The 115,343-nt window shown below is 71.4% G+C and carries 92 protein-coding genes and 2 pseudogenes (2 of these 94 cut by a window edge); 49 read left to right on the forward strand and 45 right to left on the reverse strand.

The genetic code is table 11. The annotated features are described in order from the left end of the window. From QSK36_RS20485 to QSK36_RS20545, 13 genes are all read right to left on the reverse strand, one after another. Positions 1–20: the 5' portion of an inositol monophosphatase family protein gene (locus QSK36_RS20485; protein WP_285783532.1), read on the reverse strand. Its footprint begins 805 nt before the window's first position; the window shows 20 of its 825 coding nt (coding positions 1–20); it begins with the start codon at positions 18–20; its stop codon lies beyond the left edge, outside the window. After that, the gene (locus tag QSK36_RS20490; protein ID WP_183540676.1) at positions 11–775 is read right to left on the reverse strand and encodes an HAD family hydrolase; all 765 of its coding nucleotides are present in this window, start codon (positions 773–775) and stop codon (positions 11–13) included. The genes QSK36_RS20485 and QSK36_RS20490 overlap by 10 nt, the downstream gene beginning before the upstream one ends. After that, entirely contained in the window at positions 772–1,902 is a 1,131-nt protein-coding gene (locus QSK36_RS20495; RefSeq protein ID WP_285783533.1) for an ABC transporter ATP-binding protein, read from the reverse strand. Before QSK36_RS20495 ends, QSK36_RS20490 begins: the two co-directional genes overlap by 4 nt. Further along, complete coding sequence (locus QSK36_RS20500; protein WP_183540673.1) at positions 1,903–3,729, reverse strand: ABC transporter permease; 1,827 nt, start codon at positions 3,727–3,729, stop codon at positions 1,903–1,905. 143 nt (positions 3,730–3,872) lie between these two features. Continuing rightward, positions 3,873–4,532 carry a DUF47 domain-containing protein gene (locus tag QSK36_RS20505; RefSeq protein ID WP_221264150.1) on the reverse strand — a complete coding sequence of 220 codons (660 nt, stop codon included), beginning with the start codon at positions 4,530–4,532 and terminating at the stop codon, positions 3,873–3,875. Next, positions 4,529–5,509, reverse strand: coding sequence for an inorganic phosphate transporter (locus tag QSK36_RS20510; RefSeq protein ID WP_285783534.1), 981 nt, complete (start codon positions 5,507–5,509; stop codon positions 4,529–4,531). Before QSK36_RS20510 ends, QSK36_RS20505 begins: the two co-directional genes overlap by 4 nt. Next, entirely contained in the window at positions 5,509–7,359 is a 1,851-nt protein-coding gene (iolD, locus tag QSK36_RS20515) for a 3D-(3,5/4)-trihydroxycyclohexane-1,2-dione acylhydrolase (decyclizing) (protein ID WP_183540667.1), read from the reverse strand. Before iolD ends, QSK36_RS20510 begins: the two co-directional genes overlap by 1 nt. Next, positions 7,356–8,168, reverse strand: a complete 813-nt coding sequence (iolB, locus tag QSK36_RS20520) for a 5-deoxy-glucuronate isomerase (protein WP_285783535.1) — start codon at positions 8,166–8,168, stop codon at positions 7,356–7,358. The genes iolD and iolB overlap by 4 nt, the downstream gene beginning before the upstream one ends. Then, positions 8,165–9,040 carry a Cgl0159 family (beta/alpha)8-fold protein gene (locus QSK36_RS20525; RefSeq protein ID WP_183540663.1) on the reverse strand — a complete coding sequence of 292 codons (876 nt, stop codon included), beginning with the start codon at positions 9,038–9,040 and terminating at the stop codon, positions 8,165–8,167. The genes iolB and QSK36_RS20525 overlap by 4 nt, the downstream gene beginning before the upstream one ends. Beyond that, the gene (gene iolC, locus QSK36_RS20530; protein ID WP_285783792.1) at positions 9,033–10,040 is read right to left on the reverse strand and encodes a 5-dehydro-2-deoxygluconokinase; all 1,008 of its coding nucleotides are present in this window, start codon (positions 10,038–10,040) and stop codon (positions 9,033–9,035) included. Before iolC ends, QSK36_RS20525 begins: the two co-directional genes overlap by 8 nt. Positions 10,041–10,075: 35 nt before the next feature. Beyond that, positions 10,076–10,927 (reverse strand): sugar phosphate isomerase/epimerase family protein, encoded by an 852-nt coding sequence (locus QSK36_RS20535; RefSeq protein ID WP_285783536.1) that lies wholly within the window; start codon positions 10,925–10,927, stop codon positions 10,076–10,078. Continuing rightward, positions 10,924–11,895, reverse strand: a complete 972-nt coding sequence (locus QSK36_RS20540; RefSeq protein WP_285783537.1) for a Gfo/Idh/MocA family protein — start codon at positions 11,893–11,895, stop codon at positions 10,924–10,926. Before QSK36_RS20540 ends, QSK36_RS20535 begins: the two co-directional genes overlap by 4 nt. Positions 11,896–12,004: 109 nt before the next feature. Then, positions 12,005–12,748, reverse strand: coding sequence for a GntR family transcriptional regulator (locus tag QSK36_RS20545; RefSeq protein WP_183540659.1), 744 nt, complete (start codon positions 12,746–12,748; stop codon positions 12,005–12,007). A gap of 201 nt (positions 12,749–12,949) precedes the next feature. Between QSK36_RS20545 and QSK36_RS20550 the strand changes: the two genes are divergently transcribed. Continuing rightward, on the forward strand, positions 12,950–14,119 hold the full coding sequence (locus QSK36_RS20550) for an ABC transporter substrate-binding protein (protein WP_285783538.1): 1,170 nt from the start codon (positions 12,950–12,952) through the stop codon (positions 14,117–14,119). 55 nt (positions 14,120–14,174) lie between these two features. Here the strand turns inward: QSK36_RS20550 and QSK36_RS20555 are convergent, their stop codons facing one another. After that, positions 14,175–15,449 carry a phytase gene (locus QSK36_RS20555; protein WP_285783539.1) on the reverse strand — a complete coding sequence of 425 codons (1,275 nt, stop codon included), beginning with the start codon at positions 15,447–15,449 and terminating at the stop codon, positions 14,175–14,177. A gap of 160 nt (positions 15,450–15,609) precedes the next feature. Between QSK36_RS20555 and QSK36_RS20560 the strand changes: the two genes are divergently transcribed. After that, positions 15,610–16,089, forward strand: coding sequence for a flavin reductase family protein (locus QSK36_RS20560; RefSeq protein WP_285783540.1), 480 nt, complete (start codon positions 15,610–15,612; stop codon positions 16,087–16,089). On the opposite strand, the gene sppA is transcribed toward QSK36_RS20560, so the two are convergent. From sppA to QSK36_RS20575, 3 genes are all read right to left on the reverse strand, one after another. Beyond that, positions 16,071–17,762 carry a signal peptide peptidase SppA gene (gene sppA, locus QSK36_RS20565; RefSeq protein ID WP_183540654.1) on the reverse strand — a complete coding sequence of 564 codons (1,692 nt, stop codon included), beginning with the start codon at positions 17,760–17,762 and terminating at the stop codon, positions 16,071–16,073. The genes QSK36_RS20560 and sppA overlap by 19 nt on opposite strands. Before the next feature lie 92 nt (positions 17,763–17,854). Continuing rightward, positions 17,855–19,507, reverse strand: coding sequence for a glycosyl hydrolase family 18 protein (locus QSK36_RS20570; protein ID WP_285783541.1), 1,653 nt, complete (start codon positions 19,505–19,507; stop codon positions 17,855–17,857). Positions 19,508–19,724: 217 nt separating this feature from the next. Next, a complete protein-coding gene (locus QSK36_RS20575) occupies positions 19,725–20,105 on the reverse strand; it encodes a MerR family transcriptional regulator (RefSeq protein WP_285783542.1) in 381 nt (126 codons plus the stop codon). A gap of 209 nt (positions 20,106–20,314) precedes the next feature. Between QSK36_RS20575 and QSK36_RS20580 the strand changes: the two genes are divergently transcribed. The 3 genes from QSK36_RS20580 to QSK36_RS20590 all read left to right on the forward strand — a co-directional run bounded on the left by QSK36_RS20580 (position 20,315) and on the right by QSK36_RS20590 (position 23,277). Then, positions 20,315–21,256, forward strand: a complete 942-nt coding sequence (locus QSK36_RS20580; protein WP_285783543.1) for an alpha/beta hydrolase family protein — start codon at positions 20,315–20,317, stop codon at positions 21,254–21,256. A 195-nt stretch (positions 21,257–21,451) separates the two neighbouring features. Continuing rightward, complete coding sequence (locus QSK36_RS20585) at positions 21,452–22,594, forward strand: sensor histidine kinase (protein ID WP_285783544.1); 1,143 nt, start codon at positions 21,452–21,454, stop codon at positions 22,592–22,594. Then, positions 22,591–23,277 carry a response regulator gene (locus QSK36_RS20590; RefSeq protein ID WP_285783545.1) on the forward strand — a complete coding sequence of 229 codons (687 nt, stop codon included), beginning with the start codon at positions 22,591–22,593 and terminating at the stop codon, positions 23,275–23,277. Before QSK36_RS20585 ends, QSK36_RS20590 begins: the two co-directional genes overlap by 4 nt. Positions 23,278–23,312: 35 nt before the next feature. Here the strand turns inward: QSK36_RS20590 and QSK36_RS20595 are convergent, their stop codons facing one another. Then, positions 23,313–24,248 carry a LysR family transcriptional regulator gene (locus tag QSK36_RS20595; protein ID WP_285783546.1) on the reverse strand — a complete coding sequence of 312 codons (936 nt, stop codon included), beginning with the start codon at positions 24,246–24,248 and terminating at the stop codon, positions 23,313–23,315. Between the two features lie 135 nt (positions 24,249–24,383). Here QSK36_RS20595 and QSK36_RS20600 point away from each other — a divergent pair, with 135 nt between their 5' ends. Then, positions 24,384–25,652, forward strand: coding sequence for an MFS transporter (locus tag QSK36_RS20600; RefSeq protein ID WP_285783547.1), 1,269 nt, complete (start codon positions 24,384–24,386; stop codon positions 25,650–25,652). A gap of 46 nt (positions 25,653–25,698) precedes the next feature. Then, positions 25,699–26,343 carry a cysteine hydrolase family protein gene (locus tag QSK36_RS20605; RefSeq protein WP_285783548.1) on the forward strand — a complete coding sequence of 215 codons (645 nt, stop codon included), beginning with the start codon at positions 25,699–25,701 and terminating at the stop codon, positions 26,341–26,343. A 5-nt stretch (positions 26,344–26,348) separates the two neighbouring features. Here QSK36_RS20605 and QSK36_RS20610 read toward each other — a convergent pair whose 3' ends face one another. Continuing rightward, complete coding sequence (locus QSK36_RS20610; protein ID WP_225898503.1) at positions 26,349–27,050, reverse strand: DUF2306 domain-containing protein; 702 nt, start codon at positions 27,048–27,050, stop codon at positions 26,349–26,351. 162 nt (positions 27,051–27,212) lie between these two features. Between QSK36_RS20610 and QSK36_RS20615 the strand changes: the two genes are divergently transcribed. After that, the gene (locus tag QSK36_RS20615; RefSeq protein WP_285783549.1) at positions 27,213–28,196 is read left to right on the forward strand and encodes an NAD(P)-dependent alcohol dehydrogenase; all 984 of its coding nucleotides are present in this window, start codon (positions 27,213–27,215) and stop codon (positions 28,194–28,196) included. 106 nt (positions 28,197–28,302) lie between these two features. On the opposite strand, the gene glgB is transcribed toward QSK36_RS20615, so the two are convergent. The 4 genes from glgB to QSK36_RS20635 are packed head-to-tail and all read right to left on the reverse strand — an operon-like array spanning position 28,303 to position 35,759. Further along, complete coding sequence (gene glgB, locus QSK36_RS20620; protein WP_285783550.1) at positions 28,303–30,534, reverse strand: 1,4-alpha-glucan branching protein GlgB; 2,232 nt, start codon at positions 30,532–30,534, stop codon at positions 28,303–28,305. A gap of 47 nt (positions 30,535–30,581) precedes the next feature. Next, on the reverse strand, positions 30,582–31,931 hold the full coding sequence (locus QSK36_RS20625; protein WP_183540634.1) for a maltokinase N-terminal cap-like domain-containing protein: 1,350 nt from the start codon (positions 31,929–31,931) through the stop codon (positions 30,582–30,584). Next, on the reverse strand, positions 31,928–33,679 hold the full coding sequence (gene treS / locus QSK36_RS20630; RefSeq protein WP_285783551.1) for a maltose alpha-D-glucosyltransferase: 1,752 nt from the start codon (positions 33,677–33,679) through the stop codon (positions 31,928–31,930). Before treS ends, QSK36_RS20625 begins: the two co-directional genes overlap by 4 nt. A gap of 31 nt (positions 33,680–33,710) precedes the next feature. Continuing rightward, positions 33,711–35,759 (reverse strand): alpha-1,4-glucan--maltose-1-phosphate maltosyltransferase, encoded by a 2,049-nt coding sequence (locus QSK36_RS20635; protein WP_183540632.1) that lies wholly within the window; start codon positions 35,757–35,759, stop codon positions 33,711–33,713. 380 nt (positions 35,760–36,139) lie between these two features. On the opposite strand from QSK36_RS20635, the gene glgP reads away from it, so the two are divergent. From glgP to QSK36_RS20650, 3 genes are all read left to right on the forward strand, one after another. Continuing rightward, positions 36,140–38,737 (forward strand): alpha-glucan family phosphorylase, encoded by a 2,598-nt coding sequence (gene glgP / locus QSK36_RS20640; protein ID WP_183540630.1) that lies wholly within the window; start codon positions 36,140–36,142, stop codon positions 38,735–38,737. A gap of 65 nt (positions 38,738–38,802) precedes the next feature. Next, positions 38,803–39,861: a glycosyltransferase family 4 protein gene (locus tag QSK36_RS20645; protein WP_285783552.1), complete on the forward strand. Its 1,059-nt coding sequence runs from the start codon at positions 38,803–38,805 to the stop codon at positions 39,859–39,861. Between the two features lie 22 nt (positions 39,862–39,883). Then, positions 39,884–40,657 carry an enoyl-CoA hydratase/isomerase family protein gene (locus QSK36_RS20650; protein ID WP_183540626.1) on the forward strand — a complete coding sequence of 258 codons (774 nt, stop codon included), beginning with the start codon at positions 39,884–39,886 and terminating at the stop codon, positions 40,655–40,657. 21 nt (positions 40,658–40,678) lie between these two features. On the opposite strand, the gene QSK36_RS20655 is transcribed toward QSK36_RS20650, so the two are convergent. Next, positions 40,679–41,554 (reverse strand): alpha/beta fold hydrolase, encoded by an 876-nt coding sequence (locus QSK36_RS20655; RefSeq protein ID WP_183540624.1) that lies wholly within the window; start codon positions 41,552–41,554, stop codon positions 40,679–40,681. A gap of 3 nt (positions 41,555–41,557) precedes the next feature. Further along, complete coding sequence (locus QSK36_RS20660) at positions 41,558–44,296, reverse strand: helix-turn-helix transcriptional regulator (protein ID WP_285783553.1); 2,739 nt, start codon at positions 44,294–44,296, stop codon at positions 41,558–41,560. Between the two features lie 169 nt (positions 44,297–44,465). Between QSK36_RS20660 and QSK36_RS20665 the strand changes: the two genes are divergently transcribed. The 10 genes and pseudogenes from QSK36_RS20665 (at position 44,466) to QSK36_RS43725 (ending at position 55,226) form a co-directional block, all read left to right on the forward strand. Then, positions 44,466–44,825, forward strand: coding sequence for a hypothetical protein (locus tag QSK36_RS20665; protein ID WP_285783554.1), 360 nt, complete (start codon positions 44,466–44,468; stop codon positions 44,823–44,825). 6 nt (positions 44,826–44,831) lie between these two features. Then, entirely contained in the window at positions 44,832–46,058 is a 1,227-nt protein-coding gene (locus tag QSK36_RS20670) for a DUF6395 domain-containing protein (RefSeq protein ID WP_183540620.1), read from the forward strand. Further along, positions 46,043–46,897 carry a M55 family metallopeptidase gene (locus QSK36_RS20675; RefSeq protein ID WP_285783555.1) on the forward strand — a complete coding sequence of 285 codons (855 nt, stop codon included), beginning with the start codon at positions 46,043–46,045 and terminating at the stop codon, positions 46,895–46,897. The genes QSK36_RS20670 and QSK36_RS20675 overlap by 16 nt, the downstream gene beginning before the upstream one ends. A gap of 84 nt (positions 46,898–46,981) precedes the next feature. Next, positions 46,982–48,565, forward strand: a complete 1,584-nt coding sequence (locus tag QSK36_RS20680; RefSeq protein WP_352240631.1) for a flavin monoamine oxidase family protein — start codon at positions 46,982–46,984, stop codon at positions 48,563–48,565. Further along, positions 48,566–49,081 carry a YbaK/EbsC family protein gene (locus tag QSK36_RS20685; protein WP_182899638.1) on the forward strand — a complete coding sequence of 172 codons (516 nt, stop codon included), beginning with the start codon at positions 48,566–48,568 and terminating at the stop codon, positions 49,079–49,081. A gap of 106 nt (positions 49,082–49,187) precedes the next feature. Further along, the gene (locus tag QSK36_RS20690; RefSeq protein ID WP_285783556.1) at positions 49,188–51,536 is read left to right on the forward strand and encodes a serine/threonine-protein kinase; all 2,349 of its coding nucleotides are present in this window, start codon (positions 49,188–49,190) and stop codon (positions 51,534–51,536) included. An 11-nt stretch (positions 51,537–51,547) separates the two neighbouring features. Further along, the gene (locus tag QSK36_RS20695; protein WP_285783557.1) at positions 51,548–53,473 is read left to right on the forward strand and encodes a serine/threonine-protein kinase; all 1,926 of its coding nucleotides are present in this window, start codon (positions 51,548–51,550) and stop codon (positions 53,471–53,473) included. Positions 53,474–53,545: 72 nt separating this feature from the next. Next, positions 53,546–54,781 (forward strand): serine/threonine-protein kinase, encoded by a 1,236-nt coding sequence (locus QSK36_RS20700; RefSeq protein WP_285783558.1) that lies wholly within the window; start codon positions 53,546–53,548, stop codon positions 54,779–54,781. Positions 54,782–54,945: 164 nt separating this feature from the next. Next, positions 54,946–55,068 (forward strand): annotated as a pseudogene (locus QSK36_RS43720) (hypothetical protein); the annotation flags it as partial. Positions 55,069–55,085: 17 nt separating this feature from the next. Continuing rightward, entirely contained in the window at positions 55,086–55,226 is a 141-nt protein-coding gene (locus tag QSK36_RS43725) for a transposase (RefSeq protein ID WP_502883328.1), read from the forward strand. Positions 55,227–55,624: 398 nt separating this feature from the next. Here the strand turns inward: QSK36_RS43725 and QSK36_RS20710 are convergent, their stop codons facing one another. Both QSK36_RS20710 and QSK36_RS20715 read right to left on the reverse strand, forming a co-directional pair. Then, entirely contained in the window at positions 55,625–57,658 is a 2,034-nt protein-coding gene (locus QSK36_RS20710) for a cellulose binding domain-containing protein (RefSeq protein WP_285783559.1), read from the reverse strand. A gap of 159 nt (positions 57,659–57,817) precedes the next feature. Further along, positions 57,818–58,678 (reverse strand): annotated as a pseudogene (locus QSK36_RS20715) (substrate-binding domain-containing protein); the annotation flags it as partial. Between the two features lie 660 nt (positions 58,679–59,338). Here QSK36_RS20715 and QSK36_RS20720 point away from each other — a divergent pair. Beyond that, on the forward strand, positions 59,339–59,848 hold the full coding sequence (locus tag QSK36_RS20720; RefSeq protein ID WP_285783560.1) for an ATP-dependent nuclease: 510 nt from the start codon (positions 59,339–59,341) through the stop codon (positions 59,846–59,848). Here QSK36_RS20720 and QSK36_RS20725 read toward each other — a convergent pair. Beyond that, the gene (locus tag QSK36_RS20725; RefSeq protein WP_285783561.1) at positions 59,766–60,668 is read right to left on the reverse strand and encodes a DUF8094 domain-containing protein; all 903 of its coding nucleotides are present in this window, start codon (positions 60,666–60,668) and stop codon (positions 59,766–59,768) included. The genes QSK36_RS20720 and QSK36_RS20725 overlap by 83 nt on opposite strands. Positions 60,669–61,099: 431 nt before the next feature. Here QSK36_RS20725 and QSK36_RS20730 point away from each other — a divergent pair, with 431 nt between their 5' ends. After that, on the forward strand, positions 61,100–61,879 hold the full coding sequence (locus QSK36_RS20730) for an electron transfer flavoprotein subunit beta/FixA family protein (protein WP_285783562.1): 780 nt from the start codon (positions 61,100–61,102) through the stop codon (positions 61,877–61,879). A gap of 10 nt (positions 61,880–61,889) precedes the next feature. Next, positions 61,890–62,843, forward strand: a complete 954-nt coding sequence (locus QSK36_RS20735; protein WP_285783563.1) for an electron transfer flavoprotein subunit alpha/FixB family protein — start codon at positions 61,890–61,892, stop codon at positions 62,841–62,843. Positions 62,844–62,916: 73 nt separating this feature from the next. On the opposite strand, the gene QSK36_RS20740 is transcribed toward QSK36_RS20735, so the two are convergent. Continuing rightward, positions 62,917–64,131: an MFS transporter gene (locus QSK36_RS20740; protein ID WP_285783564.1), complete on the reverse strand. Its 1,215-nt coding sequence runs from the start codon at positions 64,129–64,131 to the stop codon at positions 62,917–62,919. Between the two features lie 139 nt (positions 64,132–64,270). Next, on the reverse strand, positions 64,271–64,762 hold the full coding sequence (locus tag QSK36_RS20745; protein ID WP_139578345.1) for a TetR/AcrR family transcriptional regulator: 492 nt from the start codon (positions 64,760–64,762) through the stop codon (positions 64,271–64,273). A 102-nt stretch (positions 64,763–64,864) separates the two neighbouring features. On the opposite strand from QSK36_RS20745, the gene QSK36_RS20750 reads away from it, so the two are divergent. Further along, a complete protein-coding gene (locus tag QSK36_RS20750; protein WP_183540606.1) occupies positions 64,865–66,019 on the forward strand; it encodes a cysteine desulfurase family protein in 1,155 nt (384 codons plus the stop codon). Between the two features lie 69 nt (positions 66,020–66,088). Here QSK36_RS20750 and QSK36_RS20755 read toward each other — a convergent pair whose 3' ends face one another. The 3 genes from QSK36_RS20755 to QSK36_RS20765 all read right to left on the reverse strand — a co-directional run bounded on the left by QSK36_RS20755 (position 66,089) and on the right by QSK36_RS20765 (position 68,735). Beyond that, on the reverse strand, positions 66,089–66,643 hold the full coding sequence (locus QSK36_RS20755; protein ID WP_183540604.1) for a hemerythrin domain-containing protein: 555 nt from the start codon (positions 66,641–66,643) through the stop codon (positions 66,089–66,091). Beyond that, positions 66,640–67,560 (reverse strand): Rieske (2Fe-2S) protein, encoded by a 921-nt coding sequence (locus tag QSK36_RS20760; RefSeq protein ID WP_285783565.1) that lies wholly within the window; start codon positions 67,558–67,560, stop codon positions 66,640–66,642. Before QSK36_RS20760 ends, QSK36_RS20755 begins: the two co-directional genes overlap by 4 nt. 134 nt (positions 67,561–67,694) lie before the next feature. Then, on the reverse strand, positions 67,695–68,735 hold the full coding sequence (locus tag QSK36_RS20765; protein ID WP_183540600.1) for a DUF695 domain-containing protein: 1,041 nt from the start codon (positions 68,733–68,735) through the stop codon (positions 67,695–67,697). Positions 68,736–68,811: 76 nt separating this feature from the next. Here QSK36_RS20765 and mnmA point away from each other — a divergent pair, with 76 nt between their 5' ends. Further along, positions 68,812–69,897 carry a tRNA 2-thiouridine(34) synthase MnmA gene (gene mnmA, locus QSK36_RS20770; RefSeq protein ID WP_285783566.1) on the forward strand — a complete coding sequence of 362 codons (1,086 nt, stop codon included), beginning with the start codon at positions 68,812–68,814 and terminating at the stop codon, positions 69,895–69,897. A gap of 2 nt (positions 69,898–69,899) precedes the next feature. Here the strand turns inward: mnmA and QSK36_RS20775 are convergent, their stop codons facing one another. Then, positions 69,900–70,529: an MBL fold metallo-hydrolase gene (locus tag QSK36_RS20775; RefSeq protein ID WP_285783567.1), complete on the reverse strand. Its 630-nt coding sequence runs from the start codon at positions 70,527–70,529 to the stop codon at positions 69,900–69,902. A gap of 19 nt (positions 70,530–70,548) precedes the next feature. Here QSK36_RS20775 and QSK36_RS20780 point away from each other — a divergent pair, with 19 nt between their 5' ends. The 4 genes from QSK36_RS20780 (at position 70,549) to QSK36_RS20795 (ending at position 74,405) form a co-directional block, all read left to right on the forward strand. After that, complete coding sequence (locus QSK36_RS20780) at positions 70,549–71,553, forward strand: methionine synthase (protein ID WP_285783568.1); 1,005 nt, start codon at positions 70,549–70,551, stop codon at positions 71,551–71,553. A gap of 104 nt (positions 71,554–71,657) precedes the next feature. After that, complete coding sequence (locus tag QSK36_RS20785) at positions 71,658–72,275, forward strand: DUF1989 domain-containing protein (RefSeq protein ID WP_183540594.1); 618 nt, start codon at positions 71,658–71,660, stop codon at positions 72,273–72,275. Between the two features lie 28 nt (positions 72,276–72,303). Next, on the forward strand, positions 72,304–73,437 hold the full coding sequence (locus tag QSK36_RS20790; protein WP_183540592.1) for an oxidoreductase: 1,134 nt from the start codon (positions 72,304–72,306) through the stop codon (positions 73,435–73,437). A 101-nt stretch (positions 73,438–73,538) separates the two neighbouring features. Continuing rightward, positions 73,539–74,405, forward strand: coding sequence for a polysaccharide deacetylase family protein (locus QSK36_RS20795; protein WP_285783569.1), 867 nt, complete (start codon positions 73,539–73,541; stop codon positions 74,403–74,405). A gap of 13 nt (positions 74,406–74,418) precedes the next feature. Here QSK36_RS20795 and QSK36_RS20800 read toward each other — a convergent pair whose 3' ends face one another. Further along, positions 74,419–75,978 (reverse strand): PucR family transcriptional regulator, encoded by a 1,560-nt coding sequence (locus QSK36_RS20800; RefSeq protein ID WP_285783570.1) that lies wholly within the window; start codon positions 75,976–75,978, stop codon positions 74,419–74,421. Between the two features lie 124 nt (positions 75,979–76,102). Between QSK36_RS20800 and QSK36_RS20805 the strand changes: the two genes are divergently transcribed. From QSK36_RS20805 to ligA, 4 genes are all read left to right on the forward strand, one after another. Then, a complete protein-coding gene (locus QSK36_RS20805) occupies positions 76,103–77,533 on the forward strand; it encodes a purine-cytosine permease family protein (protein WP_285783571.1) in 1,431 nt (476 codons plus the stop codon). Further along, positions 77,530–78,513: an asparaginase gene (locus QSK36_RS20810; RefSeq protein WP_285783572.1), complete on the forward strand. Its 984-nt coding sequence runs from the start codon at positions 77,530–77,532 to the stop codon at positions 78,511–78,513. Before QSK36_RS20805 ends, QSK36_RS20810 begins: the two co-directional genes overlap by 4 nt. A 110-nt stretch (positions 78,514–78,623) precedes the next feature. Then, entirely contained in the window at positions 78,624–79,085 is a 462-nt protein-coding gene (locus QSK36_RS20815) for a hypothetical protein (protein ID WP_285783573.1), read from the forward strand. Between the two features lie 393 nt (positions 79,086–79,478). Continuing rightward, positions 79,479–81,689, forward strand: coding sequence for an NAD-dependent DNA ligase LigA (ligA, locus tag QSK36_RS20820; RefSeq protein WP_285783794.1), 2,211 nt, complete (start codon positions 79,479–79,481; stop codon positions 81,687–81,689). Between the two features lie 26 nt (positions 81,690–81,715). On the opposite strand, the gene QSK36_RS20825 is transcribed toward ligA, so the two are convergent. Further along, positions 81,716–83,152 carry an ATP-binding protein gene (locus tag QSK36_RS20825; RefSeq protein WP_285783574.1) on the reverse strand — a complete coding sequence of 479 codons (1,437 nt, stop codon included), beginning with the start codon at positions 83,150–83,152 and terminating at the stop codon, positions 81,716–81,718. A 161-nt stretch (positions 83,153–83,313) separates the two neighbouring features. Here QSK36_RS20825 and QSK36_RS20830 point away from each other — a divergent pair, with 161 nt between their 5' ends. Continuing rightward, positions 83,314–84,201, forward strand: coding sequence for a PhzF family phenazine biosynthesis protein (locus tag QSK36_RS20830; RefSeq protein WP_285783575.1), 888 nt, complete (start codon positions 83,314–83,316; stop codon positions 84,199–84,201). 104 nt (positions 84,202–84,305) lie between these two features. Here the strand turns inward: QSK36_RS20830 and QSK36_RS20835 are convergent, their stop codons facing one another. Next, the gene (locus QSK36_RS20835) at positions 84,306–85,415 is read right to left on the reverse strand and encodes a hypothetical protein (RefSeq protein ID WP_285783576.1); all 1,110 of its coding nucleotides are present in this window, start codon (positions 85,413–85,415) and stop codon (positions 84,306–84,308) included. A 211-nt stretch (positions 85,416–85,626) separates the two neighbouring features. Next, entirely contained in the window at positions 85,627–87,045 is a 1,419-nt protein-coding gene (locus tag QSK36_RS20840; RefSeq protein WP_285783577.1) for a glycoside hydrolase family 6 protein, read from the reverse strand. A 361-nt stretch (positions 87,046–87,406) separates the two neighbouring features. Between QSK36_RS20840 and QSK36_RS20845 the strand changes: the two genes are divergently transcribed. The 7 genes from QSK36_RS20845 (at position 87,407) to QSK36_RS20875 (ending at position 97,050) form a co-directional block, all read left to right on the forward strand. Beyond that, positions 87,407–89,476 (forward strand): putative bifunctional diguanylate cyclase/phosphodiesterase, encoded by a 2,070-nt coding sequence (locus tag QSK36_RS20845; protein ID WP_285783795.1) that lies wholly within the window; start codon positions 87,407–87,409, stop codon positions 89,474–89,476. Positions 89,477–89,600: 124 nt separating this feature from the next. Then, positions 89,601–89,900, forward strand: a complete 300-nt coding sequence (gatC, locus tag QSK36_RS20850; protein WP_030506108.1) for an Asp-tRNA(Asn)/Glu-tRNA(Gln) amidotransferase subunit GatC — start codon at positions 89,601–89,603, stop codon at positions 89,898–89,900. Next, positions 89,897–91,387 carry an Asp-tRNA(Asn)/Glu-tRNA(Gln) amidotransferase subunit GatA gene (gene gatA / locus QSK36_RS20855; protein ID WP_285783578.1) on the forward strand — a complete coding sequence of 497 codons (1,491 nt, stop codon included), beginning with the start codon at positions 89,897–89,899 and terminating at the stop codon, positions 91,385–91,387. Before gatC ends, gatA begins: the two co-directional genes overlap by 4 nt. Before the next feature lie 25 nt (positions 91,388–91,412). Beyond that, the gene (locus QSK36_RS20860; protein ID WP_183540570.1) at positions 91,413–92,699 is read left to right on the forward strand and encodes an AAA family ATPase; all 1,287 of its coding nucleotides are present in this window, start codon (positions 91,413–91,415) and stop codon (positions 92,697–92,699) included. Beyond that, complete coding sequence (locus tag QSK36_RS20865; RefSeq protein ID WP_285783579.1) at positions 92,699–93,349, forward strand: DUF4276 family protein; 651 nt, start codon at positions 92,699–92,701, stop codon at positions 93,347–93,349. Before QSK36_RS20860 ends, QSK36_RS20865 begins: the two co-directional genes overlap by 1 nt. Further along, positions 93,342–94,850, forward strand: a complete 1,509-nt coding sequence (gatB, locus tag QSK36_RS20870) for an Asp-tRNA(Asn)/Glu-tRNA(Gln) amidotransferase subunit GatB (protein WP_183540566.1) — start codon at positions 93,342–93,344, stop codon at positions 94,848–94,850. Before QSK36_RS20865 ends, gatB begins: the two co-directional genes overlap by 8 nt. 235 nt (positions 94,851–95,085) lie before the next feature. Further along, complete coding sequence (locus QSK36_RS20875) at positions 95,086–97,050, forward strand: VanW family protein (protein ID WP_285783580.1); 1,965 nt, start codon at positions 95,086–95,088, stop codon at positions 97,048–97,050. Between the two features lie 28 nt (positions 97,051–97,078). Here the strand turns inward: QSK36_RS20875 and QSK36_RS20880 are convergent, their stop codons facing one another. Beyond that, positions 97,079–98,266: a PQQ-dependent sugar dehydrogenase gene (locus QSK36_RS20880; RefSeq protein WP_285783581.1), complete on the reverse strand. Its 1,188-nt coding sequence runs from the start codon at positions 98,264–98,266 to the stop codon at positions 97,079–97,081. 65 nt (positions 98,267–98,331) lie between these two features. Between QSK36_RS20880 and QSK36_RS20885 the strand changes: the two genes are divergently transcribed. From QSK36_RS20885 to ilvC, 5 genes are all read left to right on the forward strand, one after another. After that, the gene (locus tag QSK36_RS20885; RefSeq protein WP_285783582.1) at positions 98,332–99,252 is read left to right on the forward strand and encodes a 2-hydroxyacid dehydrogenase; all 921 of its coding nucleotides are present in this window, start codon (positions 98,332–98,334) and stop codon (positions 99,250–99,252) included. 300 nt (positions 99,253–99,552) lie between these two features. Continuing rightward, a complete protein-coding gene (locus QSK36_RS20890; RefSeq protein ID WP_285783583.1) occupies positions 99,553–102,192 on the forward strand; it encodes a putative bifunctional diguanylate cyclase/phosphodiesterase in 2,640 nt (879 codons plus the stop codon). 237 nt (positions 102,193–102,429) lie between these two features. Beyond that, positions 102,430–104,250: an acetolactate synthase large subunit gene (locus QSK36_RS20895; RefSeq protein ID WP_183540557.1), complete on the forward strand. Its 1,821-nt coding sequence runs from the start codon at positions 102,430–102,432 to the stop codon at positions 104,248–104,250. Positions 104,251–104,299: 49 nt separating this feature from the next. Continuing rightward, positions 104,300–104,824 (forward strand): acetolactate synthase small subunit, encoded by a 525-nt coding sequence (ilvN, locus tag QSK36_RS20900; RefSeq protein WP_030506098.1) that lies wholly within the window; start codon positions 104,300–104,302, stop codon positions 104,822–104,824. A gap of 57 nt (positions 104,825–104,881) precedes the next feature. Further along, positions 104,882–105,874, forward strand: coding sequence for a ketol-acid reductoisomerase (gene ilvC / locus QSK36_RS20905; protein WP_182899749.1), 993 nt, complete (start codon positions 104,882–104,884; stop codon positions 105,872–105,874). Positions 105,875–105,991: 117 nt separating this feature from the next. Here the strand turns inward: ilvC and dacB are convergent, their stop codons facing one another. The 4 genes from dacB to QSK36_RS20925 all read right to left on the reverse strand — a co-directional run bounded on the left by dacB (position 105,992) and on the right by QSK36_RS20925 (position 110,062). Further along, positions 105,992–107,593 carry a D-alanyl-D-alanine carboxypeptidase/D-alanyl-D-alanine endopeptidase gene (gene dacB / locus QSK36_RS20910; RefSeq protein WP_285783584.1) on the reverse strand — a complete coding sequence of 534 codons (1,602 nt, stop codon included), beginning with the start codon at positions 107,591–107,593 and terminating at the stop codon, positions 105,992–105,994. Positions 107,594–107,674: 81 nt separating this feature from the next. Then, positions 107,675–108,208: an FHA domain-containing protein gene (locus tag QSK36_RS20915; RefSeq protein WP_142562188.1), complete on the reverse strand. Its 534-nt coding sequence runs from the start codon at positions 108,206–108,208 to the stop codon at positions 107,675–107,677. A gap of 126 nt (positions 108,209–108,334) precedes the next feature. After that, positions 108,335–109,252, reverse strand: a complete 918-nt coding sequence (locus tag QSK36_RS20920; RefSeq protein ID WP_285783585.1) for a CAP domain-containing protein — start codon at positions 109,250–109,252, stop codon at positions 108,335–108,337. A gap of 171 nt (positions 109,253–109,423) precedes the next feature. Next, a complete protein-coding gene (locus QSK36_RS20925; protein ID WP_285783586.1) occupies positions 109,424–110,062 on the reverse strand; it encodes a DinB family protein in 639 nt (212 codons plus the stop codon). Between the two features lie 88 nt (positions 110,063–110,150). Here QSK36_RS20925 and QSK36_RS20930 point away from each other — a divergent pair, with 88 nt between their 5' ends. After that, a complete protein-coding gene (locus tag QSK36_RS20930) occupies positions 110,151–111,200 on the forward strand; it encodes a sigma-70 family RNA polymerase sigma factor (RefSeq protein WP_285783587.1) in 1,050 nt (349 codons plus the stop codon). Here QSK36_RS20930 and QSK36_RS20935 read toward each other — a convergent pair. Continuing rightward, entirely contained in the window at positions 111,120–112,559 is a 1,440-nt protein-coding gene (locus tag QSK36_RS20935) for an MFS transporter (protein ID WP_285783588.1), read from the reverse strand. The genes QSK36_RS20930 and QSK36_RS20935 overlap by 81 nt on opposite strands. 139 nt (positions 112,560–112,698) lie before the next feature. After that, positions 112,699–113,601, reverse strand: a complete 903-nt coding sequence (locus QSK36_RS20940) for a hypothetical protein (RefSeq protein WP_183540553.1) — start codon at positions 113,599–113,601, stop codon at positions 112,699–112,701. A 362-nt stretch (positions 113,602–113,963) separates the two neighbouring features. On the opposite strand from QSK36_RS20940, the gene serA reads away from it, so the two are divergent. Further along, positions 113,964–115,343 carry the 5' portion of a phosphoglycerate dehydrogenase gene (gene serA, locus QSK36_RS20945; RefSeq protein ID WP_183540551.1) on the forward strand. It continues 210 nt past the right edge of the window, so 1,380 of the gene's 1,590 nt are visible here — the first part of the coding sequence; it begins with the start codon at positions 113,964–113,966; its stop codon lies off the right edge, out of view.

Consider the following 115,343-nt stretch of genomic DNA (forward strand, 5'->3'; position numbering starts at 1 on the left):
CGTGAGGTGTTCAGGTCCATGTCTCCTCCAGAAGGGTCAGCAGGCCGCGCGGGTCCTCCACGGTCGCCTGGGGGCTCTGGCGCACCCGGTAGGGGATCTTGTCGGTGCTGCCGGAGACCATCAGGACGGTCGCCCCGACTCCGGCGCGGGCGCCGCACACCACGTCGCGGTCGTAGTTGTCGCCGACGTACCAGACCTGGGCGGGGTCGGCGCCCAGCGCCCGGCAGGCGATCCAGATCATCTCGGGGTTGGGCTTGCGCACGCCGACCTCGTCGCTGTAGACCTGCACGGCCACCTGGCGGTCGAGCCCGGCCGTCGTCATGAAGTCGCGGTGGACGACGCCGCACAGCGCGTTGCTGACGACCGCCGGGGTGACGCCGTTCGCCCAGCAGGCCTCCAGCAGCTCCTCCATCCCCGGCCGGAGCTTGCGCCCGCTGCGCAGCTCGCCCATCCGCCGGCACAGCGGGGTCGCCTCGGCGGTCACCAGGGTGCGGGCCTGCTCCGGCCAGTCGCCTCCGACGTAGTCGGCCCAGAACTCCCGGTGCGTCATCTCCTCGGGCGCGAAGCGCCGGGAGGTCGAGTCCTTCCAGTACTTGTCGGCGCGCGCGCCCGCCCGGATGTCGGTCTCGACCTCCTCGACGGTGAGGCCGTCGAACCCCGCACGGCGCAGGAGGCCGTGCACCTCGGCGGCGAGCTCGGCCGCCCAGGACGGGCGGCGGGTGGTCTCCACGATCACGCCGCCGAAGTCCAGCAGCAACGCCACGGGCCTGATCACGCCACCGCCCCCTTCGCCGTAGACACGGTTCCGTCCCAGGCGGACAGCCGCGCGCCGTCCGCGCCGAACAGATGCATCCGCTCGGTCCAGCAGGTCACCACATCGCCGGGGGCCGCCTCGACCGGGGTGTAGGACACCGCGTAGAGCTCGGTGTCGAGCACGCGCAGCCGTACGGTCCAGGACGACCCGGCGGGCAGCACGGCCTCGACGACGGCCTCCTCGCACCAGGTGGCGCCGGGCGGCGGCCCGAGGCGCAGCGCCTCGGGCCGGATGCCGACGGCCGTCGGCGAGCACTGCGCTCCTTCGAGACTCCCGGGCACACGGGATTCGGCGAAGCGCAGCAGCGACCCGGCCAGGCCGGCGGGGGAGGGCCCGACGTCGACGATCGCCATCGGCGGGCTGCCGACGAACTCGGCGACGAAGCGGTTGGCGGGCCGGTCGTACATGTCCATGGGCGCGGCCACCTGCTGCAGCTCGCCCTCGTTCATCACCGCGACGTCGGTGGCCATGGTGAGGGCCTCCAGCTGGTCGTGGGTGACGAAGACGATCGTCGCGCCCGACTCCTCGTGGATGCGCTTGAGCTCGGCGCGCATCTCCAAGCGCAGCCGGGCGTCGAGGTTCGACAGCGGCTCGTCGAGCAGCAGCACCGACGGGTTGACGGCGAGCATGCGGGCGAGCGCGACGCGCTGCTGCTGGCCGCCGGACAACTGGGAGGGATAGCGGTCCATGGCGGCGTCGACGTGCACCATCTTCAGCGCGGCCTCGGCCCTGGCCCTGCGCTCGGGGGCAGGGACCTTGCGCATGCGCAGGCCGAACTCCACGTTGTCGCGCACGGACAGGTGGGGCCACAGCGCGTAGTTCTGGAAGACCAGGCCCATGCCGCGCTTCTCCGGCGGGACGTACAGGCCGCGCTCGACGGAGTCGAGCACCCTGTCTCCCACGGCGATGGTGCCGGCCGTGGGCTGTTCAAGACCGGCGATCATGCGCAGGGTCGTGGTCTTGCCGCAGCCGGAGGGCCCGAGGAGGCACATGAACGCGCCGTCGGGGACGGTGAGGTCGAGGTTCTTCACGGCGTGCTCGCCGCCGCCGTAGCTCTTGGCGACTCCGGTCAACGTGATGGCTGGCATCTATCCTCCTAGCCCGGACGCCAGGCTGCTCTTGGTCAGCCGCTGGGTCAGGTACGTCATGGTGAAGGAGACCAACGCGATGACGAGGACGACCGCGTTGGCGAGCTGGGTGTATCCGTAGTCCACGAGGCCGATCGACAGCGTCGTGAGCAGTTCTGTGCCGGTCGTGGTGAGCATGACCACGATGCTGAGCTCCTTGAGCCCGGAGATGAACGGCAGCACGATCCCGGTGACGAGCGCGCCCTTCTGGATCGGGAAGATGATCCGCCCCATCCGCTGGAACCAGGGCGCGCCGGCGATCTGCGCCGCCTCCTCCGGCTCGCGGCCCAGCTGCGTCATCGCCGCGATGCCCGAGCGCGAGCTGTACGGCAGGTGGGTCACCGCCATGACCAGGATCAGCAGGAACGTCGTGCCGTACAGCGCGGGGATCGGGCCGCGCGCCACGGCGAACAACGACAGCGACGCGGCGGCGAACGCGATGCCGGGGACGAGATAGGGCAGGAAGGAGACCTGGCGGAGGAAGAAGGCGACGCGCGGTGCCGTCCCGCGCACCACGACATACCCCACCAGCAGCCCGGCGACCGCGCAGATCACCGAGGCCAGGCCGACGATGCGCAGGGAGTTCCACGCCGCCGCCCACAGCTCGGAGCCGCGGAAGACGCCGTGCGGGAACCCGACCGCCCCGGGCAGCCGCTCGGCGAGCCAGTAGTCGAGGGTGAAGGTCGACAGGTCCAGCGGCGTACGGGTGACCGTGGACAGCAGCAGCGTGAGCACCGGGACCAGCACGCTCACCCCGAAGACCACCAGGCCGAGCGCGAACGCCGGCCAGCGCATCCGGCGCAGGTCGCCCAGCCGGTCCATGCTGCCCTTGCCGCCGACGGTGACGAACCGGCGGTGCTCGCGGGTCATCCGGGTGTCGGCGAGCACGATCACCACCCCGATGACCACGATGACCGTGGCGAGCACGGACGCCACGCCCGTGCTGCGGTCGCGGATCGACTGGAACAGCCCCGTCGACAGCACCCGGAAGTCGGCGGGCAGCCCCAGCACGTACGGCGTGCCGAACGTGCCGAGCACCCGGCCGACCACCAGCAGCACGGCCGACGAGAGCGCGGGGAGCATCAGCGGGATCACGATGCGGCGCACGACCGTGCGCTGCGGCGCGCCGAGGATGCGCGCCGAGTCCACGAGTTGCGCGTCGATGCGCCGCAGCGCGTTGCCGACCAGGAGCAGCACGAACGGGTAGTAGTGCAGCCCGAGGGTCACGATGATCGGCAACGCGCCGTACGCCAGCCAGTCGGGCGTGTGCACGCCCTGTGCCTGGAGGAACCCGACCTGACCGCCGGCGCGCTCGTTCTTGAACAGCGTGAGCCACGCCAGCGAGAAGGTCCACGACGGCAGCATGTAGGGGACCACCAGCGCGCCCGCCAGCCACTTGCGCCCCGGCACGTTGGTGCGGGTCACCAGCCACGCCATGCCGCCGCCGAGCACCAGGGCGAACAGCACGGTGCCCAGCGCGACCACCAGCGTGTTGAGCAGCGGCTGCCAGAACAGCAGCCCGCTGATCTGGGAGCGGAAGACCCGCCAGAGGTAGTAGCCGGTCCACTCGCCGGCCGCCTGCCCGGCGTGCACGTCGTCGCCGTACTGCAGACGGAAGGCGTCGGACAGCACGGCGACCAGCGGCGCCACGACGAGATAGCCGAGCACGACGACGAGGATCAGCCCGAGCGCGGCGGTCGGGTCGTGGCGCAGGACGCGGAGCCGATAGAGCAACCTGCGCGATCTGGGTGGTCGGGGCGGTGTCTCCGCCTTGGTGACAACAGCCATGGGGGGTACTTCCTTCGAGGTCGGGGACCGCCGCGGTGCGGGGCCCCGCTTTCAGGGTTGCCGGGAAGCCGGGAAGGGGCGGGGAACGGGCCGTCGGGTTTCGGGGCGCGGCGGAGCGGGGTTTCCGCCTGGTGGGAGGCGGCTCAGTGGCTGCGTTTGAGCATGGCGTCGGCGAGCGCGTCGGCGGCCTCGCCGAGCCGCCGGCCCACCGCGTCGAGGCGGCCCAGCAACTCGCGCTCGCGCAGCGTCTCCATCCGCAGCGGGCCGCTGAACAGCTCGGCGAGCCGGGCCTGGCACAGCTGCCGCAGACGGTTGCAGCACTTGCGGGTGGCGAGCACGGCGACGGTCACCGAGCCGGGGTCGTCGAGCATCTTCAGCACGGCCGCGTCCAGCTCGGCCAGGCCGTCGATCACCGCCTGCAGCGGCTCGACCGCGAAGCCGAGGTCCTCCGGCCCGAACAGGTCGGTCTCGCGTACGTAGTCGCGCAGGTGGTCGAGGACGTCGTCGATGGACCGGGAGAGCCGGAACAGGTCCTCCCTGTCGATGGGGGTGGCGAGCACCCGGCGCAGGGTCTCCACGAGCTCGCCCCGCGCCGCGTCCCCCTCGTGCTCCACCTCGGTCATCCGGGCCCGCGCGGCCGCCCGGTCCGTCGCGCCGGTGGCGGTGGCGCGGGCGAGCCCGGCTCCGTTCCGCGCGACCGCGATCTGCCCGCGGACCAGGTCGACCACCCGCCGTGCCGACCGTCCCCGCAGGTCGTCCCAGGCCCGCGAGAACCGGCGGGCGCGCCCGCGCGCGCCGGTCACAGCAGCCTGAGCGTCAGCCCCGCGAGGCAGCCCAGCGCCAGCGACGACGGCAGCGTGACCAGCCACGCCGTTCCCATGTTCACCACTGCCTGCCATCGCACCCTCCGTGCTCCTTCGCTTGCCGCCACGCCGACCACACCGGCCGTGATGGACTGGGTCATGCTCACCGGGCTGCCGAGGGCCGAGCTGCCGAGCACGGCGCCGGTGGCCGCCGTCTCCGCCGAGACGACGTGCAGCGGCCGGGTGATGACCAGGCCGCGCCCGAGCCGGGCGCCGACCCGGGGGAGACCCGCCAGCGCCCCGGCGAGGAAGAGCGCCGCGAGGACGGCCATCCACACCGGCGGGACGTCGACGGGGCCGACCCGGCCGAGTCCGCCGCGGCCCACGCCGATCGCCACGCTCGCGACCGCGATCATCTTCTGGCCGTCGTTCACCGCGTACGCCAGGCACTGGGCCACGTACGCCAGCAGGTGGGCGGTGCCCACGAGCCGGGGCATCCGCTGGTAGGACGGCACCCGGCGGGACGCCGTCCCCAGCAGGTAGCCGAGGACCAGCCCGGCCAGGGGCGCCCCGGCCCCCACCGCGAGGACGGTGGCCACCCCCCGCCACGCCACCGGCAGCCCCGCGCCGAGCCCGGCGCCGGTGATGCCGCCGATCACGGCGAGCGTGAGGCTCGTGGGCAGGCCGCGGCCGGTCAGGATCGCGACCACCGTCACGGCGACCACCACTCCGGTGAGGAACGCCGTCGCCCCCTGCCCGGTGTCCAGCCCCGCCAGCCGTTCCGTGAACGTCCGGGCGACCGTGACGCCCAGCACGTACGGCCCGGCGAACAGGGCCGCGGTGAGCAGGGCGGCGGCCGTCCAGCCCGGTGAGCGGGGGAAGCGCAGCCCGAGCCCGATCAGGGTCGCCCCGTCGTTGGCCCCGCTGATCAACGTGAAGAGCACCGCCGCCGCGGCGAACGCGAGCGTCCACCCCATCAGAGGTAGGGCCGCTGGTCACGCTTGGCCTCGTCGTAGCGCTCGCGCGCGGCGCGCGCCTCGGCGAGCCCGGACACCTCGGCCACCGGCACGTCCCACCACGCCTCGGCGGCGGGCGCTGGGCCGGGGACCGTCTCGACGTAGACCACGGTCGTGCGGGGCGACGCGACGGCCTTGGCGAGCGCGGCACGCAGGGTCTGCGGATCGGCCGCCGTCAGCACGTCGGCGCCGAGGCTGGCGGCATTGGCGGCGAGGTCCACCGGCAGCCGCTCCCCGTCGAGCCGGCCGTCCGGGCCGCGCTTGCGGTAGGCGGTGCCGAGCCGGAGCGCGCCGACCGACTCGCTCAGCGCGCCGATCGAGGCGAAGCCCTGATTGTCGACCAGGACGATGACGAGCTTGACGCCCTCCTGCACCGCGGTGGCGATCTCCTGGGCCATCATCAGGTAGGACCCGTCGCCGACGAGCACGAACACCTCACGCTCCGGGGCGGCGAGCTTCACCCCCAGCCCTCCGGCGATCTCGTAGCCCATGCAGGAGTAGCCGTACTCGACGTGGTACTGCCCGGGGTCGGAGGCACGCCAGAGCCGGTGCAGGTCGCCCGGCATCGACCCGGCCGCGTTGACCACCACCCCGCCCGCGGCGACCTCGTTGAGGACACCGAGCACCACCGGCTGGGTCAGCTCGGTCCCGCCGTAGAACCGGTCGGTCTCGGCCTGCCACCCGGCCGCCAGCTCGGCCGCCCGGCTCGTCCAGTCGGGGTCGGCCCGCCAGTCCACGTCGTCGAGGGCCTTCAGGGCCTCCCGCGCGTCGGCGACGAGCGTCTCGGCCGCGTGCTTGGCCGCGTCGAATGCCGCCACGTTGACGTTGAGGAACCCGGCCTGCCGGAACAGCGTCCGCGAGGCGGTGGTGAAGTCGCTGTAGCGGGTGCCGATCCCGATGACCAGGTCGGCCTCGCGGGCCAGGGTGTCGGCCGCGCGGGTCCCGGTGTGCCCGATCGCGCCCACGGCGCACGGATGGTCGTACGGCAGCGCGCCCTTGCCGGCCTGGGTCTCGGCCACCGGCACGCCGTGGCGTCCGGCGAAGCGGGCCAGCTCGGCGCAGGCGCCGCTGTACTTGACTCCGCCCCCGGCGACGATCAGCGGGCGGCGCGAGCCGCGCAGCAGCTCGGCGGCCCTGGCCAGGGCGGCGGGTTCGGGGACCGGCCGGGGCACGTGCCAGACCCTGCGGGCGAACAGCTCCTCGGGCCAGTCGTACGCCTCGGCCTGCACGTCCTGCGGCAGCGCCAGCGTCACCGCGCCGGTCTCGGCGGGGTCGGTGAGCACCCGCATGGCCCCCAGCAGCGCCGCCGGAAGCTGCTCGGGCCGGTTGACCCGGTCCCAGAAGCGGCTGACGGGCTTGAGGCAGTCGTTGACGCTGACGTCGTACGACCGGGGGTCCTCCAGCTCCTGCAGCACCGGCGAGGCGACCCGGGTGGCGAACAGGTCGCCGGGCAGCAGCAGCACCGGCAGCCGGTTGATCGTGGCCAGCGCGGCCCCGGTGACCATGTTGGTCGCGCCCGGCCCGATCGAGCTGGTGCAGGCGAGCGTGGACAGCCGGTCGGACTGCCGGGCGTAGCCGACGGCCGTGTGCACCATCGCCTGCTCGTTGCGGGCCAGATAGTAGGGCAGCGGGTCGTGGGTGCCCGCGCCCTGCTCGGCCAGGGCCTGGCCGATTCCCGCGACGTTGCCGTGCCCGAAGATGCCGATGCACCCGGCGATCAGCCGGTGCTCCACGCCGTCGCGCTCGGTCCACTGCTGCGCGAGGAAGCGCACCAGCGCCTGCGCCACCGTGAGCCTCGTCGTGTTCGTCATGAGACACCTCCCAGCCGGGGATCGACGGGCTGGTCGGCCCACGAGTCGCGGATCCAGGCGTGCCTCGGGTCGTCGGAGAAGGCCATGGACCGCTTGTCCGCCGGGCCGGCCAGGACGTTCAGGTAGTAGAGGTCGTAGCCGGGCGCGGCCATCGACGGGCCGTGGTAGCCGTGCGGGACGAGCACGACGTCGCCCGCCGACACCTCGGCCAGCGTCTCGTGCGTGCCGTACACCCGCTGGTAGCCGGGGCCGCCCTCGAAGTAGTAGATCTCCTCGAGCACCGCCTCGTGCTCCGACGGCGTGTCGTGCTTGTGCGGCGGATAGGACGACCAGTTGCCGCCCGGCGTGATCACCTCGACGGCCACGAGCTTGTCGCAGTCGAAGGACTCGGGGGAGCAGAAGTTGTTCACCTGCCGGGTCGCCTGCCCCGCGCCCCTGATCTCCACCGGCACGGCGTCGGCCGAGCCATACCTGATGGGGAAACGGCGGGTGGCCCGGGCGGCAGGGAGCGCGATCCTGCCCCTGCCGGTGATCGTGACCCGGGCGTCGATCGGCAGGTACGCGAAGTCGGTCGGCCCGGAGAACACCGAGGGGCGTCCGGTGAGCGACAGCCGCAGGCCGTCGGCGACGACGTCGCACGCGCCCGCCAGCGGCAGGACGAGCATCTCCTCCTCGCCGGTGGACAGCTCCACCGGCCGGTCCGCCAGGTCCACGACCCGCAGCCCGGCGTACGTCCAGCCCGCGGCCTCGGGGGTGATCTCGACGTCCCAGGGACCGGAGGCGGCCGTGCCGTGGGGAATGTAGGTCATGTGGTCTCCAGCAGGGTGACCGCGGCGTCCACGGCCGCCGCGACGTCGTCGTCCGGTGGGTAGAGCAGCGCCCGCCCGGCGACCAGGCCGCGCACGCCCGGCAGGCGCAGGGCCTTGCTCCAGGAGTCCCAGATCTCGTCGGAACCGGGCTCGCCGCCGAGCAGCAGGACGGGCAGCGTCGTGGCCTCAAGGACGCGGCCCATGTCCTCGGTCACCGGGAGCTTGAGCCAGGTGTGGGCGGAGGTCGCCCCCAGCCCCTGGCCGACGCTGATGGCGCGGATCATCGCCTCGGGCGACAGGTCGTGCCGCACCACGCCCCCGACACGATGGGACCAGAACGGCTCGATCATCGCCATCAGGCCGTGCCGCGCGAGCTGGGTGACGGCCTGCCCGCAGCTCGCCAGCGTGGCGACGGTCGCGTGGTCCTCCAGCCCGATGCGGCAGAGCATCTTGCCGCCGTCGAAGCCCATCGCCGCGAGCGAGTCGGCGTCGTAGGCGGTGAAGCGGTCGTCGAACTCGAACGCCGCGCCCTGGACGCCGCCCCGGTTCATCGAACCGATCACGATCTTGTCGTCGAGGGCGCCGAGCAGCAGCAGGTCCTCCACGACGTCGGGAGTGGCGAGCAGCCCGTCCACGCCGGGCCGGGCCAGGGCGGTCGTCAGCCGGTCGAGCAGGCTGATCCGGCTCTCCATCGCCATCGGACGCCCGGCCACGCCGAGCGCGCCCCGGGCCGGATGGTCGGCCGCGATGATCAGCAGCCGGTCGCGCCCGCTCCGCAGCGGACGGCGCCTGCGGGCAGCGGCCGCCTCGGCCACCCGCTCCGGGTGCCAGGCCCGGTCGTCCAGCAGGCGGCGGTAGTCCTCCTCACGCATGCCCGGCGTCCCCCCTTCCTGCTTCTCCCCGAGGGGCGTCCCCCTGGATGACGTTCCCCGGGTCCGGGGGAAGTCCCCGTGCGGAACCCCGCGTCACGACGGTCTCGATCTCGCCGAGGGTCGGCATCGCCGGAGCGCAGGCCAGCCGGCCGGCGACGATCGCGCCCGCGGCGTTGGCGAACCGCAGCGTCCGCTCCAGAGGCCAGCCCGCGAGCAGCGCGTGGCACAGCGCTCCGCCGAAGGCGTCCCCGGCGCCCAGCCCGTTGACCACCTCGACGTCGACGGGCGGCACCTCGGCCGTCTCGCCGGCCGTCATGCCCAGCACCCCCGCCGATCCCCGCTTGATGATCGCGAGTTCGACCCCGGCGTCGAGCAGGGCCCGGCCGGCCGCTTCGGGATCGCGCAGGCCGGTGGCCACCTCGGCCTCGTCGAGGTTGCCGACCGCGACCGTCACGTGTTCGAGCGCCTCGCGCACGTGCCGCCGGGCCGTACGCGGGTCGGACCAGAACATCGGCCGGTAGTCGAGGTCGAGCACGGTGTGCGGGGCGCGTCCCCGGGCCTTCAGCGCCGTCAGGTGCGCGCCACGCGACGGCTCGTCCGACAGCCCGGTCACGGTCGTCCACAGCAGCGCCGCGCCGGTGACGGCGGCCAGGTCGAGCTCGGTGGGAAGGATCTCCAGGTCGGGGGCCTTCGGCCAGCGGTAGAAGAACAGCGGGAAGTCCTCCGGCGGCCGGATCTCGCAGAACGTCACGGGGGTCGGCAGGCCGGGCACCGCGGTCACGTACCGGTCGTCCACGCCGTACTCGCGCAGCGCGTCGTGCACGAACCGCCCGAACGGGTCCGCGCCGGTGCGGGTGATCACGGCGCTGCGGCGGCCCAGACGGGAGGCGGCCACGGCCACGTTGGTCGGGCTGCCGCCCAGGTATTTGCCGAAGGTCGACACCTGCCGCAGGGAGACCCCGACCTGCAGGGGGTAGAGGTCCACCCCGACCCTCCCCATGGTCAGCACCTCCGGCGCCGCCGCCTCAGTGCCGGTCACGCGTCCTCCGGGGAGGCCAGGCCCGTGAGGTAGGCCAGGCTCGCGCGCACGTCCGCCAGAGGATCGGCGTCGGCCGACGTGAGGATCACGTCCTGCTCCATGACGTACCAGCCGGTGTAGCCGGCGGCCGTCAGGCCGGAGACGATGCCCGCCACGTCGACGTCGCCGCGGCCGAGCGGACGGTACATCCCGGCCCGCACCGCGTCGGTGTAGGTGAGCTCGCCCGCCCTGACCCGCCCGGCGAGGTCCGCGTCGACGTCCTTGAGATGCGCGTGGGCGATCCGCTCGGGGGCCTTCCTGACGACGTCGAGCGGATCGGCGCCGCCGGCCAGCAGGTGCCCGGTGTCCAGGCAGAGGGACACGGCCGAGCCTTCCAGGACCCGCTCCACCTCCTCGCCGGTCTCGACCATCGTGCCCACGTGGGGGTGCAGGGTGACCAGGTGGGAGATCTCCCGGTCGATCCGGTCGAGGTTGGACAGCAGCGTCCGCCAGCCCTCGTCGTCCAGGGCGGGGCGTCCGTCGTAGCCGTCCACCCCGGTCGCGGCGGCCAGCACGACCACCGCGTCCGCCTCGAAGGCGGCCACCGTGTCCCGCAGAGCGGGCAGCGGGTCGTGCGCCGGGTCGTGCAGGACGACCGGGACGAAGCCGCCGATCGCACGCAGGCCGTAGCCGCCGAGCAGGGCGGCACGGTGGTCGGGCTCCGGCGGCAGGAACCCGTCCGGGCCCAGCTCGGTGGCCGTCAGCCCGAGCGCGGCCATCTCGGCCAGCACACGCTCCGGGGTGAGCTGGTGACCCCAGCCGGGCACCTCGCAGACTCCCCAGGAGATGGGGGCGGCGGCGATCCTCACTTCGTCACCTCCGTCACGCGGACGGGACGGTCGGTCCGGCGGGACAGGTCCGCCGCCTCGGCCACGTACAGCGCGGCCAGGGCGTCGCGGACCGTGCAGGGGCTCTCCCGCTCGCCCCGCGCCGCCTCAAGGAAGGCGGTCATCTCCGCGGCGTACGCCTCCTCGAACCTGGCCTGGAAGTCCGGCCAGGGGTCGCCGTCCGGTGCGAAGCCCTCGGCCGAGCGCAGTGGGGTGCGCCCGCCGAGCCCCGCCGCCCATGCGCCGCGGGTGCCGGCCAGCTCCATCCGCACGTCGTAGCCAGCGCCGTTGTAGCGCGACCCCTGCAGGGTGGCCAGCGTGCCGTCGTCCATCGTCAGGATCGCGGCGCTCGTGTCCACGTCGCCCGCATCGGCGAAGTACTCCTCGCCGCGGTTGGCGCCGGTCGCGTAGACCGTGTCCACCTCGCGCCCGGTGACCCAGCGCAGGATGTCGAAGTCGTGGATGTGGCAGTCGCGGAAGATGCCGCCGGACAAGGGGATGTAGCCGGCGGGCGGAGGCGCGGGGTCGGCGGTGATCAGGTGGACGCGGTGCAGCACGCCCAGATCGCCGGAGCGCAGCGCGTCGCAGGCGGCCAGGTAGCCCGCGTCGAAGCGGCGCTGGAAGCCGATGTGCACGACGGCGCCGGTGCGCTCGACGGTCTCGGCGACCCGCAGCGTCTCCTCCGCCGTGGGCGCCGCCGGTTTCTCGCAGAACGCCGGGACGCCCAGCTCACAGGCGCGTTCGAGCGCCTCCGCGTGGGTGGACGTCGGGGTCGCGATCACCACGGCGTCCGCGTCGAAGGGGTCGCCGACCGTCGCGGACAGCCGTGCCGCCACCTCCTCCGCCCGGCTCCGGTCCACGTCGGAGACCACCAGCTCGTCCGCGAGACCGGCAAGGGTGGCGGCATGGAAGACGCCTATGCGGCCAAGGCCCAGCAAACCCACACGCATGTGTCAGCTCCTCGTCCAGGGGCCTCCAGTTCTAGATGAGCGGAAGGTAAAGGTCAAGAGTTTGTCCTGACATTCGGATGAACTATCATCCCGATGACAAAAGCGTGACTCAGCGCTCGACGAGGGTGACCTCGAGGGAATAGTGCGAGGCGCGGTACACGTGCGAGCCGTGCTCGACCGCCCGGCCCTGGTCGTCGTACGTGGTGCGGACCATCGTGAGCAGCGGGCAGCCGCGCCGCTCCTCCAGTAACCGGGCCTCCGCCGGGGAGGCCGCGCGGGCGCCGATGCGCTGGTGTGCCACCCGCATCCGGATGCCGGTCTGGCGCAGCATCTCGTAGAGCCCGCGCTCCATCAGCGACTCGGCCGTCAGCGGGGCCAGCCCGACCGGCAGCCAGTTGTGCAGCAGGGCGAGCGGCTCTCCCATGGCGAACCTGATCCGCTCCAGCCGCAGCACCTCCGTGCCCGGTTCGACGCCCAGGGCGGCGGCGACCTCCTCCTCGGCAGGTACGGTGTCCAGGGACAGCACCCGGGTCTCCGGCTCCTGTCCGGCCCGGCGGAGGTCGTCGTACAGGCTGGTGAGCTCGACCGCGCGCTTCACCTGGCCGTGCACGACCTGGGTGCCGACGCCGCGTTTGCGGACGACCAGGCCCTTGTCCACGAGGAACTGGATCGCCTGGCGGATGGTGGGGCGGGAGAGGCCGAGTTGCTCGGCGAGCTGGATCTCGTTGTCCAGCCGGGAGCCGGGGGGCAGCTTGCCGGCCTGGATGGCCTCCGTGATCCGCTCGGCCACCTGGAAGTAGAGGGGCACGGGGCTCGACCTGTCGAGGTCGATGTCCAATCTGGTGACTGTCACGACTCGACGGTAGCTGACATCAGAATGTCTTGACCAATGCCACGGTGGCCTGATTAACAGAAGATGTCCGGTTCGCAACTGCGGTCATTATGTCTTGACAAACTGTTCACGTGACGTTCATCGTGGAGCACACCGCGGCGCCGGATCGGGGCTCTGGGCGGCGCCCGACGACCCCCGAGAGGCAAGAGGAGTGACGCCACCTTGAGGCGTACCCGGAAGATCCTTCCCCTGGCACTGCTCGCGCTCGCCGTCGCCGCCTGCGCGCCCTCCACCGGCCCGGACGCGCCGTCCTCGGCGACGAGCGCCGAGCCGTTGCCCGGCCCCTCGATCGACGCGTCCCTCGACCTGGACGCGCTGGTCGCCGCCGCGAAGAAGGAGGGCGGCCTGCTCGTCTACGACTCCAGCGGCGACATCGAAGAGGTGGCCAAGGCCTTCACCGCCAAGTACGGCATCCCGATGGAGGGGGTGAAGTCCGACACCCCGCAGACCGCCGAGAAGATGACGAGGGAGCACGCGGCCGGCAACGTCACCATCGACGCGGCCATGTACGAGGACGGCGGCGTGCTGGTCGGCCAGCTCATCCCGCAGGGCGTCGCGCAGACGTGGGTGCCCGCCGACCTGAAGGACCAGATCCCGGCCGAGAGCCGGAACCCGCTGCTCGCGCTGTCGAAGGCCACGGTCTTCGCGTACAACACCAAGCTGTCGCCCGGCGGATGCCCGATCAAGAACGTGTGGGACCTGACCGAGCCGGAGTGGGCGGGCAAGCTCGTCATGCAGGACCCGCTCGGCAAGCCGACCGTGCTGTCGTTCTTCACCCAGCTCGACGCGCACGGCAACCAGGCGCTGGAGCAGGCCTACCAGGCCAAGTACGGCAAGCCGCTGCAGACCGAGGAGAAGAGCGCCGCCTACGAGTGGGTCAAGCGCATCTCGGCCAACAAGCCCGTGCTGACCGGCTCCGACGAGGACATCTCGGCCGCGGTGGGCGCGCCGAACGCCACCGACAAGAAGATCGGCTTCATGTCGATCTCGAAGTTCCGCAACAACGAGGACAAGGGATACGCCCAGGCCACCTGCGAGGGGATGACGCCGTTCGTCGGCTTCAGCTACCCGAAGTACGTCGCGATCGCCGCCAAGAGCAAGCACCCCAACGCGGCCAAGCTGTACGTCCACTTCATCATGACCGAGGAGGGCGTGAAGCACGAGATCGGCGAGGGCGGCGTCTCCGGCAACAGCACGGTGAAGCCTTTGGTCACCCCGGACGGCCTGAGCGACTGGAAGGGGCAGCTCTTCCACACCGACCCCGCCGGGCTGCTCGGCGACCTGCGCAACCGGCAGACGGTCTCGGACTTCTGGCGCGTCAACCACGGCTGACCCGGTGAACGGAAAGGCCCCCGGGGATACCCGGGGGCCTTCTGATGCGCCCGCGTCAGTCGCGCGGGTCCCAGCCGTCGGTGTCCACGTCGAGGTCGAGCTTGTCGGCGATGTCGTCCCACTTGGTGAACTTGAAGCCGGTGATCTCCCGGTCGGGCTCGGCGGGGGTGTTCTCCCCGTCGTGGGCGACGAACAGGCCCTCGTCGAAGTCGCCGAGCGGCACGTTCAGCACGGTCGAGCCGTCGCTGTGCTCGACGCCGTCGCGGCCGTTCTTCTCACCCACGCGGAACTGGCCGAGGTAGGAGTTGGACCCCTCCCTGCGGTAGACGGCGAAGGTGCTGTCGCCCTGGCTGGAGGCCAGCAGGTAGCCCTTGCCGTCCTCGCGGTAGTAGATCGTCAGGCCCTCGGCGTCCGCCGCCAGGTGCGTGCCGCCGTAGCCGGGGTCGGCGCCGGGCGTGCACTCGTCGGCCTCGGCGTCGTACGTGCCCGGCACGCCGAACTCCTTGGTCTTGTCCACCAGCACCGGCGTGCCGGTGAGGTCGGCCCGCATCCGCCAGATGCCGACGTCCTCCTGGGCGGCGTAGAGCACGTCCTTCTCCTGGTCCACGACCATGCCCTCGACCTGCGGCTGGACTCCGGGCTCGTCGCACGGGGTCCAGCTCTGCCCGTTGGGGAGGGCGAACGACGCGGGCAGGTCGAGCGTCCTGACCAGCTGGTAGCCGACCTTCCCGCCCGGCTTGGGCAGCAGCTTCACCAGCCCGACCGAGGTCCGGTGCCGCCGGCTGACCAGCGCGTAGGTCCCGGTGGAGTCGGTCCAGGTCGCCAGGCCGTACGCCGTCTCCTTGTCGTCGACCTGCTCCTGGGTGGAGTTGAAGACGAACGGCGCGGCCGGGTCGGTGACGTCGGTGAGCCGGCCGTGGGAGATGGCGTAGATCCTGAGCTGGTCGCGGCCCCGGTCGGAGACCACCGCGAGGTCCCGGTCGCCGAAACCGTAGGCCACGTCGACGTTGTTGAACCTGCCGACCTCGTCGTCGGGGCCCGGCGCGGCGGGCGCGGGCAGGTGCTGGACCTGCCGTCCGTCGAGGTCGTAGACGAAGAGCCCGGCCTCCTTGGCGGTGCCGATCACCACGCTGTCGTCCGAGTCGTGGGGGTCCACCCAGATGGCGGGGTCGTCGCCGTTGGCGTTGCCGCCGGCCTCGTCGTCGTACAGGGCGGGGGTCTCCACCTGCGGGTACACGGTGGCGACGCCGCTGCTCGACGCGGGGACCGCCGCCCCGCCTATGAGGGAGATCGTCAGGGTGGCAAGGAACAGCCCGGACAGGGGACGCATCGCGCCTCCTCGGTTGGGGGATGATGTCGCCTCGACCGTAATGACCAATTAACACCAATGCAATAGGTCATCCTTATGTCATGACATATTCACCAGAACTTCGGTTGCGCGTCCCGGTCCCCGGTGGCACAGTCGCACGCCGAAGGGAAGGAGTGCCGACGTGGGACTGTTCACCGAGGCCATGGGGCAGCTGGCCGCGGGCGTGGCGGTCGTGACGGTCAAGGACGACCGCGACGACCTGGGCACGACGGTCGCGACCCTGATGTCGGTGTCGCTCGACCCGCCGCTCGTGCTGATCAGCCTCGACTCGGCCGGATATCCCGCCGAGGTGTTGCTGCGCAGGGACCGCTGGGCCGCGAGCGTGCTCGCGGACGGCCAGCAGGCGGTCGCCTCCAGGTTCGCCGCGGCCGGACGGCCGGGCGCCCGGCTCCTGCTGGCCGGGGTCGCCCACCACCGCGGCGCGCACAGCGAGGCGCTGGTCGTGGAGCGCGGGGTGGCGGCGATCGAGGCCGAGACGATCCAGGTCGTCCCGGCCGGCGATCACACGCTGTTCATCGGGGAGGTCCTCGGCGTCGACTACGTCGACGCATCCAAGGCCCCGCTCGTACGGCTGCGCTCCCGCTACCGGATCGTCCAGTAGCCGGGCAGCACGAGCGGGCCGTACGCCGGGAGGCCGAGCTGCCCGGCCATCCGCGCCAGCGGCCCCCACGCCTCCAGACGCACCCGCGCGAGCGCGGCCGACTTGTCCTCGCTGGACTCCGGCGGGCGCAGCCGCTCCAGGGGGTGCATGCGGGGATAGGTCCGTACGGGGGCGTCGTCGGCCAGCCCGGCCCGGCGGCGGGCCAGGGCGAGGGCGTCCTCCAGGCCGCCGAGCTCGTCGGCGAGACCGGCCGCCCTGGCGTCGGCGCCGGTCCACACCCGGCCCCTGGCCAGCTCGTGCGCCCGTTCCTTGGTGAGGTCGCGGCCCTGCGCCACCTTGCCCACGAAGTCGTCGTAGATGCGGTCGAGCCAGGCGTTCACCCGCTCCCACTGGTCGTCGGAGAACGCGGTGGACGGCGAGAACATCCCGGCGTTGGCGCCCTCGGCGACCGACTCGGTCACCACGCCGAGCTTGCCGAGCAGCTCGCCCACGACGGGCTTGCCGCCGAACACGCCGATCGAGCCGGTCAGCGTGCCCGGCTGGGCCACGATCACGTCGGCCGCCATCGACACGAAGTAGCCGCCGGAGGCCGCCACGTCGCCCATCGACACGATGACCGGCTTGCCCGCCCGGCGCGCCAGCACGACCTCCCGCCAGATCGCGTCGGAGGCGACGTACGACCCGCCGGGGCTGTCCACCCGGAACACGATGGCCTTGACCTTCTCGTCCCGGCGGGCCGAGCGCAGGGCGGCGCAGATGGTGTCGGAGCCCATGGCGCCCCCGCCGCCCAGCGGTGAGCGGCCGCTGCGCCCGAGACGGATCATGCCGTTGCCGTGGACCAGGGCGACCGTGGCCGCTCCGGGGTGGGGGAGCCTGCCGGACAGCGCGCTCTTGGCGTACCGCGACACGTAGAGCAGGTGCGCGCCGTCGTCGACGGTCTCGGCGTAGACCTCGTCGCGATACTTCAACTCGTCCACGAGCCCGGCCTCGACGGCCTCCGACCCGATGAACGGGCCCTGGTCGATCAGCTCGCGCACCCGCTTGGGGTCGAGGCCGCGCCCCTCGGCGACGCCGGCGACGATCTGCTCGGTGACCGACTCGGCGATGCGCCCGGCCGACTCGCGGTGGGCGTCGGTCATGTGGTTCTGGGTGTAGGTGTTGGCCGCGGTCTTGTACTCGTGCCGCTGGCCGATCTGATACTGCACCCCGGCCTTGGCGAGCGCGTCGCGCAGGAACCGCTGCTCCAGCGCCACCCCGGTCAGGCCCACGTCGCCGGAGGGCTGGAGGTAGACCCGCTCGAAGGCGCTGGCCAGGTAGTAGGGGACCGTGCCGGCGCCGAACTCGCCGAACGTCTCGGCGAACGCGACGGTCCGCTTGCCCGCGGCGCGCAGCTTGACCACGGCCGTGCGCAGCTCCTGCACCATGCCGAGACCGAGGGGGTTGCCGCCGATCTTGACGATCAGCGCGGTGACGCGAGGGTCCTTGCGGGCGCGGCGCAGGCCCGACAGCACCTCGGCGAGGCGCGCCTTACGCATGGACAGCAGGGCGGTGACGGGGTCGGCGGGCGGACCTTCCGACAGCCCCTCGGTCAGGTCCAGTTCCAGCACGAGCGGTGCGGTGCGGCGCTGCCGCAGCTTGCCGACCGTTTCTACGATCGTCCTCGTCGCGTCCATAAATGCCACCATAAGCGAAGGTTTCGCCAGGATGGGCGGATGATCAGGGCCCCCGCGCGAGACGCGCGGGGGCCCCGATCGGCTCGAAGCGGCTACTTCAGGCCATTGGACATGGCGCCGATCAGCTCTCCGTTGGAGGTGTCGCCGCTGAACTCCCAGAAGAAGGCCCCGCCGAGACCCTGGTTCTTGGCGTAGGTCATCTTGCCGCCGATCGTGGCGGGGGTGTCGTAGCTCCACCAGTTCGAGCCGCACTTGGCGTAGGCGGTGCCGGCGACCGTGCCGGTGGCCGGGCAGCTGGTCTTGAGGACCTTGTAGTCCTCGATGCCCGCCTCGTACGTGCCGGGCGCGGCGCCGGTGGCGGTGCCGCCGGGCGCGTCCTGGGTGACGCCGGTCCAGCCGCGGCCGTAGAACCCGATGCCCAGCAGGATCTTGTTCGCCGGGACGCCCAGGCTCTTCAGCTTCTGCACCGCGTTGTCGGAGTAGAAGCCCGCGACCGGGATGCCGGAGTAGGACGTGAGCGGCGAGTGCGGAGCCGTCGGGCCCTTGGCGTCCCAGGCGCCGAAGAAGTCGTAGGTCATGACGTTGTACCAGTCGACGTACTGCGCCGCGCCGCCGTAGTCGGCGAGGTCCATCTTGCCGCCGGAGTTGCCGTCGGCGGTGATCGCCGCGGTGATCAGGTAGTCCTTGCCGAACTTGGCGCGCAGCGCGGCCATGAGGTTCCTGTAGGCCGCAGGGCCGCTGCTGTCACAGCTGAGGCCGCAGGCGTTCGGGTACTCCCAGTCGATGTCGATGCCGTCGAACACGTCCGCCCAGCGCGGGTCCTCGACCAGGTTGTAGCAGGAGTTCGCGAACGCGGTGGGGTTGGCCGCCGCCTGCCCGAAGCCGCCCGACCAGGTCCAGCCGCCGAAGGAGTAGAGGATCTTGATGTTCGGGTACATCGCCTTGAGCTTGCGCAGCTGGTTGAACGCGCCGCGCAGCGCGTTGGGGTTGTCCCAGGTGTCGGCCTTGCCGTCCACGCTGTTGGCCGTGGTGTAGGCCATGTCGTAGTCGGCGTAGGAGTCGCCGATCGCGCACTGGCCGTTGGTCACGTTGCCGAAGGCGTAGTTGATGTGGGTGAGCTTGGCGGCCGAGCCGCTGCTCACGATGTTCTTCACGAAGTACTGCCGGCCGTAGACGCCCCAGTCGGTGAAGTAGCCCATCACCTTCTTACCGCCGGGCGGTGGGGGCGTGCTCGGGCTCGCCGAGGGCGATGCGGAGGGAGACGCCGAGGGAGACGCGGACGGCGAGGCCGAGGGTGAGGCCGACGGGCTGGGGCTCGGGCTCTTGCTCGGGCTGGCCGAGGGGGAGGTGGTCGGCCCGCCGGCGCAGGGCGCGCCGTTCAGCGTGCAGTTCGACGGGGTCGAACCGCCGGGCGCTCCGATGAAGCCGAAGCTCGCCGACGCGCCTGCGGCGAGCCCGCCGCTCCAGGAGGGGTTCTTGAACGTGTAGTGGTTGCCGCTCTTGGTCATGGTGGCGTCCCAGGCCGAGCTGATCGTCGCGCCCGACGGCATGTCGACCTCGACGGTCCAGCTCGGCAGGGCGTCCGACCCGGCCTTCACGGTGAACTTGCCCTGGAAGCCGGATCCCCAGTCGGAGTCGACGGCGTACGTGGCGGTGGCGGGGGTGGCGGCGGTGGCGGTCCCGAGCGCGAGCGGCGCGAGTAACGCGGCGCACGCGATCACGGACCCTAGGAGGATCTTTCGCAACGGAGCTCCTGCTCTTGGGGGGTAAAGGACAGGAAAGTTTCCTATTAGTTAGGAGAGTAAGCACTGACCGCGAAGGGGTCAACGCCCTCGTGGCCCTCTAAGCGTCGTTTAAGCCTCCGCTAAGGTCGCGGCGCCGTCTTCGGTGACGACCGGGCCTGCCCTGGTGCCGCGACCGGCAAGATTCGCCCGGGGCAAAGATCGGCGGGAGGGGCACCAGCTAGGGAGTGGTCTCCTGCCGGCAGGAAGTGCCGGTGACCATGTTGCCGGTGGCGGCGGTGATGACCGAGTCGAGCCGGTCCCGGGCGCGCAGGAGATCGGTGATGCGCTGGTCGACATGCTCGCGCTCCGCCGCCAACCGCTTGAGCAGAGCGGGAGTGGCGCGGCCGTCGATGACGCACGGCAGGAGCTCGAGGATTGTCTTGCTGGACAGCCCGGCGGCATACAACTGCTGGATCAGCTGAACCCGGTCGACCGCGCTCTCGGGGTAGTGGCGCTGGCCGCTGGGGCTGCGCTCGGCGCTGAGCAGATTCTGCTCCTCGTAGTAGCGCAGGGCCCGGACACTGACGCCGGTCCGGGCGGCGAGTTCTCCGACGCGCATCTCGTCTCCTGTGTGACATCCGTCGCGCGACTTGCCTCTGACGTCAACGTCAGGTTTTAGCGTAACTGGCGTGCGCCTCACCGGGGACTTTCTCCTGGTCGGTCTCCTGACGCACAAGGGCTCGAGCGAGAGCGGCGCGTGAAACGCGTCCTCCACCAGCAGACAGCCTGACCCCACCCACACGCACCACGCCTGGAAGAAGCACACGCATGACCACGCACAAGACGACCGGCCTCACCGGCCCCGCGTCCACCCCGACCGTATCGGTGAAGCCGGTCGTGCTGCCCGCACCCCAGCGCGGCGAGGACCTGCACGTACGCGTCTCCGCACCGGTCACCGGCGCCAATCTGCCGATCGTGCTGTTCGCCCACGGATTCGGCTCGAACCTCGACGGCTACGCACCCTTGGTCGACCACTGGGCCTCCCACGGCCTCGTGGTGATCCAGGCCACTCACCTCGACTCCAGGCGCCTCGACATCGCCGCGGACGATCCCCGCAAGCCCGAGATGTGGCGCTACCGCGTGCAGGACATGAAGCGGATCCTCGACGAACTCGACACCCTGGAGGCATCCGTGCCCGGCCTGGCCGGCCGGGTGGACCACAGTCGCATCGTCGCGGCCGGACACTCCTTCGGCGGCCAGACCGCGGGCATACTCGTGGGTCTGCGCGTCATGGACCCGAAGACCGGAACCGCGCAGGACATGTCCGACCCCCGGGTCATGGCCAGCATCCAACTGGCGACAGCGGGCAACGGCGGCGACGAACTGACTCCCTTCGCCCACGAGAGCGCGCCCTGGCTACGCGACCAGGACTTCTCCCATATGACCGCACCCGGACTCGTCGTCGCCGGCGACAAGGACGAACTCCCGCTCTCCACCCGGGGACCGTCCTGGATGACCGATCCCTACACCCTCAGCCGCGGCGACAAGAGCCTGCTGACGGTCTACGGCGGCCGGCATTCCCTCGGCGGCATCTCCGGCTACGAGGCAGCGGAAACCACCGACGAAGATCCCGGCCGCGTCACCCTCGTCCAGCAGGTCACCCTCGCCTACCTGCGCCACGTCACCGGCACCGACCACACCGACTGGGAAACGGCGCAGGCCGCCCTCGCCGGCGATTCCCACCCGCTGGGACGACTGGAATCGAAGTAAACCACCTGCGCCGGACCCGGTTTCCACACCCGGCCACGAAGCGGAAGCCGGGCTCGGTGCCAAGGGGCGGGCAGGCGTACGCCGCGAGAACCGCTGCCCAAGCGACGTTCGGCCCAGCGAGCCGGCCGAGGACCGGACGTTTCTCAGCGGCGGTGCCTGTTCTGCTCCCCATGCCGGCTCCCGTACCATGATTCGGTGCACGGCTTCGTCCGCTCCGTGTGGTACGAGCCCCGTCCCCCCGATCCACCCGTACGCGTGTGGCGGGACTGGGCGCTCGTCGGGGTGCTCGTGCCGCTCGCGGTGCTCGAAGGGGTGCTGCGGCCGGACCTTCCGTGGCGGCCCTTCGCGGTGGCCGTCACCGTCGGACTGGTGCCCACCCTGCTGTGGCGGCGCACCAGGCCGCTGGCGATGCTCGCGATCTGCTTCGTCGTCACGGGTGTGATCCCGATCCTCGTGACCGGCGCGACGCTCGACGCGTACACGCTGGGATACATGCTGATCCTGCCGTACGCGGTGTTCCGGTGGGGGTCGGGCAGGGAGATCGTGGCCGGCCTGGGGATCATGCTCACCGCATCCGGTCTGTCCGCGCTCGTCGACCACGCCGCTCTGCCCGACGTGGTCGGGCCGTTCGCCGTCATGCTCGCGACCACCAGCCTGGGCGGCGTGTTCCGCTATCGCGCCGGGGCGAGGATGCGCGAGCTGGACCAGGTCAAGCTGCTGATGCGCGAGCAGCTCGCCCGCGACCTGCACGACACGGTCGCGCACCACGTCTCCGCGATGGCCATCCGCGCACAGGCGGGGCTCGCCACGGCGGCGTCGCGTCCGGACGCCGCGGCCGAGGCCCTCCGCGTGATCGAGGCCGAGGCGGCACGGGCCCTCGACGAGATGCGCGCCATCGTCCGCGTCCTGCGCAGGGACCGGCCGGCGGAGCTGACCCCCGGCCTGCGCATCGCCGAGCTCGAACGGCTCGCGAGCCGGGGCGGCTCCCACCACCCGGCGGTCGAGGTGGAGATATCGGGTGACCTGGACGGCCTGTCGCCGTCGGTCGAGTCCGCGGTCTATCGCATCGCCCAGGAGGCGGTGACCAACGCCGTACGGCACGCGCGTCGCGCCACCAGGGTCGAGGTGCGCGTCGCCGCCGACGAGACGGCGGTGCGCCTGTGCGTGCGCGACGACGGCGACGGGGGCTCCACCCGTCCGGCCGCGCCGCCGGGATACGGGATCATCGGCATGAGCGAGCGCGCGAACCTGCTCGGCGGCACGTGCGTGGCCGGCCCGGACCGCGATCGGGGGTGGACGGTGACCGCGGTGCTTCCCCGGGCCGGGGCCGCGACATGAGCGAGCGGAGCGAGCGAGTCGGTGGGCACGGCGTCCGGGTGCTGATCGCCGACGACCAGGAGATCGTCCGCACCGGGCTCTCGATGATCCTCGACGCCCAGCCGGACATCGAGGTCGTCGCCACGGCCGCCGACGGGCGGCGGGCCGTCGAGCTCGCGCGGCGCCTGCGCCCCGACGTGTGCCTGTTCGACATCCGCATGCCGGGGACCGACGGCATCGAGGCGACCCGGTCCCTCGCCGGACCGGACGTCGCCGACCCCCTCGCCGTCGTCGTCATCACCACGTTCGACCTGGACGAGTACGTCTACGCCGCGCTGAGAGCGGGGGCCCGGGGTTTCCTGTTGAAGAACGCCGGCGCCGACATGCTCGCGCAGGCCGTGCACGCCGCCGCCGGCGGCGAGGCGCTCATCGCCCCGAGCGTCACCGCGCGGCTGCTCGGGGCCTTCGCCCGCACCGGCCCCGCCTCGTCACCCGCGCAGCCCGTCGAGGCGCTCACCTACCGGGAGGAGCAGATCCTCGCCGCCGTGGCGCGCGGCCGGACCAACGTGGAGATCTCCGCCGAGCTGCACATCTCGCTCAGCACGGTCAAGACCCACGTCGCCAGCCTGATGGCCAAGCTCGGCGCCCGCAACCGCGTGGAGATCGCCATCTGGGCCTACGAGACCGGTCGCGTCAGGAGCTGACCGGGGTCCCGGCCTCCGGCGCGTGGCGGCGGCGTTCAGCGCGAGATCGCCCAGCCCGGCGCCCAGGTCCCGGCGGCGTCGCGGCCGGCCGCCGTGGCGGCGAGGTGGGCGCGGAGGGTGGCCAGCGCGGGGTGGGGGTTGTCGCGGTGCCACAGGAGCGAGTGCGGGTAGACGGGCACGGGGTCGGTCACCGGGATGCGGCGCAGGCCGTGGCCGGCGGGCCAGACGAGGCGGGTCTGCCCGCCCATGAAGGTGGCCAGGGCCGGGGTGTCGGCGATGGTGTCGAGGAGCGCGTCGGAGCCGAAGTTGGGGCCGGTCGCCTCGATGGCGAGGCCGAACTCGGCGACGAGGTCGTCGTAGTAGGCGGTCCACTCGGTGCCGGGGACGAGGCCGGGCATCCAGATCCGGTGCCCGGCGAGCTGGGCGACGGTCACCGACCGGGCGCCGGCCAGCGCGTGGGCGGGGCCGATGAGGAGCTGGAGCGGCTCGTCGAGCACCCGGACGGACTCGATCTCCTCGGGAAGGGGCCGGCCGGGCATGGCGACGGCGCGGAAGGACGCGTCGATCGCACCGGACCGGATGGCGGCGACGGCCTTCTCGATGTCGAACAGCATCACCACGTCGAGGTCGATCTCGGGGTGCGCGCGGTGGAAGCCGCGCATCAGGCCCGAGGCCGCGCTGCGCGAGGTGAGCATGTCGACGCGCAGCGGACGGCGGCCGGTGCGCACGGACGCGACGGCCCGGTCGGCGGCGCGCAGCAGCTCCCGGGCGTGGGGCAGGAACGCCTGCCCGTCGATGGTGAGCTCGGCGCCGCGCGGCGTGCGGGTGAACAGCCGCACGCCGAGGTCGCGCTCCAGCGCGGCGATGCGCTTGGAGACGGCCTGCTGGGTGACCGCCAGCTCGGCGGCGGCCTCCTGGAACTGCCCCGCGTCGGCGACGGCGACGAAGGTCCGGACGGTGTCGAGGTCCATGCGGGACACCCTATGGATACAACCGCCGGTTGTGCCGGGGCGGCCTCGCGGTTGTTTGATCCCGGGACATGGTGCTCGCTTTGATGATTCCGATCGCGGATCGGTTGTACGGGTGAGTGACGAGGGGCGTCGGACATGAGGAACGGGCACCGGCTGGGGCGGCGGTTCGGGTGGCTCTGGGCAGCGTACGGGACCAGCGCGCTCGGCACGTGGCTCGCCTTCGGCGCGTTCCCGCTGATCGCGGTCCAGGTGCTGCACGCCGGGCCGGCACAGGTCGCGGCGTTGGCCTCCGCGGGGGCCGCGGTGGGCGCGGCCGTGGCGGTGCCGCTGGGCCCGTGGGTGGAGTTCCGCCGCAAGCGGCCGGTGCTGGTCGGGACGGACCTGGTGCGGTTCGCGGCGCTGCTGACGATCCCCGCCGCGTTCGCGCTCGGCGTGCTCTCCTTCGTCCAGCTCCTGCTGGTCTCGGTCGTCGTCGCGGCGGCCGACATCACCTTCCGCGCGGCCTCCGGCGCGTACCTGAAGACGCTGGTGCCGGCCGGGGACCTGCTCGTCGCCAACGCCCGGTTCGAGTCCACGGCCTGGACGACCACGATCATCGGGCCGCCGCTTGGCGGTGCCGCGATCGGGCTCCTCGGTCCGGTGGCGACGGTGGTGGCCGACGCGGTCAGCTACCTGCTCTCGGCCCTGGGCATCCGCGCGACGGGTGGCGGGGAGCCGCGGCCCGAGCGCAGGGAGGCCACGCGCCTGCGGGCCGGGGACCTGCTCGACGGCTGGCGGTACATCCTCGCCGACGCGACGCTGCGTCCGCTGTTCTTCAACACCGCCCTGTTCAACGGCCTGGTGATGGCCGCCGACGCGCTGCTGGCCGTCCTGATGCTCGGCCGGCTCGGGTTCGAGCCGTGGCAGTACGGCCTCGCCTTCGCCGCGCCCTCGATCGGCGGGCTGCTGGGTTCGCGGCTGGCCAGGCCGCTCGTCACCCGGTTCGGGCAGCACCGGGTCCTGGTCGTGTCCGGGGCGCTGCGCGCCCTCTGGCTCGTCGGCCTGGCCTTCGTGGGGCCGGGCGCCGGAGGGCTGCTGCTGGTGATGGGCGTCGAGCTCGGGCTCATCTTCTGCTGCGGGGTCTTCAACCCCGTCTGCGCGACCTACCGCCTCGAACGCACCGCGACCGGCCGGATCGCCCGCACACTGTCCGCCTGGACGGTGACGACCAAGGCCTCGACCGCGCTCCTGACGGCCGTCTGGGGCGTGCTGGGCGGCCTGCTCGGCCCGCGCACGGCCATCGGCCTGGCCGGCGTGCTCCTGCTGGCGACCCCGCTGCTGCTTCCCCGGCGTGCCGCGGCGCCCCTCGCCGAGCCCCCCGCTGAGCCCCTCGCCGAGACGGAGTCCGCACGGAGCCGCGCCTGACGGGCCGCCACGGCCGTCTCGCGATCTCATCGCCCAAGGAGAGAAAATGACCGTCACGACCCCGGCGCTGGACCCCCGGACGGCCGCACTGCTCGTCATGGATTACCAGCAGGCAATCCTGGCCTCGCTCCCCGGCCAGGCCGACCCGGAAGCGCTGCTGTCACGGGTGGCCGGCGCCATCGCCGACATGCGCGCGCACGGCGCCGCCATCGCCTACGTGCGAGTCGGATTCACCGAAGCCGACTGGGCGGCGATCCCGCCGGCCAACAGGACTTTCTCCTTCCTCGGCCGGCAGCGCCTCATGCACCACGAGGATCCCGCGACAGACATCCACCACCGGCTCGCTCCCGAGCCCGGCGACATCGTCGTCCGCAAGACCCGCTACGGCGCGCTGTCCACGACAGACCTGGACCGGCGACTGCGGGATCGCGGGATCACCACCCTGGTCATCGCCGGGATCACCACCAGCGGCGTCGTACTGTCCACCGTCACCGACGCCGCCGACCGCGACTACCGGCTCTACGTCCTGTCCGACGGCGTCGCCGACCCGGACCCGCACGCCCACCAGGCCCTGATGACCGGCATCTTCCCGAGGCTGGCCCACGTCATCGACACCGCAGAACTGTGCTCGCTGATGTGCTCGCTCCGGGACGAGAGCCATCCCGATCGGGCGGAGACCGGCAGGGCGTGAGCCGCTTACCTCGTCCCTCTGGACAGAGCCGGGAGTCCGGGGCCTCCTCTGCGGACGGCCCACTCCGCGACGGCGAGGTTGATCACCCATCCGGCGCCCATCAGCAGCGCCCGGGGGAGCGGGCCGGGCTCGCCGGCCAGCGCCATCCAGGGCCCGACGGTCAGCAACTGGGTGCCCGCGCCCATGCCGATCGCGTAGCCCCGCGTCATCCAGGCGCGATGACGGGCGACGTCCCGGCGCCGGATCGCCGCGAAGCCGAGAACGAGGGACACGATCATGAGAGTGCCGAACACCAGCCGCAGGCCCACGAGGAGGGCGCTGTCGTTGGCCAGATGGGGATAGAACAGCGTCATCCACAGACCTGTGAACGCGCTGACGATCCCGGACGGAACCACGAGCCGCCCGGCGGCGCGGTGCCAGGCGGGCCTGCGGCGGCGCAATCCGTGGGCGAACTGGAGGGCCCCCAGGACGCTGAAGAGGGTGACGGAGATGATGTGCGCGACGACGGGCGCCGGGGTCGCGAAATACCGGACGCTGTCCTGCGTGATCGGCCCGCCGCCGGCCAGTTGCCCCAGCCGGGTGGAACCGGCGATCACCGGGACGGCGCTGAGCGCGATCAGCGCGGCGGGCACGAGCCACCCCGCCCTGCGGTTCCTGCCGGATGAGTCGCTCCGCGCGAGCGTGGGCCGTTCCATCGATTCGGTCATGCGCCGATCGTGGCCCCCGAGGGGGCGGTGGTTCATCGGCGGAACGGCCGGATCCGTGCCGCCCGATCGGCTGCCGATCGGGCGTACTTTCGGCCGATACGCCCTGCGTGCGGCGCTTCTTACGCTGGCACTCCCCACCGCCGAGGTGACGAGGAGAATGCGATGAAGGCGTACGTCCTACGCTCGTACGGTCCGCCCGACGTCCTGGAGCTCACCGACGTCGGCACGCCCGTGCCCGGCCCCGGCGAGGTGCTGGTCCGGGTGCGCGCCACCTCCGTCCAGCCGTACGACTGGCACCACATGAGAGGCGAGCCGTACGCCGCGCGTCTGATGGGCGGCACAGTCGGCCCGCGCAGACCGCGAATCGGCATCCTGGGCGCCGACGTGGCGGGACAGGTCGAGGCCGTCGGCTCCGGCGTCACCGCGTTCCGCGCGGGCGACGAGGTGTTCGCCCTGCTCACGCAGGGTGGCTTCGCCGAGTACGTGTGCGTACCGGAGAGCGCGCTGGCCCGGAAGCCGGAGAACCTGTCGTTCGAGCAGGCGGCCGCGGTGCCGATGGCGGCCGTCACCGCACTGATAGCACTCGATCAGGGACGGGTCCAGGCGGGGCACGGGGTCCTCGTGAACGGCGCCTCGGGCGGCGTGGGAACCTTCGCCGTGCAGCTCGCCAAGGCGTTCGGCGCCGAGGTCACCGGTGTGTGCAGCGGCCGGAACGCCGACCTGGTGCGGTCGATCGGCGCGGACGAGGTCGTCGACTACACGAAGGAGGACTTCACCCGGCGCGGGCGGCGCCATGACCTGCTGCTCGACATCGCGGGCACTCGCGCGCTGCCGGCCTGCGCGCGGGTGCTGAAGCCCCGGGGGACGCACGTCGTCGTCGGCGGGCCGGCCGGACGATGGCTGCAACCGGTCGGTCACATGATCGCGACGCTCGCGGTGTCGCCGTTCGTGTCCCAGCGCGTGGTCGTGGCTCAGGTGGCCTACGGCGAGAACGCCCGGGGCGACCTGATGCGGCTGACCGACCTCATCGAGGACGGCAAGGTCACCCCGGTGGTCCACCGCAGCTATCCGTTCCACGAGATCCCGGCGGCCATCGGATACGTGGAGCAGGGGCACGCCGCGGGAAAGGTCGTCATCACGGTATGAGCCGCCCGGTGAGGCTCTCCCCGGCCCGCCGCCCGCGCTCCGCCGCGGCGCTCCGCAACCGGAAACCGGGGGAGCCACGTGCGACGGGCACGGTCGGCAGGCAGGCTCAGGACTCGGCGACCAGGCCCTCGGGCTCGGCCTCCGCGTCCTCGGCGGCCGTCTCGGCGCGCTCCTCCATCTCCGGGCTCACGGCCGTCGGGCTCTCCACCGGCCGCAGCCAGACGACGCCGAGCGGCGGCACACTCAGCCGGGTCGAGCAGGGCAGCCCGTGCCGCGGCTCCTCGACCGACTCGACCGCGCCCATGTTGCCGACGCCGCTCCCGGCGTACTCGTACGCGTCGGTGTTGAGGATCTCCTCCCACCGCCCGGGGGTGGGCAGGCCGAGGTGGTAGTCCTGGTGCGGGGCGCCGGAGAAGTTGGCCACGCAGGCCAGCACCGAGCCGTCCGCGCCGTACCGCAGGAACGACAGCACGTTGCCCGAGGCGTCGTCGGCGTCGATCCAGCGGAAGCCCTCGTGGGTGTTGTCACGCGAGTACAGCGCGGGCGACTCCCGGTAGACGCGGTTCAGGTCCTTCACCAGGCGGCGTACGCCCTGGTGGTAGTCGAAGTCCAGCACCCACCAGTCGAGGCCGTTCGCCTCCGACCACTCGGCCCCCTGGCCGAACTCGCCGCCCATGAACAGCAGCTGCTTGCCCGGGTGGGCCCACATGAAGCCGTACAGCGCGCGCAGGTTGGCGAAGCGCTGCCACTCGTCGCCCGGCATCTTGCCCAGCAGCGACCCCTTGAGGTGGACGACCTCGTCGTGCGACAGCGGTAGCACGAAGTTCTCCGAGAAGGCGTACATCAGGGAGAACGTCATCTGGTGGTGGTGATACTGCCGGTAGATCGGCTCGCGGGACATGTAGCTGAGCGAGTCGTGCATCCAGCCCATGTTCCACTTGAAGCCGAAGCCGAGCCCGCCGAGGTGGACGGGCCGCGACACGCCGGGCCAGGCGGTCGACTCCTCCGCGATCGTCATGATGCCCGGCTCCTCGCGGTAGACGACGGAGTTCATCTCCTTGAGGAACTCGATCGCGTCGAGGTTCTCCCTGCCGCCGTACACGTTGGGCGTCCACTCGCCCTCGCGGCGCGAGTAGTCGAGGTAGAGCATCGAGGCCACGGCGTCCACCCGCAGGCCGTCGACGTGGAACTCCTTGAGCCAGTAGAGCGCGTTGGCCACGAGGAAGTTGCGCACCTCGTTGCGGCCGAAGTCGAAGACGTACGTGCCCCAGTCGGGGTGGGTGCCGCGGGCGGGGTCGGCGTGCTCGTAGAGCGGAGTGCCGTCGAAGCGGGCCAGTGCCCACTCGTCCATCGGGAAGTGCGCGGGCACCCAGTCGACGATGACGCCGATGCCGGCTCGATGCAGTTCGTCCACGAGGTGGCGGAAGTCGTCGGGGGAGCCGAACCGCGAGGTCGGGGCGTAGTAGGAGGTCACCTGGTAGCCCCACGAGCCGCCGAAGGGGTGCTCGGCGACCGGCAGGAACTCCACGTGCGTGAATCCCATGTCCTTGACGTACTCGACCAGCTCGCGGGCGAGCTTGCGGTAGGACAGGCCGGGCCGCCAGGAGCCCAGGTGCACCTCGTAGGTGCTCATCGGCTCGGCGAGGGCGTCGCGCGACGGCCGGGCGGCCATCCACTCCTCGTCGCGCCACTCGTACGCCGAGCTCTCGATGATGCTGGCGGTCGCCGGGGGCACCTCGGTGCGGCGGGCCATCGGGTCGGCCTTCTCCCGCCAGATCCCGTCGAGGCCGAGGATCTGGAACTTGTACCGCGTGCCCTCGCCGATCTCCGGGAGGAACAGCTCCCACACGCCCGACCGGCCGAGCGACCGCATGGGGTGGGCGGCGCCGTTCCAGTGGTTGAAGTCGCCGATCACCCGCACGCCCTGGGCGTTCGGCGCCCACACCGAGAAGGCCGTCCCGTCCACGTCCTCGTGACGTACCACCCGCGCCCCGAGCACCTCCCACAGCCGTTCGTGCCGGCCCTCACCGATCAGGTGGAGGTCCAGCTCGCCCAGCGTCGGCCAGTGCCGGTACGGATCGTCCGTCTCGTACGGCGGGGCATCGGGATAGGTGATGCGCAGACGGTAGTCGGGGACCTTGTCGACGCCGGGCAGCGTCACCTCGAACACCCCGAACGCGAGATGGCTCATCGCGTGCGCCGACCCGTCGGCCAGCACCTCGACCTTCTCCGCGAAGGGGCGCAGGGCCCTGATCGTGACGCCGTCGGGCCCGGGATGGGCCCCCAATATGGAGTGGGGGTCGTGATGCGCGCCCCCGGCCAGCCGGTCCAAGTCCATGTCGCCCAACCTGCCCTAGATATATCCCTCCGAACACCCTGATCTTGTCAGCGAAAGGCCGCGAGCGGGATGGGCAGCCACGAGGGGCGGTTGCGCGCCTCGTAGACGACCTCGTACACCGCCTTGCTCAGTTCGAGCGCGCGCAGCAGCACCGCGTCGTCGCCGCGGATGCGCCCGCCGCCCTCCGAGTAGCCGGCCAGGAACGCGGCCCGGTTGCGCTCCGACCACTCCCTGGCCCGGTTCTCCAGGTTCCCGGCGTCGGGGCGGTCGGCCAGCAGGTGCCGTGCGGCGTAGTCGAACGAGCGCAGCATGCCCGCCACGTCGCGCAGCGGCGAATCGAGCGCCCGCCGCTCGGCCAGCGGCTGGCCCGGCTCGCCCTCGAAGTCGAGCACCACCCAGTCGGTCATGGTCCGCATGACCTGACCGAGGTGGTAGTCGCCGTGCACCCGCTGCACCGGGATCTCGTGACCGAGATCGGACAGCCGGTCGAACGCGCCGGCGGCCACGGCGGCGTGCTCGCCCAGGCGTGGCACCTCGGCGACCGCCTTGTCCAGGCGGCGGCGGAACCGCTCGGTCATCCGCTTGATCTCGGGCGGCTCGATCGTCCCCGTGGGGAAGGCCCGCGCGAGCTCGCGGTGCACCTGCGCGGTGGCCAGCCCGAGCCGCCGCGCCTCGGCGGCGAAGTCGCCTCCGGCGTCCTCCGCCGGCATGCCCTCGGGGCACGCGTAGAGGTCGCGCACGCTGGTCAGCGCCATCGACCAGCCCTCGTTGGCGTTCTGCAGGTACTCCTGCATGATCGCCAAGGTGGTCGGCTCGCCCTGGAGCTCGGTCTCGATCCAGCCGTACGGTCTGGCCACTTGGGCCGAGCCCGCGTCCGCGAGCGCCGTGATGATCTCCAGCTCGGGGTTGACCCCCGGGCTGAGCTGGCGGAACAGCTTGAATATGTACTTGTCGCCGTACACCAGCGAGGTGTTCGACTGCTCGGCGGTCAGCACGAGGCTGCGTTGCGAGGTGTCGATCTCCGCCCCGTGCGCGAGGTGGAAGCCGACGCCGTCGAACCGGCGGTCGGCGGCCATCCCCTCCAGCAGGTGCCCCGTCAGGGCGGAGTCGTGCAGCGCGTCGTATATCTCGACCTCGCGGCCGTCCCGGCGGCAGGCGCCGATCCGGACGTGACCGAGCCGGTCGGGCAGGTGCTCACGCAGCCCGACCGGGATCTGGTAACGCGTGTGGCGCTCGCCCTGCCGCACGCACACGATCAGATGGAGCAGCGCCGGGTCACCGGCGGCGATCTCGATCTCGGAGTCGATGGACAGGTCGTCGATGGCGCGCCCCTTGCCGGCGAACCACCGTTGTCCGGTGATCCAGCCGGCCAGGAGTCCCTGAAGTGAAGTCGTCACTCCTCCTTCGTGCCGGCCGTCCTATGCGTGACGGGCAGTGTGAACCAATAGAACCCATGCCCAGGAAGCGTCAAAAGATACGGAAGCTCGCCGATCGGCGGAAAAGGAACTCCGCCCATGCACTCGACCGGCGTGGATCCCTCGAACCTGCGCAGGTCGAGCTCGACCGGCTGGGGGAAGCGCGACAGGTTGTTGACGCACAGGACCCGGTCGTCGCCGAGCTCGCGCACGAACGCGAGCACGCTCGGGTTGGACGAGTTCAGCTCGGTGAACTCACCGAGGCCGAACACGGGGTGACGCTTGCGGATCTCGATCATCCGCTTGGTGAAGTGGAGCAGCGAGCTGGCGCTCTTCTGCTGCGCCTCGACGTTGATCGCCTGGTACCCGTAGATCGGGTCCATGATCACCGGTAGGTAGAGCCGGCCCGGGTCACAGTTCGAGAAGCCCGCGTTGCGGTCGGGCGTCCACTGCATCGGCGTGCGGACGCCGTCCCGGTCGCCGAGCCAGATGTTGTCGCCCATGCCGATCTCGTCGCCGTAGTACATCACGGGCGAGCCGGGCAGGCTGAGCAGCAGCGCGGTGAACAGCTCGATCTGGTTGCGGTCGTTGTCGAGCAGCGTCGCCAGCCGGCGTCGGATGCCGACGTTGGCCCGCATGCGGGGGTCCTTGGCGTACTCGGAGTACATGTAGTCGCGCTCTTCGTCGGTCACCATCTCGAGCGTGAGCTCGTCGTGGTTGCGCAGGAAGATGCCCCACTGGCAGTTCTCCGGGATCTTGGGCGTCTGGGCCAGGATCTCCGAGATCGGGTAGCGCGACTCCCGCCGCACGGCCATGAAGATGCGCGGCATCAGCGGGAAGTGGAAGGCCATGTGGCACTCGTCGCCGCCGGTGACCGGGTCGCCGAAGTACTCCACCACGTCGGCCGGCCACTGGTTGGCCTCGGCCAGCAGCACCCGGTCGGGGTAGAGGCGGTCCACCTCGGCCCGCACCCGCTTCAGGTACGCGTGGGTCGCCGGCAGGTTCTCGCAGTTGGTGTCCTCCTGCTCGAACAGGTAGGGGATCGCGTCGAGCCGGAACCCGTCGATGCCGAGGTCGAGCCAGAAGCGGATGACCTCCATCATCGCGTCCTGCACGGCCGGGTTCTCGAAGTTGAGGTCCGGCTGGTGGTGGAAGAACCGGTGCCAGTAGTACTGCCCGCGGACCGGGTCGTAGGTCCAGTTGGACGCCTCGGTGTCGATGAAGATGATCCGGGCGTCCTTGTACTCCTCGTCCGTGTCGCTCCAGACGTAGAAGTCGCCGTACGGACCCTCGGGGTCGTTGCGGGACGCCTGGAACCACGGGTGCTGGTCGCTGGTGTGGTTCATGACCAGGTCGGCGATGACCCGGATGCCCCGCTTGTGCGCCTCGTCCACGAGCCTGATGAAGTCCCCCAGATCACCGAAGTCCGGAAGGATCTTCATGTAGTCCGAGATGTCGTACCCGCCGTCCTTGAGGGGGGACTCGTACAGCGGGAGCAGCCAGAGGCAGTCGATGCCGAGCCACTGGAGGTAGTCCAGCTTCTCGATGAGGCCGCGGATGTCGCCGGTGCCGTCGCCGTTCGAGTCGGCGAAGCCCCGGATAAGCACCTCGTAGAAGACAGCCCGCTTGTACCAGTACTTGTCCCGTGGTTCCTCCTCGGTGAAGGTGTTCGGGACGGGCTGGGTGTGGCTGGGCTGGATGTGACTGGGCTGAGGTGTCGTCGAGCTCACCTTTTGACTCCCCGGATGTGCCGAGCTGCGCTCACGGGCGGTGCGCTGACCCGTGGCGGAGCGTGAGAATGTGTGCGGGATGGACGTGCGGGTCGAGGCGCACGTAGTTCGCCTGCCCCCAGCGGTACGACTCGCCAGACAGTTGGTCGTCCACGACGAACTCGGCATGCCAGTCGAGACCGAGGGCGGGCATGTCGAGCCGGACCGTCGCCTCGTGTGTGTTGTGTGGATCCAGATTGACGACGGCCAGCACGACATCGCCTAGTCCGTGCCGTCGTGAGGCCGTGTCATAGGCGCCGGGCAGCCGCTTGGAGAAGCAGATCACGTTCGGCTGGTCGACGTTGTGAAACCGTAGGTTACGCAATTCCTGGAGCGCCGGGTGTGCTCTTCTCAACAAATTGAGCTGGGTAATGAACGGGGCAAGGCTGCGGCCCTCACGCTCCGCCTCCGCCCAGTCACGCGGCCGATACTGGTACTTCTCGCTGTCGAGGTACTCCTCGCTGCCCGGACGGACCGGGACGTTCTCGGCCAGTTCATACCCGGAGTAGACCCCCCAGGTGGGCGCCATCAGCGCCGCCAGGACCGCGCGGATCTTGAACGCCGGCACGCCCCCGTGCTGGAGGTACTCGTGCAGGATGTCGGGCGTGTTGACGAACAGGTTCGGCCGCAGGTAGTGCGAGGTTTCGTGGGACAGCTCCCGCAGGTACTCCTCCACCTCGGGCTTCGAGTTGCGCCAGGTGAAGTACGTGTACGACTGGTGGAATCCGATCTTGGCGAGCGTGCGCAGCATGGGCGGGCGGGTGAACGCCTCGGCGAGGAACAGCACGTCGGGGTCGGTCGCGTTGATGTCGGACAGCAGCCGCTCCCAGAACCGGACCGGCTTGGTGTGGGGGTTGTCCACCCGGAAGATCCGCACGCCGTGGTCCATCCAGTGCCGGACCACCCGCTTGATCTCCGCGTAGATCCCCTCGGGATCCTTGTCGAAGTTCAGGGGGTAGATGTCCTGGTATTTCTTCGGCGGGTTCTCGGCGTACGCGATCGAGCCGTCGGCCCGGATGTTGAACCACTCCGGGTGCTCCTTGACCCAGGGGTGGTCGGGGGAGCACTGGAGCGCGAGGTCGAGGGCGACCTCCATGCCCAGCTCGCGCGCCTTGGCGACGAACTCGTCGAAGTCCTCGATCGTGCCCAGATCCGGGTGGATCGCGTCGTGCCCGCCCTCCTGCCCGCCGATGGCCCAGGGCGACCCGGGGTCGTACTGGTCGGGGGTCAGGGTGTTGTTGCGGCCCTTGCGGAACTGCGAGCCGATCGGGTGGATCGGCGGCAGGTAGACCACGTCGAAGCCCATCTGGGCGACCGCCGGGAGCCGCTTGGCCGCCGTCCTGAACGTCCCCGACTTGGGCGCGACGCCCTCCTGCCCCACCACGGCGCCCTCGGAGCGGGGGAAGAACTCGTACCAGGAGCCGAACAGCGCCCGCCGCCGGTCCACCCGTACGCGGTTGCGGCCCGACCGGGTGAGCAGGTCGCGCAGCGGGTGCGCGGCGATCAGCGCGGCCGTCTCGGGCAGCTGGGTCACCGCGAAGCGCGCCCTGGGGTCCACCGCCTCGTCCCGCAGGCGGGCCGCGAGGGCCAGCAACGCGGCCCGGTGCCCGCAGGTGCCGCCCGCCTCCGTCGCCGCGCAGTCCGCCGCCCGCACGCCCTTGGCCGCCCGCTCGAACAGCCGGGCGCCCTCCTCGCACATGAGGTCGGCGTCCAGGTCGCGCGGGATCTTGATGCCCGCGTCGTGCGTCCACGTGGCGATCGGATCACTCCAGGCCTCCACCCGGAACTGCCACAGGCCCTCGGCGGGCAGCGTCACCTCCACGCTCCACCGGTCGGTGCCGGGCGCGACCTCGCGCATGGGCAGCATCCGGCCCGGCGTGCCGCTGGGGTCGATCAGCACCACGCCGGCGGCGACCGCGTCGTGTCCTTCGCGGAACACCGTCGCGCTGATCTCGAAGGTCTCTCCCGCGGCGGCCTTGGCGGGCCACTGGCCGCAGTCGACGACGGGCTGGATGTCCTGGATGGGAATGCGTCCGATCATCGTCACTTCGTACTCGGGGGCGGCACACCGGGTGCCGCCGGGGCTTGCGGGGCAGGAACAGCTGTGGTCGGGCGGGCAGCACGGGAAACAGGAACCGCTGGCCGCGGTCCTTCCTCGTCCATACACAGGGGTTGCCCTAATAGTCCACTCTTACCCCTGCCGAACGAAAGACCGCTCGCCGTGTTTGGGACGGCGTCCCCGGGAGATCGATCATTGCGTGCCGGCCGTCGTCGTCCGGCGCGGACATCACCAGGTCAAGGGTACTTTGGTGAGGTTTGAACCGGTTTGATGGTGGTGAGAGCGTTCGAGAACTGGCATCGCAGTACGACAAGTTTGATTCGGTCGCGCGTCGTGGCGCTGAGTAACTAGGGTCTGGCCCCGTGAGAGCTATCCGCAGGTTCACTGTCCGAACCGTTCTTCCCTCACAGCTCGCACCTCTGGGCGAGTTGGTCCAAAACCTTCGATGGTCGTGGCACCCCGAGACCATGGACCTGTTCGCCGAGGTGGATCCCGAGGTCTGGGAGCGTGTCGATCACGACCCCGTCGCGCTGCTCGGCGCGGTCGAGGCCGACAGGCTGCGCGAGCTCGCCCAGGACCGGCGTTTCCTGCGCCGCCTGGCCGACGCCGCCGACGATCTGCGCGAGTACATGACCGCCCCCAGGTGGTACCAGTCGCTGGAGGGCGCGCCAAGGGCGATCGGCTACTTCTCGCCCGAGTACGGCATCTCCGCCGCCCTGCCGCAGTACTCCGGCGGTCTCGGCATCCTGGCCGGCGACCACCTGAAGGCCGCCAGCGACCTCGGCGTGCCGATCCTCGGCGTCGGCCTGCTCTACCGGCACGGCTACTTCACCCAGTCGCTGTCCGCCGAGGGCTGGCAGCTCGAGCACTACCCCTCCCTCGACCCCGGCGGCCTGCCGCTCACCCTCCTCAAGGAGGAGGACGGCGCGCCGGCCCGCATCAAGATCGGCCTGCCGGAGGGGCGCGTCCTGCACGCCCAGATCTGGGTGGCCCAGGTCGGCCGGGTGCCGCTGCTCCTGCTCGACTCCGACGTCGCCGAGAACGACACGGTCGCCAGGGACGTGACCGACCGCCTGTACGGCGGAGGCGGCGACCACCGCCTGATGCAGGAACTGCTGCTCGGCATCGGCGGCGTGCGGGCCATCCGGGCCTACTGCCGGATCACCGGCCACCCCGAGCCCGAGGTGTTCCACACCAACGAGGGCCACGCCGGCTTCCTCGGCCTGGAGCGCATCCGCGAGCTCACCGAGGCCCGGCTGTCGTTCGAGGAGGCCCTGGAGGCCGTACGCGCCGGGACCGTGTTCACCACCCACACGCCCGTCCCCGCGGGCATCGACCGGTTCCCGGCCGAGATGATCGCCCGGCAGTTCGGCGGGTCCAACGCCTGGCCGACGGTGTCGGTGGACCGCATCCTCGAACTGGGCGCCGAGCCGGACGGCCCAGAGGCCGACAAGTCGGTCTTCAACATGGCCGTCATGGGCATGCGGCTGGCCCAGCGGGTCAACGGCGTGTCCGAGCTGCACGGCCACGTCAGCCGGGAGATGTTCCAGGGCCTGTGGCCGGGCTTCGACGTGGACGAGGTGCCGATCGGCTCGATCACCAACGGCGTCCACGCCCCGACGTGGGTAGGCCGGGAGATGATGGAGCTCGCCGGCAAGGAGCTGCCCTCGCTGATCGACGAGGCGCAGGGCTGGGAGGGCGCGCACAGGCTCTCCGAGGCCGACATCTGGGGCATCCGGGCCAACCTGCGCGCCGGCCTGGTCGAGGAGGCGCGCCGGCGGCTGCGCAGGTCGTGGCGGCAGCGCGGCGCCAGCGAGGCCGAGCTGGGCTGGGTGGACGAGGCGCTCGACCCGGACGTGCTGACGATCGGCTTCGCCCGCCGGGTGCCCTCCTACAAGCGGCTGACCCTCATGCTCTGCCAGCCCGACCGGCTCCGCAGGCTGCTGCTCGACCCGGACAAGCCGGTGCAGATCGTCATCGCCGGCAAGGCGCACCCGGCCGACGAGGGCGGCAAGAAGCTCATCCAGCAGATCGTCCGCTTCGCCGACTCCGAGGACGTGCGGCACCGCATCGTCTTCCTGCCCGACTACGACATGGCGCTCGGCCAGCTCATGGTGACGGGCTCCGACGTGTGGATGAACAACCCGCTGCGCCCGCTGGAGGCGTGCGGCACGTCCGGCATGAAGGCGGCGCTCAACGGCGGCCTCAACCTGTCCATCCGCGACGGATGGTGGGACGAGTGGTACGACGGCAACAACGGCTGGGCGATCCCCAGCGCCGACGGCGTGGACGACCCCGAGCGCCGCGACGAGCTGGAGGCCACGGCGCTGTACGACCTCATCGAGCGTGAGGTCGCCGACCGCTTCTACGACCGGGCCGCCGACGGCCTGCCGCGGCGCTGGCTGGAGATGGTCAAGCACACGCTGAGCTCGCTCGGGCCGAAGGTGCTCGCCGGGCGCATGCTGCATGACTACGTCACCGACCTGTACACCCCGGCGGCGGCCTCCGCCCGGTCGCTCGCGGCCGACGGCTACGGCAACGCCCGGCTGTTCGCGGCCTGGAAGCTGCGTGTGGCCAAGGCGTGGCCGGGCGTACGGGTCGAGCACGTCGAGGCGACCGGCGTGGGGGACACCCCCGAGCTGGGGGCCCGGCTGGAGCTGCGGGCCACGATCGCCCTGGGCGAGCTGTCGCCCGAGGACGTCCAGGTCCAGGCCGCCTACGGCCGCGTGGGCGCGCACGACGAGCTGCTGTCACCCGGCTACGTCACGCTGAAGGTCGACTCGGTGGGCGACGACGGCCGGGCGCACTACACCGGCGTCGTGCCGCTGGACCGCACCGGCGCGTTCGGCTACAGCGTGCGCGTGGTCCCGTTCCACCCGCTGATGGCGTCCGCGGCGGAGCTCGGCCTCATCGCCGTTCCGGAGGAGCCGGTCGGCATGACCAACGGCACCCTGCGCTAAGGGGGTCCGGCCCGGTCACCCCTCTCGCCTGCTTCCGTCGCAGGTGAGAGGGGTAGACCAGCACCATGGCACAGGCCCTGCACATCGGGATGGTCGCCCCGCCGTGGTACGACGTGCCGCCCCGCACGTACGGCGGCATCGAGGCGGTGACCGCCGCCCTGGTCGGCGGCCTGCGGGCGCGCGGGCACCGGGTCACCGTCATCGGGGCCGGCCGCGACGTGGATCTGCGGACCTACGACGAGCCGCCCTCGGCGCGGATCGGCGAGCCGTTCCCCGAGGTGGTGCACGCGGCCGAGGCGGCCCGCCTCCTGCGGGGCCTGGACGTGGACATCGTCCACGACCACTCGCTGGCCGGGCCGCTCACGGCCGCGGGGCGGCTCGTGCCGACGGTCGTCACCTGCCACAACGACGTGAGCGGGGAGCTCGGGAACTACTACCGGAGCCTCGGCGCGGACGTGTCCCTGGTGGCCATCTCCTCGGCCCAGCGCGCCTACGCACCCGACCTGAACTGGGTGGGGCGGGTGCACAACGCGGTGGACGTCGCGGCGTGGCCGTTCCGGGAGCGCAAGGACGACTGGGTGCTGTGGCTGGGACGGCTCAGCCCGGACAAGGGCGCGCACCTCGCGATCGAGGCGGCGCGGGCGGCGGGGCGCCGCATCCTGCTGGTCGGCAGGCGAGCCGAGCAGGGGGAGCAGGCCTACTTCCGCGAGCGGGTGGAGCCGCTGCTCGGGCCCGACGTCGAATACCTGGGGGAGGCGGACGGCCCGCTCAAGAACGAGCTGTTCTCCCAGGCCCGGTGCCTGGTGCTCCCGCTGTTGTGGGACGAGCCCTTCGGCATGGTCATGATCGAGGCGATGGCCTGCGGCACGCCGGTGGTGGCGCTGCGGCGGGGCGCGGTGCCCGAGGTCGTGGCGGACGGGGTGACCGGCTACGTCCGCGACACGCCCGACGAGCTTCCCGCCGCGATCGAGGCGGTCTCCGCCCTCGACCCGCACGCGGTGCGCGACCGCGTGGTCCGGCACTTCGACGTGCCCGTGATGGTCGAGGGATACGAGCAGGTCTACCGGAACATCACGGCCGCGACGCCGGCCGCTCCCCGGAGGCCCCTCCCGCTCGGCCGCTGATCGCCCCCTTATCGTGGGGGCCATGGGTGAATTCGTCAGGGTGGAGATCTCCGAGCACATCGCCACGATCCGGCTCGACCGGCCGAAGATGAACGCGCTGAACCGGCAGGTCCAGGAGGAGATCGCGGAGGCCGCGCGACTCGTGGACGCCGATCCGAACACGCACGCGGTCATCGTCTACGGCGGCGAACGCGTCTTCGCGGCCGGCGCCGACGTCAAGGAGATGGCGGTCATGTCCTACGCCGACATGGCCGTGCACTCGCGCACTCTGCAGGACTGCTTCACCGCCGTGGCGCGGATCGGCAAGCCGGTGATCGCGGCGATCACCGGGTACGCCCTGGGCGGCGGCTGCGAGCTCGCACTGTGCGCCGACTTCCGGGTGGCCGGGCAGAGCGCGAAGCTCGGCCAGCCGGAGATCACCCTCGGGATCATCCCCGGGGCGGGCGGGACCCAGCGCCTGCCCCGGCTGGTCGGGCCCGCCCGGGCCAAGGACCTGATCTTCACCGGGCGGCACGTGGACGCCGCCGAGGCGCTCGCCATCGGCCTGGTCGACCGGGTGGTGCCCGACGGCGAGGTCTACACCGCCGCGCTCGAACTCGCCGCGACCTTCGCCGAGGGACCGGTCACCGCGGTCCGGGCGGCCAAGCTCGCGATCGACCACGGCCTCGAGACCGACCTCGACACCGGCCTGGAAATCGAGCGGCTCCAGTTCTCCGGCCTGTTCGCCACCCAGGACGCCCGGGAGGGCATGACGGCCTTCGCCGAGAAGCGCCGCCCCAAATTCACCGGCAACTGACACCCGGGCGACGCCAGGGGGTCACCCGGCCGAGGTGTGGGCGAGGACGGCGTCGGCCAGTTCGGCGTGCACCTCGGGCGGCAGAGTGTGGCCCATGCCGCTGACCGTCGTCAGCCGGGCACCGGGGATCTGCTCGGCGATGACGGCGCCGTGGCCCGGCTTGGCGGGCTCGTGCGTGCCCTCGACGACCAGGGTGGGCGCCTTGACCCGGTGCAGGACGCCCACCGGCTCGAAGTCGGGCTTCGCCGCCGCCGCCAGCCGGTGGTTGGCCGCCGCGTCGAGGTCCCGCGCCCGGTCGTACAGGCGTTCCTGCAGCCTGCGCGAGGCGTCCTCGTCGAACGGCAGCCCAGTGCCGTGCAGCACGCGATCCTCCGCGATCATGCGCTCGATCCGCTCCCGCCGGTCGCGCGGCGGCGGCGCGGCGATCAGCTCGCGGTAGAACGCGACGAACTCCGGCGTGGGCTCGGGCAGGCTGCCCTCGGGCTGCGGCTCGCCCATGAGCGCCCGCATGAGCACCGCGCCCTCACCGCCGCCGAGCGGCGATGAGGCGATGACGGTGAGCGTCCGCACGCGCTCCGGCCGCTCCACCGCGATCAGCTGCCCGAGCAGCCCGCCCGCCGAATGGCCGACCAGATGCGCGCTGTCCAGCCCGTGCGCGTCCATCACCCGCAGCACGTCGTCCTTGATGTCGTCCCATGTGTACGGATCCTTCGAGAAGTCGATGACGTCGGACATCCCGGTGTCGCGGTGGTCGTAGCGGATCACGCGCCGGCCGCCGGCGGCGAGCCGGCCCACGAACTCGTCCGGCCACAGGATCCCCTGCGACATCGAACCCATCACCAGCACGATCGGCGCGTCGGCCGCGGCCCCGAACTCTTCACTCCAGATGTTTGGCATGGGCTAAAGCATGTCGCCCGGGGCCGCCGGCGCCTTCCGTAGAACTACTAGCCGCGCCAGTTCCGTACGTGAGGTGATGCCGAGCTTCGGATAGATCTTGTACAGGTGGTATTCGACCGTGCGCGGGCTGAGGAACAGCCGGGCGGCGATCTCCTTGCTGGTCGCGCCGCCCGCCACCAGGGTGGCGATGCGCAGCTCCTGCGGGGTGAGCGTGTCCAGCGCCGTCCCCCGCACGCCGGGGATCGCCTCGGGAACCGCGGCCGTGTCCTTCCCGACGTCCTTCCCGACGCCCTTCGCGGCCGTGCTCGTCTCCACCGGGACGCTCTCGCCCGCCGCGCGCAGCTCGCCGTACGCGCGCCGCGCCCACGGCGCGGCTCCCGCGCGCTGGAACGTCTCGAACGCCGCGCGCAGGTGCGCCCTGGCCTCTCCCGGCCGGTGGGTGCGGCGCAGTCGCTCGCCCAGCAGCAGCCCCGTCCTGGCCGCCTCGAACGGGTTGTCGTGCAGTCGTGACGCCTCGCCGAGCGCCTCGACCGCCTGGTCGTCCGGCAGGACCAGGCCGCGGCACCGGGCGAGCAGCGCCCGCGACTCGGCCGTCCCCGCGTGGGCCGACCAGCGCTCGTACGCCTCCAGCGCCTTCCGGGCGGCGTCCGGGTCGCCGGCGCCCACGGCGGCCTCGATCCGGTCCGGCGTGCTCCGCCAGACCACCGTCGGATGCCCGGCGCCCGGTCCCGCGGCGACGATCGCCGTGAACCGGTCGTGCGCGGCGGCGAACCGGCCCAGGCACAGGTCGAGCATGGCGAGGGCGTACGCCGCGAGCCCGGCGCGCAGGCCCACCCGGTGCGGGACGGCGATGGCCAGCGCCTCGCGGGCATACCGGGCGCAGGGCTCCTCCTCGCCGCGCAGGGCCGCCACGGCCGCGAGGTTGGCCAGGTGCGCGGCCACGGTGTTGGCGTATCCGGCCTCGCGAGCCAGCTCCAGGCCCTCCTCCGAGACGGCCCGGCTCTCCGCGAGGCGTCCCGCGAGCCGTTCCGCGGTCGCGACGAACTCCAGCACCACGGGCAGCTGGCCTGTCATCCCGGAGACCCTGGCCACCCGGCCGGCCCGCTCGGCCAGCTCGCAGGACAGGTCCACCTCGCCCAGAGAGCTGGCCGCCGCCGTCGCCCACAGGAACTCGGCCGCCTCGCGCAGCTCACCCGTACGGCCGAGCGCCCGTTTGAGCAGGTCGTGCCCGCCGTCGCCGGCGAGCGTCGCGCCGATGCCCACGACCACGTCGCGCAGGAACCCCTCGGGGAAGGCGGCAGCCCGCCGCCCGATCTCCACGATGGCCGCCGTGTCGCCGACGTACGACGCCGCCTCCGAGGCGTCGGCCAGCATGTCCAGAGTGTCGCCGGCCGCGAGGATCCGCACGGCCTCGGCGGCGTTGCCGGAGTTCAGCTCGAACCGCCCGCGTAGCTGGGCGATCTCCATGGTCAGCGCGGTGTCCGCCCCGGCGAACTCGCGAGCCTCGGCCAGCAGGGACTCCGCCTGGCCGGGGCGGCCCCCGAGCCACGAGGCCACGGCGGCGTCCTTGAGCCGCCGGGCGCGCACGAGCGGTTCCGGGGTGAGTTCGGCGGCCCTGGTCAGGGCGGTGGCGGCGGCGCCGTACCCGCCCCGGTCCCTGGTCCGTTCCGCGGCCCGCGTGAGCGCGGCGGCGACCGATTCGTCCTGGCCGAGCGCCGCGCCGGCCAGATGCCGGGCCCGACGGTCCCCGCCCGACACCTCGGCCAGGGCCGCGTGCGCCTCGCGGCGTGCGGCGGGGGAGGCCGCCTCGTAAACCGCCGACCGGATCAGCGGATGGCGGAACCGCACGTGCGTCCCGGACACGCTCGCGAGACCGGCGGACTCGATCTCGGGCAGCGCCGCTTCTCCCGCGCCCAGCCGGTCGGCGGCCCGCAGCACCAGGTCGAGATCGCTCTCGACCGCCGCCAGCAGGGCCGCCAGCCGCGCCCCTGCGGACAACGCGGCCACCCGGTCGCCGAAGAGCCGGTTCCCGCCGGGCAGGGGGTCGGGCAGCGGTTCCCGGCCGGCCCGCTGGGCGGGGGTGAGCAGCCGGGCCGTCTCGCGCAGCGCCAGCGGGTTTCCCCCGGTCAGCGCCACGAGGTCTCGCCTGACCGGCGCCGCGAGCGGAAAGCCGGCGTCGAGCAGTTCGGCGGCCGCCGGTTCGGCCAGCCCGGCGATCTCCAGCGTGGGCAGGCCCTTCACCGGCGTGTCGCCCCGTACGGCCAGCGGCATCGCGATCGGCTCGGTGCCGAGCCGCCTTGCGGCGAACAGCAGGGCGTCGGCCGACGGCCGGTCCACCCATTGGAAGTCGTCGACGACGCAGATCAGCCCGTCCGGCGCGGCGGCCTCGGCCAGCAGCGACAGCACCCCGGCCGCCAGCAGGAACCGGTCCCTCGAACCGGCAGGAGCCAGCCCGAGCGCGCCGCGTACGGCCTCGGCCTGCGGTTCCGGCAGCGCGTCGAGCAGCCCGGTCACCGGCAGCAGCAACTGGTGCAGGGCGGCGAACGCCAGATCGGCCTCCGCCTCGACCCCCGTGGTCCGCAGCACTCGCATGGGCCCGCCGCGGGAGGCCGCCAGGTCGAGCAGCGCCGTCTTGCCGGCACCGGCCTCGCCGCGCAGCACCAGCGCGCCCCCGGAGCCTTTCCTGGCCCGATCGACCAGGGCGTCGATCGCGGCCGTTTCCACCGATCTGCCGTAAAGCACAACCGCAGACTGTATTGCGTGGCGAGGTCGCGTCCGACGCCCATGTCCGGTGTCCCTGGCCGGTGTCTCTGTGCGGCGAGCCGGCCGGATGGCCGTCTCTCAGCAGGCTCTGAGCAACTCTGCACTTTGTGTCAGGAAAGGATGCACAATGCCGCTATCGTGGCGGCTCATGATGCGGTTGCGAGTGCTGGGCCTGTCACGGCTGCGCCGGGCGCTGCTGTCCCGGCTCGACTCTCGGTACGTCACCAAGCCCGACCACCGGCAGGACCTGAAGGACGCCCTCTGGGAGGTGCAGATGCTCCGCCGGGAGGTCGTGGCGCTGCGCGACGAGGTCGACCGGCTGCGTCGGGCCCCTGTGAAGCCGCCCGCGGCGCCCAGGGCGACGGCGGACCCCAAGGCGGCCGAGGCGCACCGGCTGGCGACGGAGACCGCCCAGGCGGTGGACACGCTGCTGCAGAGCGAGATGCGCCTCTGGCAGGCGATCGACGACCTGTCGGCGCGGGTCGGCGCTTCCGGGCGGGCGGGGTAACCGGTCGTGCGAGTGCAGTGGACGAGTGACGCGGATGTCTGGCGGCTGGTCTTCCTGCTCGACGCGGAGGACGAGACCGCGGGGGCCTGCGCCGACGGCCAGGCCGTCGAGCTGCGGACCAACTCCTGCCACGTCCGGATCGGGGACGCCGGCGCGTCCCCGCATCCCGACCTGCTCGCGGTCGCCGCGTGGACCGTCGTCGCGCCGTGGACCAGGCGGCGGGTGACCTTCGACCGGCCGATCTCCGCCGGGCTCGCCGAGGCGCTGCGTACGGGGTGGGGAGTGGACGCCGGGCCGGTCGGGGCGGACGCTAGGAGCGGCACCCGTCTGGCCATCTCCTACAGCGGGGGCGCGGACTCGATGGCGGTGGCCGCGATGTTCCCCGACGCGCCGTTCGTGCACTTCCAGCGGGTGAGCCACCCCCGGGTGCCCAACCGGTGGACGCACTACCGCTCGGACGTGCTGGCCCGGCTCGCCCGGCGGACCGGCCGGGAACTCCACATCGCCCAGTCGGATCTGGAGTTCCTGCTGAGCCGTCCCCGGCCCGGCTTTCCCGAGCACCACGCCGTCACGGTGGGAGCGCTGCTCCTCGCCGACGACCTCGACCTCGGGGGCGTCGCGCTCGGCTACGAGATCGGATCGCGCTGGCTCGGCGGCGACCGCTACGTCCTCCGCTACACCCCGGACAACCCCATGTGGGCGCAGGAGGGGAAGTGGGGACGGCTGTTCGCCGCGGCCGGGCTGCCGATGGTGCTTCCCGTCGGCGGCGTGAGCGAGGCCGTGACGATGCGTGTCGCCCTGGAGTCGGATCTGCGTGAGCACGTCCGCTGGTGCCTGCGCGGCTCTGGCGACGGCCCCTGCGGGCTGTGCGGCAAGTGCCTGTACAAGGAGCTGATCCAGGCCGCGGTCGAGCGCCGTCCGATGCGCACCACCCTGACCGCCGAGAGCACTCCTGCCCGCTCCTGGCAGAAACCGCCGCCGTACGGCGGGCAGGAGATGATCGAGTACGGGTGCGCCCGCGTGCCGAACATCGCGCAGACGCCGTTCGCGAAGGCGGCGGAGCACCTCCAGGCGACCGAGGAGTCCACTCGCTGGCTGGACCACTGCTACCGGCCGGCCGTCGACGAGGTCCCCGAACCGTGGCGCGAGCAGGTCGCCGCCTTCGTCAGTGAAAACATCGGGCTGATGACCGAGGACGAGGCGCTCCGGGTGGAGACATGGGGGGAACGATGAAGATCTACCTGTCGGTGGACATGGAGGGGGTCACCGGGCTGACCGATCCCGAGGAGATGCACCTCGGGGGACGGGGGTACGAGCGCGGCTGTGAGCTGATGACCGGGGACGCCAACGCGGTGATCCAGGGCGCCTTCGACGCGGGCGCCGCGTCCGTGCTGGTCAACGACGCCCACGGGTCCACCAAGAACCTCAGGATCGACCTGCTGGACGAGCGGGCCACGCTGATCAGGGGCCCGGGCAAACCGCACCGCATGGGGCAGGGCCTCATCCCCGACATGGCCGCCGCCTGCTTCGCCGGCTACCACGCCCGGGCCGGCGTGCCGCACGGGGTGCTCAACCACACGTGGATGGGCAAGGAGATCCAGAACGTCTACCTGAACGGCGAGATCTGCGGCGAGACCCGGCTGGTGGCGGGCTTCGCCGGCTCGATGGGCGTGCCGGTCGCGCTCGTCGCCGGCGACGAGGCGGTGTGCGAGGAGGCCAGGGAGCTGCTCGGCGAGGTCGAGACGGTCGCCGTGAAGAAGGGCATCGACAAGTTCTCCGCCGAGCTGCTGCCCCCGGCCGTCGCCTGGCGGCGCATCCGCGAGGGCACGGCCCGCGCCCTGGGCAGGCTGGCGGACTTCCGGCCTTACGTGGTCGAGCCGCCGTACACGCTGGGCGTCGAGTGGAACTCCACCGCCATCGCGGCGGCCTGCTCGATCGTGCCCGGCGTGCGGCTCGCCGGACCGCGGCACACCGAGTTCACCACGAGCGACTACCACGAGATCATGGGGCTGTTCGGCATCTTCTCGATGATCGGCGGCCAGGTGGCCTGCGGCAGCGGCCGGTACGGCTGACGCCGTTCTTCCCCCAGCACGGCTGACGCCGGTCCACCCCGATCACGGCCGAAGCCGGTTCCCCCAACGACGAAGGCAGGCAGGGTGGCTAGCAGTGACCGCGGGACGCGGGAGCGTACGGGGGCGCTGACGCGGCGCGCCTTCCTGGTGGGCGTCGGCGCGGCCGGAGGCGCCGGAGCGATGTACGCGGCGATGGGCGCGCTCGGGCTCGCACCCGACGACCAGCAGAAGGACTACACGCCGCCGAGCCGTTCCGACTTCGCCCTCAGCGGGAGGGGCGCCGGCTCCGTGGTGATCCTCGGGGCGGGGATCGCGGGCATGGCCGCCGCGTACGAACTGGGCAAGGCGGGCTACGACTGCACCGTCCTGGAGGCCCGCGACCGGGTCGGCGGGCGCAACCTCACGCTGCGCGGCGGCGACCGGCTGCCCGAGCTGTCCGGTGCGACGCAGGAGGCGCGGTTCGGGGAGGGCGTCTACTTCAACGCCGGGCCGGCCCGCATCGCCCAGTGGATGGTCACCCTCGATTACTGCCGGGAGCTGGGCGTCCCGATCGAGTTGTTCGTCAACGACAACTCCAGCGCGTACGTCTACAACACGGGCATGAAGGCGCCGGTCCGGGCGCGTACCGCCCGTGCCGACACGTACGGCTACATCAGCGAACTGCTGGCGAAGGCCACGAACGCGGGCGCGCTGAACCGGCGGCTGACGGCGGGGGACAAGAACCGCCTGCTCCATTTCCTGTCGGAGTTCGGCGACATCGGCAGGACCTACACCTACACGGGGTCGGAGCGCAGAGGGTTCTCCGTGAACCCGGGCACGGGCGCGGGCGTGCCGCTGGGCTCGCCGCCGCCCCTGTCGGAGGTGCTCGGTTACGGGCTCGGCCGCTCGATCACGTTTCCGTTCGGCTACGAGATGGCCATGCCGATGTTCCAGCCGGTGGGCGGCATGGACGCGATCGCGGCCAAGCTCGCCGACGCCGTGGGCCGCGACCGCATCCGCACCTCGGTCGAGGTCAAGAAGATCACCAACCTGCCCGACGGCGTGGAGGTCGAGCACACGGGCGGCGCCACCAAGGCGGACTTCTGCATCGCGGCGCTGCCGCCGCACGTGCTCGCGCGGATCCCCGGCAACCTGGACGCCCGGGTCGTCGCGGCGCTGCGGACGCCCACCCCGGTGTCGGGCGGGAAGATCGGGCTGGAGTACGGCCGCCGCTGGTGGGAGACCGACGAACGCATCTACGGCGGCATCACCGAGACCGACCTGGACATCGCGCACATCTGGTACCCCTCGTACGGTTTCCACGGCACGCGTGGGCTGGTGGTCGGCTACTACAACCTCGACGAGGACGCCGAGGCGTACGCCCGTCTCACCCACGCGGAGCGGCAGCGGCGGGCGCTCACCCAGGGCAAGAAGATCCACGGCGAGAAGTACCGGTCGGAACTGCTGTCCAGCGTCTCGATCGCCTGGCAGCGGCAGCCGCACATCGAGGGCGCGTGGGTCGCCTGGCCCTCCTACGAGGGCGCCTTCGCGCTCCTGCAGCGGCCGGCCGGCCGTGTGTACTTCGCGGGCGACTGGCTCACGCACCTCATCGCCTGGCAGGCGGGGGCGCTGGAGTCGGCCCGTAATGTGGTCACCCAACTGCACCAGCGCGCCGTCAAGGAGGGCTAGATGCCGCTCGAATGGGTTCCCGCGTCCGACCGGCCGGACCTGCTCGCCGATCCCGTCGCCAAGGCCGTGGCCGGTCTCGACGTCAAGGTGGAGGTGGCCGAGATCGATCCCACGCTCTCCGACACCGCCGCGTTCTGCGAGCGGTACGGCGTGGCGATGGAGGACTCGGCCAACTGCGTCATCGTCGCCGCCAAACGGGGCGGGGAGACGCGGTACGCCGCCGTCATGGTGCTCGCCACCGGGCGGGCCGACGTCAACGGAATCGTGCGCCGCCATCTGGACGCGCGGAAGGCGTCATTCGCACCGCAGGCGGAGGCCGTCGAACTGACCGCAATGGAGTACGGCGGCATCACCCCGATCGGTCTTCCCGAGGGCTGGCCGGTGCTCGTTGACGAAAACGTGACCCGGCGGCCGTTCGTGGTGATCGGCAGCGGCGTCCGCCGCTCCAAGCTGGCGCTTTCCGGCGAGGCGCTGGTCGCGGCGACGCGGGGGGAGGTCCTCGCGCTCACCATTTGACCGCTTGCCTGGAAACCGTTGGCGTCTTTTCTCCGTTGTGCTGAGCGGAGATGTGGCGCGATGGTTCACTCATGGGCGTTCTTTTAGTCGGTATGGTGCTTAGGCAATGAATCAGGACGACCGACTGGGCCCCTACCGGCTGCTGAGGCGGCTCGGTGAGGGCGGCATGGGCGTGGTTCACCTCGCTCTCGACCCGCAGGGCAGGCAGGTGGCCGTCAAGGTCCTGCGCTCGGAGGTGGCGGGCGACGACGTCGCGCGCAGGCGTCTGTCGCGCGAGGTCGAGACCATGCGGCGGGTGCGCGGGCCGAACATCGCGGAGGTCGTCGACGCCGACGTCACGGGGCGCAGGCCGTACATCGTCACCCGCTACGTGCCGGGACGGCCGCTCGACGAGATCGTCAAGAACGACGGCCCGCTGCCCTTCGACGCCCTGCTCAAGGTCGCCGTAGGGGTGGCCCAGGCCCTCGCCGCCGTGCACGCCGCCGGGGTGATCCATCGCGACCTGAAGCCGGGCAACGTGCTGATGCTGGACGGCCAGCCGGTGCTGATCGACTTCGGCATCGCCCAGGCGGTCGACGCCACCCGGCTCACCCAGACCGGCATGTTCATCGGCACGCCCGGCTACCTCGCCCCCGAGATCATCGAGGGCCACGAGGCCGGGCCGCAGGTGGACGTGCACGCCTGGGCCGGCACCGTGCTGTACGCCGCCACCGGCCAGCCGCCGTTCGGCAAGGGCACGCTGGAGATGATCTTCTTCAACATCACCTCCGGCCGGGCCAACGTCGAGGCCGCCCCTCCGCCGATCCAGCCGATGCTGCGCGCCGCGTTCAACCGCGACCCGGCCAGGCGGCCGACCGCGGCCGAGCTCGTACGGCAGCTCGCGCGGCTCATGCCCCAGTCGCCGGGCGGCAGGCCCCGCGTGCCCGACGAGATCACGACGGTGCCCAACGTCGACGACACCGGCGGTCAGCAGGCGCCCGGCTCCGGGCGGCCGGGCGGGCCGGTCACCGGCCCGCCGCCGACCGGGTCGCCGATGCCGCCGATCACCCCGCCGGTGGCGCCCGTGGCGACGCCGCCGGTCACGCCGTCCCAGCCGGGCGGCCGGGCCGAGGAGTTCGTCTCACTGCTGCGCGAGACGCCTGCGGCGGGCCAGGGCGGCGACCCCTTCCCGACGGTGCGGGTGACCGGAGAGGACCTGCGCCGGGCGGGCCTCGGGCCGGCCGCCCCACCGAACGGCCCAGGGAACGGCCCAGGGAACGGCCCGGTGGAAAGCCCGGCGGAGGGCGACATCCCCACCCGGATGGCTCCGCCCCGCACCCCGCCGACCGGTCCGACCGGTCCGACCGGCCCGTCCGGTCCGTCCGCGTTCCCGGGCTCGCCCGTGTCGGGCCCGGCTCCCACGACCGGTGGGCCGTCCGCCCCGCCGCGTGGCCGGCCGGACGATTGGCCCACGCCGATGCTGCGCCCGGAGGGCGACATCCCCACCCGCCGGGTGACCTCCGAGGAGGTGCGCCAGGCCGTCAGCGGCGATCCCACGGGATCACGCGCGGCGTCCCCCGGGTTCACGCAACCCGGGTCCTCTCAGCGCGGGTCCGTTGAGCACGGGTCCTACGAGCACGGGTCCTACGAGCACGGGTCCTACGAGCACGGGTCCTACGAGCACGGGTCCTACGAGCAGGGGGACGTGGCGGCGCGCGACCACGCGCTCTTCGGGCACGCGCCCGATATCTACGAGCGGACTCCGCACATCCACCAGCCGAACCCCACGCCGTTCATGCCGACGGTGCGGGTGCCGCCGCCGACCGCGCCGCCCATGCCGTTCCCATCCGGGGGGCTGTTCCAGCGCTCCAAGGCGTACGGCGTGGCGAGCGCGCTGCTGCTCGTCGTGATGACGTCGCTCGCGGTCATGGCGCCGCTGCTGGTGTGCCTGGTGGCCGTGCCGGCCGCGGTGCTGCTGCGGGCCGCAGACCTGGCCCAGCCGCACCTCAACTCCCGGCGTCCCGCGGGCGCCGCGGCGGCCGACGTGCTGCGGGTGCTGAGCCGTCCGGCGGAGCTCGTGAAGTCGATCGGCGTCACGATCGCGCTCGTGCCGTACGCGCTGATCCTGGGGCTGCCGGTGACGCTGCTGCTCACCGTCCTCCTCGGCGGCACGTCCGCGCTCCGGCTCGCGGCGCTGAGCTGGGGGATCGCGACGGCGTTGTGGACGATCTGCGCGGGGCCCGGAGTCGTGGGCCCGGGCAGGCAGATGCGGCGGACGCTGGCCTCGCTGGTGCCCGGCGAGGGAGCGGCGAAGGGGCTCGCCTGGGGGATCGGCGCCTTCGCGGTGCTGACGGCGGCGCTCGCGCTCTCCAGTCTCCTGGGTAAACAGACAGCAGGGCACTTCTGGGGCCCAATCGACGTTGTGTCATTACTGGAACGACTGGAAGACCTGCGTAACCAGGCGGGGAACGGGTGACGGGGGACGACATGTCGGCTACTGAGGCTCCAGAGAGGATCGGGCCCTACCGGCTGCTCAGGCAGCTCGGCGAGGGCGGCATGGGGGTGGTCCATCTCGGCCTGGACGCGGAGGGGCGCGAGGTCGCGGTCAAGGTCCTGCACCCACACGTCGCCACCGACCTCAAGGCACGCGACCGGCTCACCCGCGAGGTCGAGACCATGCGGCGGGTGCGCAGCAAGCGCGTCGCCGAGGTCGTCGACGCCGATCTGACCGGCGCCGCGCCCTACATCGTGACGCGGTACGCCCCCGGGCGGACCTTAGAGCAGACGGTGCTGGAGGACGGGTCGCTCACCGACGACGGCGTGATCCGGCTCGCGGTGGGCATGTGCGAGGCCCTGGTCGCCATCCACGCGGCCGACGTCATCCACCGCGACCTCAAGCCGGCCAACGTGATGCTCGTGGGCGGCGAGCCGCTCGTGATCGACTTCGGCATCGCCCACCTGGTCAACGCCACCCGGCTGACCCAGACGGGGATGTTCGTCGGCACCCCCGGCTACCTCGCCCCGGAGATCATCCGGGACACCGAGATCACCCAGGCCGCCGACGTGCACGCGCTGGCGGCCACGGTCTTCTTCGCGGCCACCGGGAAGGCGCCGTTCGGCTCGGGCACGTTCGAGTCGGTCTGTTACAACATCCTCGAAGGCAAGGCGCAGGTGGACCTCGCGCCGGCCTGGCTGCGGGGCTGGCTCCGCGTCGCCCTGGCGCCCGAGGCCACGTCGCGTCCCACGGCCGCGTCGCTGCTCCGGCTCACCCGTTCGCTCGATCCCTCGGTCACCGTGCTCCAGGAGACCGCTCACGAGCCGCCGCGCGACGGCGGGACGCGGATCCTGGACGGCACGCGCGTGCTCGACGAGCCGGCGAGGGGGAACGCGGGCGGCCCGGTGAACGGGGGCGGCCCGGTGAACGGCGCCAACGGGAGCCGGACCAGCATGTTGCCGGCCGGCGACGACAGCTACTCCGACCTGCTGCCGCCGGTGAACTACGTGGAGCCGGAGCGTCCCCGCCGCGAGCCCCGGGCGCCCAGGCAGCGCCGCCCCGTGTCCGCGCCGCCTCCGGCGCATCCGCAGGCCCCGCCCCACGGGCAGGCGGGCCCGCCCCCGCCGCCGTACCAGCCGCCGGTGTATCAGCCGTACACCGACCAGCGGGTGGCGGGCTACCCGGAGCCCCGGGTCGCGCCGCCGCCTGCTCCCGCCGCGCCGTACGAGCCCGAGCCGAGGCGGGCCCCCTACCGGGCCCCGCATCCGGTGCTCGCGGCCCTGCTGCTGGCCACGCTCGTGGCGCTGGCCTGCCTGCTGCCGGTCGTGGTGAGCCTGTTCGCCGTCGTGGCGGCGCTGTGCCTGCGGGTGGGGCAGTACCTGCTCGGCGACCTCGCCGACCGCCGGGCCACGCGGGGCAGCAGTGGGGCCGACCCGCTCCTCGCGGTGCTGGGCACGCCGTGGGCGCTGATCAAGGCCGGGCTGGCGACGGTGGTGCAGGTGCCGCTGGCCGTGATGTTCGCGATGTGCGTGTGGGGCGGGTTCCACTACCTCGGCGGGGTCAGGCCCGATCCGGCCGCGGCGTACGCCGCGGGCGCCTTCGTGGCCGGGCTGTTCCTCCTCCCCGGTGGGAAGGCCCCCCGCAAGGCGGTGTCCCGGACGCTGAGCACGGTGATCCGGAGCCCCGGAGCGGGAATGATCGTGACGATCGCGGTCGGCACGGTCGCGCTGTTCGCGATCATGACGGCGCTGTCCGCGGACGCCTCGTGGGTCCCCTGGCGGCCGCCGTCGGTGGCGGTGGACCACATCGTCGCGGATCTCAAACAGAAGGGTCAGGACACGGTCGTCAACCTGATCGGCGGCGTGATCGGGGACATCATGGACAGGATCGGCCTGGGCTTCCTGACCTTCTGGACCTGACCGCCCCGGTCCCTCGGTGAACCGGGAGGCCCCGAGCGAAGCGGAGGCCCCGAGCGAAGCGGGAGACACAGTTTGGGAACGCCGGAACAGCTTGGTCCCTACCGTCTGGTCTCCGCTCTCGGCTCCGGGGGGTTCGGCGAGGTCCACCTCGCGCTCGATCCCGACGGGCGCACGGTGGCGGTGAAGGTCCTGCATCCCCACGTCGCCTCCGACGGGTTCGCCATCACCCGCCTCGCCCGCGAGGTGGAGACCATGCGCCGGGTTCGCGGGGCCCACGTCGCCGAGGTGCTGGACGCCTCCCTGTCGGGGGAGCGGCCCTACATCGTCACGCGGTACGTCCAGGGCAGGCCGCTCAGCACGGTCGTGGCCAACGACGGGCCGGTCGCGGGGGCCGACCTGCTGCGGCTCGCCCTGGGGCTGGCGGAGGCGCTGGAGTCCGTCCACGCGGCAGAGGTGGTCCACCGCGACCTCAAGCCGGCCAACGTGATCGTCTCCGAGCGCGAGCCGTACGTGATCGACTTCGGCATCGCCTGCGCGCTGGAGTCGGCCTCGGTCACCGCCTCGGGCGCGGTCGTCGGCACGCCCGGCTACCTGGCTCCCGAGGTGCTGGAAGGCCGGGAGGCCGGGCCGGAGGCCGACGTGTTCGCCTGGGGGGCGACGCTGGCATTCGCCGCGTCGGGGCGGCAGCCGTACGGAACCGGGCCGGCCGCGGCGATCGCCTACCGGGTCGTCCACCGCGAGCCCGACCTGTCGGGCGTGCCGTCCTGGCTCGCCCCGATCGTGGAGCGGTGCCTGAGCGCCGATCCGGCGGATCGCCCGGCGACGGCCGAGCTGGCCGGGCTCCTCAAGGAGGCCGCGCCGGTGCTGGACGGGATCGAGCCGTCGCGGCCCGCGCTGTCTGAGGCGCCCACCCAGCAGTGGCGGCCCGGCGATCGGCGGCGGAGCCGGCCCTCGCGCGGAACCCGGCGGGGAGAGGTGGACGACCCGCGCGCCGCGCATCGGGAGAAGCTGCACCGCCGCTGGGTGATCGGCTCCGCGGTGGTCGTCGGCCTGTTCGCCGCCGCGGCGCGCGCCAACCTGCCCGAGGTGTCGCTTCTCCTGCTGGTGCTCTACGGCATCGCCCTGCTCGTGGATGCGGGGTTCGGGCTGCTGGGAAAGTCGAGGCGGCGGCTCGTGGTGGACCTCGCGGGCGGCGTCGGGGCCGTCGCGGTGTGGGCGCTGCTCAGCACGCTGTTCAGCACGGTGACGCTCCTCATGGCCGTCGGCACCGTCCTGTTCCTGCTCGTCATGCTCGTGTTCGCGAGCTGAACGCCACAGCGGACTTTGGATACAGGCCCTAGGAGGCCACTGAAGATCTTGCGTTCTGGCCTCGTTCTTCGCGGGATGAGGTCACAGTGCAAGGTGAATGGGCTGGGGAAGTGGTTGGGCCGGATGTGTGGCAGACCTGCCGGGAGCTGATCCCGGCAGGGAGCGTGTTCGCATTCTTGGCCGAGCATCGCCAGGCGCTGTTTCCCGGAGGGCTGTTCGCGGACATGTATCCCTCCCGCAACGGGCGGCCAAGCATGCCGCCGCAGGTTCTGGCGGCTGCGGTGGTGCTGCAGACGCTGCACGGCTGTCGGACGCGGACACCGTGCAGGCGTTGCGGTGTGACCTGCGCTGGAAGGCGGCCTGCGGGCTGGGACTGTATGACACCGCGTTCGATCCGTCGCTGCTGACCTATTTCCGGCGGCGGCTGGCCGCTCTCGTAGGCTGAACCGCCTGTTTGAGGCTGTGGGTGAGGTGGTCGCGGCGACCGGGGTGCTCTCGCGGCCGGGGCGCGAAAAGGGGGGACGACGGCGGGACGATCGATACCAAGCAGTCGCAAAGGCGGCAGGCGCTTGGCCGGCCCCGAGGAGGACTGTCCGCGTGTGCGGGGAGCGGGCGTCGTCGAGGTGTTCGGCGGAGTGGGAACCGTTCGCCGATCATATCCAGTACGCGGGTGAACTGCTGCCGGACGGCGCCGCTCGGACTCCCCCGGGAAAGTTCTCCAGGATGTTCATCGGCATTCTGCCGTCAACCAAGGGCTGTAGGCCGGAGCTTGCGTGGTGGGCCGGTGGGACCTCGGCCTGCCGCAGGGCAGGCCGAGGTCCCACCGGTGACCCGAGGTTTCCGTCAGGAAATGGCGCAGCTGACGCCGTTGAGGGCGAAATGGTCAGGCTTGCCGGTATTGCCGGTATGGGTGGCCTGGAAGCCGATGTCGGTGGATCCGCCTGCTGCCAGCGTCTCGTTGTACGAGACGTTGCGCGCGGAGATCTGACCGCTGGAGCCGGTGTAGGTGGCGTTCCAGCCGTTGGTGATGGTCTGCCCGCCAGGAAGTGTGAACGCCAAGGTCCAACCGTTGATCGTTGATGTGCCACGGTTGGTGATGTGGATGCTGGCGGTGAACCCGTCGTTCCAGGAGTTCATCGTGTAGCCCACCTCGCAGGCGCCGGACTGGCTCGGCGACGGCGTGGGGGTCGGCGACGGCGTGGGGGTCGGCGAGGGCGAGGGCGTGGGAGTCGGCGAGGGCGAGGGCGAGGGGGTCGGGGCCGTGGAGAAGGTGATGTTGGAGACGTAGGGGTTGATGTTCCAGCTCGCGTCCGCGTCGGTCGAACTGGTGACGGGTTTGCCCTGGACGGTGAAGTTGGTGAAATGTACGCCGTTGATGTTCACGGTCGACGAACGACCGTGCAGGTTGACGACCTTCTTCACGTCGGAGGAGACGTTGGTGAAGTAGGCGTCGCGGATCGTCGCGGTGTTCTTCACGGTTCGCCAGGAAGGCGGCCGGTCCTCCTGCAGGTCGATCAGGCTGTCGGTGTTCTCCACCCTGATGTTCTCCCACCGGGTGTTCGAAACAACGGCCGTGTCGACCGCGTCGATCACCATCGAGCGTCCCGCCTTCACCACGTCGATGTCACGGAACGCGACCCCGTCCATCGACCGCCCTTCCGTCTTGGTGCCGATCTTCGCGCAGCCGGAATTGCTGTAGCAGACGACATGCTCGTGGACGACGTTCTTGGTGTCGATCGCACCGGCGGTGGTGTCCTCGTTCTTGGTCGCCATGTTGTCGTCACCGGTGTAGAGGAAGGCGTTGGACAACAGGCCGTTGGTCGACTCGTCGAAATCCACACCGTCGGTGTTGTTGTAACCCGTCGTGGGCCGACAGTTGATCAGCTTGTAGTTCTTGATGGTGACCTTGTCGCTACGGTAGATGAGCGTGTTCCAGTAGCTGGAGTCACGGACGATCGGGCCGTCGACCTGGATGTTCGAGCTCTGCTCGATCTTCAGCAACGCCAGATTCAGGCCCTGCGCCCGCAGCGACTTCCCGTTACCGTCGATGACACCGCGGCCCAGCAGCTTCGCGTTACTGACCTGGTACACCCGCAGGGAGGCGTGCTGCATGCCCTCGATGTTCACCCCGCCGCTGCCGGTGTTGAAGTCCGCCTTGTTGTTCGAGCCGTAGAGGACCGCACCGGCGGCCAGATACAACGTCATGTTGCTTTTCAGCCAGAGCTCGCCGACCAGGTACTTGCCCGCCGGCACGTACAGGATATTGCGGGTCGCTCCCGACGCGGCGTTGATGGCACTTTGGATCTTGGCCGTGACGAGTGTCCCCCCGGTGTTGTCGACCCCGTAGTCAGCCAGGCTCTTGACGTTGGCGTCCCCCAGGTGCGGCGGATCGGACTCGGGTGCGTCAATGAGGATGAACAGCAGCTCTGCGGAGTCGAACTGGACGATCAAGTAGTTCGGGCCGCTGTCGAAGGTGATGGTGTTGCCGCTTCTGGTGACCGCCAGCTTCCGGCTCTTGGGGCTGACGGTGTACGAGCTGAAGCTTTGGGCGACGGTGACGGAGAACCTGGCGGTGCCCGCTGCCGCCATCGAGCAGTGCGCGTAGTGCACCTGCATCTCGGGAGCGAACTTGGTCATCTTCTCGACGAACAGCGGGGAGCCGTCCGCCGTGACGGTGTAGAGGGAACTCTTCGTGGCGCCCGGCAGCGTGGGATCGGCGACGCAGCCGCCGGCTGCCAGGCCGGCCGAGTCGTTGCCGGCCGGGCCGGTCGCCGCAATCGCGCCGTACTCCGGCGTCACCAGGGCGGTCGTCCCGACGCCAACGCCAACGGCAAGCAGTGTGCTGATTAATAGCTTCGCCAGAGGTTTGATCTTCACGGGGATTCCTTGTTGTGGGAGGGCATGGAATGCTGAGCGACTCGCATCACGACCGGTAGTCGATCACCTCCTCTCGAAAGGGGCTGATCCCAGCGGATCAGCGGTGTGAATGCGGGCGTTTCCCTGCCCGTCAGGCCGGGCCGGGAGCGGTTGATTTCCTCACGACGAGTTGCATGGGCGCGATCCGGCGCGAGATGCCGGGCCGTTCGCTTCGTTGAGCAGGTCGACCAGAAGATCGACGGCCGTTCGGCCACATTGCTCTTCCCGCTGGCAGACGGTGGTCAGTGGAGGAGTCACGAGGTCGGCCGTGGGAATGTTGTCCAACCCCACCACGCTGACGTCTTGCGGCACGCGGACGCCGCGCGCGGTGATGTGGCTGATCAGGCCGAGGGCGATCATGTCGTTGTAGGCGATCACCGCGGTGACGGAGGCAGCGAGGAGGACATCGGTGACGGCGACGCCACCCGCGAACGTGGGCGACACGGCACCGGCTTCGAAGATCGCCGTGGGTCGTTCCGAGCAGCGCAGCAGGCGGAGCGCGGCCACTCGTCCGTCATGTCTGGTCAGCTCGGCATGTACGACGAGGTCGGTGTCCACGCGAATGCCCGCGACTTCCAGGGCCGAGCGGTAGCCGTCCAGTCTGGCCCGGCAGCACCGAATCCGGTCGTGGCCGGCGATCATGGCAATGCGACGGTGTCCCAGTTCGATCAGATGTCGGGGGGCAGGCCGGCCGCCCGCCCAGTTGGTGGCGCCGACATGCGGGACGTCGTCCGGCAGTTCGGTGGTGGGGTCGAAGACTACGAACGGGATGTCCCTGGCCTGCAACTCGTCACGCTGTTCCTGCGAGAGTTGGGCGACCGTGACGACGCAGGCCGGGCGACGGGCCAGTGTGTCGCCGATCGGATGTCCGACCGGATCGTGCCGCGGCCCGAACTCCGTCAGCATGACTCCGACGCGTTGCTCACGGGCCACCCGTTCGACACCGCGGATGATCTCCATGCCCCACATGTCCTCTAACTCGCTGAAGACGAGCTCATCCCCGTCCGGACAAGCGCGGTCAGCGTGGCGAGGACCGCGCCGATCCGCAGGCGGACTTTTCGTAAGCTAGGCGGTTTCACGATCGCTCTCCCTCGATGTCGACCTTGACGGCGCGATCAGTACTTCTTTGCTGAACCGGCATCGGACGACCAGGTATGTGGACAGGTACGTGGAGACGATCGGCGCGTACTGGGCCTCGTGCGCACCATGGACTCTCCGTTGATGAGGAGCGGTCCGCCCGACCGGTCGAACCATCTCAGAACAGAAACTTTCCACCCGATCAGCTAGAAACATAACCTAGAGATGAGGCGCGTCTCGGTCCACCCGCCCTCGGCACCGTCACCCTACGCGGGCGACCTCGCCCTCTCACCGACTGGTCCGCTGCCCCTATGACCATCGCCTTTGTCATTGACGCCGATCTAAATCGCCCGTAAGCAGAGAAACTTTCCAGACAAATTTTCCTGAATCTTTCAAAGCGGATTCGGCGTACGGCGACGGCCACGCGTCCCAGCACATCCCAGGCCGGTCCGGCCGCTGATGGATCCTTGATGAGGAGGTACAAATGCCGTCGCGGGCGGACGGGTCATCCTTGCGCCGTGAACGGACCTCCGCGCGGTCCGGCCGCGCCTGAAGGGGGCCAGGTTGCCCTACGCCGAGTCAGGGCGCCTGTCGCCGACCCGGAGCACCCGTAAAGGCGACCCGACCCGGCCGGTGAATATCGCCGACTCCGGCCTCGGTTACGGCAACCTGCTCTTCATCGCCACCGTGCTCGCCGAGTTGCGTGCCGCCCGCGACCAGGACCTGACCGTTTTTCTGGTGGAGGAGCCGGAGGCGCACCTGCATCCGCAGTTGCAGACGCTGCTGTCGGAGTACCTGCGGGAGGCTGCGGTAACGTCAGCACTGTCCGTCGAGTCGGCTGCGCCCGGCACTTTCGCCGGGCGCGTGCAGATGGTGGTGACCACGCACTCTCCCCTGATCGCCGCCTCGGCGAAGCTTCAGGAGATCGTGGTCTTCAAGCGCCGGGCCCTGCAGGCGCGTTCTACGATGCACTTCACAGGGGCAAGGGCCGCTAGGAGAACCAGTCGGCGCCGAGTTCCTGAATGGTCCTGCTGCCCTGGGGCACCAGCAGCGCCTCGCTCAGCACCTGGTTGACGTGCTTGGGGTTGTTGACCATGCCGAACAGGAAGAACGAGCCGCCGTCCGCGGTACGGAAGCCGAAGATCGAGCCGTGGCCGTCGAACGCGACGTACGCCCCCTTGTTCACGGCGGGGAATGCCTTGCGGCTGTAGCTGTCCTTGGCCAGGCGGTAGCCGGAGGCCCCCTCCTTCTTCTCGTTGTTCCAGAAGTTCTGGTACTCGTGGGCCACGGCGCTCGCCGCGAGGGCGTCCATGTCGGTGACGTAGCCGTCGGCGTCGAGTCGCGGCTTCGGCATCCGCCGGCCCCAATGCAGCGGGGTCGCGACGGCCAGCCTGAACGACTGTCCGTGGGAGCGGAGGAACGCGAGCAGATGGGGGCGGGCATGGCCCTCGGTGTCCTTGTAGGTCGCCTGCGCGACGAACCATTCGCCGATCGGCTGCTGCCGCTCCGGCCGGGGCAGGTAGATCGTCGGGGTGCCGGTCACCTTGATCGGCTTGTGCCCCGGCTTGGACCCGAAGATCTCATGGTTGCGTTCGATCACGCCCTCGTGCAGCGCCGCCTCGACGAACAGCGCGTCGAGCCGGTCGTTCTGATTCCACCACCTGCGCATTCGCAGCGTCGCGTTGTACTTGCCCACCCACTCCCGCATGGCCTGCCTCGCCTGGGGGATGGTCGGCCCCATCTCGGCGGCGGAGGGAGTGGGTGCGGCGCTCGGCGTCGGTCGTGGTGACGTGACCGGGGTCGGCACGTCGGCGCGGTGGGCGACCATGTCGGTGACCACACCACAGCCGGACAGGCTGACGACAAGGACCGTGATCAGCCACGTCCCACGCACCGGCGAAGTCCCCCAAGATCGGCCGTAAAAATGCCAACATATCGGACATCGAAGCACGGTGAGCGCCGTGCACACCCGGCCTGATTACGATCATGGAATGGTGGCCGTGGGTGGCGAAGCCGTTCCGAATCCCGGCCACGGGGACCTCCCCGACGCTTCCGGAACATAGTTCGGTAGGGTGGCAGTGGGCGTGACCGGGTTCTGGGTAATTCCTCAACCGAAGGACGCGGCCGTAAAAACCTGGAGGTTTGCACCTAAGCTACCGATGGGTAACATACGCCTGGGGGGACCAGGGTCAGTTCGACACCCGGGCCACCTGCACAGGCGCGCCCGCGAGCACCTGGCAGTCTTGCATCACGTGCGCGTACCCCGCGCCACGTACCGAAAACCGCGGCGTCAGCCGTACGGAAAGGGGAGGTCGGCCACCGGCCATGAACATCGTCGTCTGCGTGAAGCAGGTCCCCGACACGGCGACCGAGCGCAAGCTGAGGTCCGATGACAAGACGCTCGACCGTGACGCCGCCGACGGCGTCGTGAACGAGCTCGACGAGTACGCGGTCGAGGAGGCGCTGCGGCTCAAGGAGGCCCATGGAGGCGAGGTCACCGTCCTCAGCATGGGCCCCGCCAAGGCGACCGAGACCATCCGCAAGGCCCTGGCGATGGGCGCCGACAAGGCGGTGCACCTGCACGACGACGCCCTGCACGGCTCGGACGCGCTCGGCACCTCCTATGCCGTCTCCCAGGCCCTGAAGAAGATCGGTTTCGACCTGGTGATCCTGGGTTCGGAGTCGACCGACGCCCGCACGGGCATGCTCGCCGCGATGCTGGCCGAGCGGCTCGGCACCCCGCAGCTCACGCTCGCCGGCAAGGTCGAGGTCGAGGGCACGGCCATCCGGGTCGAGCGGATCACCGACTACGGCTACGACAAGGTCGAGGCGTCGCTGCCCGCCGTCGTGTCGGTGGTCGAGAAGATCAACGAGCCGCGCTACCCGTCGTTCAAGGGCATCATGGCCGCCAAGAAGAAGCCGGTCGAGACGCTCGGCGTCGCCGACGCGGAGATCGCGGCCGACCAGGTGGGCCTGGCGAACGCCTGGAGCGAGGTCGTGGACTTCGCCGCCGCCCCGCCGCGTGCCGCGGGCACCGTGATCAAGGACGAGGGCGACGGCGGCGCCAAGGCCGCCGAGTTCCTCGCGTCGAAGAAGTTCGTCTGAGGGGCTTGGGATGAGTGAGATTCTGGTTCTCGTCGAGCACGTCGACGGTGACGTCAAGAAGGTCACCCTCGAACTGCTGACCCTGGCCCGGTCGCTGGGCACGCCGGCCGCCGTGTGGGCCGGCCCCGGCTACTCCGACGCCGCGAAGGCCAGGCTGGCCGAGTACGGCGCCGAGAAGATCTACGTGGCGGCGGCCGACGAGATCGGCGACTACGTGGTGGCGCCCAAGGCCGAGGTGCTGGCGCACCTGGTGGCCGAGCGGTCCCCGGCCGCGGTCTTCGTCGCCGCGACCGGCGAGGGGAAGGAGATCGCCGGCCGTCTGGCGGTCAAGACGGACTCCGGTGTGATCTCGGACGCGGTGGGCGTCGGCGAGGGCTTCGTCGCCGAGCAGTCCATCTTCGGCGGCGGCGTCAACGTCCACAGCCGTGTGACCAAGGGCACGCCGATCATCACGGTCCGCCCGAACAGCACCGCCCCCGTCGCCGCCGCCGCGGCCGGCGCCGAGGAGAAGGTGGAGGTCGCGCTGTCGGACGCCGCCCGCGCGGCCAGGATCGTCGAGCGGGTCGTCCAGGAGAAGGGCGCGCGTCCGGAGCTGACCGAGGCCGCGATCGTGGTCTCCGGCGGCCGGGGCGTGGGCTCGGGCGAGAACTTCTCGATCATCGAGAAGCTCGCCGACACGCTCGGCGCGGCCGTGGGCGCTTCGCGGGCCGCGACCGACGCCGGCTGGTATCCGCACCAGTTCCAGGTCGGGCAGACGGGCAAGACCGTGTCCCCGCAGCTCTACATCGCGGCCGGTATCTCCGGCGCCATCCAGCACCGGGCCGGGATGCAGACCTCCAAGACCATCGTCGTGATCAACAAGGACGCCGAGGCGCCCCTGTTCGAGATCGCCGACTTCGGCGTCGTGGGCGACCTGTTCCAGGTCGTCCCGCAGCTCACCGAGGAGATCGAGAAGCGCAAGTGACGCGCTCGGCCCGTGCCGCGTGTTCACGCGGCACGGGCCGAGAGCTCATTCTCGACCAGCCGGCGGGTAGGCGTCAGGCCGCCGCGCGGAGGGGGGCCTCCTCGTCCCCCGACCGGACCGGCAGCGGGATGATCTCCGTACGGGACGCGGGCAGCAGCCGGGCGGCCACGGCGATGACGACGCCGAGCACGACCGCCACGCCCATCGCGACCCGCAGCGAGGCCGTGGCGGACAGGAAACCGATGACCACGGGCCCGAGCAGCAGGCCCGCGTAGCCCATCGCGCTCGCCTGCGCGATCGCCGGGCCGGGCTCGCGCGTCGCGGTCCCCGCCAGCGACAGCGCCATCGGGGAGATCGTCGCCACCGATATGCCGATGAAGAACAGCCCGGCGACGGCGGCCACGGTCACCGGCGCGGCGATGACCACGAGGAACGCGAGCGCGGTGGCACCGCCGGAGAACATGATCAGCGCGCGGGCGCCGTAGCGGCCGCGCAGCCGGTCGCCGGCCAGCCGGGCGAGCAGCATGCCCGCCTCGAACACCGGGTAGCCGAGCGCGGCGACCGCCTCGGAGGCGTGCAGCGTGCCGATCAGGTACAGGCCGTTCCAGTCGGCGACGACGCCCTCCACCATGAACGCGGCGAAGGTGACCGCGCCGAGCAGGTAGACGACCCCGGGCAGCCTGCGCCGGGCACGAGCCGACGCCTGGCCCGCCTCGTCCGCCTCGGGGGCGGGGTCGGGCAGGTGCAGACGGCTGAGGGCCAGCGCCGCCGGCACCGACACCAGGGCGACGACCAGGATGTGGGCGGTGAGGGACAGGCCCAGGGCGATGGCCCCGGTGCCGAGCAGGCCCGCCGAGATCGCGCCGACGCACCATCCCGCGTGCATGCCGCTCATGATCGGCCGGCCGTACGCGCGCTCGACGGCCGAGCCCTGGGCGTTCATGCCGACGTCGACCGCGCCGAACGCCATGCCGAACAAGGCGGCGGCCACGGCCAGCACCGGGAGGGACGGCGCGAACGCGACGAGGACCAGTGACACCGCGCACAGGGGAGCGGCCGCGCGCAGGACGCCACGACTGCCGATCCTGGCCAGGACGACGCGCATGAGCTGCATGGTGAGCAGCGCGCCGATCCCCCAGCTGAGCAGGGTGAGCCCGACCGACGACTCCGGCAGGCGGAGCCGGTCGGCCAGGGCCGGGAGGCGCACGGTGAAGGTTCCACACATCAGGCCGGCCAGGACGAAGGTGAGGACTGCCCCGTGACGGGCCTTCCTCAAAGCGCGGGTCATCACAGCTTCCTTTCCAGGTGAGTGGAGTGGGTTTCCGGGCCCGGATTTACGGGCAGACACCAGCAGGTCGCCCTTTCACGGCAGAGCCGGAAGGAAGGGCGACCACCAGGTGTGGGTCAGGGGGTGCGCAAGCGGCGCGCTACAACAGGGCGAGCAGCCTGGCGCGGATCGCGGCGTAGTCGATGATCGCCGCACAGTGGGTGGCGACCTCCCAGACGCCCTCACAGGCCAGCCGTACGACCTGGGAGGTCAGGGGGTCGGGCTCGTCGTCCAGGCCCTGCCGCATCCAGCGGTCCATCGCCCCGCGCAGCGGCGCGAGCAGTTCGGGATCGCCGGCCGCGCCCGTGACCACGGCCCATCGTCGCAGCCGGCCGGTCTCCACGGCCTCGAACGTCGCGGCGACGTACGCCCGGGTGTAGGTGCTCTCCGACTGCGCCTCGATGAGCGCGTCGAAATCGGCGATCAGGCGCTCGATCATGCCTTTGACGAGCGCTTCCTTGCTCGCGAAGTGATAGAGGAGGCCGCCCTTGCTGACACCGGCGCGCTCGGCCACCGCCGCCAGGGTCAGGGCCTGGGCGCCCTGATCCTGCAGCAGGCCCTCGGCCGCGTCCAGCAGTTCGTCCTTCCTCATGCCACCTACTGTACCGTCTGGACGGTTAAGTTGCGACACGTGCCGGTGTCCTTTGCTCGCCCGGATACGCTTGGTGGGCTGAATACGTGTCAGGGAGGGGTCGTGGGAGCTGCATATCTGGACCATGCCTCGACCACACCGATGCTGCCCGAGGCGATCGAGGCGATGACCGCCCAGCTCGGGCAGGTCGGCAACCCCTCGTCCCTGCACGCGGCGGGCCGTCGCGCCCGCCGGGTCGTCGAGGAGTCGCGCGAGACGATCGCCTGCGCGCTCGGCGCCCGCCCGAGCGAGGTCGTGTTCACCGCCGGCGGCACCGAGGCCGACAACCTCGCCATCAAGGGCCTGTTCTGGGCGAGGAAGCGGCCCAGGATCCTGATCAGCTCGGTCGAGCACCACGCCGCCCTCGACCCCGCCCACTGGCTCGGCGACAACCACGGCGCCCGGGTCGAGCTGCTGGACGTGGACGAGCAGGGCCGGGTGCATCCGGAGACGCTGCGCGAGGCCATCGCCCGCGACCCGGACGACGTGGCGCTGGTGAGCGTCATGTGGGCCAACAACGAGGTGGGCACCGTGCAGCCGGTGCGCGTGCTGGCCGCCATCGCGCACGAATACGGCATCCCCTTCCACACCGACGCGGTGCAGGCGGTCGGCCAGCTCCCGGTCTCGTTCGCCGAGTCCGGCGTGGACGCCATGACCGTCTCCGGCCACAAGGTCGGCGGTCCCGTGGGCGTCGGGGCGCTGCTGCTGGCCCGAGGCGTCGATCCGGTGCCCGTCCTGCACGGCGGCGGACAGGAACGCGACATCCGCTCCGGCACCCTCGACGCGCCGGCCATCGCCGGGTTCGCGGCGGCGGTCGAGACGGCCGTCGCGCGGCAGCCGGCCACGGCCGAGCGGCTGTCGGCGTTGCGCGACGACCTGATCGAGCGCGTACGGCTGGCCGTGCCCGACGTCGTGCTGAACGGCGACCCGGTGAACCGGCTGCCCGGCAACGCCCACTTCTCGTTCCCCGGCTGTGAGGGGGACGCCCTGCTCATGCTCCTCGACGCCAAGGGCGTGGAGTGCTCCACAGGCTCGGCCTGCTCGGCCGGGGTCGCCCAGCCGTCCCACGTGCTGCTCGCCATGGGCCAGGACGGCGCGCGCGCCCGCGGCTCGCTGCGTTTCTCCCTCGGCCACACCTCCGTGGAGGAGGACGTCGACCGGGTCGCGGAGGTCATCGGGCACGTCGTCGAGCGCGCCCGCCGTGCCGGTCTGTCATGACTCGCCCCCGCTTGTCCCTCTGAGGCTCGGGCGCGTGCCCGAGTATGGCCCAGCGAATGCACGCCGCGCCTATCGGGCCGTACGGCGCAGCAGCGCCCGCTGCAGGCGAAGGACCGCCCGTGTGCGCCGCGACGAGCGCAGCGACTCCAGGCGGGCCTGGAGCCGGTCGCCCACCTCGACCAGCTGTTCCTCGTCCGCGAAGCGCTCGATCTCGGGGAACATCTGCCGTTCCTCGTCCAGGTGGGCGTGCGACTCCAGCGCGTGGTGCATCACGCTCAGCTCCCGGTCGAACCGCTCGGTCCGCGGGTCGGCGCGCACCAGCGCCGCGAGCTGGTCGCTGAGCTGGCGGTGCTCCGACCAGGCCGCCGCGATGCCCGCGGTGACGTCCCGCATCGCCGGATAGAAGACCTCCTCCTCGATCAGCTCGTGCATCCGCAGCTCGTCGAACAGCTCGTCAGCGAGCGCGCGCCGCCGTCCGGGCTCCGAACGCGGCGTCTCCAGCAGGCGCCGGATGAGCCCCCGCAGCACCTCGTGGTGCTCCACGAGCACCCGCGTCGCCCTCTTGCGCTCCTGCGGGGCCGGCGCCTCCCGCACCTCGGTGAGCACCTGTGGCCTTCTCCTCATGGCTGCACCTCCTGCTGGTGGACCAGCGTGCTGCCGGGAGGCGCGGTGGCCACGGACGGCATCCGGCGCACCTCGATCCATCCGTCGCGTACGCGGGTCTGGAAGCACGGCGCGGGCGCGACGGCCGGGCCGTCCAGGCTCTCTCCGCTGTGCAGCTCGAACCGGGAGCCGTGCCAGGGGCAGGTGATGGAACCGTCGCGGAGCCAGCCCTGCGACAGCGGAGCGCCCAGGTGCGGACAGGTGTCCTCCAGGGCGTGGATGTGGCCGTCCGCGCGGATCAGGACGACCTCCACGCCGCCCGCCCGCACCCGGTGCGGGCTGTTGTCGGTCAAGTCGCGCTCGGCCAGTACGCGGGTGAAATGGCGTGGTTCGAGCTGACTGTCCGTCTGGTCGACCCCGATCCGGTGCCGGTAGGTGAGTGCGCCCCCCAGGAAGCCGCTGACCGCGATCACGGGATAGCCGAGCAGGGCGGCGAGCCGGCCGCGCCCATGATGGCCTTTGCCCCGCTGCCACCACGACCAGCCGTACAGGCCGAGGGCGAGCGTGTTGAGCGTGCCGTGCACCAGCCCGACGCGCCGGGCGTTGTCATGTGTGTACTGCCAGTCGTGCAGGCCGGTCGCCGCGGCGGCCAGCGCTCCGGCGATGCCGAGCCCCACGGCCCTGCGCGCCGCCTCCTTCTGTCCGGTGAGGTCCAGGACCAGCGCCATCGTCCAGGAACCGATCGGCACGTCGGTGAGCAGCGGATGAAAGGGGTGGCCCAGCCAGACTCCGTGCAGGAAGCCGCGGGCGCGGCCCCTGGTGATCCCGAGGAGGTTCTCGGCGAAGGCGAGGCCCTGTTCGAGCCGATGACCCGGTCGGTCCAGGCGGCCGTCGCCTTCGATCGCGTTCAGCAACCGGTCCAGTGTGCGCTGAGCCATGACCGACCCCAATCCCATCGCCGGATCGGCCCCGCAGCCTGCGGGAACGGGCGGAACGCGGGCGCTCGCCCGCGCGTTGCGTCTATCGCGACGTGCCCGTGCTCAAATGTGATGAAACGCGATGAATGTCCGGTTCAAGTCAGGAAGGGGGCCACCGCGCTCCATGAGGGGTCCTCGGCCACCTCGACGCGGGCCCGCCCCTCCTTCCACTCGGCCGCGAGCTCCTCGACCACGGGCGGCACGGCCGCCGCGGGGTCGGCGTAGACGTGCAGCACCCGGCTGCGGTCGGCGCTCAGGTGGGCCGTCAGCACGGCCGAGCCGAGCGCGGCCAGCCGCTTGTTCAGCCGCTCCTCGAAGTCGCGCAGCGCGTCCAGGGAGGCTCCTGCGGGCAATCCGTCGCCGTCGGCCTCCCGGTAGGGCAGCGTGACGGCGATGTGCTGGTCGAACAGTGGGAAGTCGACCGGCCGGAGGGGGTAGCGGGCGGCGGCCGTCAGCCGGCCGCCGGTGGCGGTGTGGCCTTCGAGGAGCGCCCACTGCTCCTCCCTGAAGCCCTCCGCCACGTCGGCGACGACGGCGGGCAGATGGATGGCGGGGAGGGCGTCGATCGGCTCGAACTCCGCGGCCACGATCTCGCCCACCCAGCGGGCCACCTCGTCCTCGCCCAGCAGCCAGTCGAGCGCGAGGAAGGCCGCCTCCGTCCGCGTGTCGTCGTCGACGTCGGGGAAGATCGGGTGGAAGGCGGTGACGTCCACGCGCGGCGTGCCGGGCGGCACGCGCAGCGCCACCACCAGCCGGTCGAGCCCGAACTCCCGCCCGCCGACGTCGACCGCCAGATCCGCGGCCTGCGGGTTCGCCTGCCGCGACGGATGGAACTCCCACATCGCGTCCGCCGGCGGCGCGGCCAGGGCCCACCGGTGGGCGAACGGGCGCAGCTCCGGGTCGTTCGACGCGCTGACGACCAGGGCGTTCACGGCCATGCGGCCGGGAGCGATCTCCCAGACGAGGGACGGATGAAGGGCGGTGACGGCGGGGCCGATCATCTCGAACAGGGCCTCGGGGTCCTCCGCCTCGACGTGCGCGTCGATCTGGGGACGTGCCTGGTCCCACCAGGTCCAGAATGCCGCGATGGCCTCGGCGGGGTCGGCGGACTCGCTATTGCGCCCGAACAGTCGCATGACCCCGCATCCTCCCAGCCCGCCCGCCCCGATGCCAACGCGGGCGCGGCCCCGCGGGCGGTAACCTCGAACTGTTATGGGTCCCACACGAAAGCTCCGCGTCCTCGCCGCCATGTCCGGCGGGGTCGACTCCGCGGTGGCCGCCGCCCGGATAGCCGAGGCGGGGCACGACGTGACCGGCGTCCATCTGGCGCTGTCGTCCAACCCGCAGTCCTACCGCACCGGCGCGCGCGGGTGCTGCACGCTGGAGGACGCCCGCGACGCGCGCCGGGCGGCCGACGTCATCGGCATCCCCTTCTACGTGTGGGATATGGCGGAACGGTTCCACCGTGACGTGGTCGAGGACTTCGTCAGCGAGTACGCCGCCGGGCGCACCCCCAACCCCTGCCTGCGCTGCAACGAGAAGATCAAGTTCGAGGCGGTGCTCGACCGGGCGCTCGCGCTCGGCTTCGACGCCGTCGCCACCGGCCACCACGCGCGGCTGGAGGAGGGCGTGCTGCGGCGCAGCGTCGACGAGGCCAAGGACCAGTCGTACGTGCTGGGCGTGCTCACCCGCGAGCAGCTCCGGCACGCGATCTTCCCGCTGGGCGGCTCGACCAAGGCGCAGGTGCGCGAGGAGGCGGCGCGGCGCGGGCTGACCGTCGCCGACAAGCCCGACAGCCACGACATCTGCTTCATCGCCGACGGCGACACCCGGGCGTTCCTCGCCGATCGGCTCGGCGCGTCGCAGGGGCCGATCGTCGACGCGCTCACCGGCCAGGTGGTCGGCAGCCACCAGGGGGCGTACGGCTTCACGGTCGGGCAGCGCAAGGGCCTGCACATCGACCGGCCTGCCGCCGACGGCAGGCCGCGCTACGTGCTGTCGATCGAGCCGGTGTCCAACACGGTCACGGTCGGTCCCCGCACCTCACTTGAGGTCCGCAGCATCGTGGGCGAGCGGCCGGTGTGGAACGGCCCGCTGGCGGAGCCGTACGAGCCGATCACCTGCACGGTCCAGTTGCGTGCCCACGGCGAGGTGTACGGCTGCCGCGCCCAGGTGTCCGGCGGTGAGCTGCACATCGAGCTCGACCGCCCGGCGACCGGCGTCGCGGCGGGCCAGGGCGCCGTCCTGTACGACGGCGACGCCGTCATCGGCTCCGCCACGATCGCCTCGGCCGTCTGAGGTCAGACCTCGACGGACTCGCCGACGGGGATCCGGCGGAAGTCGGCCTTCTGCGCCTCGGCCTCGCTGCCGAGCCAGTTGTCGACCAGCTTCAGGCCGATCTCGTTGTACAGCCCGTCGTGCGTGGAGTACGCCCGCGCGGGGCGGACGTCCCGCAGGTAGAGGATGGTGTCCGACGCCTTCAGCCACGGGCCGCCGGTCGGCACGAGCAGAGTGGGCACCTCGGCTCCCGGCGGCGTGAGCGCGTCGCCCGGGTAGAACACCTCGTCGTCCACGAGGAAGCCGACGTTCTGCACGGGCGGGACGTCGGGCAGGTTGCGGGCATGCCACTCGCCGACCGCCCGCACGTCGAAACCGACGGTGGTGAAGGCGTCCCCGTGGTGGACGACCTGGACCTTCGCCGGGATCCGGCCGAGCTGGTCGGCGACGGCCTGGCAGGTGAAGACCTCCAGGTCCGGACTCGCGTTCTTGAGCAGATTCGCGTCCACGTGGTCGAAGTGCTCATGGGTGATGAGCACGGCGTCCGCGCCGTCGAGGAGTCCTTCACCGCTGAACGAGCCGGGGTCGATGACGAGCGTCTGCCCGTCCTTCTCCAGCCGCCAGCACGCGTGTCCGAGTTTGGTGAGTTTCATAGTCCCTAAGCTAGTGACCGTGAGCGACTATCCGTGGTCCGAGGCCACGGCCAGCGGGGTGGGGTCCTACCCGGGCGAGGACCATCTGGAGGCGGTCAGGACGGCCTTCGGCGAACTGCCCATGCCCTACCTGCCAGAGCTGCCGGGCCGGGGCGTGGGCGCCGACATGATCGGCCGTACGGCGTCACTGCTGGTCGAGCTGCCCGTGGAGGTGCAGCCGTCCGGGTGGCGGCTCGCCGACCGGCCGGGACGGGACTTCAAGCGGGCCAGGGACCACCTCACCCGCGACCTCGACGGCCTGGAGGAGGTCTCCCAGGGCTACGAGGGGCCGTTCAAGATCCAGGCGTGCGGGCCGTGGACGCTCGCCGGAGCGATCGAGCTCAGGCACGGCGACAAGGTGCTCTCCGACGCGGGAGCCGTACGCGACCTGACCGAGTCGCTGGCCGAGGGGCTCGCGCAGCACGTGGCGGAGGTCCGGCGCCGGATTCCCGGAGCCGACCTCGTCGTCCAGATCGACGAGCCGGGGCTGCCCGGGGTGCTGGCGGGCACGGTGCCGACCGCGTCCGGCTTCGGGCGGCTGGCCGCCGTCGAGTCCCCGATCGCGGCCGAGCGGTTGAGGACCGTGCTCTCCGCGCTCGCGCCCGCCTTCCCCGTCGTCCACTGCTGCGCGCCCGGCGTGCCGTACGAGGTGATCCGTACGGCGGGCGCGCGGGGCGTGTCGCTGGACGCGGCGCTGCTGCGCCGCCGTGACGAGGACGAGCTGGGCGAGACGATCGAGAAGGGACTCGCGCTGTTCCTCGGTGTCGTGCCGGGCACCGACACCCGGCTGCCGGACGTCGGCGTGGTGGCCAAGCCGGCGGTCGAGCTGTGGCGGCGCCTCGGCTTCCCGCCCGCCCGGCTCGCCGAGCAGGTCGTGCTCACCCCCGCCTGCGGCCTGGCCGGGGCCTCGCCCGCGTACGCCAAGGCGGCGCTGGCCCGGTGCCGGGAGGCGGCCCGCGTGCTCCGGGAGGATCCCGGCGAGTGACGGGTGCCGTCGCAGGCAACGGATGGATGTCTGCACAGTCGGAGTGACATTCGCTGGGGAAAGCTCCATGGTGCCGGATGGGGGGCCGATGGTTGCCTTGAGGCATGGATTCGATCACCGCCGTGGAGCGGACCGTCGTACCCGCCCGGGAGGCCAGGGCGGTGCGGGTGCCGCAGGGCCGGCGCGTCAGCGTCGTCGATCTCGAAGGCGGCCAGGTGGGCGACGTCTTCGCCTTCGCCGCCGATGACGTCACCGAACACCTCAGCGCCTCGCATACGCGCAGCTCGACGAACCGGTTGTTCCCCGCCGTGGGGGAGCGGTTCTGGACCGATCGCCGCAGGCCGATCCTGACGCTCGTCTCCGACACGTCACCGGGCCTGCACGACATGCTGATCGCCGCGTGCGACCCGGAGCGGTACGCCGCGCTGGGCGCGCAGCCGTCCCACGCCTCCTGCGCCGGCAACCTGCGCCGGGCCCTCGCCTCGATGGGACTTGCCGTTCCCTTCACCCCGCAACCGGTCAACGTGTTCATGCGGATCCCCGTCGACGAGGAGGGACGGCTCGACTGGCTGCCCGCGGTCAGCCGGCCGGGAGACGCGATCACCTTCCAGGCCGTCATGGACTGCGTCTTCGTGGTCTCCGCCTGCCCGCAGGACCTGGTGGACATCAACGGCGGCGTGCCGACGTCGCTGGCGATCGACGTCCTGCCCGAATCCGACTGATCCGACGTTTCGAGGAGTGCGTTTTCCGATGAGTGCGTTCACCCCGAGCCATCGGGCCCTGCTGCCCTTCCGCCTGGCCGGCCTCGACCTGCCCAACCGGCTCGCGGTCGCGCCGATGACCCGGGTCTCCGCGGCCCCCGACGGCACGCCGACCCCCGAGATGGCCGACTACTACACCGATCTCGCCGAGGGCGGCTTCGGCCTGGTGATCACCGAGGGCACCTACACGGACGCCGTCTACAGCCAGGGATATCGCAACCAGCCGGGCATCGTGTCGGACGCCCATGTCGCGGCCTGGCGGGAGATCACCGGCCGCGTGCACGCGGCGGGCGGGCGGATCCTGCTGCAGCTCATGCACGCCGGCGCGCTGTCCCAGGGCAACCGCTATCGCGACGAGACGGCCGGGCCGTCCGCCGTGCCGCCCCGCGGGGAGATGATGCCCGAGTACGGCGGGTCCGGCAGGTGGCCGATCCCCAGGGAGATGAGCACGGCCGACATCGAGACGGCGATCGCCGGTTTCGCGGACTCGGCCGTACGGGCCCGCGACGCGGGTTTCGACGGCGTCGAGGTGCACGCGGCCAACGGCTACCTGCTGGACCAGTTTCTTACCGACTACACCAACCGGCGCGCCGACTCGTACGGAGGCGACGTCGCGAACCGGGTACGCCTCACGGCCGAGGTGGTGGCCGCCATCCGGGCCGAGCTCGGCCCCGGCTTCCGCGTGGGGGTGCGGCTGTCCCAGGGCAAGGTCAACGACTTCACGCACCGCTGGGCCGGGGGTTCCCGGGACGCGAAAGTCGTCTTCTCCGCACTCGCCGACGCGGGCGCGACGTACCTGCACGTCGCCAGCGAGGGGCGCGGCTGGATCGAGACCGCCCGCCTCGACGGCGACGTCACGATCACGGCCCTTGCCCGCGAGGTGACCGGCCTTCCGGTCGTCGCGAACGGCGGCATGCACGACCTCGCGCAGGCGGAGCGGGTGCTCGCGGACGGCCATGCCGACATGCTGTCGATCGCCAGGGGCGCGCTGGCCAACCCCGATCTGCCGCGGCGTCTCGCCCAGGGCCTGCCGCTGAACCGGTTCGACCACGCGATGCTGGAGCCGATGGCGACGCTCGGCAACGCGCGCCGGTGGCTGCGGGCGGCGCGGGCGATGTCCTGATCGCGGTTCTTGTCGCGGGGGGGATGCGAGACTCGGCACGCCGAGGATCGGATCGGCGGAATGACGGCCGTGGGACCGGCCGGGAGAGGAAAGGCAGCGGGATGAGCGCGAACTGGCGTGGCGGCGCCGCGGCCGTGGTGACCCTGACCTTCGACGTGGACGCCGAGACGCCTGTCCTCGCGCACGGGCGCGACTACGCCCGGCACGCGAGCACCATGTCGCACCAGGCGTACGGCCCGGAGGTGGGCCTGCCGCGCATCCTGGACCTGCTCGGCGAACTCGGCGTCCCGGCGACGTTCTTCGTCCCGGGCTGGGTCGCCGAGCAACGGCCGGGGCTGGCCGCGTCGATCGTGGAACGCGGGCACGAGGTGGCACACCACTCGTACAGCCACCGCCCGCCCACGTCGATGACCCCGCAGGAGGAGCGCGCGGATTTCGAGCGTGGCCTGGAGGTGTTCGCCGGCCAGGGCATCGAGATCGCCGGGCATCGGGCCGCGCTGTGGGAGGCGTCGTGGCAGACCCCCGATCTCGTCGCCGAGCACGGCCTGCTCTACGACTCCTCGCTGATGGGTGACGACCGGCCGTACCGGCTGGTCACCGGGTCCCGCGACATCGTCGAGCTGCCGGTGCACTGGTCGCTCGACGACTGGGAGCAGTACGCCTTCCTCCCGGCGCCGCACGTCGGCTCGATGATCGAGTCTCCGCTGAAGGTGCTGGAGATGTGGCGCACCGAGCTCGACGGGATGCGCCACTACGGATGCCTGTTCAACCTGTGCGTGCACCCGTTCCTGTCCGGCCGTCCGGGGCGTGCCATGGCGCTGCGCCGGTTCGTCGAGTACGCGCTGGAGTGCGGGGACGTGCGGTTCGCCCGGTGCAGGGAGGTGGCCGGGCTGGCGGCGGCCGACCCGGATCTGACCACCCGCCGGCCCCGCCCGCCGGCCGTCGACCCCGAGGTCTATCCCTCGTAGGCGAGGGCTCGGTTCAGCCCGTCTCGACGGCGAGGGCGAGGAACAGGTCGACGCGGTCCTCGGTGCGTCCCACGTCCCTGCCGGTCAGCTCAGTGATCTTCGCCAGGCGGTTGCGCAGGGTGTTGACGTGGATGTGCAGCGCCGCGGCGGTGGCCGCCCACTGCCCGTCGTGGTCGAGAAAGGCACGCAGCGTCGGTTCCAGATCGCTCCCGCGCCGGGCGTCGTGCTCCCGGAGGGGACCGAGCAGGTCGCGGGAGAAGCCGCGCAACGTCTCGGAGTCCACCAGCCCGAGCAGCAGCCGGTGCGTGCCCAGCTCGGCGAAACTGCGGACCGCCGGCCCGCTGGGGGAGCGCCGGAGCACGCGGCACGCCTCCCGCGCGTGCAGCAGCGGCTGCCGGAGCCCCGCCGCGTGCGGAGCCACCCCGCCGAGCCCGGCGACCACCCGCCGGCCGGGGAAGCGCCTGCCCACGGCGGCCAGAAGGCGCTCGGCCAGGAGGGGGAGCTCGGGCTCGGGATGCCGCCAGGAGAGCACGGACACGACGTCCTGCGTCCCTCCGGCCACCAGCGCGGGGATCCCGGACGCGGAGAGGAACTCGCCGGCCACCTCGGCCAGGCCGGGCAGCGTGGCGGGTTCCGGCTCCGCGAAGGCCAGCGCGGACACGGCCAGCGGCCCCGCCGCGTCCACGCCGAACGCCTGCAGCCGGCCGGCCACCTCGGCGGTCCGCTGCCCGCCGGACAGCACCATCTCCAGCAGCTCGCCGGCGAAGCGCATCTCGATGGCCTGCACCGCCTGCTGCTTGGCCACCTCCAGGCTGAGGAACCTGGCCGCCTGCTCCAGCGCCGCCTGCTCGGCGGGGTCGAGGCCGGACAACGGGCGCAGGCAGACGAGTGCCGCGTCGACGTCGCCCACCGCTCCCACGGGGAAGAGCGCGGCGCGGGTCGCGGCGCGGTCCAGCTCCACCTCCAGCGCGGGCGGCCTGCGGGCCAGCCCGGCGGTCACCGCCCCGGCCTGAGCGTCGTCGAGGTCGGCCCCCGCCGCCGCCAGCACCCGGCCCGTCCGGTCGACCACGGCGAGAGGCAGTTCGTGGTCCCGCCTGAGCACGTCGAGCACACCGGAAGGGCCCGCCCCGCGGGAGATCGCGGTGGCCAGGGCGTCGCCCCTGCGGACCATTCCGGCCAGGGCCCGCTGGCGCTGGTCCGCGTACATGGCGGAGACCGCCTGGGAGACCTCGGTGAACGGCACCGCCTGGGCGATCTCCAGCAGCGGCAGGCCCGTGTCCCGACAGGCGGCGACCAGCTCCGGCGGTGTGCGCGGGGTCTGCGCGCGCAGCCCGAAGACGATCCCTGCGGCCCTCGCCAGCCGTACGCTCGCCACGAACTCGGCGGGGGTGGCTTGTCCCGCCCACAGGCCGTTCGTCAGCACCAGCTCCCGCTCCCGGACGTACGGGGAGGGGTCGGGCAGCTCGGTGTTGTGGACCCACACGACGGGCTCGTCCATGGCGCCCTCAGGGCCGGGCACCAGCACTCTCAGCTTCAGCGACGCGTTCGCCACCAGGGACCGCAGCGTGAACACCGTGTGAATGTACACAGCGGCCGGTCTGATTACTAGAGCTTCGTCCACTTACCGGCCGATGCCGCACCTGCTTGTGTGGTGGGTGTCACACCAGCGTGTGACGCCAGCACAATCAGGAGCAGCCATGCACAACCCCCCTCCTGCCGGCTCGGCGGACGCGGTCCGTTTCGACTCCCACGGCATCGAGCCCATCTCCCCCTCGGCCCGCGACTCCACGCCGTGGCAGCAGTTCTGGATCTGGACGGGCGCCAACATCGCACCGATCAACTGGGTGCTCGGCGCCCTGGGCATCACCTTGGGTCTCAGCCTGGTCGAGACCGTCGTCGTCGTGGCCGTGGGCAACCTCGTGGGCTGCGCCGTGTTCGGCCTGTTCAATGTGATGGGACACCGCACCGGGGTCAACCAGATGGTGCTCGGCCGCGCGGCCTTCGGGCGCCGGGGGGCGATCGTGCCGGGCCTCGTCCAGGGTCTGCTGACCATGGGCTGGGTCGGGGTCAACACCTGGGTCGTGCTCGACCTCGTGCTGGCGATCCTCGCGCAGCTGGGCGTCCAGGGCGGCACCGGCCTGAAGTACCTGGTGGCCGCCGTCATCATGGGCGTCCAGCTGTTCCTGGCACTGTACGGTTTCTACGCCATCCGCACCTTCGAGAAGTACACCGTGCCGGCCACCGCGGCGCTCATGGCCCTCATGACCGTCCTGGCGGTGAGCCAGGCCGACCCGCAGTGGACGACCGCCACGGCGGCGGCGCCGGGTTCGAAGATCACCGCCGTCACGCAGCTCCTCACGGCGATCGGCGTCGGCTGGGGGATCACCTGGCTGCCCTACTCCGCCGACTACAGCCGCTTCGTCCGGACCGGCGCGTCCACCCGGTCCGTGTTCTGGTCCACCGCGCTCGGCATGTACGTGCCGACCGTGTGGCTCGCCGCGCTCGGGGCGTACCTGGCCGCTTCGGGCAGCGGAGCGGACCCCGCCGGCCTGGTGACGAGCACCTTCGGCGTGATGGCGATCCCCGTCCTCCTGCTGATCATGCACGGGCCGGTCGCCACCAACATCCTCAATCTCTACTCCTGCTCGCTCGCCGCCCTGTCCGTCGGCATCCGGATCGCCCGATGGAAGCTCACCCTCGTCGCGGGTCTCGTGGCGTCCGTCGTGCTCGCGGTGTTCGTGCGGGCGGACAGCTTCGCCCATGCCTTCGACAACTGGATGGTCTCGATCCTGGTGTGGATCAGCCCGTGGGCGAGCATCGTCCTGGTCGACTTCTTCCTCCTGCGCCGCGGCCGGATCGACGTTCCGTCCCTCTACCGTGAGGACGTCGCGTCCCGCGGCCGGACCGACCGGCCCGCGATGATGAGTCTCGGGCTGGGCCTGGTCGCGGCGTGGAGCTGGCAGTTCGGGATGGTGCCCGCGACCCAGGGCCCCATCGCCCGGGCGCTGAACGACACCGACTTCTCGTGGCTGGCCGGCGGCCTGGTCGCGGGCGGGACGTACTACCTGCTCGCCCGGGCGAGGACCGGCCGTACGCTCGGACAGCGGGAGGAGGCGCTGTCGCGATGAGCGCACGGATCCGCGTCATCACCACCGGAGGCACGATCGCCTCCGTGCCCGGCCCCGGCGGCGCGGTCAGCGTGGCAGTCGCCGGCCGCGACCTGGTCGGCGCGGCCGGACCGGCCCTCACCGTCGAGGTGGACGAGGCGATGCTCGTCCACAGCTTCAACCTCACGCTGGACGGCATGCTGCGGATCGCGGAACGGGTCGCCGCGGCGGTCGCCGACCCCGGCGTGGACGGCGTCGTCGTCACCCACGGCACCGACACGATGGAGGAGACCGCGTTCTTCGTGGACCTGCTCCTGGGCGCCGGCGGGACGGTCGTGTTCACCGGAGCGCAGCGGCACGCGGGAGAGCCGGACGGCGACGGGCCGCGCAATCTTACGGACGCCCTGCGCGTCGCCGCCGTCACCACGGGCCGGGGGCTGGGCGCCGTCATCGTCATGGCCGGGCGGGTCCACGCCGCCCGGCACGCGACCAAGGCCCACACCGTGGCGCCGGACGCCTTCGACTCACCCGGCTACGGGCCCATCGGCCAGGTGTACGGCGAGCGGGTCCACATCGCCGCCAGGCCCGGGCGTCTCCCCGGGTTCACCCTGGCGGAGCTCGGGGGCCTGGAGGCCCGGGTGGACATCGTGCCCGCCTATCTCGGCGCCGACGGCGTCCATCTGGCCGCCTCCCGGGCGGCGGGCGCACGAGGGCTCGTCCTGGAGGCCCTGGGGGCGGGCAACCCGACCCCCGGCCTGCTCGGCGAGATCCGCGCGTGCGTTGCGGAAGGCGTACCCGTGCTCGTGACCTCGCGCTGCCACGCCGGCCCGTCCCTGCCGGTGTACGGCGCGGGAGGCGGAGCCACCTTGGAGGAGGCGGGCGCGGTCTTCGCCGGATCACTCGCCGCCCCCAAGGCCCGGCTGCTGCTCGCCGCCGCCCTCGCGGCCGAGCCCGGCCCCGCCGAGGCGCTGGCCCGGATCAGGCCGCATCTCACGATCTGAGTGTCGTGCGGAGTGATCCAAGCGGCCTCCCAGCTCATCCCCAAGTGATTCACAAGCCTTGTCACGTATCTCTTGACGTGCTGGAAGTTCAGACGTTCAGGAGAAAGACCATGCGAAGCGCTGCGCGCCTCCTGCTCCCTCTCGCCGCTGCCGGGCTGTCCACCGCTCTGGCCGCGGGTCTCGTCGCGGCTCCCGCGGCGGCCTCGCCCGCGTCCGCGGCCTCGGCCGCGTCGGCGGCGGAGACCTGGGAGTGGGGACCGACGGCGTCCTCCGACACCAAGGGCTGGGCGAACGGGTACGTCCGGTCGGGCTCGTCGGGCCTGCGCATCGTCGGCGACCTCTATGACGCGGGCGGGGCGAAGACCTGCTCGTGGGTGAAGATCAAGTGGCTGACCGACCGCGGGAAGTACCGCACGGCGACCTACCGCAACTGCTCCCAGTCCACCCCGCGGACGTTCACGGTGAAGGCCGGGTACATGCTGCTGGCCAAGGCGATGGTCTGCCGGGGCAGCGCGGCCCGGATCACCGGCAAGTGCTCTCGCTGGGAACGCGTCTGGACCCAGGGAGGTTGACCCTCGGGCCGGTCTCTCTCCATCCACGGCGACCGGCCCGAGTACACCCGGACAAAAAGGAATGAAAGTGGGCTGCAAGCGGTCTACCGTAATTCTCGATCGCTCCTGAGACGAGGGGCCGCGCGGTCTGGAGCGGCCCTCTCGCCGAGCGGTCCGGCGGGGGCCGCCCACGTCCTCGGCGCGGCTCCCGCCCCCGTCCTTCGCGAACTGTCGGTCGCCGGAGATACGGTTGCCCTGGGTGTCTGACGAGGGGAGACGGGCGACGTGACCGACAGGGCTGACGAGACTGACGGGCTCGACGGCGCCGAGCTCGATGGCACCGGGCTCGACGGCACCGGGCTCGCGGATGAGGCGAACGGGCACGCGGAGGCCGCGAGCGAGGTCGAGAGTGTGATGGGCGCCGCCGAGACCACCGGGAGTGCCACCGATAGAGCACAGAGCGCGCCGGCCGAGGCCCGGGAGCGGCACGCCGAGCTCACGGAGCTGCTCGAGGACGCCAACTGGCGCTACTACGTGCTCGACTCGCCCACCGTGAGCGACGCCGAGTACGACGGCTGGATGCGGGAGATCCTCGCGCTGGAGGAGGCGCATCCCGACCTGCGCACGCCGGACTCGCCCACTCAGAGAGTGGGGGCGCCGATCTCCACGGAGTTCGCCCCCGTCACCCATCTCCAGCGCATGGAGAGCCTCGACAACGCCTTCGACGACGCCGACCTCGCCGGCTGGCAGGCCAGGGCCGAGCGGCTGATCGAGGTCGACCCCGGGCCTTATCTGTGCGAGCTGAAGATCGACGGCCTGGCCGTGGCACTGGTATACGAGAAGGGCCGCCTCGTGCGGGGCGCGACCCGGGGCGACGGGCGCACCGGCGACGACATCACCCCCAACATCCGCACGCTCGACGACGTGCCGCATCGGCTCAACGGGAACGACGTGCCCGACCTGCTGGAGGTCCGCGGCGAGGTCTTCCTGCCGGTCGAGGGCTTCAAGAAGCTCAACGAGCAGCTCATGGACGCGGGCAAGCCGCCGTTCGCCAATCCACGCAACTCGGCCGCCGGTTCGCTGCGGCAGAAGGACCCGCGCGTCACCGCGCAGCGGCCGCTGCGGATGATCGTCCACGGTGTCGGCAAGTGGGAGGGCGGCGGCCCGCCGCCCGCCACCCAGTCGGCCGTCTACGAGCGGCTGCGTGACTTCGGACTCCCGGTCAGCGACCGCTACAAGGTGGTCAAGAGCCTCGACGAGATCCGTGAGTTCGTCACCTACTACAACGACCACCGCCACGACCCGGAGTACGAGATCGACGGCGTGGTGGTCAAGGTCGACCGGATTCCGGTGCAGCGGCAGCTCGGTTCGACCAGCCGGGCTCCGCGCTGGGCCATCGCGTTCAAGTACCCGCCCGAGGAGGTCACCACCAAGCTCCTCGACATCCAGGTCGGGGTGGGGCGCACGGGCCGGGTCACACCGTTCGGCGTCATGAAGCCGGTGGTGGTGGCCGGGTCCACCGTGGAGCGCGCGACGCTGCACAACGCCTCGGAGGTCGCGCGCAAGGGCGTGCTGATCGGCGACACCGTGGTTCTACGCAAGGCGGGCGACGTCATCCCCGAGATCGTCGGTCCGGTGGTGGACCTGCGGCAGGGCGGCGAGCGGGAGTTCGTCATGCCCACGCACTGCCCGGAATGCGGCACCGAACTGGCCTACGAGCGGGAGGGCGACGCCGACCTGCGCTGCCCGAACGCCCACTCCTGCCCCGCGCAACTCCGTGAGCGGATCTACTTCGCGGCCGGGCGCAACGCGTTCGACGTCGACGGGCTGGGCTACGTCGCGGCGACCGCGCTGACGCAGCCGTTGCCGCCACAGGAGCCTCCGGTCCGCACGGAGGCCGATCTGTTCGACCTGACCATCGAGAAGCTGCTGCCGATCAGGTCGGTGGTGCGCGACCCCGACACCGGTCTGCCGAAGATCGATCCGAAGACCGGTGAGCCGAAGGTCGTCTCCTTCTTCGCCAACATCTCCGGCGAGCCCAGCGCGAACGCCGAACTGATCCTCGACCAACTGGAGAAGAAGAAGGACCAGCCGCTGTGGCGGGTGCTCGTGGCGCTGACGATCCGGCACATCGGGCCGCCCACGGCCCGCGCGCTCGCCGCGGAGTTCCGCTCGATCGACGCCATCGCCAAGGCGTCCGAGGAGGAGCTGGCGGCCGTGGAGGGCATCGGCCCTAGGGTCGCCGCGACGATCAAGGAGTGGTTCGCGGTCGACTGGCACCAGGAGATCATCGAGAAGTGGCAGGCCGCCGGGGTCCGGATGGCCGACGAGTCGCCCGCCGACGAGGGGCCGCGTCCGTTGGAGGGGCTCACCTTCGTCGTCACCGGGACGCTGACCGACTTCAGCCGTGACGAGGCCGGCGAGGCCATCGGCGCCAGGGGCGGCAAGGTCACCTCGTCGGTGTCGAAGAAGACGAGTTTCCTGGTGGTGGGGGACAACCCCGGTTCGAAGTACGACAAGGCGGTCAAGGCCGGCGTCCCGATTCTCAACGAGGAAGGCTTCCACGTCCTCCTCGACAAGGGCCCCGACGCCGCCCGCGCCGTCGCCGTCACCCCCGAGGAATGACCACGCACCCGTAGCAGCCCGGCTCACTACGCCTGCCAGGCGGCCAGCAAATCTTCGGGACCCCAGTGCGCCGCGAGCGGCAGGCCGTCATCGACACCGGATCGGGAAACGGCCACCAGCGGAGTCGTGGGGCCGGCGCCGGGGACGGCGAGCATGTCGCGCATCAGGCTGTCGTACTCGTGCCGCCCGAAAGACCCGTTCTCCAGCCACTTGATCGAGCCGAGGAAGTGGACATGCCGCGCGACCGGCTCGCGGTCCGCCGCGACCAGGTCGATCTCGGGATTGTTCTGGCGGTTCCACCATCCGCCGACGGCCTCGCTCTCGGGCCATCGGTCGTCGGGCAGCAGCCGCAGCAGTGCCTCACGGACGACGGGCTCGACGGCGCGGCCACGCCAGGAGGTCCAGGAACGTGCGATGGAGGCCAGGACACGTTCGCCCCGGCCGCGCTCGACCAGCGGAATGCCGCGGTCGAGGAAGGCGAGCCAGAATCGCAGATAGGGATCGGCGATGCGATAGCGCTTGTTCTTCGTGTCCGGCTTGATCGACAGCGGGGTGTCGGCGGCCAGCACCCGCTTGCCGATGAGGGTGGACAGCAGCGGGGAAAGCGTGCCTGAGGCCAGGGGGGTGGCGCCACCCGCCTCGGTGGCGATGGCGGAGAATGTGCGCTCCCCGCTCCCCACCGCCGACAGGACCGCACGCGAGTGGGAGACCTCGGGAAACTCCCCGAGCAACGACAACTCGCCGGCCATCAGCAGCGCGGACAGCGGATTGGTCAACGACTCCCGCAGGTAGTCGACACGGTTCATGCCTGGCTGCCAGGCCTGAACCACCTCGGGAAAACCACCGGTGATCAGGTAGGCGTCGATGGCGTCGGCGGCGTCCAGCCCGGTCATCACGGCCACATCCGCGGGGTGGAGCGGCTGGACGGTCATCTTCGCGGCGCGACCGAAGAAGGGGCGGCCATAGGACTGAAGCGCCTCCATCACCGACAGGTCACTGCCAACCAGGATGAGCAGCACCGGCTTCGCGGACAGGTGCCGATCCCAAACCGTCTGCAACGCCCCTTCGAACTCGCGGTCCTGTTCCACCAGCCACGGAACCTCATCGATGACCGCGATGCTCGGCGTCTGGTCGGGCACAGCCACGGCCAGAGCGCGCAGTGCCTGGTTCCAGTCCCCGGCCTGCACCCCGGCGATCAATTCGGCACCAGGCAGTTCGGACTGCGCGAGCATACCGACGAACTCGGCGCGCTCGGCCACGGGATTTCGTCCCCTGGTGGCCTGGAAGACCACGTACGGCACGCCGGTGCGGTCGCAGAACTCCTGAACCAGTCGCGATTTCCCCACCCGGCGTCGGCCGGTCATGATCACCGCACGCCCGCGAGTGCCGCCTCGCTCTTCCGCTACCTGCCGCAACTGCCGATCAAGTAGCTCAAGATCTGCGGCTCTCCCCTTGAAGTTCATTGGTCGCCTCGATCATACGTAGAACCAATCTAACGTAGATGTGATCTTACATTGTTAAGGGGCCGGGAGAGGAACCGCGGGCCGCTGACAACACCGGAACGCTGATGAGGGCGGCCTCGCGCCCGGGGAACAGGAGCATCTGCTCTGCTGTTCCCTCGAACGTGCCGACCTCTGCTGATCAGATACCCCAAGCCCTGCACTACGCGGCCTTCACCACCGATCCCGCCGGCGGCAACATGGCCGGGGTGGTGCTCGACGCCGCCGGGCTGGATGAGGCGGCCATGCTCGCCATCGCCGCCGAGGTGGGCCATTCGGAGACAGCCTTCCTGAGCGAGGCTCCGGCGCGGCTCGCCGAAACGGGCCGGACGTTCACCGTCCGATATTTCAGCCCGAAGATGGAGGTGCCGTTCTGCGGGCACGCCACGGTGGCATCGGCGGTCGCGCTCGCCGAACGGATCGGCCCGGGTGGCCTGGTCTTCGAGACGCAGGCCGGAACCGTACCGGTCGAGGTGGCGGCGGATGACGGTGGTGTGCTGTGGGCGACCCTGACCAGCGTGGAGCCGTACGTCGAGCCGGTCGGCGAGCTCGATGTGGCGCAGGCGCTCGACGCGCTGAAGTGGCGGATCGACGAGCTCGATCCCGCACTGCCCCCGCGGATCGCCTTCGCGGGATCGCGCCACCTGGTCCTGGCCGCTGCCACCCGTGAGCGCCTCGCCGATCTGGACTACGACTTCTCCGGGCTGGCGCAGTACATGACCGATCGGGATCTCATCACCCTGCAACTGGTGTGGCGGGAGTCGGCGGACACCTTCCAGGTGCGTGACCCGTTCCCCGTGGGCGGAATCGTGGAGGACCCGGCCACCGGGGCCGCCGCAGCCGCTTTCGGGGCGTATCTGCGGGACCTCGGCGAGGCCGGTCCCGCGGCGAGGCTGACCCTGCACCAGGGTGTCGACATGGGGCGGCCCGGTCTGCTGCGGGTGGAGCTGCGGGACGGGGATCCCAGGGTCCGGGTTTCCGGCGCGGCGGTGTCTGTTCCGGCCGGCGGCTGATCCGGCTCGCGACGACCTCACTCGCAGCGCGGGGCGGCGACGGCAATCGAGCCGATAAGCGAAGGGAAGCACGTCCACGAAGGATGCCCCGCTTGCCGGAAGCGTCAGCGGCCGAGCCAGGAATCGAGCCGACTCAGCAGAGCGGGCTCGGCCTTCAACCCGGCGGCTGTGCCGGTGAACACGGCCTGGCAGGGGGCGCGCCAGATCCGTATCTCCGCGACGGCACCGGTTGTGTCGGCCGCCCACACGACGTCGAGACGGCTGACCGGCACCGCGGCCCGTGTCGGGCGCGGCATACCGCACTCGACACCGTTGACGAAGTCGGTGGTGCCGCGGCTGTCGGTCACGCTCTGTATGGCGGCCGCGGTGTTGAGGAGCCCCCGGACGGGTTCGAGGTCGCCCCGTAGGACACGATGGGCATGCAGTCGTAGATCGTCATCGTCCGCCCGGTAGCGGCAGGCTGTGATCACCGCGAGCGGGCTGGGCAGGAACGCATCCGTACCGCCCCGGTTGGGGGCCATGCCGTCCTTCGGGAACTCCAGATCCGGCCGGTTGTCGATCTCCGCCGTGACTACCTTGGCCGGGCATGTGGGTGCGGGGACGGCGGCCGGGTCCCTCGCGATCTGATCGCGATAGAAGGAGAGGAAGCGGTCAGTGGGTTCGCCTCGCAGAAACCGGGTCCGGCCCGCGCCGTGGACCACGCCGCAGTTGCGGTCGAGCAGGAGCAGCGCGGGCGGCCGGTCGCGGTAGCGCACCGCGAACGACAACTGCTCGCCGTATCCGACAGCGGTGCAGATCTCGCCCATGTGCAGGTCCTTGGGCGGCGTACGGCCCTGAGCGGTCATCCGAGCCCGTGCCGCCGCTTCCGCCTCATCTCGTGTGGGCAACGCGTTGAGCACGGCGATCATCTCGGCGAGGTGGGTACTGAGGGTGCGGTGCTGTCCGGGCCGCGGTGAGGGCATCGCTCCGGGACCGTTCCTCGGCGGCGTGATCAGCTCGCACAGCGTCATCGTGATGACGCCCTCGGCGTCCACCAGAGCCCCCGGCCGATCGGCGGTTCCCCGCGCTTCCAGCACCGCGGTGGGACAGCCGTCCGCCTCCAGGAACCGCGCGTCCAGCATGTCCACGGGAGACGAGGCGGACCCGGCGAGAAGGAACGTGATCACGGCCCCGCCGATCAGGCCGCGCCCGATCCGGTCCCGCCACGAGATCATGAACCGACTGTACGCCGGTCCTCTCCAGCGGATCCCCGAATTCGAGCACCACATGCCGGGACCCGCCGCGAGAGGGGATCGTTCGGGATCAGATGCCGAACTCGCGCGGCTGATGACCGCCCGGCGGCCTCGCCCGTCTGACATGCCACACGAGAAAGGCGTGCCGTACGGATGGGGAGCCGTACGGCACGCCTGGACTATGTGGTGGGGGTCAGGAGGTGGTGCAGACCAGGGGGGACGGGGTGGAGGGGGTCCCGCTGGAGCTGCCGAGGAAGCCGAACGTGGTGCTCGCGCCGGGGGCGAGGTTGCCGTTCCAGTTCAGGTTCGTGGCCGTGACGCTGCTGCTGCCGGTGAGGTTGGCGTTCCACGCCTGGGTGATGGACTGCCCGCCGGGCATCGTCCACTTCACGGTCCAGTTGTTGATCGCCGAGGTGCCCGCGCTGGTCACGGTGACCTCACCCTGGAAGCCGCCGCCCCACGAGTTGACGATCTTGTAGACCGCCGTGCAGCCGCGGTCTCCGGTGAACGTCGGGGACGCGGAAGGCGACGGCGAGGCTGACGGCGAGGCGGAGGGGGACGCCGACGGCGAAGCCGAGGGGGACGGCGACGGCGACGGCGAGGGCGACCGGGACGGGGACGGGGACGGGGACGGGGACGGGGACGGCGAGGGGGTGTACGGGGCGGCTATCGCCAGGTCGTAGGCCCGCTGCGGCACGAACTGACCCGCGGGGGCGATGCAGCCGTCGGACTCGCCCGGAGGCTTGACCCACAGGTACGCCGCGATCGCCGAGTCGCCGGTGTTGGTGGTGCTCCAGGTGCCGGTCGCGCGGCCGGCCGGGTCGCACCACTCGGTGCCGACCGGGCCGTTGCCGTTGCGGCTGGTGTCGATCACGGCCTTCAGCCAGGACACGCCGGTGGCCGCGATCACGCTCTTGGCGTAGGAGACCGCGCCGGAGGTGTACCGGTAGTTGGAGACGTTGAGCGAGATGCCGTCCGCGCTGTTGGCGACGTCGGCACCCCGCAGCCGGTTGGCCATGTCGGAGGCCCCCACCCACGCGTCGTTGCCCGCGTCGAAGAAGACCTTGACGTTCGAGGAGGTGGCCTTGAACTTCTTGCCGGCGTACGCCATGGAGGCCTGGACCTCGGCCTGCTGCGAGGAGTTCATGCAGTTCGGCATGATCGCCAGGGCGTCGGGCTCCAGGACGATGTAGGCGGGACGCCCGCCGAGGCCCGCGGCCACCTGGTCGATCCAGGCGCGGTAGGAGGCGTGGTCGGGAGCACCGCCCGCGCTCGCGCCACCGCAGTCGCGGTTCGGCATCTCGTACACGACCATGATCGGGATCTTGCCGGCCGACGCGGCGGCGCCCACGTACGCGTCGACCTGGCTGCGCACGGTCGAGGGGTTGTAGCTGGCGAACCAGCGGCCCTGAGGGACGGCGGCGATGCGGTCCCTGATCACGGCGGCTTTGCTGTCACCGGGGTTGGCGGCCACCCACTTGGCCGCGTTGGTCGTCGGATCCACGTAGAAGGCGGAGTCGGCGGCCTGCGCGGCGGAGGAGGCGAGCACGGACGCTCCCACCGCGGCCGTGGCGACCGCTGTGAGCACAGCCGCCGTCAATCTGCGAGACATGGAAATACTCCGTCCGGTAATGTGGGAGCGCTCCCACGGTTCTCTCGGATGGTAGGGAGCCGACGGCAGTCCAAGAAGGGCCGCTTGGGGTTTGTCTGGGCGGCCAACCTAATAGGCGCAGGCGGGCGGGGGATCGGACCTGTGGAGCAGTTGAAACTTTCACCGCAACTCCGGTCAGACCGTGATATCTCCAGAAATCATGGTGACGGAGTGTGCCCAAGCGGTTTCGCGAAGTGGCCCAGAGGCCGTACCCTCCCATAGTGACCTCTTGGGGGGTTTCTTACCGATGACGCTTTCACGCGGTCTTATGCCGCTTGCCGGGGTGCCACGCGTCCTCCTGCCCGCCGTCGACCTGGGCGAGATGTCCACGCCCGTCGACACCCGGGACACCGGACCGCGTCCCGGCTCGCCCCTGTGGGCCTACCTCACGGCGGTGACCGCCCTCGGCGTCACCGCGCTGGTGATCGCGGAGGTACGGCTCGGCTTCGGCGAGCTGGGCGAGGTGGCCCGCACTCCGCTGTTCTGGATGCTGACCGTCCTGGTGGTGCTGGGCGAGCTGCGCCCGGTCATGTTCAGCTCCTCGACGCTGGTCGGGGGCACGCCGACCTCCACGATGTTCACCTTCGCCGTGCTGATGTACCAGGGCCTGCCGACGGCGGTGCTGATGCAGGCGGTCGCCGTGGTGGTCAGCGGCCTGGTGCATCGCAGGGCCTGGCACCGGGTGCTGTTCAACCTCGCCCAGGTGACCCTCGCCTGCACGGCGGCCGCGGCGGCCTTCGCCGCGTTCGGCGCGCATCCGGCGCCTCGCGTGCCCTGGACGCCCGACGGCGAGGACATTCCCGCCATCGCGCTGGCCGCGGCGGCGTACTTCGCCGTCCGCGCGATCCTGGTCTGCCAGGCGGTGGCGCTGCACGAGCGCCGGCCGCTGACCCGGGTGATGAAGGCGTCGATCGGCCCGCAGTCCCTCGTCTACGGGGCGCTGCTCGGACTCGCGCCGCTCGTCGTGGTCGTGATGGCGCACTCCACGGCCCTGGTGCCCCTGTTCGTCGCGCCGCTGACCGCGGTCTACTTCACCGCGACGCTCTCGCTGCGCCGCGACCACCAGGCCACCCATGACGGGCTCACCGGCCTGCCGAACCGCAAGATGCTCATCCTGCGCACCGAGGAGGCCCTGGCCGAGGCGCGCGAGCACGAGCGGGTGGGGCTTCTCCTGCTCGACCTCGACCGCTTCAAAGAGGTCAACGACACGCTCGGCCACCCGGTCGGCGACCGGCTGCTGCAGATCGTGGCCCACCGGCTCACCCACAGCGTGCGGCCCGGCGACGTGGTGGCCCGCCTCGGCGGGGACGAGTTCGCGGTGCTGCTGCCGTCGATCAGGGACGCCCAGGCGGCCAAGGAGGTCGCCTCGCGGCTGCGGGTCGCGCTGACCGAGCCGGTACGCCTTGAGGGCATGACCTTCGACCTCGACGCGTCGATCGGCATCGCGCTCTATCCCGACCACGCGCCGGACTTCGAGCTGCTCATGCAACGCTCCGACGTGGCGATGTATCTGGCGAAGGAGGGCCGCACCGGCGTCGAGTTCTACCTGTCGGGCAAGGACCGCAACTCGCCGGAACGGCTGAGCCTGCTCGGCGACCTGCGCCGGGCGATCGACGCCGACGAGCTGGAGCTTCACTATCAGCCCAAGGTGAGCCTGGAGGACGGCAGGGTCGAGAGCATCGAGGCGCTGCTGCGCTGGTGGCACCCGGTGCGCGGGCCGATCTCGCCCGCCGAGTTCATCCCGCTCGCCGAGCAGTCATACCTGATGCGCGAGCTCACCCAGCACGTCATCGGCCACGCGCTGCGGCAGGCGGCCCGGTGGTGGCACGCGGGCGTCGGCGTGCCGGTCTCGGTCAACGTGTCGGCCCGCGACCTGCTGGATTCGAGCCTGCCCGAGCAACTGGAGTCCGGGCTGGAGAAACTGGACCTGCCTCCTGAGGCCATCCGTTTGGAAGTCACCGAGCGCATCCTCATGACGGACCAGGCCTACAGCGCCGACACGATCCGCACCCTGGCCGGACTCGGCATCCAGCTGGCCCTGGACGATTTCGGCACCGGCTACTCCTCGCTGGTCCGGCTCCAGCGGCTCCCGGTCTCCGAGGTCAAGATCGACGCGTCGTTCGTACGGCGGCTCGGGGAGTCACCGGACGACGAGCGGATCGTCCGCTCGATCATCGACCTCGTGCGGTCCCTCGGGCTGAGGTCGGTCGCCGAGGGGGTCGAGTCGCCCGAGGTCGCGACGCTGCTGCGCGAGATGGGCTGCCATGCGGGCCAGGGATGGTGGCTGGCCAAGCCCATGCCCGCGAGCGAGGCGACCACCTGGTTGCGCGGCCGGCTCGGCGCGGCCTTCCTGGACCGCGAGAGCGGCGGCGCCCGTCTCGCGCCGCACTGACCCGTCACAAACGGCGGCGGCGCATTAAGACCATGTGACGCGGTGTCGTCGAGTCGGCCCCGCTCGGCGGCGAGCCCTAGGATGGGTAGGTCCAATCTCCATCATGAAACGGGTTCGACGACTCATGTCCGCCATAACCCGCGATGAGGTCGCTCACCTCGCCCGGCTGTCCCGGCTGGCACTGGCCGACGACGAGCTCGACCACTTCGCCGCCCAGCTCGACCAGATCGTCGGCGCCGTCGCCCGCGTCGCGGAGGTGGCCGCCGACGACATTCCGCCGTCCTCGCACGCGCTTCCGCTGACCAACGTGTTCCGGCCCGACGACGTACGGCCCGGCCTCACGCCCGAAGGCGCCCTGTCCGGCGCGCCCGCCGTGGAGGACGACCGCTTCCGCGTGCCGCGGATCCTCGGGGAGGAAGAATGAGCTTGATTCGCAAGACCGCCGCCGAACTCGGCGCGCTGGTCGCCTCCCGAGAGGTCACCGCCGTCGAGGTCGCCCAGGCCCACCTCGACCGGATCGCCGAGGTCGACGGCCAGGTCAACGCCTTCCTGCACGTGGACGCGGAGTCCGCGCTGGCGCAGGCCCGCGCGATCGACGAGCGCATCGCCGCCGGTGAGACGCTCGGCCCGCTCGCCGGGGTGCCGATCGCGCACAAGGACGTGTTCACCACGACCGGCATGCCGACGACCGCCGGCTCGAAGATCCTCGAAGGCTGGCGCCCGCCGTACGACGCGACCGTGACCCGCCGCCTGCGCGAGGCCGGCCTGGTGATCCTCGGCAAGACCAACCTGGACGAGTTCGCCATGGGGTCGTCCACGGAGAACTCGGCGTACGGCCCGACGCACAACCCCTGGGACCTGTCCCGGATTCCCGGCGGTTCTTCCGGCGGTTCGTCGGCCGCGGTGTCCGCCTACGAGGCGCCGCTGTCCACCGGCACCGACACCGGCGGCTCGATCCGCCAGCCCGCCGCGGTGACCGGCATCGTCGGCATGAAGCCGACCTACGGCGGCTCGTCCCGCTACGGGCTGATCGCGTTCGCGTCCTCGCTCGACACGCCCGGTCCTTTCGCCCGCAACGTGCTCGACGCGGCGCTGCTGCACGAGGCGTTCTCCGGTCACGACCCGCTCGACTCGACCTCGATCGACGCGCCGGTCCCGCAGGTCGTCGAGGCCGCGCGGCACGCCGACGTGGCGGGCATGCGGGTCGGCGTGGTCAAGGAGTTCGGCGGGGAGGGCTACCAGCCCGGCGTCCTCGCCCGGTTCAACGAGGCCGTCGAACTGCTGGAGTCGCTCGGGGCCAAGGTCGTCGAGGTCTCCTGCCCGACCTTCTCCTACGCGCTGCCCGCGTACTACCTGATCGCGCCGTCGGAGTGCTCGTCCAACCTGGCCCGCTTCGACGCCATGCGGTACGGCCTGCGCGTCGGCGACGACGGCACCCGCAGCGCCGAGGAGGTCATGGCCCTGACCCGGGCGGCCGGCTTCGGCCCGGAGGTCAAGCGGCGCATCATGCTCGGCACGTACGCCCTGTCGTCCGGCTACTACGACGCCTACTACGGGCAGGCCCAGAAGGTCCGCACGCTGATCATGCGTGACTTCGAGGCGGCCTTCCAGCAGGTGGACGTGCTGGTCTCGCCGACCACGCCGACCACCGCGTTCCCGATCGGGGAGCGGGCCGACGACCCGATGGCGATGTACCTCGCCGACCTGTGCACGATCCCGACCAACCTGGCCGGCAACGCGGCGATCTCGGTGCCGTGCGGCCTGGCCGACGAGGACGGCCTGCCGGTCGGACTGCAGGTCATGGCCCCGGTCCTGGCCGACGACCGCTGCTATCGGGTCGGCGCCGCCGTGGAGAAGGCCTTCGAGAGCCGGTGGGGCGGCCCGCTGCTGTCCCGCGCGCCCGCGCTCTAGTCGCCGAGGGGAGGGGAACGGCGGCATGATCACCCGCATCGAGATCGACGGCTTCAAGTCCTTCCTGGACTTCCGGCTCGACGTCCCGCCGTTCCTCGCCGTCATCGGCAGAAACGCCAGCGGGAAGTCCAACCTGCTCGACGCGCTGATGTTCGCGGTGGCGGTGGCCCGTGGGGATCGGCTGGTCGATGCCGTCACTGCGGCCCGGGGCGACGCCGCGTCGCTCTTCCACCGGAGGACGGACGGCACGGCGGTAGAGCGGATGCGCTTCGCGCTGGAGTTCTCGCTGTCTCGGGCGGATCTGGACGCCCGGGTGCCCGAGGAGGAGGCAGAGCGCCTTCCGACCTCATGGCGGTACGAGACCGAGTTGCGTCTCATGCCACGGGGTAAGCGTGAGGTGCTGCAGGTAGTGGAGGAGAGCTTCTCTCCGCTCGCCTCCCGGGGATCTCCAGGTCTCAAGCAGTTCCCGCCCCCGGCGATGCGGATGGCCAAGGGAGTCGATCTTCTTCGCATCCCTGACCGTGCGCTTCCTCATGCGGGTGAGAACCGTGACTGGGTGCCCGGGCTGGTGTGCGCCGATGAGCTCGATTCGGTGGCGGTGCTCCGGCTGGAGCCGACGGAACTGGCCCGGCCCAGTCCTCTCGGGCACGAGGTGGGCCTGTCTCCGGCGGGGGCGGGCTTGGCCGGCTATCTCCAAGGCATCGTGGAGGCGACGGCGAGCGACGCGCGTCCCGAGGGCGTGCTTCCGCTCATCAAGGCCAGGCTCACCCGGATGGTCAGGGAGGTCACGGACTTCGATCTCGTCACCGACCCGCTGCGCGGTGACGTCCGGCTGCGTTTCATGTCACGGCATAATGCCGGTTTCGAGGCCGAGCAGGCCTCCGACGGCACGCTTCGCCTCCTGGCGATGCTCGCGGTGCTCTACGACCCCCGTCGGAGAGGGCTTCTCGCGATCGAGGAGCCTGAGAACGGCGTTTTCCCGGAACGGCTGCGCGATCTTATCCGGATAGCGCGGGACGAGACGCGCGAGCGCGACTGGCTGCGGGCCTGGCGCGATCCAGACGACAGTGTCCGTGGCGCCCAGGTGCTCGTGACCAGCCACTCGCCGGTGCTGCTCGACGTCGTCCCCCGGAACGAGGTCGTCTTCCTGGAAAGTGCGACCCGCGTGGGTGGCGGTGTCGCCTCCAGCGCCGTGACCCGGTCTCGCCGCCTCGCCGCTGCCGGAGAGGCGCCACGGCGGGACGCATCTGGAGTGCCGGCGGTGTCCGATGCGGAGTTGGAGCGGTTCCGTGTCGCGGCTAGGGGCGGCTGATGCGGATATTGAGTTGTGCGCTGGTCAGGGAAGGCATTTCTGACGAGTGGTTCCTCGCGCCGTTACTCCGCCGGGCTGTCGAGCATCTATGCGCGGAGGAATTCGACGGGATCGTCGAGGTGCTGCCGGTGCTGTGCCTCGACGCGGATACGCAGCGACCCTCGACAGTGATAGCCGCCGCCGAGGAGGTACGCGGGACCTTCGACGTTCTGCTCTTCCACCGTGACGGCGCTCCGCCGGCGAAGTCGGAGGAGGTGCTCCGGCGGATGCGGGACGCCTGGCGGGAGTCAGCTGCGAGCGAGCAGCTTGTCGCCGTCGTGCCGCTACGCGAGACCGAGGCGTGGGCTCTCTCGGACCTCGAAGCGCTGCGCCGCGTGCTCGCACTGCCTCCCCGGGTGATGAACGAGCTCGCCGCCGACATGCGGGGGACAGTCGAGCAGCTTCAGGACCCGAAGAATCATCTGGCCAAGTTCATAGGCGAGGCCTTGGGCGCGCCGAGGCCGAACCAGCATACGGAGTTCCAGCAGGACTTCCTGGACCGGCTGGCAGAACAGATAGAGATCGGCAGACTGCGGAAGTTGCCTGCTTTCGCCTGCTGGTGGACCGATATGACCAACGCACTGGAGAATCTGGGTTTCCGTTATGGCTGATACCGCGACGCTCATGCCGTACGACGAGGCGCTGGAGCGCTTCGAGCCGGTGCTGGGGCTGGAGACGCACGTCGAGCTGGGCACCGCCTCGAAGATGTTCTGCGGCTGCCCGACGACCTTCGGCGCCCCGCCGAACACGCAGGTCTGCCCAGTGTGCCTGGCGCTGCCCGGCTCGCTGCCGACGGCCAACGAGAAGGCGATCGAGTCGACGATCCGGATCGGCCTCGCGCTGAACTGCACCATCGCGAAGTGGTGCAGGATGGCCCGGAAGAACTACTTCTATCCGGACATGCCGAAGAACTACCAGATCAGCCAGTACGACGAGCCGCTGTGCACGGACGGCTACCTGGACGTCGAGGTGGACGGGAAGACCATCCGCGTGGAGATCGAGCGGGTGCACCTGGAGGAGGACACCGGCAAGTCCACTCACGTCGGAGGCGCGACCGGGCGGATCCACGGCGCCGACTACTCGATCGTCGACTACAACCGGGCCGGCATCCCGCTCGTCGAGATCGTGACCAAGCCGATCGCGGGCACCGACCGGCTCGCCCCGGAGGTCGCCCGCGCGTACGTCACCGAGCTGCGCGAGGTGATGCGCTCGCTCGGCGTGTCCGATGTGCGGATGGAGCAGGGCTCGCTGCGCTGCGACGTGAACGTCTCGCTGATGCCGCGCGGCTCGGCCGAGTGGGGCACCCGTACGGAGACCAAGAACGTCAACTCGCTGCGCAGCGTCGAGCGGGCGGTCCGCGGGGAGATCGAGCGTCAGGCGGCCATCCTCGCCGAGGGCGGCCGGATCGTGCAGGAGACCCGCCACTTCCACGAGGACACCGGGCAGACGACCTCCGGGCGGTCGAAGGAGGAGGCGCAGGACTACCGCTACTTCCCCGAGCCCGACCTGCTGCCGATCGCGCCCGACCCGGCCTGGGTCGAGTCGCTGAAGGCGGCGCTGCCCGAGCTTCCTTCGGCGCGGCGCAAGCGGCTCCAGGAGGAGTGGGGCGTGTCCGACCTGGACATGGCCGCGATGCACAACGCCGACGCGATCGACCTGGTCGAGGCGACGGTGGCCGCGGGGGCTCCCGCCGCCGACGCGCGCAAGTGGTGGATGGGCGAGCTGGCCCGGCGGGCCAACGAGTCGGCCACGGTGCTCGCCGACCTGCCCATCACTCCGGCGCAGGTCGCCCGGGTGACCGAGCTGGTCGCCTCCGGCGCGCTGAACGACAAGCTGGCCCGCCAGGTGCTGGAGGGCGTGCTCGCCGGTGAGGGCGGCCCGGACGAGGTCGTGGAGAAGCGCGGTCTCCAGGTGGTCAGCGACGAGGGCGAGCTTTCGGCGATCATCGACCAGGTGCTGGCGGACAACGCCGACGCCGCGGAGAAGGTGCGCGGCGGGAAGATCGCTGCCGTGGGCGCGCTGGTCGGCGGCGTCATGAAGGCCAGCCGGGGCAAGGCGGACGCGGGCCGGGCCCGTGAGCTGATCCTGGAGAAGCTCGGGGTCCAGGGCTGAGGGAGTCCTGACCCAACGCCGCCTCGCCGTGGGAATCCGCTGAGGCGCCGTCAAGGGCCACCCGCAGCAGGGCGTGAGAACGGCCGGCCACGGTTCCGCGTGGCCGGCCGTCGGCCTGTGCCGGCCGGATCGCCTCCCGCGTGAGCGCGGAAGGTGTTGCTTCGGGACATATCCAGCAGAGGGTGTTTTAGGGTTAACTGATCGTTGTTGACCTTGAGCTGGAGGAGACCGGGGCGTGCGCAACGCCGGAGCGTCCGTCGACCCGCCCACGGATCCGTCCGGGGCGGAGTCCGCTCCTCCGCGTAAACACCCGGTGCGCGGCGTCGGCTCGCTGCCCCGCGGGGTCTCGGCCCTCCCCCGGGGGGTGTCGGCCGACATCTTCGCCGAACCTCCCGCTCCCGCCGCTCCGGCCGCCAAGCCGTCCGGTAACGGAAACCTCCCGCCGCCGGCTCCGCCGGTCGAGCCGTGGCGGGTCCCGGAGCGCCCGGCGCGCGATGAACCCGCCGTCGTTCCGCCGCCGGACCTCGAACTGCTGGACCCCGTTCCCCAGAGCCGTGCGCTCCGCCGTGCGCTGATCGGTCTGGCGGCGTTACTCCTGGCGCTCTATCTCGTGCCGGCCATCTCCATGGCGGGGAAGGTCCTTCCCGGCACCACGGTGCTCGGTGTGGACATCGGCGGACAGGGCAGGACCGAGGCCGTCGCCACGTTGCGCGAACGGCTGTACGCCCAGGCCAGGACGCCGATGATCGTACGGCAGGGTGCGCGGCGGCTGACCGTGGACCCGCAGCAGGCCGGTCTGATGCTCGACGCCGAGGCCACGGTCCGCGCCGCGCCGGGGGGCTTCCCCAGCCCGCCGGAGGTGTGGAGCGCGCTGACCGGCAGCCAAGAGGTGAAGCCCGTCGTGTCGGTGGACCGCCGCAAACTCGACGAGGCGGTGGCCAGGGTCGTCGCCGCGCCACTGGAGCGCCCGGGGCGCGAGGGCGACGTCACGTTCGACGGGGTCACCCCGGTCCCGACGTATCCACGGGTGGGCCGCGTCATCGACAGGAGAGCGACGGCCGACCAGATCGTCAGGGGGTATCTCGACCCGGAGGCCGTCATCGTGGTGCCCACGATGCGGGACCTGCCGCACATCACCCGTGCCGAGGTGCGGCGCGCCCTGCGCTGGGCGAGACATGCGGTGGCCGCGCCGCTCACGCTGACCAACGGGACCCTCGCCGTCAGCCTGTCGCCGGCCACGCTGGCGCGGCACCTGACGTTCGCGCCCGAAGGAGCGGTCCTGCGACCGCGTTTCGACGCCGAGGCGGCGGTCGCCGGCGTCGAGCCCGCGCTGGTCGGCTCCGCGCGGGCGGCCCGCGACGCCAGTTTCACGATCAAGGACGGCCGGCCGGTCCTGGTGCCCGGCAGGCCGGGCGACCGGGTGGACACCGACCGCCTCGCCGCCGACGTGCTGACCGCCCTCGACGGCGGCGGCCGTACGGTGGCCGTGTCGGTCGTGAACGGGCCGCCGCGGATCACCGACGACGCGGCGCAGCGGATGGGGGTCCGGGAGGAGGTCGGCCGTTTCACCACCTCCTACGCCTGCTGCCCGCAGAGCGCGGGCAACATCCGCACGGCCGCCGCGCTCCTCGACGGCCGCCTGGTGGAACCCGGGGAGACGTTCTCGTTCAACGAGGTCGTCGGCCCGCGCACCGCGGCCGCGGGCTTCGACGGCATCGGCCCCACCATGATCCACGGCCGGGCCGGCACGGAGGCTGCCGGGATGGCCCAGGTCGCGACCACCCTGATGAACGCCGTGATCCGCGCCGGGCTTCGGGTCGCCGAGCACACGCCGCCCGAGGTCCACGCCTCTCATCTGCCGGTCGGCACCGAGGCCGCCGTGTCCTTCCCCGGCCCCGACCTGCGCTGGAGGAACGACTCGCCGTACGGCGTGCTCGTCCAGGCGTCCGCCACCGGCACCTCGCTGACCGTGACGCTGTGGAGCACCAAGCGGTACGACGTGGACCTGCAGGGGCCTGTCGTCGGGCAGCAGGTCTGGCTGCCCGCCGTTACCGGTCACGGGTCCGGCTGCGTGGCGACGCAGGGACAGCCCGGTTTCACCGCCGCGGTGACGCGGGTGCTGCGGCAGGACGGCGAGGTGGTCTCCCGGCAGACCTTCCGCACCTCCTACCGCGCCCAGGCCGAGGTCGTCTGCCGCTGATCAGGAGACGCTGATCAGGAGGCGCTGATCAGGAGGGCCGCACCACCAGGATCCGGTCGTCGCCGTCCCTGGGGGATCCGCGCCCGTCCCGGTTGCTGGTGCTCACCCACAGCGTGCCGTCGGGCGCGGCGGCCACCGCGCGCAGCCTGCCGTACTCGCCCGTGTACAGCGCGGCGGGACGGCCGACGCGGCCCGAGGCGTCCACCGGCACGCGCCAGAGGCGCTCACCGCGCAGCGCCGCGGCCCACAGCGCCCCCCGGGCGTACGCGAGGCCGGACGGCGACGCCTCGGCGGTCGACCAGGTGAGCAGCGGGTCGGTGTATCCGGGCCGGCCGCCCACCCCCTCGACCTCCGGCCAGCCGTAGTTGCGGCCCTTCTCGATGAGGTTGATCTCGTCGTAGGTGTTCTGGCCGAACTCGGTGGCGTACATGTGCCCCCGGTCGTCCCAGGCCAGGCCCTGCACGTTGCGGTGCCCGTAGGTCCACACCAGGGTGCCGAAGGGGTTGCCCGGGGCGGGCCGGCCGTCCGCCGTCATGCGCAGGATCTTGCCGCCCAGCGAGCTCCTGTCCTGGGCCATGCCGCGTTCGCCGGTCTCCCCGGTCGAGGCGTACAGGTAGCCGTCCGGGCCGAAGGCGAGGCGGCCCCCGTTGTGGATGGCCCCCTTCGGGATGCCGCTGACGATCACCCGGCGGTCGGAGAGCCGCCCGTCGTAGCGGTAGCGGACGATCCGGTTGTCGTTCTGAGCGGTGAAGTAGACGAAGACGAAGTGGTCGGCCGCGTAGCGGGGCGAGACGGCCACGCCCAGCAGGCCGCCCTCGCCGCTCGCGGACACCCCCTCGATCACGCCGGCCTCGTGGACCTGGCCGTGCGGTGTGACCCGCAGCAGCCGCGCCGACTCGCGCTCGGTCACCAGCGCGTCGCCGCCGGGCAGGAACGCGATCGCCCAGGGCACCGTCAGACCGGTGACCAGTGTGCGCGGCGCGGCCGGAGTGACATTCGTCTCACCGTCGCCCGTGGCGGCGCCCGGAGTCGTGCCCCCAGTCGCACCCGCAGTGCCACCCGCAGTGCCACTCGCAGTGATGCCCGTGGCGTCGCTCGCGGCGGGCAGCGGCGGGGGAGTCCTGCCCCCGCCCTCCTCACCGGGCGCGCACGCCACAGTCGCCGTCAGAAGGGCCGCCCCCAGAAGCGCCGCGCCCACGCCGTGCCTGTTCGCCATCCCCGATGACCTCCTCACGTACCCATACTCGCTGGCGAGGGCGATGGTTCCCTAGGTTGTTCCTCGTGAAGATCTGGGTCGCATCACAGGACATCGCCGACGCACTCACGGAGCTTCCCGAAGGGCTCCCCGCCCTCGACTGCGCCGTGTACGACGGGAGGACGCCACCGCCCGGCCCGCCCGAGGAAGTGGAGATCTGGGTGCCTCCGCTGGTCCCGGTGCCGGACATCCCCGGCCTTCTGGGCCGCATGACCAGCCTCCGCCTGCTGCAGACCGTCACGGCGGGGGTCGAGCCCTACCTGCCGCACGTGCCGCCGAAGGCGGTCCTGTGCAACGCGCGGGGCGTCCACGACGCGGGCACGGCCGAGTGGGCGGTGGGCGCGATGGTCGCGATGCTGCGGGAGTTCCCCGGCTTCGCGGCCGCCCAGGCCAGACGCGAGTGGACCTACCACCACACCGGCGTCCTCGCCGACTCCACCGTGCTGATCGTCGGGTACGGCTCGATCGGCGAGGCGCTCGAACGGCGCCTGGCCGGATTCGAGGTGGACATCGTCCGGGTGGCGCGCACGGCCAGGGACAACGTCCACGGCCAGGACGAACTGCCCGCGCTGCTGCCCGCCGCGGACGTGGTCGTGCTGCTGGTGCCCGCCACGACGGGAACGGCCGGTCTCGTGGACGCCGAGTTCCTCGCCCGGATGAAGGACGGCGCGCTGCTGGTGAACGCCGCGCGCGGGTCGGTCGTGGACGCCGACGCGCTGCTGGCCGAGTTGGGGACGGGCCGGCTGCGGGCCGCGCTCGACGTCACCCCCGTCGAACCGCTGCCGTCCGATCACCCGCTCTGGACCGCGCCGGGGGTCTTCATCACCCCGCACATCGCCGGCAGCACGCCCGCGTCCGTGCGGCGTACGCGGAGGCTGGTGCGGGAACAGGTGATCCGTCATCTGACGGGCCGTCCACTCGATAACATGATCACCGGGCATTACTGACCGCTCCATTAAGGATTCCGGAACGTGGCTGCCTCGTGACCTGGGGTGCGTACGGTGGAGCTCAGCGTGCGCGGCTGGTTATCAGATCGGTGACGACTCGCTCGTTGTCCCCCTCTCGATCAGCGGCTGTGCGCACACTGGCCATGTGACAGGGAGAGTAAAGCCGAGTCGAGAACGGGAGGGGCAGTGATGACACACCCCACCGAACCCGGCGACGCTTATGCGACTCCGGCCTCCGCCGAAACCCCGGAGGACACGACGGCCGGCGGCGAAGCGGCGACAGGTGCAGAGGCGACGCGCGTGAAAGTCAGGCGTGACCCCCGGGTCCCACTCACCACCGCGGCCGGGCTCGGCGCGGTGGCGGTCGTCGTGGCCCTGGTCACCGGAGGCTCGGCGCCGGTCGTGACCGCGATCGCGGGGGTCGTCACCGGCCTGCTCGCGGCGGTCTCGCTGATCATGGCCGCCTCCCGCGTCGTCCCTGCCCACCGGCGCCAGCCCGGCGCCTGGCGGTGGATGGCCGCAGGGGCGCTGACCTGGCTCCTCGGCGTCGGCGTACGTCCCGTGGCCGACGGCACGCCGTTCGTGCTCACGTTCGCCGACCTGCTCATGCTCGTCGGATCGGTGCTGCTCGCGATCGGCTGCGGCATGTCGGTGAAACCACCCGCGTTCACGCGCGGGGTGATACGCCAGGCGGCCGACGCCTACCTGGGCGCGGCGTCGGTCTTCGCCGTGGCCTGGGTCGCCGTGCTCGGCCCGGCGTTCAGGAAGGCGGAGGACACCGGAGCGTTCTTCGTCGCGCTCGCGCTGCCCGTGGTCTGCCTGCTCGCGACGTGCGCCGTGACACCGGCCGTGGCGGCCTCCCGGTCGGGCAACCGGGTGGTCGGGCTCACCGGCGTAGGGGTGCTCACCGCGATAACGGTGGCCGAGATGGCCACGGCCCTCGCCCGTCTCGACGGCGACACCCCGCCGCTCGCGGCAGGGCTCGTCGTCCCGGCCATGCTGCTGGTCCTCGCCGTCGCCCCGTGGGTGCAGGAGGACCGGCCCGCCAGGCCGCTGCCCGCCGCGCTGACGGCCGCGACCCCGCTCGTGCTGGTCGCCGCCGCCACGCTGGTCGCCACCCTGTACGCGATCGGGAGCAGCCGTGACGCCGCCCTGGCGGTCGTGGCCGCCTCGGTCGTCCTCGTCCTGCTCGGCCGGCTGTTCGTGCTCCTGGTCGAGACCGCGGGCATGCGCCGCCTCGTCGACGTCGGCGAGCAGCAGCTGCGCAGGCTGGCCGAGAACACCGGCGACGTCGTGCTCGTGTGCGACCCCGGCGGTGTCATCCAGGAGGTGGGCCCCGGCCTCGAGACGACGTACGGCTACTGCCCCGAGGACCTCGCCTTCCGGCCGATCTTCGACTACATCCACCCCGAGGACGTGCCGGCCGTACAGGCCCTGCTCGACCGCATGACGGACGAGGACGACGACGGGCCCGAGCAGGGGGGCGGCACCCGCATCTCCTGCCGGTTCCGCGCCTCCGACGGCACCTGGCGTCCCACCGAGTCCGTCGCCGCCCGGCACGTACGCGACGACGACCTCGTCCTGGTCACGATCCGCGACCTCAGCGACCAGGTGGCCCTGCGCAACCAGGTCACCCACCTGACCTTCCACGACGGGGTCACCGGGCTGCCCAACCGGGCCTACTTCGAGGAACGCGCCCGGGACGTGCTCACCCGCCGCGGCGCCGGCGGGACCGCGGTGATCTTCCTGGACCTCGACGGCTTCACCTCCGTCAACGACTCCGTGGGCCACGCCAGCGGCGACCACCTGCTCGGCCAGGCCGCCCGCCGCCTGCGCTCGGCCGTACGGGCCGACGACACGCTCGCCCGGTGGGGCGGGGACGAGTTCGCGGTGCTGCTGGAGGGCGGCGCGTCCGGCGGCGCCGACGCGCAGACCGCCATCGACCTGGCCGAGCGGCTCGTCCGCGCGGTCTCGAACGAGCCGTTCCGGGTCGCGGACCGGGACGTCGCGCTGACGGCCAGCGTCGGTGTGGCGTTCGCCGAGGAGGACCTGCCGCCCGGAGACCTGCTGCGCAACGCCGACGTGGCGATGTCGCGGGCCAAGGAGCTCGGTGGGCGCCGGGTGGAGGTCTTCGCCACCCACATGCACGCCGACGTCCTGCGCCGCCTGGAGATCGCCTCCGACCTGCAGCGGGCGCTGCTGGAGAACCAGTTCGCGATCGAGTATCAGCCCGTAGTCGACCTGGCCACGTCGCAGGTGACCGCCGTCGAGGCGCTGGTGCGCTGGTGGCGGGGCAGCACGTTCGTGCCGCCGGAGCAGTTCCTCGGGCCCGCCGAGGACACCGGGATCATCGTGCCTCTCAGCGAGTGGATCCTGCGCGAGGCGTGCCGCGAGGTGGCGGCCTGGCGCGCGTCGTCCTGGGACATCGGGCTGGCGCTGAACCTGTCCGCACGGCAGATCATGGCCCCGCGCTTCGTGGAGACCGTGGCGGAGGCGCTGAGCGAGAGCGGGCTGCCCGCCAGCGCGCTTACCCTCGAGGTCATCGAGGAGATGCTGGTCGAGGACGCCGGGGAGATGATCAGCAGGCTGTCGGAGCTGAGGACTCTCGGCGTACGGCTCGCCATCGACGACTTCGGCACCGGCTACGCGTCGCTCGCGTTCCTGCGCCAGCTGCCGGTCGACATGATCAAGATCGACCCGTCGTTCGTCTCCGGGCTCGGCCGCGACGACACGCTGACCCTGCTGACGAAGACGATCGTGCAACTCGGCAACGACCTCGGCCTGATCGTCGTCGCCGAGGGCATCGAGCGTCCCGAGCAACTCGACCTGCTGCGCAAGATGGGCTGCACGCGCGGCCAGGGCTATCTGGTGGCCCGCCCCATGACCGCACGCGGCGTCGACTCCCTGATGCCCACCACCACCCTCCAGAACACCGCCTAGCGGTGTCTCCCGCCTCGCCCGGTGTTCCCGGGACGCTGGAGGGGCGCCGGTGACATAACCTGGGAGTCCGTTGCGGGTGTCTTGGATGGCGAGACGGGCGTCCCAGATGATTTGACGTGGAGGCGCTCCATCGGACATCGTGTAGCCATGCATAGCGGTGGGATTCTCGTAGTACTTCGCAGGCGCGCAGCCTGACGAAGCCCTCGGTCCTGCGCGCGCCCCAGCTCCGCCCAGCGGATGGGGCATTTTTTATGCCAGGAGTCACGCCAAGCAGCCCAACCAGAAGCAAGCTCAGCCACAAGGAACGAGCCGATGACCGAGAAAATGACAGGTGCCCAGGCCCTCGTGCGGGCGCTGGAGCAGGTCGGGGTCGACACGGTGTTCGGGATCCCCGGCGGGGCCATTCTCCCCGCCTACGATCCCCTCTACGACTCGACCAAGGTCCGGCACGTGCTTGTACGGCACGAGCAGGGTGCCGGCCACGCGGCCGAGGGGTACGCGCAGGCGACCGGCAGGGTCGGGGTGTGCATGGCCACCAGCGGCCCGGGAGCGACCAACCTGGTCACCCCGATCGCCGACGCCTACATGGACTCGGTGCCGATCGTGGCGATCACCGGGCAGGTGGCCTCGCCGCTGATCGGGACCGACGCCTTCCAGGAGGCCGACATCTCCGGCATCACGATGCCGATCACCAAGCACAACTTCCTGGTCACCAACGCCGAGGACATCCCGCGGACGATCGCCGAGGCGTTCCACGTCGCCGCCACCGGGCGCCCGGGGCCGGTCCTGGTGGACATCTCCAAGGACGCCCTGCAGGCCACCACCACCTTCTCCTGGCCCCCTGTCATGCAGCTGCCCGGCTACCGTCCGGTGACCCGGCCGCATTCCAAGCAGATCCGCGAGGCCGCCCGGCTGATGACCGAGGCCAAGCGGCCGGTGTTCTACGTCGGCGGCGGCGTGCACAAGGCGCAGGCCGCGGCCGAGCTGCTGGAGCTGGCCGAGCTGACCGGCATCCCGGTGGTCACCACGCTGATGGCGCGGGGCACCTTCCCCGACAGCCACCCCCAGCACATGGGCATGCCCGGCATGCACGGCAGCGTCTCGGCCGTCGGCGCGCTGCAGCGCTCGGACCTGTTGATCGCGCTCGGCACCCGCTTCGACGATCGGGTGACCGGGGAGCTGTCCAGCTTCGCGCCGAACGCGAAGGTGATCCACGCCGACATCGACCCGGCGGAGATCTCCAAGAACCGGCATGCCGATGTGCCGATCGTGGGCGACTGCCGTGAGGTGATCGGGGATCTGATCACGGCGGTGCGATCCGAGCAGGCCGACGGCCGCAAGGGCGACTACACCGAGTGGTGGCGGACCCTCAACGGCTACAAGGAGACCTACCCGCTGGGGTATGAGGAGTTCGCCGACGGGTCGCTGGCCCCGCAGTACGTGATCGAGCGGCTGAGCGCGCTGGTGGGGCCGGAGGCGATCTACACCGCGGGTGTGGGCCAGCACCAGATGTGGGCCGCGCAGTTCGTCAAGTACGAGCATCCGGGGACGTTCATCAACTCCGGTGGTGCGGGCACGATGGGCTTTTCCGTTCCGGCCGCGATGGGCGCGAAGATGGGCTGCCCGGACAAGGTCGTGTGGGCGATCGACGGCGACGGGTGCTTCCAGATGACCAACCAGGAGCTGGCGACCTGCGCGATCGAGGGTGTGCCGATCAAGGTGGCGGTCATCAACAACGGCAACCTCGGCATGGTCCGCCAGTGGCAGACCCTGTTCTACGACGAGCGGTATTCCAACACCGATCTGCAGCGGGTCAAGCGGATTCCCGACTTCGTGAAGCTGGCCGAGGCGTACGGTTGTGTCGGCCTGCGGTGTGAGCGTCCGGAGGACGTGGACGAGACGATCCGCAAGGCCATGGAGATCAACGACGTGCCGGTGGTGGTCGACTTCGTCGTGCACCAGGACGCGATGGTCTGGCCGATGGTCGCCGCAGGCACCAGCAACGACGACATCAAGTACGCCCGCGACATGGCGCCGAACTGGGAGGGTGGAGAATGAGCCCGGCCCCGGCCCGACGCGACAACGACCAGCAGTGCGAGGAGATGGCATGAGCCGCCACACGCTGTCCGTCCTGGTGGAGAACAAGCCGGGCGTGCTGGCCCGGGTCGCCGCCCTGTTCAGCCGCCGTGGGTTCAACATCGACTCGCTGGCGGTCGGGCCCACGGAGCACGACGACATCTCGCGGATGACCATCGTCGTCAACGTGGAGGACCTCCCGCTGGAGCAGGTCACCAAGCAGCTCAACAAGCTGGTCAACGTCATCAAGATCGTCGAGCTCGACAACAGCCAGTCGGTGCAGCGCGAGCTGATGTTGATCAAGGTGCGGACCGACTCAGAGAGCCGGTCGCACGTCCTCGAACTCGTGAACCTCTTCCGGGCGCGTTGCGTGGACGTGGCCCCGGACGCGGTCACGATCGAGGTCACCGGGACGACCGACAAGCTGGAGGCGTTCGTCCGGGTCCTTGAGCCGTACGGCATCAAGGAGCTCGTGCAATCGGGCATGGTGGCCATCGGCCGCGGCGCCCGTTCCATCACCGACCGCTCGCTTCGCGCCCTCGACCGCAGCGCATAGCTCCTATGGCAGGCACGTCGCGACGGACAACCCGTGAAAGGCAAGTAAGTGACTGAGATCTTCTACGACGACGACGCCGACCTGTCGATCATCCAGGGCCGCCACGTCGCGGTGCTGGGTTACGGCAGCCAGGGCCACGCGCACGCGCTGAGCCTGCGTGACTCGGGCGTGGACGTCCGGGTCGGCCTGCCCGAGGGCTCCAAGAGCCGGGAGAAGGCCGAGGCCGACGGGCTGCGCGTGCTGTCGCCGGGCGAGGCCGTCGAAGAGGCCGACCTCACGATGATCCTCGCGCCGGACCACATCCAGCGGCACCTGTACGCCGAGCACGTCGCGCCGAACCTCGTCGAGGGCGACGCGCTGTTCTTCGGCCACGGCCTCAACATCCGCTACGGCCTCATCGACGCCCCGGCGGGCGTCGACGTCGCGATGGTGGCGCCGAAGGGCCCGGGTCACCTGGTCCGCCGCCAGTACTCCGCGGGCCGCGGCGTGCCCTGCCTGGTCGCCGTCGAGCGCGACGCCACCGGCAACGCCTGGCCGCTCGTGCTGTCGTACGCCAAGGGCATCGGCGGCACCCGCGCCGGCGCGCTGAAGACGACCTTCACCGAGGAGACCGAGACCGACCTGTTCGGCGAGCAGGCCGTGCTGTGCGGCGGCGTCTCCGAGCTGATCAAGGCCGGGTTCGAGACGCTGATCGAGGCCGGCTACCAGCCGGAGGTCGCCTACTTCGAGTGCCTCCACGAGATGAAGCTGATCGTGGACCTGATGTACGAGGGCGGCATCTCCAAGATGTACTGGTCGGTGTCCGACACCGCCGAGTACGGCGGCTACACCCGCGGCCCGCGCGTGGTCAACGAGGAGACCAAGAAGGAGATGCGCCGCATCCTGGACGAGATCCAGGACGGCCGCTTCGCCCGCGAGCTGGTCGAGGAGTTCGACTCCGGCCAGACCAACTTCAAGCGCTACCGCGAGGAGCTGGCGGGCCACTCCATCGAGCAGACCGGCGGCAAGCTCCGCCCGATGATGAGCTGGCTCAAGGGCGAGCAGGCCTGAGGCTCGCGAACGCTCGCGTGACCGCGGCGCCGCGCCCCGCCGACGAGGTGGGGAGCGGCGCCGCGTCGCGTTTCACGGACTCCGTGTCGCCGGTCGGCTACCGGGGTCCGGACGGTATCAGCACCGGGCGGGCTTGAGCCAGGAGCACTCGAGGTCACCGGCCGACTGCCGCGAGGACGACGGGGCGGTCTCCTGCGGCGACGATCCGGGAGTCACGCTGCGCGCGGCCGCCGCCTCGTCCAGCGTCTCGTCCACTGGGGCCTTCCTGCTGAACTGGGCCAGCCTGACGGCGATCCGGTCCTCCAGGTCCCGCGGCGGGCCGGACAGGTAGCCGTTGCTGATGACCGAGAAGACCAGCGGCTCACCGTCGGCGCTGGTGACGTAGCCCGACAGCGCGGTCACGCCGGTCAGCGATCCGGTCTTGGCGTGCACGTTCCCGGCCGCCGCCGTGCCGCCCATCCTGCTGCGCAGCGTGCCGCCGACCATCCGATCCGCCTGTCCCGCGATCGGCAGGGCGGCGTACCAGGTGGGGAACCAGGGCTTGCCGCGCACCGCCGCGAGCAGGGCCGTGATTCCGGCGGGCGTCAGGGCGTCCACCCTGGACAGGCCGGAGCCGTCCCGCAGCCGCAGCGTCTTCACGCCGTTCGCCTGTGCGAACGCGGTCGTCACGGCGAGTCCGGCCGCCCACGTCCCCGCGCCGGAGACCTTGCGTCCCATCGTCTTGGTGAGGATCTCCGCGTGCATGTTGTTGCTCAGCTTCAGGAACGGTACGAGCAGGTCGCCGAGGGGCATCGACCGGCGTGAGGCGACCGTGGCCGCCTTGGCCGGGGCGGTCCCGCGTACGGTCGGCCCGAGCACCTTCACGCCGTGCCGGGTCAGCCCCTCCCGGAACAGGGAGGCCGCGTAGAGAGCGGGGTCCCACACCGCGACCCACTCGTCGTACGGCTCGGCGACCGTGCCGCTGACCACGACGGTGTTGGTGCCGTGCTGCCGCTCGACGAGCACGTCGGTCTCGTCGCCGGTGACGGCCCTGTTCACGATCTTCACGTAGCCGGTCGCCGGCGTGGTGGACACCTTGGCGGCCTTGCCGGGGCCGTCTCCGGGGGCCACCGAGACGATCACCGAGCCCGCGTCGTAGTCCGTGTCGGGCGCCGCGGTCAGCGCGGAGATCTGCCCGGCGTAGTAGTACGGCTCGTCGTCCCAGGCCCAGTCGGTGCCGAGCCGTACGTCGTCGAACCAGGTGTCGTCGGCGACCAGCCGTCCCGTGACGACCTTGACCCCGGCCGCCGCGACCTTGGCGGCGAGCGCGTCGTAGTCGGCGGCGAGCATGGTGGGGTCGCCCGTGCCCCGCAGCGTGAGGTCCCCGACGACCGTGCGGCCCACCGTGGACGCGGCGAGCACGTCGGTCGTGAACCGGAAGTCCGTGCCGAGCGTGTCGAGGGCGGCGGCCGAGGTGAGCAGCTTGGTGTTGGAGGCGGGGGCGAACAGCTTGTCCGCGTCGAGGGAGTAGAGGTCCTCGCCGGTGGCCGCGGCGCGCACGGCGACGCCCGCCCGCGCGGGGTCCAGCCGGGAGTCGGCGAGGATCTGGTCGAGGTCGTGGGTCAGGTCCGCGACGCCGGGGGCCGGGTCCCGCGCCCCGGCGGGGACGCCGGAGCCCGCGATCCCGGTGGCCAGGACGGCACCGGCCAGCATGATCGTGATACGTCGTGACAACCGCACAGTCCGCTCCCGGGTGAGTGGCTTTCCGCGATCGTCGGTGAGCGGCGCCGGGGCGGCAATACGGAAATGTACGTATAGCGATCAGGCCGGCATCGAGACCAGGAACACGCAGTCGCCGAAGGCCACCTCGTCGCCGGCGCGCACGGACGCGGGGCCGACCAGGCGCCAGCCGTTCAGCCGGGTGCCGTTCATCGAGCCGAGGTCGACGAGCAGCCAGGAGTCGTGCTCCCGTCGCAACTCGGCGTGCACCCGCGAGACGGTCAGGTCGGCGAGGACGAGATCGCAGGAGGAGCCGCGGCCGACCAGGTAGCGGGCCCGGCCGTCGGCGGGCAGGGCGAGCCGGGGCAGCCGGGGACGCCGCCAGGCGGACTCGATCCGGTTGCTCAGCTCCGACACGGAGGCGACGGCGTCGGTGATCCTTCTGCGCCAGCGCCCGCGGTGCGGGAGGTCTGCGACCAGCTCGTCCAGCTCGTTGCGGTTGCGAGCACGAAGCGCCAGGTCCACCCGGCCGACGAAGGTCTCCATGGACAGGCGTCCTTCGGCGGCCCGGTCGCGGAGCTCGCTGAGCGCGCGCTCGCGGTCCCCGTCCGAGGCGCGAACCGGGGGAGAGCTCATGATTGGAGTATCCGCCGCAGTGGTCCGAGGTGTCCAGAAGACCGCCGTATTCGCCGCCGATCCCGGGGAGGGAGCGGGGCCGCCGGGCGTGGCGTCCCCGCTCCCGCGCCGGGCCGGCGCGCGTCTCTACTGCCGGCCGAAGTCCTGGGTCCAGTACGGGCCGCCGGCGGCGACGTACCCGACCCCGATGTCGGTGTAGTTGCAGTTGAGGATGTTCTGCCGGTGTCCGGGGCTGTTCATCCAGCCCTGGACCACCGCCTGCGCGGTGCCGTAGCCCTTGGCGATGTTCTCCGCCGCCGCACGCCAGGTGTATCCGGTGGCCGTGATGCGGTCGGAGAAGGAGCGGCCGTCCTTCGAGGTGTGGTCGAAGTAGTTCTTGGCGGACATGTCGGCCGAGTGGGCGTACGCGGCGGAGCGCAGGCGCGCGTCGTGCTTCAGCGGGCCGCAGCCCGCCTTCGCCCGCTCGACGTTGGTGAGGCGCACGACCTCGTTCTCGATGGCGGTGCCCACGGCCGAGCCACTCGTGGGAGAGGCGCTGGGAGCGGTGGAGGCGGGGGCGCTCGCGGAGGGACTCGCGGCCGTGCTCGGGACAGTGCTCGGGACCGCGGAGGGGCTGGTGGTGGGGACGGCGGTGGGGCTTGGGGAAGAGGTGGCCGTGGGAACCGGGGTGGGGACGTCACAGTCGAGGCGCACCGGCCTCGACCGCGACACGTGGCCGCGGTAGTCGGTGACGACGCTGTAGTACGCACCGTCCGCGCAGGTCAGCGCGACGACGACGCGCGCGTTCCTGACCACCTTGGAGCCGCTCTTGACCACGCGGTCGGGGCCCGGCCTGTTGTTCACGATCCGGACCCGGAAACGGGCGTTGTCGATGCAACCGGCCCGCGAGCCCGCCGCGCGGATCTTGCCGTCCACGCTGACGTAGGGCTTCGCGGCGGCGACCCGGCAGCCCGCGTGCTGGGCCTCGGCCTGAGCGGGGCCGGCCGCCATGCCGACGGCCGCGACGCTCCCGAGGCACAGGACCGCTCCGAGCGCTCTGTTCACGATCATTCCTCCAGTGGGGGTTAGACGCTGGGGAAGTCGTCATTATGGTCGGCTACAGACCGACATGTGGGGATAAATCGGTCCAATCCCTAAAGTATCTACCTTCTCTTAAACTTCCCTTATCCTGCATACGGCGTGAAATGTCCGATAATTCGCAGGTCAGCGGCATGATCAGCGAGGGGATCGCCTTGAGAGGCGCTTAAGGTCGCGGTCGGCCTCCCGCGCCACGCGTTCCAGCTCCTCGCGGTAGCTCTCCCACCACGACAGATCGCCGGCCGTCACGACGTCGTCGCCGTCCCGGTACCCAGTGCCGCCGTCGATCGACTCGCGCACGATGTCGGCGTGGCCGGCGTGCCGGTGGGTTTCGGCGATCATGTGGACGAGCACGCGGTGCAGGGTCGCCTGCCGGTGCTCCTCGGGCCACCACACGATGTGGGCGGCCGACTCCAGCGGCAGCGCCGCGATCGTGGCGTCCGCGTGTCCCCAGGCGCGCCGGTACACCCCGGTGACGTACTCCCTGGACTCCTCGGCGGTGGCCCACATGTCCGTGTTCCTGGCGAAGGCGGCGGGCCCGAGATCGGGACGGAACCAGGGCACGGGCTCGTCGAAGTGACGGCCGAACACGAACCCCAGATACAGCAGCTCGACGCCGGCCAGATGCTTGACCAGCCCCAGCAGGTTGGTGCCCGTCGGCGTCAACGGGCGGCGGACGTCGTATTCCGAGAGCCCGTCCAGCTTCCACAGCAGGGCGTCGCGGGCATCCTGCAGACAGCGGCGCAGGTCGGCCTTCAGATCCGCCTCGGTGATCATGGCGTGTCTCCTGTTCGGGAGGAACGGTCGGGAGCCGGTCGTGCTCCCCGGGAGGGAAGACTCCCGATGTGAGGCAGAATCGTCGCTCGTGGGCGAGGTTTTTTCCCCGACGGCAGCGGACGGCGACCTGGCGCGGGCGCGAGACGGGGACGAGGCCGCGTTCACCAGGCTGGTCCGGCCGCTGCGCCCGGAGCTGCACGCCCACTGCTACCGCATGCTCGGCTCGGTCCACGACGCCGACGACGCCCTCCAGGACGCCCTGCTGCGGGCCTGGCGGGGCCTCGCCCGCTTCGAGGGCCGCTCCTCGCTGCGCTCGTGGCTGTACGCCGTGACCACCCACGCCTGCCTCGACCTCGCGGAGAGCCGGGGCAGGCGGGCGCTGCCCATGGACCTGGGCCCGTCGAGCGAGCGCGCGGTCGTGGACGGGCAGGTTCCGCTCGGCGACGTCGCCTGGCTGGGCCCCTATCCCGACGCCGGCCTCACGGACGGCCCGGCGGGGCGCTACAAACGGCGCGAGGCCGTGGAGCTCGCCTTCGTCGCCGCCCTGCAGCACCTGCCCGGCAACCAGCGTGCGGCGCTGCTCCTCTTCGAGGTGCTCGGCTTCTCCGCCGCCGAGATCGCCGCGATGATGAAGACCTCGGCCGCCTCCGTGAACTCGGCTCTGGCGCGGGCCCGCAGGATCCTCGCGGAGAAGGCGCCCTCCCTCGACCGGCAGCGGGCGCCGCGCGTCATCGGCGACCCCCGGGTGCGGGAGATCGCCGTCGGATTCGCGTCCGCCCTCGAACGCGGGGACGCCGACGCCCTGATCGCGCTGCTCACCGACGACGTCACCTGGTCGATGCCCCCGCTGCCGCACTGGTATCGCGGCATCGCGGCGGTCGCCGACTTCGCGGTGCGAGTGCCGCTCACCCGCTGCCCGAGCTGGCGGTCTGTCCTGACCGGCGCGAACGGCCAGCCGGCCGTGGCCTTCTACGTCGGCGAGGGCGCCGCCCGCCCGCACATCGCCTGGTCGATCACCGTGCTGACCCTGCGGGTCGAGCGCATCTGCGAGATCACCTCATTCCTCGGCGCGGAGCACTTCGCCGGGTTCGGGCTGCCCGCCGTCCTGCCCGTCGCTCCCGGGGACGGCGGCCGCTGAGGCCGTGCTCCCGGCCCCGCCGGCGACGGCGGCGAGGCGGTCGGCGGTCAGCTTGTATTTGAGGGTCATCAGCACGCCCGCGAACGTGATCAGGGCGGGCACCACGGTCACGCCGATGATCACGGCGACGTGGGCGCTGTCCGGCTGGGTCACCGGATGCTCGGGATCGGAGGAGACGAAGCCTCCCGCGCCCAGCACCCATCCGTACGCGGTCGCCCCGAGCGCCGCCACCGCGTTCTCCACCGCGGTCCACAGGCCCGTGAAGATTCCGCCCCTGCGCTCGCCGCTCACCGCTCCGTCGTACGCGATGACGTCGGCGAGCATGGAGAACTGCAGCAGTTGCAGGCCCGCGTAGCCGACGCCGACGATCATCACGCACAGGTGCGCGTACAGCTCGCCGAGCGCGGGCGTCGCGAGGATCAGCAGCGCGCCGGTCGTGAACAGCGCGCCGGACAGGATCATCGCGCCGCGCTTGTCGAGCTTGCGGGCCAGCCACACCCACAAGGGCATCGTGACCAGCATCGGCCCCACGAGCGCCGCGAAGAGCGTGGTGGTGGCGGAGGTGTCGTCGAGCGCGTATGCGGCGAAGTAGGGCGCACCGGCGAGCATCACGCCGGCCCCGAGCGTCTGCGCGGAGCTGAGCCCGAGCAGCCACAGGAACTGCTTGCTCGTGCGGGCGGCGGCAAGCTGTTCCCGCAGCGTCCCCTCGGACCTCTGCGGCCCGGTGAAGGGCGCGCGGGCGGTGCCGAAGAACGAGCCCAGCATCGCGACGAGCAGGATCACGCCGAAGGCGACGCCCATGGTGCGGTATCCGTCGGCCGTATCGCCGGCGATCATCGGGGCGAGGATGCCGCTCATCGCGATCCCGATCGCGATGAGGACCATGCGCCACTGAAGCAGCGAGGTCCGCTCGTGGTAGTCCGTGGTCATCTCCGCGGGCATCGCCTTGTACGGCACCTCGTAGAGGGCGTATCCGGTTGCGGCGGCCAGGAAGGTGACCCCCACGTACAGGGCGGCGGGTACGCCGGTGAGCGGCGGTCCGGCGAACATGAGGCCGAACGACACCGGCAGCACGAGGGCCCCGGCGAGCAGCCAGGGCCGGCGTGGTCCCCAGCGTGAGACCGTGCGGTCCGACCAGCGGCCGACCAGAGTGTTGGCGACCAGATCCCAGGCCTTGGGCAGGAAGAGCACGACGCCCGCGAACGCGGCCGGCACCGCGAGCACGTTCGTCATGTAGAAGAGCAGCAGCAGCCCGGGGATCGTGGAGAAGTTGGCCGTGCAGAACGAGCCGACGGCGTACCCGAGGCGAACCCCGAGGGAGACCTTCGACGGGGAGGGCGTCGCCGCCGTGGAAACCATGGCGACATTCAAGCCGAGCAAGCGACCGTTCGGAAGGACTCTCCGGCAACGGTTCGGCGGCTGCCCGGTGTCTTGTCGATCTCCGTCTCGCCGATCTCCGCCGGACGGTGCCGGCGGAGATCGGCGACGGGGTTCCTGCTCAGTCGCGCACGTCGGGGCAGACGACGTGCGCGCCGATCTCGATCAGGCGGCGTTCGGTGTGCGCGTCGGCGACCCGGGCCATGAGCACCGGGGCCTCGCTGGCCGCCAGCTGCGGCAGCCGGGCGCGCACCCGCCGGTGCAGTTCCTTCACGATGTCGTCGGCGGCGAGGATGTGCACCTTGACGTGCAGCATGATCCCCCACAACCCGGCTGCCGTGCGCGCCTCGGAGATCCAGACGTGGTGGACGTAGGGATACTCCGGCAGCAGTTCGGCGACCGCCACCCGCAGCGCCGGCAGGATCGGATGGCGCGTCCTGCGGTAGCCGGGGTCCACGACCTGCATGGCCCCCGACAGGTGCTGGCGGGGGGCGGGGATCCACTGCGACGGAAGTGGGGAGGGCGCCGCCGCGACCGGGGCGGGCACGGGCGGGGCCGGCGCGGGCGGCGGGGGAGCCTGCCGCGTGGCCTGCGCGCGGGTCACGGTCGCCATCGCGCCCGTGGCGTACGCGGTCGGGGCGGCCGAGCCCAGGGCCGACAGTGCGGGAGCGGGACCGGTGCGGGTCTCCTCCAGGTAGCGCCGGAGGTCGTCGATCGGCACGGCGGCGGCAGCGGGGCCGGCCGCGTCGATCACGATCTCGCGTACGCCTGTGACGCGCTGGATGTCGAGCATGGTGTCGGCGTCGCACGCCGACAGCGAGTGGCTGCCACGGTGCCGGGCGTAGGTCGCCGGTCCCGTGTAGCCCAGCAGAACGCGTTCGCCGTTCTGCGTCGTGCCGAGCACCACGGAGCGGTCGGGGCGGACCGCCACCAGGATGCCCCACTCCGCGAGAGCCGCCAGGAGTTGCCGGGGGCTGCCATGCCGCGCGAGAACGTCGCCCAGGGAGGGGTTCCCGATGCTCATAGCCTGAACGATAGGGACTGGACCATGGCGAATCAGGCTAATCCCCAGATTAGGTGCGATCAATACCGAGATGGGTGGCAGTCCGTATGGATCAGGCGTAGACGGGGTACATCGACCGGCTGTGCCGGTATGCGAGCGAGTCTCATGAACCCCGCCGGTCCCACAGGAACCTTCCGGACGACCGGGCCGCGGGGGCGGCGCCGAAGCCGTGCCGACCGTGAATCTGAGACCGGGTCGTCGTGCCGCCGCGACACCGCCGAGACCTTGGGTGTCTCGCATGCCGGGCGCTCGTGAGAGCTTTCACAAGGCCCCGATAGACTCACGTCGTCCGCGCTGTCGCACTTCACGAAGGACTCAACCCAGTGAACAAGCCCGTCGTACTTGTCGCAGAAGAGCTCTCAGAAGCGGGTCTCGCCGTGCTCGGCGCGGATTTCGAGGTCCGGCACACCGACGGCGCCGACCGGTCGCAGCTGCTGCCCGCCCTCGCCGACGTGGACGCCCTGATCGTACGCAGCGCCACCCAGGTGGACGCGGAGGCCATCGCGGCGGCGCACAAGCTGCGCGTCGTCGCCCGCGCCGGTGTGGGCCTGGACAACGTCGACGTCGAGGCCGCGACCAAGGCCGGCGTCATGGTCGTGAACGCCCCGACCTCCAACATCACCAGCGCCGCCGAGCACACGGTCGCGCTGATCCTCGCCAGCGCCCGCAACGTCGCCCAGGCGCACTCCGCGCTCAAGGACGGCGAGTGGAAGCGCTCGAAGTACACCGGCGTCGAGCTCGACGAGAAGGTCATCGGCATCCTCGGCCTCGGCAAGATCGGCCAGCTCGTCGCGCAGCGCCTGCAGCCGTTCGGCGTCGAGATCATCGCGTACGACCCCTACCTGCAGCCGGCCCGCGCGGCGGCGATGGGCGTGCGGCTGGCGTCGCTGGAGGAGGTGCTCCAGCAGGCCGACTTCATCACGGTGCATCTGCCGAAGTCGAAGGAGACCGTCGGCCTCATCGGCGACCGCGAGCTGCACATGGTCAAGCCGAGCGTCCGGCTGATCAACGTCGCCCGAGGCGGGATCATCGACGAGAACGCCCTCTACTCCGCCCTCAAGGAGGGCCGCGTCGCGGGCGCGGGCATCGACGTGTTCGCCAAGGAGCCCTGCACCGACAGCCCGCTGTTCGAGTTCGACCAGGTCGTGGTGACCCCGCACCTCGGCGCCTCCACCCACGAGGCCCAGGAGAAGGCCGGCACGCAGGTCGCCCGCAGCGTCAAGCTGGCGCTCGCCGGTGAGTTCGTGCCCGACGCGGTGAACGTCCAGGGCGGCGCGGTCGCCGAGGACGTCAAGCCCGGACTGCCGCTCACCGAGAAGCTGGGCCGCATCTTCACCGCGCTCGCGGGCGAGGTGGCCACCCGCCTGGACGTCGAGGTCCGCGGCGAGATCTCCGCCCAGGACGTCCGGGTCCTGGAGCTGGCCGCGCTCAAGGGCGTCTTCACCGGCGTCGTCGAGGACGCGGTGACCTACGTCAACGCGCCGCTGCTGGCCAAGGACCGCGGTGTCGTGGTCGAGCTGGTCACCAGCGCGGAGAGCCCCGACTGGCGCAACGTCATCACGGTGCGCGGCGTGCTCGCCGACGGCCGCACGGTCTCGGTCTCCGGCACCCTGTCCGGCCCCCGGCAGATCACCAAGATCGTCGAGGTCAACGGCTTCGCGATGGAGATCGAGCCGACCGAGCACCTGGCGTTCTTCACCTAC

The organism is Microbispora sp. NBRC 16548 (assembly GCF_030268985.1).
Lineage (GTDB): Bacteria > Actinomycetota > Actinomycetes > Streptosporangiales > Streptosporangiaceae > Microbispora > Microbispora catharanthi.

Coding starts and splice junctions, on each gene's coding strand:
- QSK36_RS20495 (WP_285783533.1), bottom strand. CDS start 1,902: ATGCCAGCCATCACGTTGACCGGAGTCGCCAAGAGCTACGGCGGCGGC.
- QSK36_RS20500 (WP_183540673.1), bottom strand. CDS start 3,729: ATGGCTGTTGTCACCAAGGCGGAGACACCGCCCCGACCACCCAGATCG.
- QSK36_RS20510 (WP_285783534.1), bottom strand. CDS start 5,509: ATGGGGTGGACGCTCGCGTTCGCCGCGGCGGCGGTGCTCTTCACGTTG.
- iolD (WP_183540667.1), bottom strand. CDS start 7,359: ATGACGAACACGACGAGGCTCACGGTGGCGCAGGCGCTGGTGCGCTTC.
- iolB (WP_285783535.1), bottom strand. CDS start 8,168: ATGACCTACATTCCCCACGGCACGGCCGCCTCCGGTCCCTGGGACGTC.
- QSK36_RS20525 (WP_183540663.1), bottom strand. CDS start 9,040: ATGCGTGAGGAGGACTACCGCCGCCTGCTGGACGACCGGGCCTGGCAC.
- iolC (WP_285783792.1), bottom strand. CDS start 10,040: ATGGGGAGGGTCGGGGTGGACCTCTACCCCCTGCAGGTCGGGGTCTCC.
- QSK36_RS20540 (WP_285783537.1), bottom strand. CDS start 11,895: ATGCGTGTGGGTTTGCTGGGCCTTGGCCGCATAGGCGTCTTCCATGCC.
- QSK36_RS20555 (WP_285783539.1), bottom strand. CDS start 15,449: ATGCGTCCCCTGTCCGGGCTGTTCCTTGCCACCCTGACGATCTCCCTC.
- sppA (WP_183540654.1), bottom strand. CDS start 17,762: ATGGACGCGACGAGGACGATCGTAGAAACGGTCGGCAAGCTGCGGCAG.
- QSK36_RS20575 (WP_285783542.1), bottom strand. CDS start 20,105: ATGCGCGTCGGAGAACTCGCCGCCCGGACCGGCGTCAGTGTCCGGGCC.
- QSK36_RS20580 (WP_285783543.1), top strand. CDS start 20,315: ATGACCACGCACAAGACGACCGGCCTCACCGGCCCCGCGTCCACCCCG.
- QSK36_RS20590 (WP_285783545.1), top strand. CDS start 22,591: ATGAGCGAGCGGAGCGAGCGAGTCGGTGGGCACGGCGTCCGGGTGCTG.
- QSK36_RS20595 (WP_285783546.1), bottom strand. CDS start 24,248: ATGGACCTCGACACCGTCCGGACCTTCGTCGCCGTCGCCGACGCGGGG.
- QSK36_RS20600 (WP_285783547.1), top strand. CDS start 24,384: ATGAGGAACGGGCACCGGCTGGGGCGGCGGTTCGGGTGGCTCTGGGCA.
- QSK36_RS20605 (WP_285783548.1), top strand. CDS start 25,699: ATGACCGTCACGACCCCGGCGCTGGACCCCCGGACGGCCGCACTGCTC.
- QSK36_RS20610 (WP_225898503.1), bottom strand. CDS start 27,050: ATGACCGAATCGATGGAACGGCCCACGCTCGCGCGGAGCGACTCATCC.
- QSK36_RS20615 (WP_285783549.1), top strand. CDS start 27,213: ATGAAGGCGTACGTCCTACGCTCGTACGGTCCGCCCGACGTCCTGGAG.
- glgB (WP_285783550.1), bottom strand. CDS start 30,534: ATGGACTTGGACCGGCTGGCCGGGGGCGCGCATCACGACCCCCACTCC.
- QSK36_RS20635 (WP_183540632.1), bottom strand. CDS start 35,759: ATGATCGGACGCATTCCCATCCAGGACATCCAGCCCGTCGTCGACTGC.
- QSK36_RS20645 (WP_285783552.1), top strand. CDS start 38,803: ATGGCACAGGCCCTGCACATCGGGATGGTCGCCCCGCCGTGGTACGAC.
- QSK36_RS20650 (WP_183540626.1), top strand. CDS start 39,884: ATGGGTGAATTCGTCAGGGTGGAGATCTCCGAGCACATCGCCACGATC.
- QSK36_RS20655 (WP_183540624.1), bottom strand. CDS start 41,554: ATGCCAAACATCTGGAGTGAAGAGTTCGGGGCCGCGGCCGACGCGCCG.
- QSK36_RS20665 (WP_285783554.1), top strand. CDS start 44,466: ATGATGCGGTTGCGAGTGCTGGGCCTGTCACGGCTGCGCCGGGCGCTG.
- QSK36_RS20675 (WP_285783555.1), top strand. CDS start 46,043: ATGGGGGGAACGATGAAGATCTACCTGTCGGTGGACATGGAGGGGGTC.
- QSK36_RS20685 (WP_182899638.1), top strand. CDS start 48,566: ATGCCGCTCGAATGGGTTCCCGCGTCCGACCGGCCGGACCTGCTCGCC.
- QSK36_RS20690 (WP_285783556.1), top strand. CDS start 49,188: ATGAATCAGGACGACCGACTGGGCCCCTACCGGCTGCTGAGGCGGCTC.
- QSK36_RS20695 (WP_285783557.1), top strand. CDS start 51,548: ATGTCGGCTACTGAGGCTCCAGAGAGGATCGGGCCCTACCGGCTGCTC.
- QSK36_RS20730 (WP_285783562.1), top strand. CDS start 61,100: ATGAACATCGTCGTCTGCGTGAAGCAGGTCCCCGACACGGCGACCGAG.
- QSK36_RS20735 (WP_285783563.1), top strand. CDS start 61,890: ATGAGTGAGATTCTGGTTCTCGTCGAGCACGTCGACGGTGACGTCAAG.
- QSK36_RS20740 (WP_285783564.1), bottom strand. CDS start 64,131: ATGACCCGCGCTTTGAGGAAGGCCCGTCACGGGGCAGTCCTCACCTTC.
- QSK36_RS20745 (WP_139578345.1), bottom strand. CDS start 64,762: ATGAGGAAGGACGAACTGCTGGACGCGGCCGAGGGCCTGCTGCAGGAT.
- QSK36_RS20755 (WP_183540604.1), bottom strand. CDS start 66,643: ATGAGGAGAAGGCCACAGGTGCTCACCGAGGTGCGGGAGGCGCCGGCC.
- QSK36_RS20760 (WP_285783565.1), bottom strand. CDS start 67,560: ATGGCTCAGCGCACACTGGACCGGTTGCTGAACGCGATCGAAGGCGAC.
- QSK36_RS20765 (WP_183540600.1), bottom strand. CDS start 68,735: ATGCGACTGTTCGGGCGCAATAGCGAGTCCGCCGACCCCGCCGAGGCC.
- mnmA (WP_285783566.1), top strand. CDS start 68,812: ATGGGTCCCACACGAAAGCTCCGCGTCCTCGCCGCCATGTCCGGCGGG.
- QSK36_RS20775 (WP_285783567.1), bottom strand. CDS start 70,529: ATGAAACTCACCAAACTCGGACACGCGTGCTGGCGGCTGGAGAAGGAC.
- QSK36_RS20785 (WP_183540594.1), top strand. CDS start 71,658: ATGGATTCGATCACCGCCGTGGAGCGGACCGTCGTACCCGCCCGGGAG.
- QSK36_RS20790 (WP_183540592.1), top strand. CDS start 72,304: ATGAGTGCGTTCACCCCGAGCCATCGGGCCCTGCTGCCCTTCCGCCTG.
- QSK36_RS20795 (WP_285783569.1), top strand. CDS start 73,539: ATGAGCGCGAACTGGCGTGGCGGCGCCGCGGCCGTGGTGACCCTGACC.
- QSK36_RS20805 (WP_285783571.1), top strand. CDS start 76,103: ATGCACAACCCCCCTCCTGCCGGCTCGGCGGACGCGGTCCGTTTCGAC.
- QSK36_RS20810 (WP_285783572.1), top strand. CDS start 77,530: ATGAGCGCACGGATCCGCGTCATCACCACCGGAGGCACGATCGCCTCC.
- QSK36_RS20815 (WP_285783573.1), top strand. CDS start 78,624: ATGCGAAGCGCTGCGCGCCTCCTGCTCCCTCTCGCCGCTGCCGGGCTG.
- ligA (WP_285783794.1), top strand. CDS start 79,479: ATGGGCGCCGCCGAGACCACCGGGAGTGCCACCGATAGAGCACAGAGC.
- QSK36_RS20825 (WP_285783574.1), bottom strand. CDS start 83,152: ATGAACTTCAAGGGGAGAGCCGCAGATCTTGAGCTACTTGATCGGCAG.
- QSK36_RS20835 (WP_285783576.1), bottom strand. CDS start 85,415: ATGATCTCGTGGCGGGACCGGATCGGGCGCGGCCTGATCGGCGGGGCC.
- QSK36_RS20840 (WP_285783577.1), bottom strand. CDS start 87,045: ATGTCTCGCAGATTGACGGCGGCTGTGCTCACAGCGGTCGCCACGGCC.
- QSK36_RS20845 (WP_285783795.1), top strand. CDS start 87,407: ATGTCCACGCCCGTCGACACCCGGGACACCGGACCGCGTCCCGGCTCG.
- gatC (WP_030506108.1), top strand. CDS start 89,601: ATGTCCGCCATAACCCGCGATGAGGTCGCTCACCTCGCCCGGCTGTCC.
- gatA (WP_285783578.1), top strand. CDS start 89,897: ATGAGCTTGATTCGCAAGACCGCCGCCGAACTCGGCGCGCTGGTCGCC.
- QSK36_RS20860 (WP_183540570.1), top strand. CDS start 91,413: ATGATCACCCGCATCGAGATCGACGGCTTCAAGTCCTTCCTGGACTTC.
- QSK36_RS20865 (WP_285783579.1), top strand. CDS start 92,699: ATGCGGATATTGAGTTGTGCGCTGGTCAGGGAAGGCATTTCTGACGAG.
- gatB (WP_183540566.1), top strand. CDS start 93,342: ATGGCTGATACCGCGACGCTCATGCCGTACGACGAGGCGCTGGAGCGC.
- QSK36_RS20880 (WP_285783581.1), bottom strand. CDS start 98,266: ATGGCGAACAGGCACGGCGTGGGCGCGGCGCTTCTGGGGGCGGCCCTT.
- QSK36_RS20895 (WP_183540557.1), top strand. CDS start 102,430: ATGGGGCATTTTTTATGCCAGGAGTCACGCCAAGCAGCCCAACCAGAA.
- ilvN (WP_030506098.1), top strand. CDS start 104,300: ATGAGCCGCCACACGCTGTCCGTCCTGGTGGAGAACAAGCCGGGCGTG.
- QSK36_RS20915 (WP_142562188.1), bottom strand. CDS start 108,208: ATGAGCTCTCCCCCGGTTCGCGCCTCGGACGGGGACCGCGAGCGCGCG.
- QSK36_RS20925 (WP_285783586.1), bottom strand. CDS start 110,062: ATGATCACCGAGGCGGATCTGAAGGCCGACCTGCGCCGCTGTCTGCAG.
- QSK36_RS20935 (WP_285783588.1), bottom strand. CDS start 112,559: ATGGTTTCCACGGCGGCGACGCCCTCCCCGTCGAAGGTCTCCCTCGGG.
- QSK36_RS20940 (WP_183540553.1), bottom strand. CDS start 113,601: ATGAGCATCGGGAACCCCTCCCTGGGCGACGTTCTCGCGCGGCATGGC.